At 61.3% G+C, this 115343-nt stretch carries 87 protein-coding genes and 3 pseudogenes (2 of these 90 running past the window's edge); 44 read left to right on the forward strand and 46 right to left on the reverse strand.

Annotated features, from left to right (window positions below):
* Both RO07_RS12120 and RO07_RS12125 read right to left on the reverse strand, forming a co-directional pair.
* Positions 1 to 376, reverse strand: the start of a protein-coding gene (locus RO07_RS12120) for an NAD(P)H-dependent flavin oxidoreductase (RefSeq protein ID WP_039411015.1). It extends 737 nt beyond the left edge of the window; 376 of the gene's 1113 nt are visible here — the first part of the coding sequence; the start codon lies at positions 374 to 376; its stop codon lies beyond the left edge, outside the window.
* A gap of 12 nt (positions 377 to 388) precedes the next feature.
* A complete protein-coding gene (locus RO07_RS12125) occupies positions 389 to 1522 on the reverse strand; it encodes an NAD(P)H-dependent flavin oxidoreductase (RefSeq protein ID WP_039415217.1) in 1134 nt (377 codons plus the stop codon).
* Positions 1523 to 1936: 414 nt separating this feature from the next.
* On the opposite strand from RO07_RS12125, the gene RO07_RS25920 reads away from it, so the two are divergent.
* On the forward strand, positions 1937 to 3172 hold the full coding sequence (locus RO07_RS25920) for a hypothetical protein (RefSeq protein WP_147284505.1): 1236 nt from the start codon (positions 1937 to 1939) through the stop codon (positions 3170 to 3172).
* Positions 3173 to 3542: 370 nt separating this feature from the next.
* Here the strand turns inward: RO07_RS25920 and RO07_RS12135 are convergent, their stop codons facing one another.
* Positions 3543 to 4304, reverse strand: a complete 762-nt coding sequence (locus tag RO07_RS12135) for a YdcF family protein (protein ID WP_039411019.1) — start codon at positions 4302 to 4304, stop codon at positions 3543 to 3545.
* 176 nt (positions 4305 to 4480) lie between these two features.
* Positions 4481 to 5593 (reverse strand): site-specific integrase, encoded by a 1113-nt coding sequence (locus RO07_RS12140; RefSeq protein ID WP_039411021.1) that lies wholly within the window; start codon positions 5591 to 5593, stop codon positions 4481 to 4483.
* 177 nt (positions 5594 to 5770) lie between these two features.
* Here RO07_RS12140 and RO07_RS12145 point away from each other — a divergent pair, with 177 nt between their 5' ends.
* Entirely contained in the window at positions 5771 to 6817 is a 1047-nt protein-coding gene (locus RO07_RS12145; RefSeq protein WP_052267221.1) for a DNA-binding protein, read from the forward strand.
* Between the two features lie 20 nt (positions 6818 to 6837).
* Here the strand turns inward: RO07_RS12145 and RO07_RS12150 are convergent, their stop codons facing one another.
* On the reverse strand, positions 6838 to 8403 hold the full coding sequence (locus tag RO07_RS12150; protein ID WP_237171427.1) for an efflux transporter outer membrane subunit: 1566 nt from the start codon (positions 8401 to 8403) through the stop codon (positions 6838 to 6840).
* A gap of 130 nt (positions 8404 to 8533) precedes the next feature.
* Between RO07_RS12150 and RO07_RS12155 the strand changes: the two genes are divergently transcribed.
* The 3 genes from RO07_RS12155 (at position 8534) to RO07_RS12165 (ending at position 12172) form a co-directional block, all read left to right on the forward strand.
* On the forward strand, positions 8534 to 9694 hold the full coding sequence (locus RO07_RS12155; RefSeq protein ID WP_039411024.1) for an HlyD family secretion protein: 1161 nt from the start codon (positions 8534 to 8536) through the stop codon (positions 9692 to 9694).
* 155 nt (positions 9695 to 9849) lie between these two features.
* Positions 9850 to 11394 (forward strand): DHA2 family efflux MFS transporter permease subunit, encoded by a 1545-nt coding sequence (locus tag RO07_RS12160; protein WP_052267576.1) that lies wholly within the window; start codon positions 9850 to 9852, stop codon positions 11392 to 11394.
* 223 nt (positions 11395 to 11617) lie between these two features.
* Positions 11618 to 12172 (forward strand): winged helix-turn-helix transcriptional regulator, encoded by a 555-nt coding sequence (locus RO07_RS12165; RefSeq protein ID WP_039411026.1) that lies wholly within the window; start codon positions 11618 to 11620, stop codon positions 12170 to 12172.
* A 90-nt stretch (positions 12173 to 12262) separates the two neighbouring features.
* Here RO07_RS12165 and RO07_RS12170 read toward each other — a convergent pair whose 3' ends face one another.
* Positions 12263 to 14389, reverse strand: coding sequence for a putative bifunctional diguanylate cyclase/phosphodiesterase (locus RO07_RS12170; RefSeq protein WP_039411028.1), 2127 nt, complete (start codon positions 14387 to 14389; stop codon positions 12263 to 12265).
* A gap of 410 nt (positions 14390 to 14799) precedes the next feature.
* Here RO07_RS12170 and RO07_RS12175 point away from each other — a divergent pair, with 410 nt between their 5' ends.
* The 8 genes from RO07_RS12175 to RO07_RS12210 all read left to right on the forward strand — a co-directional run bounded on the left by RO07_RS12175 (position 14800) and on the right by RO07_RS12210 (position 22898).
* The gene (locus RO07_RS12175) at positions 14800 to 16524 is read left to right on the forward strand and encodes a mechanosensitive ion channel family protein (protein ID WP_052267222.1); all 1725 of its coding nucleotides are present in this window, start codon (positions 14800 to 14802) and stop codon (positions 16522 to 16524) included.
* A 10-nt stretch (positions 16525 to 16534) separates the two neighbouring features.
* The gene (locus RO07_RS12180) at positions 16535 to 18073 is read left to right on the forward strand and encodes a DUF2252 domain-containing protein (RefSeq protein ID WP_084072576.1); all 1539 of its coding nucleotides are present in this window, start codon (positions 16535 to 16537) and stop codon (positions 18071 to 18073) included.
* 301 nt (positions 18074 to 18374) lie between these two features.
* On the forward strand, positions 18375 to 19298 hold the full coding sequence (locus tag RO07_RS12185; protein WP_039411030.1) for a BON domain-containing protein: 924 nt from the start codon (positions 18375 to 18377) through the stop codon (positions 19296 to 19298).
* 213 nt (positions 19299 to 19511) lie between these two features.
* Positions 19512 to 19874, forward strand: coding sequence for a BON domain-containing protein (locus tag RO07_RS12190; protein ID WP_039411033.1), 363 nt, complete (start codon positions 19512 to 19514; stop codon positions 19872 to 19874).
* A gap of 76 nt (positions 19875 to 19950) precedes the next feature.
* Positions 19951 to 20376: a PRC-barrel domain-containing protein gene (locus RO07_RS12195; protein ID WP_039411034.1), complete on the forward strand. Its 426-nt coding sequence runs from the start codon at positions 19951 to 19953 to the stop codon at positions 20374 to 20376.
* A gap of 307 nt (positions 20377 to 20683) precedes the next feature.
* On the forward strand, positions 20684 to 20839 hold the full coding sequence (locus RO07_RS12200; RefSeq protein ID WP_072637024.1) for a DUF3309 family protein: 156 nt from the start codon (positions 20684 to 20686) through the stop codon (positions 20837 to 20839).
* A gap of 102 nt (positions 20840 to 20941) precedes the next feature.
* Positions 20942 to 21184 (forward strand): ChaB family protein, encoded by a 243-nt coding sequence (locus tag RO07_RS12205; RefSeq protein ID WP_039411037.1) that lies wholly within the window; start codon positions 20942 to 20944, stop codon positions 21182 to 21184.
* A gap of 499 nt (positions 21185 to 21683) precedes the next feature.
* On the forward strand, positions 21684 to 22898 hold the full coding sequence (locus tag RO07_RS12210) for an MFS transporter (protein ID WP_039411038.1): 1215 nt from the start codon (positions 21684 to 21686) through the stop codon (positions 22896 to 22898).
* Here RO07_RS12210 and RO07_RS12215 read toward each other — a convergent pair.
* The 5 genes from RO07_RS12215 to arfB all read right to left on the reverse strand — a co-directional run bounded on the left by RO07_RS12215 (position 22796) and on the right by arfB (position 27252).
* Positions 22796 to 24220 carry an MATE family efflux transporter gene (locus RO07_RS12215; protein WP_084072577.1) on the reverse strand — a complete coding sequence of 475 codons (1425 nt, stop codon included), beginning with the start codon at positions 24218 to 24220 and terminating at the stop codon, positions 22796 to 22798. The two genes, RO07_RS12210 and RO07_RS12215, sit on opposite strands and share 103 nt — an antisense overlap.
* Before the next feature lie 165 nt (positions 24221 to 24385).
* A complete protein-coding gene (locus tag RO07_RS12220) occupies positions 24386 to 24952 on the reverse strand; it encodes a DUF2239 family protein (protein WP_052267224.1) in 567 nt (188 codons plus the stop codon).
* A 150-nt stretch (positions 24953 to 25102) separates the two neighbouring features.
* Positions 25103 to 26398 (reverse strand): type II toxin-antitoxin system HipA family toxin, encoded by a 1296-nt coding sequence (locus RO07_RS12225; RefSeq protein WP_039411042.1) that lies wholly within the window; start codon positions 26396 to 26398, stop codon positions 25103 to 25105.
* Positions 26395 to 26721, reverse strand: a complete 327-nt coding sequence (locus tag RO07_RS12230; RefSeq protein WP_039411043.1) for a helix-turn-helix transcriptional regulator — start codon at positions 26719 to 26721, stop codon at positions 26395 to 26397. Before RO07_RS12230 ends, RO07_RS12225 begins: the two co-directional genes overlap by 4 nt.
* A gap of 111 nt (positions 26722 to 26832) precedes the next feature.
* Complete coding sequence (arfB, locus tag RO07_RS12235) at positions 26833 to 27252, reverse strand: alternative ribosome rescue aminoacyl-tRNA hydrolase ArfB (protein WP_039411045.1); 420 nt, start codon at positions 27250 to 27252, stop codon at positions 26833 to 26835.
* A 648-nt stretch (positions 27253 to 27900) separates the two neighbouring features.
* Here arfB and RO07_RS12240 point away from each other — a divergent pair.
* The 4 genes from RO07_RS12240 (at position 27901) to RO07_RS12255 (ending at position 31339) form a co-directional block, all read left to right on the forward strand.
* The gene (locus RO07_RS12240; protein ID WP_052267225.1) at positions 27901 to 28512 is read left to right on the forward strand and encodes a hypothetical protein; all 612 of its coding nucleotides are present in this window, start codon (positions 27901 to 27903) and stop codon (positions 28510 to 28512) included.
* Positions 28513 to 28578: 66 nt separating this feature from the next.
* Complete coding sequence (locus RO07_RS12245; RefSeq protein ID WP_147284503.1) at positions 28579 to 29160, forward strand: hypothetical protein; 582 nt, start codon at positions 28579 to 28581, stop codon at positions 29158 to 29160.
* Positions 29161 to 29384: 224 nt separating this feature from the next.
* Positions 29385 to 30512 (forward strand): Dyp-type peroxidase, encoded by a 1128-nt coding sequence (locus RO07_RS12250; RefSeq protein ID WP_084072578.1) that lies wholly within the window; start codon positions 29385 to 29387, stop codon positions 30510 to 30512.
* Entirely contained in the window at positions 30509 to 31339 is an 831-nt protein-coding gene (locus RO07_RS12255) for a family 1 encapsulin nanocompartment shell protein (RefSeq protein WP_039411047.1), read from the forward strand. Before RO07_RS12250 ends, RO07_RS12255 begins: the two co-directional genes overlap by 4 nt.
* Before the next feature lie 94 nt (positions 31340 to 31433).
* Here the strand turns inward: RO07_RS12255 and RO07_RS12260 are convergent, their stop codons facing one another.
* The 4 genes from RO07_RS12260 to metE all read right to left on the reverse strand — a co-directional run bounded on the left by RO07_RS12260 (position 31434) and on the right by metE (position 37942).
* Positions 31434 to 33131, reverse strand: coding sequence for a glycosyltransferase family 39 protein (locus tag RO07_RS12260; protein ID WP_039411048.1), 1698 nt, complete (start codon positions 33129 to 33131; stop codon positions 31434 to 31436).
* A 57-nt stretch (positions 33132 to 33188) separates the two neighbouring features.
* Complete coding sequence (locus RO07_RS12265; RefSeq protein WP_052267227.1) at positions 33189 to 34577, reverse strand: sensor histidine kinase; 1389 nt, start codon at positions 34575 to 34577, stop codon at positions 33189 to 33191.
* A complete protein-coding gene (locus tag RO07_RS12270; protein WP_039411050.1) occupies positions 34574 to 35233 on the reverse strand; it encodes a response regulator transcription factor in 660 nt (219 codons plus the stop codon). Before RO07_RS12270 ends, RO07_RS12265 begins: the two co-directional genes overlap by 4 nt.
* Before the next feature lie 420 nt (positions 35234 to 35653).
* On the reverse strand, positions 35654 to 37942 hold the full coding sequence (gene metE, locus RO07_RS12275) for a 5-methyltetrahydropteroyltriglutamate--homocysteine S-methyltransferase (protein ID WP_039411051.1): 2289 nt from the start codon (positions 37940 to 37942) through the stop codon (positions 35654 to 35656).
* A gap of 251 nt (positions 37943 to 38193) precedes the next feature.
* Between metE and RO07_RS12280 the strand changes: the two genes are divergently transcribed.
* The gene (locus RO07_RS12280; protein ID WP_039411052.1) at positions 38194 to 38787 is read left to right on the forward strand and encodes a putative pterin-binding protein; all 594 of its coding nucleotides are present in this window, start codon (positions 38194 to 38196) and stop codon (positions 38785 to 38787) included.
* Between the two features lie 38 nt (positions 38788 to 38825).
* Here RO07_RS12280 and RO07_RS12285 read toward each other — a convergent pair whose 3' ends face one another.
* The 5 genes from RO07_RS12285 to RO07_RS12305 form a co-directional block, all read right to left on the reverse strand.
* Positions 38826 to 41003 (reverse strand): alpha/beta fold hydrolase, encoded by a 2178-nt coding sequence (locus RO07_RS12285; protein WP_237171428.1) that lies wholly within the window; start codon positions 41001 to 41003, stop codon positions 38826 to 38828.
* A complete protein-coding gene (locus RO07_RS12290) occupies positions 41000 to 42073 on the reverse strand; it encodes an Lnb N-terminal periplasmic domain-containing protein (RefSeq protein ID WP_472462557.1) in 1074 nt (357 codons plus the stop codon). The genes RO07_RS12285 and RO07_RS12290 overlap by 4 nt, the downstream gene beginning before the upstream one ends.
* 301 nt (positions 42074 to 42374) lie before the next feature.
* On the reverse strand, positions 42375 to 43367 hold the full coding sequence (locus RO07_RS12295; protein WP_039411054.1) for a sterol desaturase family protein: 993 nt from the start codon (positions 43365 to 43367) through the stop codon (positions 42375 to 42377).
* A gap of 12 nt (positions 43368 to 43379) precedes the next feature.
* Positions 43380 to 44411 (reverse strand): YVTN family beta-propeller repeat protein, encoded by a 1032-nt coding sequence (locus RO07_RS12300; RefSeq protein ID WP_039411056.1) that lies wholly within the window; start codon positions 44409 to 44411, stop codon positions 43380 to 43382.
* A gap of 76 nt (positions 44412 to 44487) precedes the next feature.
* Positions 44488 to 45075 carry a PadR family transcriptional regulator gene (locus RO07_RS12305; protein WP_039411058.1) on the reverse strand — a complete coding sequence of 196 codons (588 nt, stop codon included), beginning with the start codon at positions 45073 to 45075 and terminating at the stop codon, positions 44488 to 44490.
* A gap of 205 nt (positions 45076 to 45280) precedes the next feature.
* On the opposite strand from RO07_RS12305, the gene RO07_RS12310 reads away from it, so the two are divergent.
* Together RO07_RS12310 and RO07_RS12315 are read left to right on the forward strand one after the other, a co-directional pair.
* Positions 45281 to 47320, forward strand: a complete 2040-nt coding sequence (locus RO07_RS12310; RefSeq protein WP_039411060.1) for an NADPH-dependent 2,4-dienoyl-CoA reductase — start codon at positions 45281 to 45283, stop codon at positions 47318 to 47320.
* 234 nt (positions 47321 to 47554) lie between these two features.
* Positions 47555 to 49330 (forward strand): GGDEF domain-containing protein, encoded by a 1776-nt coding sequence (locus RO07_RS12315; RefSeq protein ID WP_052267228.1) that lies wholly within the window; start codon positions 47555 to 47557, stop codon positions 49328 to 49330.
* Positions 49331 to 49361: 31 nt separating this feature from the next.
* Here the strand turns inward: RO07_RS12315 and RO07_RS12320 are convergent, their stop codons facing one another.
* The gene (locus RO07_RS12320; protein ID WP_052267579.1) at positions 49362 to 50756 is read right to left on the reverse strand and encodes a CoA transferase; all 1395 of its coding nucleotides are present in this window, start codon (positions 50754 to 50756) and stop codon (positions 49362 to 49364) included.
* 242 nt (positions 50757 to 50998) lie between these two features.
* Here RO07_RS12320 and RO07_RS12325 point away from each other — a divergent pair, with 242 nt between their 5' ends.
* Positions 50999 to 52192: a citrate synthase family protein gene (locus RO07_RS12325; protein ID WP_039411062.1), complete on the forward strand. Its 1194-nt coding sequence runs from the start codon at positions 50999 to 51001 to the stop codon at positions 52190 to 52192.
* A 31-nt stretch (positions 52193 to 52223) separates the two neighbouring features.
* On the opposite strand, the gene RO07_RS12330 is transcribed toward RO07_RS12325, so the two are convergent.
* The 3 genes from RO07_RS12330 to RO07_RS12340 all read right to left on the reverse strand — a co-directional run bounded on the left by RO07_RS12330 (position 52224) and on the right by RO07_RS12340 (position 56588).
* Entirely contained in the window at positions 52224 to 53783 is a 1560-nt protein-coding gene (locus RO07_RS12330) for a PepSY-associated TM helix domain-containing protein (protein WP_039411064.1), read from the reverse strand.
* Positions 53784 to 53964: 181 nt separating this feature from the next.
* Positions 53965 to 54393 (reverse strand): DUF2946 family protein, encoded by a 429-nt coding sequence (locus tag RO07_RS26300; protein ID WP_052267229.1) that lies wholly within the window; start codon positions 54391 to 54393, stop codon positions 53965 to 53967.
* 458 nt (positions 54394 to 54851) lie between these two features.
* A complete protein-coding gene (locus RO07_RS12340; RefSeq protein ID WP_052267230.1) occupies positions 54852 to 56588 on the reverse strand; it encodes a hypothetical protein in 1737 nt (578 codons plus the stop codon).
* A gap of 559 nt (positions 56589 to 57147) precedes the next feature.
* Here RO07_RS12340 and maiA point away from each other — a divergent pair.
* Complete coding sequence (gene maiA / locus RO07_RS12345) at positions 57148 to 57801, forward strand: maleylacetoacetate isomerase (RefSeq protein ID WP_052267231.1); 654 nt, start codon at positions 57148 to 57150, stop codon at positions 57799 to 57801.
* 41 nt (positions 57802 to 57842) lie between these two features.
* Here maiA and RO07_RS12350 read toward each other — a convergent pair whose 3' ends face one another.
* Positions 57843 to 58694, reverse strand: a complete 852-nt coding sequence (locus RO07_RS12350; protein WP_039411069.1) for a class I SAM-dependent methyltransferase — start codon at positions 58692 to 58694, stop codon at positions 57843 to 57845.
* A gap of 306 nt (positions 58695 to 59000) precedes the next feature.
* Between RO07_RS12350 and RO07_RS12355 the strand changes: the two genes are divergently transcribed.
* From RO07_RS12355 to RO07_RS25945, 11 genes are all read left to right on the forward strand, one after another.
* Positions 59001 to 59822: an AraC family transcriptional regulator gene (locus RO07_RS12355; protein WP_039411071.1), complete on the forward strand. Its 822-nt coding sequence runs from the start codon at positions 59001 to 59003 to the stop codon at positions 59820 to 59822.
* Positions 59823 to 59904: 82 nt separating this feature from the next.
* Positions 59905 to 60333 carry a cupin domain-containing protein gene (locus RO07_RS12360; protein WP_039411072.1) on the forward strand — a complete coding sequence of 143 codons (429 nt, stop codon included), beginning with the start codon at positions 59905 to 59907 and terminating at the stop codon, positions 60331 to 60333.
* Positions 60334 to 60374: 41 nt separating this feature from the next.
* Positions 60375 to 61505 (forward strand): hypothetical protein, encoded by a 1131-nt coding sequence (locus tag RO07_RS26370; RefSeq protein WP_072637028.1) that lies wholly within the window; start codon positions 60375 to 60377, stop codon positions 61503 to 61505.
* Between the two features lie 381 nt (positions 61506 to 61886).
* Positions 61887 to 62288 (forward strand): hypothetical protein, encoded by a 402-nt coding sequence (locus RO07_RS26905; protein ID WP_147284502.1) that lies wholly within the window; start codon positions 61887 to 61889, stop codon positions 62286 to 62288.
* A gap of 475 nt (positions 62289 to 62763) precedes the next feature.
* Positions 62764 to 63036, forward strand: a complete 273-nt coding sequence (locus tag RO07_RS25935; RefSeq protein WP_147284501.1) for a YncE family protein — start codon at positions 62764 to 62766, stop codon at positions 63034 to 63036.
* Between the two features lie 31 nt (positions 63037 to 63067).
* Positions 63068 to 63331 (forward strand): hypothetical protein, encoded by a 264-nt coding sequence (locus tag RO07_RS25940; RefSeq protein ID WP_147284500.1) that lies wholly within the window; start codon positions 63068 to 63070, stop codon positions 63329 to 63331.
* Positions 63332 to 63426: 95 nt separating this feature from the next.
* Positions 63427 to 64269 (forward strand): PhzF family phenazine biosynthesis protein, encoded by an 843-nt coding sequence (locus RO07_RS12375; RefSeq protein WP_039411074.1) that lies wholly within the window; start codon positions 63427 to 63429, stop codon positions 64267 to 64269.
* A 487-nt stretch (positions 64270 to 64756) separates the two neighbouring features.
* Entirely contained in the window at positions 64757 to 66979 is a 2223-nt protein-coding gene (locus tag RO07_RS25535; protein ID WP_237171429.1) for an eCIS core domain-containing protein, read from the forward strand.
* Positions 66980 to 67011: 32 nt separating this feature from the next.
* Positions 67012 to 67491, forward strand: coding sequence for a hypothetical protein (locus RO07_RS12385; protein WP_039411075.1), 480 nt, complete (start codon positions 67012 to 67014; stop codon positions 67489 to 67491).
* A gap of 582 nt (positions 67492 to 68073) precedes the next feature.
* Positions 68074 to 70317 (forward strand): NEL-type E3 ubiquitin ligase domain-containing protein, encoded by a 2244-nt coding sequence (locus RO07_RS12390; protein WP_084072582.1) that lies wholly within the window; start codon positions 68074 to 68076, stop codon positions 70315 to 70317.
* Between the two features lie 583 nt (positions 70318 to 70900).
* On the forward strand, positions 70901 to 71413 hold the full coding sequence (locus RO07_RS25945; protein ID WP_147284499.1) for a hypothetical protein: 513 nt from the start codon (positions 70901 to 70903) through the stop codon (positions 71411 to 71413).
* 135 nt (positions 71414 to 71548) lie between these two features.
* On the opposite strand, the gene RO07_RS12395 is transcribed toward RO07_RS25945, so the two are convergent.
* Both RO07_RS12395 and RO07_RS12400 read right to left on the reverse strand, forming a co-directional pair.
* A complete protein-coding gene (locus RO07_RS12395; protein WP_160118045.1) occupies positions 71549 to 73474 on the reverse strand; it encodes an ADP-ribosyltransferase in 1926 nt (641 codons plus the stop codon).
* A 306-nt stretch (positions 73475 to 73780) separates the two neighbouring features.
* Positions 73781 to 75148, reverse strand: coding sequence for an NEL-type E3 ubiquitin ligase domain-containing protein (locus RO07_RS12400; RefSeq protein WP_147284498.1), 1368 nt, complete (start codon positions 75146 to 75148; stop codon positions 73781 to 73783).
* 208 nt (positions 75149 to 75356) lie between these two features.
* Here RO07_RS12400 and RO07_RS12405 point away from each other — a divergent pair, with 208 nt between their 5' ends.
* Positions 75357 to 76376 (forward strand): IS110 family RNA-guided transposase, encoded by a 1020-nt coding sequence (locus tag RO07_RS12405; protein ID WP_039408197.1) that lies wholly within the window; start codon positions 75357 to 75359, stop codon positions 76374 to 76376.
* A 156-nt stretch (positions 76377 to 76532) separates the two neighbouring features.
* Here the strand turns inward: RO07_RS12405 and RO07_RS12410 are convergent, their stop codons facing one another.
* From RO07_RS12410 to RO07_RS25955, 4 genes and pseudogenes are all read right to left on the reverse strand, one after another.
* On the reverse strand, positions 76533 to 77153 hold the full coding sequence (locus tag RO07_RS12410; protein ID WP_147284497.1) for a hypothetical protein: 621 nt from the start codon (positions 77151 to 77153) through the stop codon (positions 76533 to 76535).
* Between the two features lie 662 nt (positions 77154 to 77815).
* Positions 77816 to 78352, reverse strand: coding sequence for an AAA family ATPase (locus RO07_RS12415; protein ID WP_039415268.1), 537 nt, complete (start codon positions 78350 to 78352; stop codon positions 77816 to 77818).
* A 32-nt stretch (positions 78353 to 78384) separates the two neighbouring features.
* Positions 78385 to 78552: a hypothetical protein gene (locus RO07_RS25950; RefSeq protein WP_157118203.1), complete on the reverse strand. Its 168-nt coding sequence runs from the start codon at positions 78550 to 78552 to the stop codon at positions 78385 to 78387.
* A 381-nt stretch (positions 78553 to 78933) separates the two neighbouring features.
* A pseudogene (locus RO07_RS25955) lies at positions 78934 to 79026 on the reverse strand (RidA family protein); the annotation flags it as partial.
* 236 nt (positions 79027 to 79262) lie between these two features.
* Here RO07_RS25955 and RO07_RS12425 point away from each other — a divergent pair.
* Positions 79263 to 81116: a phospholipase D-like domain-containing protein gene (locus RO07_RS12425; protein ID WP_039411081.1), complete on the forward strand. Its 1854-nt coding sequence runs from the start codon at positions 79263 to 79265 to the stop codon at positions 81114 to 81116.
* Positions 81117 to 81545: 429 nt separating this feature from the next.
* Here the strand turns inward: RO07_RS12425 and RO07_RS12430 are convergent.
* Positions 81546 to 82356: pseudogene (locus tag RO07_RS12430) on the reverse strand (nucleotidyltransferase domain-containing protein).
* A gap of 519 nt (positions 82357 to 82875) precedes the next feature.
* Between RO07_RS12430 and RO07_RS12435 the strand changes: the two are divergent.
* From RO07_RS12435 to RO07_RS12445, 3 genes are all read left to right on the forward strand, one after another.
* Entirely contained in the window at positions 82876 to 83373 is a 498-nt protein-coding gene (locus tag RO07_RS12435; RefSeq protein WP_039411083.1) for a sigma-70 family RNA polymerase sigma factor, read from the forward strand.
* Between the two features lie 99 nt (positions 83374 to 83472).
* Entirely contained in the window at positions 83473 to 84516 is a 1044-nt protein-coding gene (locus tag RO07_RS12440) for a FecR family protein (protein ID WP_039411085.1), read from the forward strand.
* Between the two features lie 92 nt (positions 84517 to 84608).
* Positions 84609 to 87119: a TonB-dependent receptor gene (locus tag RO07_RS12445; RefSeq protein WP_418303710.1), complete on the forward strand. Its 2511-nt coding sequence runs from the start codon at positions 84609 to 84611 to the stop codon at positions 87117 to 87119.
* 79 nt (positions 87120 to 87198) lie between these two features.
* Here RO07_RS12445 and RO07_RS12450 read toward each other — a convergent pair whose 3' ends face one another.
* Complete coding sequence (locus tag RO07_RS12450) at positions 87199 to 87930, reverse strand: hypothetical protein (protein WP_072637030.1); 732 nt, start codon at positions 87928 to 87930, stop codon at positions 87199 to 87201.
* 446 nt (positions 87931 to 88376) lie between these two features.
* On the opposite strand from RO07_RS12450, the gene RO07_RS25960 reads away from it, so the two are divergent.
* Positions 88377 to 88892: a hypothetical protein gene (locus RO07_RS25960; RefSeq protein ID WP_157118204.1), complete on the forward strand. Its 516-nt coding sequence runs from the start codon at positions 88377 to 88379 to the stop codon at positions 88890 to 88892.
* A 69-nt stretch (positions 88893 to 88961) separates the two neighbouring features.
* On the opposite strand, the gene RO07_RS12455 is transcribed toward RO07_RS25960, so the two are convergent.
* Positions 88962 to 90128 (reverse strand): hypothetical protein, encoded by a 1167-nt coding sequence (locus tag RO07_RS12455; protein ID WP_147284495.1) that lies wholly within the window; start codon positions 90126 to 90128, stop codon positions 88962 to 88964.
* Positions 90129 to 90541: 413 nt separating this feature from the next.
* Between RO07_RS12455 and RO07_RS12460 the strand changes: the two genes are divergently transcribed.
* Positions 90542 to 92647, forward strand: a complete 2106-nt coding sequence (locus RO07_RS12460; protein ID WP_052267236.1) for an NEL-type E3 ubiquitin ligase domain-containing protein — start codon at positions 90542 to 90544, stop codon at positions 92645 to 92647.
* A 44-nt stretch (positions 92648 to 92691) separates the two neighbouring features.
* Here RO07_RS12460 and RO07_RS25965 read toward each other — a convergent pair whose 3' ends face one another.
* The 3 genes and pseudogenes from RO07_RS25965 to RO07_RS12475 all read right to left on the reverse strand — a co-directional run bounded on the left by RO07_RS25965 (position 92692) and on the right by RO07_RS12475 (position 97754).
* Positions 92692 to 93837: a beta-propeller fold lactonase family protein gene (locus RO07_RS25965; protein ID WP_147284494.1), complete on the reverse strand. Its 1146-nt coding sequence runs from the start codon at positions 93835 to 93837 to the stop codon at positions 92692 to 92694.
* A gap of 202 nt (positions 93838 to 94039) precedes the next feature.
* Positions 94040 to 94567 (reverse strand): annotated as a pseudogene (locus RO07_RS25540) (LpxL/LpxP family acyltransferase).
* A 31-nt stretch (positions 94568 to 94598) separates the two neighbouring features.
* Positions 94599 to 97754, reverse strand: coding sequence for an RCC1 domain-containing protein (locus RO07_RS12475; protein WP_147284493.1), 3156 nt, complete (start codon positions 97752 to 97754; stop codon positions 94599 to 94601).
* A gap of 876 nt (positions 97755 to 98630) precedes the next feature.
* Between RO07_RS12475 and RO07_RS12480 the strand changes: the two genes are divergently transcribed.
* Positions 98631 to 98954 carry a hypothetical protein gene (locus RO07_RS12480; protein ID WP_039415276.1) on the forward strand — a complete coding sequence of 108 codons (324 nt, stop codon included), beginning with the start codon at positions 98631 to 98633 and terminating at the stop codon, positions 98952 to 98954.
* Positions 98955 to 99025: 71 nt separating this feature from the next.
* Here RO07_RS12480 and RO07_RS12485 read toward each other — a convergent pair whose 3' ends face one another.
* Complete coding sequence (locus tag RO07_RS12485; RefSeq protein WP_039411093.1) at positions 99026 to 99400, reverse strand: hypothetical protein; 375 nt, start codon at positions 99398 to 99400, stop codon at positions 99026 to 99028.
* 960 nt (positions 99401 to 100360) lie between these two features.
* Here RO07_RS12485 and RO07_RS25970 point away from each other — a divergent pair.
* From RO07_RS25970 to RO07_RS12500, 3 genes are all read left to right on the forward strand, one after another.
* Entirely contained in the window at positions 100361 to 103114 is a 2754-nt protein-coding gene (locus tag RO07_RS25970; protein ID WP_147284492.1) for a hypothetical protein, read from the forward strand.
* Positions 103115 to 103734: 620 nt separating this feature from the next.
* Positions 103735 to 106446, forward strand: a complete 2712-nt coding sequence (locus tag RO07_RS12495; RefSeq protein ID WP_147284491.1) for a globin family protein — start codon at positions 103735 to 103737, stop codon at positions 106444 to 106446.
* Between the two features lie 163 nt (positions 106447 to 106609).
* Positions 106610 to 107551, forward strand: coding sequence for a hypothetical protein (locus tag RO07_RS12500; protein ID WP_167369434.1), 942 nt, complete (start codon positions 106610 to 106612; stop codon positions 107549 to 107551).
* 88 nt (positions 107552 to 107639) lie between these two features.
* Here the strand turns inward: RO07_RS12500 and RO07_RS12505 are convergent, their stop codons facing one another.
* From RO07_RS12505 to RO07_RS12540, 8 genes are all read right to left on the reverse strand, one after another.
* Complete coding sequence (locus tag RO07_RS12505; protein ID WP_147284490.1) at positions 107640 to 108338, reverse strand: hypothetical protein; 699 nt, start codon at positions 108336 to 108338, stop codon at positions 107640 to 107642.
* 413 nt (positions 108339 to 108751) lie between these two features.
* The gene (locus RO07_RS12510; protein ID WP_072637031.1) at positions 108752 to 109975 is read right to left on the reverse strand and encodes a sugar MFS transporter; all 1224 of its coding nucleotides are present in this window, start codon (positions 109973 to 109975) and stop codon (positions 108752 to 108754) included.
* A gap of 331 nt (positions 109976 to 110306) precedes the next feature.
* A complete protein-coding gene (locus RO07_RS12515; protein ID WP_039411101.1) occupies positions 110307 to 110747 on the reverse strand; it encodes a VirK family protein in 441 nt (146 codons plus the stop codon).
* Between the two features lie 2 nt (positions 110748 to 110749).
* Positions 110750 to 111868: a hypothetical protein gene (locus RO07_RS12520; protein WP_147284489.1), complete on the reverse strand. Its 1119-nt coding sequence runs from the start codon at positions 111866 to 111868 to the stop codon at positions 110750 to 110752.
* A 278-nt stretch (positions 111869 to 112146) separates the two neighbouring features.
* A complete protein-coding gene (locus RO07_RS12525; protein ID WP_039411103.1) occupies positions 112147 to 112569 on the reverse strand; it encodes a lysozyme inhibitor LprI family protein in 423 nt (140 codons plus the stop codon).
* 165 nt (positions 112570 to 112734) lie between these two features.
* On the reverse strand, positions 112735 to 113169 hold the full coding sequence (locus tag RO07_RS12530; RefSeq protein WP_039415282.1) for a copper chaperone PCu(A)C: 435 nt from the start codon (positions 113167 to 113169) through the stop codon (positions 112735 to 112737).
* Positions 113170 to 113259: 90 nt separating this feature from the next.
* The gene (locus tag RO07_RS25975; RefSeq protein ID WP_147284488.1) at positions 113260 to 114429 is read right to left on the reverse strand and encodes a hypothetical protein; all 1170 of its coding nucleotides are present in this window, start codon (positions 114427 to 114429) and stop codon (positions 113260 to 113262) included.
* A 574-nt stretch (positions 114430 to 115003) separates the two neighbouring features.
* A protein-coding gene (locus tag RO07_RS12540; RefSeq protein WP_039411105.1) for a hypothetical protein crosses the window boundary here: on the reverse strand, positions 115004 to 115343 show its 3' portion. Its footprint extends 182 nt past the window's final position; only the last 340 of its 522 coding nucleotides appear in the window; its start codon lies off the right edge, out of view; the stop codon is at positions 115004 to 115006.

Genomic DNA, 115343 nt, shown 5'->3' on the forward strand with positions numbered 1-115343 from the left:
ACATCTCGTACATCGCCACGTCTTCGACGAAGCTCAGATAGATCTCGCGCAACGCGGCGGGTGGCTTGGCGCCGAAGCCGGCAAACTCGGGCGCGAGGTAGTCGAGCCAGGCGGCCTCACGCGCGGCGTCGGCCCGCGCCGGGACATGCGTGAATACGTTCACGTTGAAGGGGCGGCTCGTGAGGGCGCGCGTCTGCCGAATGACATCGCGCGCTGCCGTGGCGTCCATGTTGCCGACGGCGAGTGAGCCGAGGCCGCCCGCATTGGATACGGCCGCGACAAGCGTCGGTGTCGACGCCACGGCCATCGGCGCCTGAATGATCGGCGTGGACATGCCCAGGCGCCGGGTCAGACGTTGGGGTTGTGAAGTTGTCATGATGGCGTCCGATCAGAAGGTGTCGGCAAGCTCGCGTAGCGCGTCGAATGTCTCGTGCAACTCGGTACGCAGCACACCGACGAGTTCGGCTGCGGGCATGGCGCGGGCAAGCGGTGCGGCCTGCCCGGCCCACTGTGCGGCGTAGTCGCTGTTGCCCTGGGCCTTGGCGGCGGCGTGGATCGCCTTGCCGGCGTCGTAGGTGACGGGATAGGCCGGCAGCGCGGGGCGGTCGGTTGCCTGTTCCAGCGCGTAGAGTCGGTTCACAAAGCCGCGCGCGGGGCGTCCGGAGATCGCGCGGACGAGCGCAGTGCGCGGCGGCTGCGCACTGGTCAGGCGCTCACGATATGCGGCGTCCGCCGACGATTCGGGACAGGCGACGAACGCCGTGCCAAGTTGCGCCGCCTGGGCGCCGAGCGCGAGTGCCGCCGCGATCCCGGCGCCGTCCATGATGCCGCCGGCCGCGATCACGGGCACCGACGTATGCGCGACGATCAGCCGGACGAGCGCCAGGGTGCCGAGTTGTTCGTCGTCGGTCGGCACACCGTCGCCGAGGTCTTCGAAGCGGCCGCGATGGCCGCCGGCTTCGTAGCCTTGCGCAACGATGGCGTCCACGCCGGCCGCTTCGACGGCCCTGGCTTCGGCAAGATTCGTCGCCGTGGCGAACAGCGTAATGCCGGCGGCGTGCAGGGCGTCGATCTTCTCCTGCGACGGCAGCCCGAAATGGAAGCTCACCACGGCCGGACGCTCCTCCAGCAGCATCGCGAACATCACGTCATCGACCACGAAGCTCTTGTAGATTTCGCTGAGCGTGGAGGGCGGAGTCGCGCCGAAGCGCGCGAATTCGGGCGCGAGGTAAGCGAGCCAGGCGGCATCGCGCGACGCGTCGAGCTTGGCCGGCGCGTGGCAGAACACGTTGACGTTGAACGGCTTGCGCGTGAGCGCGCGGGTGTCGTGGATGGCTTGGCGCGCCGCTTCGGGGCCCATGGCCGCCACGCCGATCGAGCCGAGGCCGCCGGCATTGGAGACGGCGGCCGCCAGCGCGGGCGTCGACGTGCCGGCCATCGGGGCCTGGATGATGGGGGTGAGCAGGCCGAAACGTTCGATGAGGGCGCGACTGCGCGATTGGGTGGCGAGGGGGCTAGGCATGACGATCTGCACCTTGGAGTGTTCGGGGAGGGGAACAGCGGCAGTCATAACAGGAGGAATGTTCACTATGACATACACGCTATGCGTTAAAAGATACCATTAATATGCATCTTTTTGCAGACCACTCTCGAAATCGACAGGGGGGAGGATCTCGCTGATCCGGCCGTCCGCGAACACTGCATGCTTCCCCGACATGCGCACCGCGCCGCCCGCGACGAAAGATGGTCAGATCGTATCGACAAGCGGGATTTCTGGATGATCAAAAAGACAAAGTCCGAGAAGTGGGCAAGTGATAAGGTACCCGCCTTGAGACTGGGCACTTCCCCGCGGTGCTCCCCATAGGCATGGTTCTTGTCCGGCAAAACACTATTTGCTCGTTAGCGCCTTACCGCTCGTACACAACAACGAATCGTCATGAAAATTCCTGCACAGTCCAGCATCAGTCGCTTGTCTCATCCGTATTCCGGTGGGTGGAGCACGGTGCCCCATCGGCAAGCGCCGGCCTGGGCGGCCGATTGTGTAGGAATCACTCGCGGAGCCTCGCCGGCTTCGTCCAACATCCAGCCTTACCTCGACGCCTCGGCCAATACCCGACTGATTGAGTCTCATCCCTATGCCGGCGCGTGGAGCACGGCGCCCCATCAGCAAGCGCCAGCCTGGACGGCCGATTGTGCAGGAATCACTCGCCAAGCCTCGCCGGTTTCGTCCAACATCCAGCCTTACCTCGGCCCCTCGGCCAGTACCCAATTGACCGAGGGGCCCGGTTTCCATCCCGACTCGGGGCAAATCAAGCTGTCGCAATCTGTCGGCGCCCCATCGTTTGAGGCAGAGGCACCTCCTGCGCCGGGCAATGGATCCGTGAGCGCTTGGGAGGCAAATTGTATTAGGGTCAGTGCCGCTCCCTCACAAGCCATCATCGATATGCCAATCGACCTTAATCGTCTATCTAATTCGGGACTCATCGAGTGGCTCGGCTTTGCTCCCGGTTCGGAGCAAGCCAAACCAGAAAGGCGCACGGAACAAGGGGCATCGGGCAATACTCAGGCGAGTAGTGTGCGCCGCCGCAGGGCTCCGCCGATCCCCGTTGACAAGGTGAAAACTTTGTGCGAGCTCGGCCCCGAGAAAATTGAAAAGCTGGGCGGACTCAGGGGCGTGGCCAAGAAGTACAACATCGCTTACACGACTGTTCAGAAGTACATTCTTGTGGACGGTACACCAGGACCGCTGGCCAACGATCGGCTCAATCCACATGAGAAAGTTGTGGTGACCAATGACTTGCTGAGGGAGTGGGAGACGCTCAGCGCGGCGCAAATTGAAGACATGGGCGGACTCATCGGCGTGGCTGAGAAGTACAACGTCAAGTATGGCGATGTGAAGGAGCATGTTAGTGCCACCGGCGGGCTGAGCCAAGTAGGCATGGACCGGCTCTACCCGGACATGAGAAATCCGGTCACCGACGCCATGGTGATTGCTTGGAGTGAGCTCAACGCGGCACAAATTAAAGATAAGGGCGGAATCTATGGCATCGCCCGAGAGTACAACGTAAAGGTCTCCACACTTAGGCATTTACTTTCGCTTACCGGACTGAAGAAGCCCGGCCAAACGCGGCTCGCCAACGCTCTCGAGCGGCAGAAGGCAAACGTTGCCTGACCTCATCAAGGTGATCCTATTACGCATTAGGGGCCGCCACGGGCGCGGAGCCGGACAGGAAGTACGGACTGCATGATGACCGCAGGTAGCAATGGCGCAACGAGCGGTTCGCGATAGCGCAGGCGGTACCAGCCCATCCAGTAACGCATGGCCGATGGGTAGCTCTGGCGTATTGGCCATACGCGCAATGCGCAAAAGATGCAATTAATATGAGTCTTTCGCGGGCCACCCCCTGAAATCGACAGGCGTAGCGGCCCGATAGCATCCAACGCAGGAACGATTACGTCGGCCGTTTCGGGACCACATTATTTGAGAGTGGCTGGAGCGGCGCCTCGGGAGAGCTCAAAGCGTTGTCCTCGCCGCTGCCGCATTATGCGTCGCCCGGCTGCTGCCTCACCGGATTCCAGCCTAGCGCGTTATACACATGGTAACGGGCGATCCCGGTATATTCATGCAATGCGAAATCCGCGACGGCGAAGTTGTACGACAGCGGCAGCGCAGACATTCTTGCGCGCAGATAGTCGGCACGCACCGGTGTCGCGGTGACCCCAAAGTGCGAGAAATACAGCATGCTGCGTCGCATATGGATGCCTGACGACACCAGTAACGTGCGGCCGGCATCGTAGCGCCGAAGCAACGCGCTGGTGAATTGTGCGTTCTGCCAGGTATTCATACTGTCGGACTCGAGAAGCACATCAGTTGCCTGGATGCCGAGTCTGAGCAGAGATTTCCGATAGACGATCGCTTCTGGGGAGCCGGTTTTCTGCGCATCGCCGCCACTTACAAATATCTTGCAATCCGATTCCGTCTTGCGACAGTCGTTATAGAGTTCTGCTGCTTCAACGATGCGCGCGTACGAGAACGTTCCCGGTTCGACGGAATTGGTGCGCGCGACCTTTTCGGTGCCGGCACCCAGCAGCACAATCGCATTGCGTTTGCTCCATTCGATTGTCGGCCTCACGTCATAGGCTGATTGCAGGTTGCTCAACAGCCATGCCGGAATGGGACCGCAGCCGACCGCCAGAAACAAGATGATCGATATAGCGTAGAGTGTTCTACTTGTGCGACGCCATTTGAGTGCTGCGCAACTAGCGGCGAGCACAATCACTACGACAAGCATCGTGAGAGTCATCCGAATAGCCTCCGATAAGAAGTACGCCAATTGGCCGTTTCGCAAATCAACGTGCGATTAATTTAGCATCGGCGTACGAAGGCTCCTGATGGCGGCCCAAAACGGACATCGGCTATGCGTGCGTGAGTACACATGAACAGGATCCGAGCCTGCAAATCCGTTGGGCTGGTTTCGCGTCAGTTCGCGGAAGCGGTCCCGCCGGTCCCCTCGGTGCCTTCGGTGTCATCCCCCATCAAATCGGCCGCCCGCGAACGTTGCATGTCAGCGCGCCGGAAGTAGCCGATGACGGTCGCCACGCTCGTATGCCCGGTCATCGTCATGGTCTCGGCGAGCGGCACTTGCTGGCGCGCCGCTTCCGTCACGAAGCCCGCTCGCAGCGAGTGAGCCGAGAAGTCTCCTTCCAGTCCAGCAAGTGCACAACGCGCGCGAACGATGTCGCGCACGGCCGCTTCGGTGAGTGCCTCACCGACATGCCCGCCGCGCCGCACGCGACGAAAGATGGCGCCCTGCGTAATGCCGGCGGATGTCAACCAGTCAGTGAGCGCGACGCCGGCCGCACCCGTGACCGGCTTGTCGTTTTCTGGCAGGTCGACGCCTTGCTGGTTCGTTTTCGACCAGGCGAGTGTGTAGACGTATTGGTCCGGTCCCGTGCGCCGCACGTTTTCGCACGTCGCGCGTACGACTTCCGAACGGCGTCGCCCGCCGCTGGCCCACGCGAACAGCAGCAAAGCCCGGTCGCGCTTGCCTCGCAGCGAGTCGTCGCAGGTGGCGAGCAGGGCACGCAACGGCTCGCGCGTGAGGGCGTCTTTCTTGGCCGTTCGCACCCCCCGTTTCGCATAGGCGCGTCGCGTTTTGGCGAGCAGTTCGCGCACGGCGGGCTGCGCACAGGGATTCGGTAGATCGCGCGACGTGTGCAACTTGCCGATGACGCTCAGCCGGTGCAGCAGGGTGGCCAGGGCCGGTGGCCCAAGCCGGCCTTTGAGCCCTTGCGCGACGAGTTCGGCGTCCAGCGCGGCGGGCATTTCCGTCGTCAGCCCGTGCTTGCCCTGATGCTGTGCGTGGTCGACGACGAACTGCACGATGACCGCAGGCGGCAGCGGCGCAACGAGCGGCTCGCCATAGCGCAGGCGATACCAGCCCATCCAGTACCGCATGGCCGATTGGTAGCTCTGACGCGTATTGGCGGAGTCGCCTTCCCGGACGAGCGCCTGCACGGCGGCTCGGGCATCGACATCGAGCAAGGCCGGATCGAGTGGACCCGGCAGGCGAAGGGGCGGGGCATTCGACATCGGCGCATTTCGCTTCGAGCGGCGTGGTGAAATGGCATCGGATGTAATTTTCTTACCGAACATATAATTTCATATGTAATATGTAATAAATATAACGTTTATTGCCAATAAGGATCGATAATCTTCCATTATCGTGGGTTATTTGGCAATGTCACCGTTCGAAAGGAGTTTCCGCCCATGGCTCAGCTTTCCTCGTCGAATTCGACTCCGCAAATTCCGCAAATTCCGCAAACCCCGGCGCCGCGCCCGGGCGGTCGTGGCATCTCGGAGCTGGATGTCTGGACCGCAGCCGATGCGTTGTTGATGGCTGGCCATCGTCCGACCATCGAACGCATTCGCCAGCAATTGGGGCGCGGATCGCCAAACACCGTCAGCCCCTATCTCGACGCGTGGTTCGCGGGCCTCGGGGCTCGATTGAAAGGCGCGGGGCATGGGCCCGCGGCGCTCCCCGAGGGCATGGCGATGCCGGAGTCGGTGGCTCGGGCGGCGCTCGATTTGTGGACGCTCGCGCTGCAGGAAGGTCGCGCGGCACTGGCAGAAGAGGCCGCGGCGCAACGCGCGGTGCTCGACGCCCGGGAAGCTGAGCTGGCGGCGGATCGTGAAGCGCTGGAGCAGGCACGCGCCGTGTTGCACGAGCGGGTCGCGTCGGCGGAGACAGCGGCCGCGGACGCGCGTCAGGCGCGTGACGAGGCGCAAGCCCAGGCGCGTCGTGCGGAAGCCCTGCTGATCGATGCACAGGCGGACGCCGTGACATCGCGGCAGGCGTTGGCCTCAGCCCGCGACGCCGCGCAGGCATTGCAAGACGAGCATGTGAAACACCGCGCGGGATGGGACGCCGAGCGCGCCAGGCTGATTGAACGCGCCGACGCCAATGAACGCCGGCTGATGCTCGAACTCGACGCGGCGCGTGAGTCGATCAAGTCGCTGCAACAAGAACGCAAGCAGGGGCAGCGCGAACTGCAGGAGGTACAGACGGCGCTGTCCGCCATGACCGAAGCGCAGCACGAAATACGTTCGGCCAAGGCACTCCAGGACGCTGTCATTGCGCGCCTGCGTGAGCAGGTCAGTACGCAGGAGGCGCTTGCGGCGACCTATCAATCGATGCTCGCATCACCAGGGGTGTCGGCGTCCGTGGGGCGTGCTGCGATTGCCACCCGCAAGCGCCGCGTCGGCAGCGCTGCGCCCGGGGCGGCCTCGATCCTCCGGAGAGCGCGGCGGACTTGAACTTGAGATTGGCCGGCGTCTTATTGTGCCGGCGTCTGTGCCAAGGTCCGCGGCGGCGCATCCCATCCGCCACCCAGCGCGCGGAATGTGGCCACGGCCGCGCGGGCGTTGTCGGCCTGCGCGAGCGCATCGGCGTCGCGCACCGTGAGTAGCTGACGGTCCGCGTCGAGCACTTCGTAAAGACTCACCGTGCCGCCGGTATAAGCCTCTTGTGCGCTGTCTCGCGCCCGCGTCTGTGCTTCCACGGCGCTTGCCAGGTCCTTGCGCTGCTGTTCCAGTTCGACGAGCGACACGATCGCGTTCTCCACGTCTTCCGTTGCGTGCAGCATCGTCAGCCGGTATTCCGCGAGCGCCTGTGCGTTGGCGCCGCGTGCCTGCGCCACCTCGGCGTCGATCCGACCGAAATCGAAAAGCCGCCATCGCAGACCGAGTGCAGCCAGCGGTTGGAACGTCGCCGCGCTCGGTACGCGTCCGCCCGCCAGCGTCTCGAATTCCAGCACGCCCGACAGGGAAAGCTTCGGGTAATACTCGGCCAGCGCTGCTCCGATGCGCGCGTTCGCGGCGGCGAGCCGACGTTCGGCGGCAATGACGTCCGGTCGACGACGCAAGAGATCTGCAGGGGCGCTCGCGTCGGCGATGGCCGGGATGGCGATGGGCCGGGCATGCGCGTCATCGCGCTGCGTGGCCTCGCTCATGCGGCGCGCGTACGTGCCGGGCGCGGCTCCCATCAGCACATCCAATCGGTTGAGCTGCGTCTCGCGCTCGATGCGCAGCGGCGGCAGTGTCGTGCGCGCCTGGGCGAGCAGGGCTTCGGACTGCGCGAGTTCGCGGGCGGTGGCCAGTCCGTCCTTCAGGCGCAGCCGCACGATTTCCATGAGACGCGTGTCGGTCTCGATCTGATCCTGCGCGATGGCCAGGCGTCGCTGTGCCGCCCGCACACGGAAATAGGCGTCGGCCGCCTCGGCCACGACGCTCACTCGAACCCCGTCACGCTGCGCTTCGGCCGCCTGTGCCACGGCACTCGCCGCCTGTGCGGTTCGCGCCAGCCCGCCAAACAGATCCAGTTCCCAACTCGCGCCTGCGCCGATGTCGTAATCCGTGGAGTTGCGGTTGTAGCCCGGCCTGCTGCGCGCCAAGGCGCCCAGCGGGCTTTCCAATGACTGGTGTTGCCGCGTCACTCTGCCATTGAGCGCGAGCGACGGCAGTCGTTGTGCTCCCGCGGCGCGCGCTTGTGCCCGAGCCTGCTCGACGCGTGCCATCGCCGCCTGCAGATCGAGGTTCTGGACCAGCGCCTGCTCGACGATGCCGGTGAGCACCGGATCCTGAAACCGCGTCCACCACGCGTCGAGAGCTGCGGCGTCCTGCTGCGTGCCGGTCCGTACGCCGAGCGCCGCATCGCGCTGCTTGAGCAACACGCCGCTCGCGAAATGCTCAGGGAGATCGACCTTCGGGGGCGCATAGTCCGGGCCGAGTGCGCATCCCGCCAGCGTGCTCACCGCGAATGCCAGCCAGACATGGCGCAAAGAGAAGGGGGGCGCGACGGGTGGCGTAGTCCGCTTGGGCGGCATGGTGCGAGCGAAGGACATGACGGTAAATTAGTTACTTGCAAAATAATAGTTTGCAACTCTATACTCACTTCCATTATGAAAGCAACAACTCGTTGCAACTTGCGCCGTCCCCCATGCCACCCCTCATGAACTGAAGAAGGATCGACCCATGACATCCCCGAATTCCCCCGCCCCGAGCGCTGCCCCGACAGGCGGCTTTCCCGGCAAGCGTCTCGCGGCGCGCGGCTTCGTTGTGCGCGGCGTGGCGATCGTGGCGGCGCTGGCCGTTCTCGGCTACGGCGTCTACTGGTGGACGACGGCGCGTTATCTGGAATCCACCGACGACGCGTACGTCGGCGGCGACGTTACGGTGTTGGCGCCGAAAGTGCCGGGATACATTGCGCAAGTGCTCGTGACGGACAACCAGGCGGTCAGGGCGGGTGACGTCCTCGTGCGGCTCGATGACAGGGATTACCGAGCGGCGCTCGCCAAGGCGGAGGGTGCTGTCGCGGCACAGCAGGCGCTGCTCGCCAATCTCGACGCCACCGCGAGGCTGCAGACGGCAGTGATCGCACAGGCGCACGCGAGCGTTGCGGCCGTGACCGCCGACGCCCGTCGCGCTCATGACGATCAGGTGCGCTATCAGGACCTCGTCGCCAAGTCCGCCGTGTCGGTGCAGAGTGCGCAGAAGGCGGACGCCGACTACAAACAGATCGTGGCCAATCGTGATCGTGCGCAGGCCGGCGCCACGGCGGCGGAGCGTCAGCTCGACGTCATCGCCACCCAGAAGCAGCAGGCGCAGGCCGCTCTGGCGCAGTCGATAGCCGAGCGAGACATCGCCAGACTGAATCTCGAGGACACCGTGGTGCGTGCGCCGGTCGACGGCACCGTCGGCAATCGCCGGGCCAGGACCGGGGCGTATGCACCGGCCGGCACGCAACTGCTGTCGATCGTGCCGGCGCACGGGCTATGGGTCGATGCGAACTTCAAGGAAGGGCAACTCGCGCGGCTGCGCCCCGGCATGCCGGTGAAGATCGAGGCCGACGTGTTGCCGGGGCGGGTGTTCCACGGTCGCGTTGCGAGTCTCGCCCCCGCGACCGGCGCACAGTTCAGTGTGCTGCCGCCGGAGAATGCAACGGGCAACTTCACGAAGATCGTGCAACGCGTGCCGGTGCGGGTGCAACTCGACGACGCCGACGGGCATCTCGGCACGCTACGCCCTGGGTTGTCGGTCACGGCTGAAGTCGACGCGCGCGGGGAGGGCCGTGAGTCGCCCGCTACACCTGCTACACCCGCGGCACCGGCGGCGGCCAAGGTAGCTGCACGATGAGCGCCGCCGGAGCGGTGTCGCCGACGGCGGCGCCTGCGAACGCACCGGGTGCCGACCATGCCGTGGCGCAACCCGCACCGCCGGGGCCGTCGGCCAACGATGCGCAGGGCGAGGGCCGGCCGCCGGCGCAGGGTGGAGGGTTTTCGGCGGATGCGATGTCGACGCAGGCAAAGGTCGTCGCCTTCGCGACGATGGTCGTCGGCATGTTCATCGCGTTGCTCGACATTCAGATCGTGTCGGCGTCGCTCAGGGACATTGGCGGTGGCCTGTCGGCCGGCGCCGACGAGACGGCGTGGGTCCAGACGAGTTACCTGATTGCCGAGATTATCGTGATTCCACTGTCGGGCTGGCTCTCGCGCGTGATGTCGACGCGCTGGATCTTCGCCGCGTCGGCCGCCGGATTCACGGTGGCGAGTCTGCTGTGCGGGGCCGCGTGGAATATCCAGAGCATGATCGCATTTCGCGCGCTGCAAGGGTTTCTCGGCGGGTCGATGATTCCGCTGGTCTTCACCACGGCGTTCGCGTTCTTTACGGGGCCGCAGCGTGTGCTGGCGGCGGCTGTGGTGGGCGGGTTGTCGTCGCTGGCGCCAACGCTCGGGCCGACCATCGGCGGCTGGATCACGGACAACTATTCGTGGCACTGGCTCTTCTTCGTCAACCTCGTGCCCGGGATCTTCGTGACGGTGACCGTGCCGCTGCTCGTGCGCATCGACCGTCCCGACTGGTCGCTGTTGCGCGGTGCGGATTATCTTGGCATGGTGTTGATGGCCGTTTGCCTGGGCTGTCTCGAATACACGCTGGAAGAAGGGCCGCGCTGGGACTGGTTCGGCGACGACACGATTCGCGCGACGGCATGGCTCGCCGGGTTGTGTGGCATCGCATTCATCTGGCGCAGTCTTGCGTACGCGCGGCCGGTCGTGGATCTGCGGGCGCTGAAGGACCGCAACTTCGCGCTCGGCTGCTTCTTCTCGTTCGCCACCGGGATCGGCATTTTCGCGACGATCTATCTCACTCCGCTGTTCCTGGGACGGGTTCGCGGTTTCTCGGCGTTCGAGATCGGTATCGCCGTGTTCTCGACCGGTATCTTCCAGCTGATGTCGATCCCGGTGTACGCCATGCTCGCCAACCGCGTCGATCTGCGGGTATTGATGATGGCTGGCATCGGCGCCTTCGCGTTGTCGATGTGGCAGTTCGCGCCGCTCACGCACGATTGGGGCGCGGCGCAGTTGCTGCTGCCGCAGGCCTTGCGCGGTGCGGCGCAACAGTTTGCTGTCGCGCCGATCGTCACGCTGACGTTGGGAAGCCTGCCGCCGGCGCGGTTGCGCCTAGCGTCGGGGCTGTTCAACCTGATGCGCAATCTTGGCGGCGCCATCGGGATCGCGGTATGCACCACCGTGCTCAACGACCGGACGAATCTCCATTTCTTCCGGCTCGCCGAGCGCATGGGCGAGGGGAGTCCCGCCGTCGGATCATGGCTCGCCGGCGTGGGAGCGCGCATGAGTGCGGCCGGGCTCGATGCGATCGATGCGCAAACGGCGGCGCTTCGTCAACTCTGGTTGCTCACCTTGCGCGAGGCGCAGACGATGACGTTCGGTGACATCTACGGGGGTCTGGGGCTGATCTTCATTTGCGTGACGTTGATGGTGCCGCTGATGCGGCGGGTTGCACCGCCGAAAGCACCGACGGCTGACGCGCATTGAGGCCTTGGCTGTGGAATTCACTTTAAATGTTTGATATCAGGAATGATTTGTAACTTTTTGATTTTATTCGATTAAAAATGGAGCGAGAAGGAGGGCGCCGGATTCGGTGCGATTGACACCGTCGCCGGCTTGCCAGTCGGGAGCGACGCGCTTATGCTCGCTTGCATGGTAGTAGCAACGGGGTGGCCGGCGTTGTCGCCAGTGCCCTACCGGAGGAAGCTATATGCAACGAAAGACGTTTCGCGACATGCAGTGCCCCATCGCCCGCAGCCTGGAGCGCGTGGGCGAATGGTGGAGCATTCTGATCCTACGCGAGGCCGGATACGGCACCACGCGTTTCGATGACTTCCAGCGCCGTCTGGACATCGCGCCCAACATGCTGACGCGGCGTCTGAATGCGCTGGTGGAGGAAGGTCTGCTCGAGCGTCGGCAGTATTGCGACCGGCCGCCGCGTTTCGAATATTTACTCACCGATGCGGGCCACGATTTCCGTCCAGTGCTGTGGGCAATGTTGGCATGGGGAAACCGGCATTTCGCACCGGAGGGTATTTCGGCACAGCTGGTGGATCGGGAGACGGGGCAAGTGGTCGAGCCGGTGGTGATCGACGCCGTGACGGGCGTGCGGCTGGATCCGAAGCGCCATGTGCCGGCGGCGGGGCCTGCCGCCAGCGAAGGCACGCGCAAACGCCTGGCCCGAGCCGCGGCATTCGCGACGGGGCAAGCGCTCGACGCATTCGAAGACGCCGAAGCGGCTAACGCCTCTCGTTCCGAGGGCTGAGCGTCATTGCGTCGTTACGCGTGCAGCGCGCCGGTGGACACCCGCCGTGCCGCGCCACGTGGCGCAGACACGGCTGCCTGACGCTCAAGCTCAGGCCAACGCCGCAGTCGCGGCGCCGGGCATTCCCGGCAGGGAGGCGAGCAGACGGGCGAACGCGTCGCTCGTAAGTGGCTTGCCGAGCAGGAAACCCTGCAGTTCATCGCAGTCCAGCGTTTTGAGCGCCTCGCGTTGCGATGCCGTCTCCACTCCTTCGGCCACGACGTCCATATCCAGCGAGTGGGCCAGCGCGATGATCGCCGACACCACGGCGCTGCCTTCCTGGCCGCAGGTATCGAGTCCGTTGGTGAAGAACCGGTCCATCTTCAACTGCTTGACGCGGAAGCGTTGCAGGTAGGCGAGGCTCGAATAGCCGGTGCCGAAGTCGTCGATCGCCACTTCGAAGCCATATTCCTGAAACGCGCGAATCACATCGATGGTGTGCTGCGCGTCGAACATGGCCACCGTCTCGGTAATCTCGAACATGAGCCGGTCGCAGGTGACGCCGGCTTCCGTCACGATCGCCACGATGTTCTCCACCAGCGACGACTGCGCCAACTGGCGCGGCGAGAGGTTGATCGCGACTTTCACCGGCGGGAGCCCCGCGGCGTCCCATTCCCTGATGTGCTGGCACGTCGCGCGCACCACCCAGTAGCCGATCTGCACGATCTGCCCGGTGCGCTCGGCCACCGGGATGAAATCGACCGGCTGCAGCTCGCCGAAGGTCGGGTGCGTCAGGCGCAGCAATGCTTCGGCGCCGGCAAGCGCTTCGGTATCGCCCCGGTATTTGGGCTGGAAGTGCAGCGAGAAATACTGCTCGTGCTCCGCGTCGTGCAACGCCTGCTGGATCTCCCAGGTGCGCTGTGCCGCGGCGTTCATGCCCGGTTCGAAGTAGCGGAACGTGCCGCGCCCGGCGCGCTTGGCTTCGTACATGGCGGTGTCGGCGTGCTTGAGCAGCACGTCGATGCTCTCGCCGTCTTCCGGATACACGGCCACGCCGATGCTGGGCATGACGTGCAGCGACTGGTCGCCCACCCGCAGGCCGTCTCGCATATCGTCGAGCAGGCGCTGCGCCACGCGGCCCGCCACCTGGGGCGTGGACAGTGAGCCGAGCAGTACCACGAACTCGTCTCCGCCCAGGCGCGCCACCACGTCGTCGCCATTGACGTTCTTGCGCAGGCGTTTGGCGAAGGCGCGCAGAACGTCGTCGCCCACGTTGTGGCCGAGCGAATCGTTGATGGTCTTGAAGCCGTCGAGATCCATGAAGAGCACGGCGAAGCGGCGCCGGTCGCGGCGCGAATGGATCAGCATGCGCGCGGCGGCGTCGTGGAGCGCGCGGCGATTGGGCAGGTCGGTCAGCGCGTCGTACGTCGCCATGCGGGCGATCTGGGTATTGAGCTGCAGGACGGAGTTGGCGAGGAAGCTGGTGCGCGCATCCAGGCGCGAGACGAGCAGCGTGGTGACCAGGATCAGGAACGTGAACAGGCTGACGGTCGTCACGAGCCACGGCGAGCTCACGCCGGAGGCCGCGCCGCAGATCGTGCCGGGGGGAAAGTTGGCGGCGGCCATGCCGGTGTAATGCATCGTCGTGATGGCCAGCCCCATGACGATGGCGGCGCCCACGCGCTTGGCCAGGACGTACCGCAGGTTGCCGTCGCGCAGCGTCTGTGCGATCCACAGGGCGGCCGTGGCGGCGAGAATGGCGATCGCGACCGACGCCGCGAAAAGCAGCGGGTCGTACTCGATCGCCGGGTTCATTTTCATGGCGGCCATGCCGGTGTAGTGCATGGAGGCGATGCCGATGCCCAGCGTGGTGCCCGCAATGGCGAGCCGCCACCTGGTGAAGCGCTCGCTGGCGACCAGCCAGAGCGCGCCCCACGAAATCGCAATGGCGATGGCGAGCGAGCCAGCCGTGATGGCCGGATCGTAGCCGAGCGGTACGGTCGAGGCGCTGTCGAGCGGCGTCCAGGAGGGTGACAGCGAAAGCGCCATCATGCCGATGAAGTGCATCGACCAGATGCCGATGCCCATGGCGGTGGCGCCCACGGCAAGCCAGGCATGGCGCATGCCGCGGTGAATCAGGAGATAGATGCGACCCGAGAGATCGAGCGCCGTAAACGACGCCAGTACCGCAACCGCGAGCGATAACGCCACGAGCCAACTACTGTACGAACTGGACATATGAAAACCGACCGAAAAGTCCCGCTTAACTGGTTATCGGCACGGGTGGCCGATAGTTGAGGGTCGTGTCGGAATTTTTCCGACGGCAGGCGTCTCCAATTTGCCAGTCGAGTGAGCGCAATGGAATCGGCCGATGTCAGCGCATGCCGCGCCGGTGCTCGACAGTGCCGATGCCATAGTGAATAATCCGTTCATATCTGCCTCCCGCCGGCGTTTCCGGTCACAACCGGGCCAGCCGGCGTCGCATGCGTAACGCGCCTTGAGCGGCGATCCACGGCGTTGCGCTGTCGCGTCCAGGGGGAAATGGGCCAGAGGCCGGATATGGCAGCCCTCGATTTTGCCTGATTTCCGTGGGATTTCCTTGCACCGCGTTCAATCTCGATGAACAACTTGCCCGCAGGAGCCGTGATATGCGCATTCGCATTGGGCTGTTGCAAGTGTTGGTGGTGGTGTGTGGATTGGCCGCGGGGCCGGGTTTTCCGGCCGATACGGTAACGCCGGCGGCGTCCGGAACTGTTGCGGCGGCAGGCGCGAGCGGGGCGGCCACAGCTCAGGCCTCGACCGGCACCACCGCGGCGCTCGACGCGCAGGATGGCGTCGCGCTTCGCTTCATGGACCGTCCGGTCGCCACGTTTCGCGGCGTTCTCGCCGGGGCCTCCCCCGAAGTCCGGGCCGCCCGCGCCCGCGCGGTGCTCGACAATCTGCCGGCCAGTGCGCTCGGTGCCCCGGTGGATATGCTGCATGTCCCCGTGGGCGGCGTTTCCGGCATCGCGTTCCGCGTGCAGGACCACTTTCTTTTCGCGCTGACGGCTGACGACCTTGCGCCGGGCGACCCGCGCGGACTTGACGAGACCGGCGAGGACGTTCGCCAGAATCTCCAGGCGGTGTTTGCCGCACGCCGCGCCCAGCTTCATTGGCCGACGATCCTCCGAGGTGTGGCGCTCAGCGCGCTGGCCACCGGCGTGCTGGCGTTGCTCGTGATCGGCGTGGGGCGCATGCGAACACGGCTGGCGATGCGTCTGCAGGCGGTATTCGAGAAGCACGTCCTGCAACGCACCGCGCGCACGTTCGACTGGACCGGCTCGGCCATGCAGCTCGTGCATCAGATCGTACAGATCGGCGCCGTGTGTCTCGTGCTGATGTTCGCCTATCTGTACCTGATCTTCACGCTGATGCAGTTTCCGGCCAGCCAGCCGACGGCCACGCGCCTGTTCGAATTCCTCTGGGGGCTGGTGGACCGCTTCGGACTGGCCGTGGCCGACGCGATTCCGGGCGTCATGACCGTGGTCGTCATCTTCCTCCTGACCCGGGCGTTGCAAAGCCTTGTCAACAACGTGTTCGACGCGGTGCAGGGCGGCCGCCTGAACATCCCCGGCATGCACCCGGAAACGGCGGGCGCGACGCGCCGCCTGATGTCGGTCATGATCTGGGGACTCGCGATCACGTTCGCCTATCCGCATATGCCTGGCGCGCAGAGCGACGTTTTCAAAGGGCTGTCGGTGCTGCTCGGCCTGATGGTCACGCTCGGCTCCAGCGGCATCGTCAATCAATTGATGAGCGGCATGGTCGTGATCTACAGCCGTTCGCTCAAGAAGGGCGACCTGGTGTCCATCGGCGATGCGACGGGGGTGGTGGTCGGTGTCGATGCCCTCTCGGTGAAGCTCGTCAATCTGGCACAGGAGGAACTGACGATCCCCAACGCGGTGGTCGTCGCCTCGACGGTGCGCAACTTCACGAAGCAGGGCCGGCAGCGCGGTGTGGCGATCAGCACGATGGTCACCATCGGCTACGACACCCCGTGGCGGCAGGTGTACGCCATGCTCATCGAGGCCGCCGAGCGTACGCCGCAGGTGGCGCAGCAGCCGGCGCCGTATGTGCTGCAACGGGGACTCTCCGATTTCTACGCCGAGTACGAGATCTTCGCGACGCTTCGCGATCCGGCCACACGTTTTGCCGCGATTTCGGCGCTGCACGAGAACATTCAGGACGCTTTCAATCGCTACGGCGTGCAGATCATGTCGCCGCATTTCAGAGATCAGCCCGAATCGCCGCTCACGATCCCGCCGGAGCATTGGTATCCCGCCCCGGCGCAGGCGCCGGGGGAGGCGAATGCGACGACGCCATCTCAGTCATAAGGAGCCGGCCATGCTTCCCGTGTCGTCGTCCGCCAAGTCGTCCACCAAGTCGCCGACCCAATCGCCCACTCAGCCGTCTTCCCGGCGCACCCCGAGCGAGGAGCCGCTCGCCGATGCTGGCGCCACGGCCGCGCCGGCATCGCCGGTCGTTCCGTTCGAGTCCCGCGTGGCGGCAGGCCGCCAACTGCGCCAGAAGACGCCCCGCGGCGACCATGCCCATCTCGGCGATCTCGATCGCGACATCCTGGCGCTGCTGCGCACGAGCAGCGACGGTCGCGTCCCCGCGCTCGTGCCGCTGCGCTACGGCCGCATGCTGGCGTCGCCGTTCGCCTTCTTTCGCGGCAGCGCCATCGTGCAGGCGCACGATCTGGCGGGTACGCCGCACACCGGGCTCACGATGCAGATCTGCGGCGACTGCCATCTGGCCAATTTTGGCGGTTTCGCCACGCCCGAGCGCACGCTGATCTTCGATCTGAACGATTTCGACGAGACGGCGCCGGGGCCTTGGGAGTGGGATCTGAAGCGGCTGTGCGTAAGTCTGGTGCTGGCGGCCCGGCAATTCGGCTTTGGCGACACCCTGGGCGTGCAGATGGTGCGCGCGGCGGTCGACGCCTATGCCCGCCGTCTGGACGAGTACGCCCACATGTCGACGATCGCGCTCTGGCATGAGCAGATCACGTTCGAGCGCATGCTCGATCTCGCCGGAACGGACCGGGTGCGCGAGGGCGTGAAGCGCGGCATTGCTCGCGCGTCCGGGCGCACGCATGAAAACGTGCTGCCCAAGTTCGCCCAGCACGTCGGCGACCACTGGCTGATTCGGGACACGCCGCCAACGGTCTTTCACGTGCACGGCGCGACCACGCTGTTCGGCCCCGAAGACGACTGGCTGGGGCTCGGCGACTGGCGCACCATGTTCGCTCCCCTATATAAGAGCTATGTGAGTTCGCTGCCCGTCGATCGCGCCCGCATGCTGACAAGCTATACGCTGGAAGACCTGGCGTTCAAGGTCGTGGGCGTGGGCAGTGTCGGCACGCGCTGCCTGGTGTTGCTCATGATGGACACGCACGGGCAGCCGCTCTTCCTGCAGTTCAAGGAGGCCTCGAAGTCCGTGATCTCCCGCTACTTCCGCAGCACGACGCCGAAGCACGACGGGCGGCGCGTGGTTGAAGGCCAGCGCCTCATGCAGGCGGCGTCCGATGCGTTCCTCGGCTGGGCCAGCGGGCCGTTCGGGCGTTGCATCTACGGTCGTCAGTTGCGCGATATGAAGATCTCCGCACAGTTCGAACTCTTCCGCGCCGACGGATTTCGCGAATACGCCGGACTGTGCGGCTGGGTGCTGGCGCGCGCACATGCCAAGGCGGGCGGCTGTGCGCCGGAAATGGTCGGCTACGTGGGGAAAGGCGTACGGCTGGGCGAGGCGCTGATCCATTACGCGACCGGCTACGCCGATCAGGTCGAGCGCGACTACGAACTCTTTCGGAAGGCGTGCCGCGACGGCAGGCTGGAGGCGCGTACCGATGCTGACATGGCGGCGGACTTCATGGTCTGAGTGCGCTGCGTCACGAGTCGCGAACGCCTCCATGCCTCCATGTCTTCACGCAACTCATCGACGCACCGCTTATTGTTAGTGAATTGCTTTCGAAAAGTGCTGCAATTCGTTGATTCATAGGCGATTGCTTTTTTCAAACCCCCATCCTCCCGTGACGGCCTGCGGCTTGCCAGCATGCGCCTACACGTCTTTCAGACTCCGCCGATTCGCCTGACGAACCGAGCTATCTACAATCGATTTCAACAAGTCAGGTGTGCAAAACGGAAGCACGGAAGCACCGGCGGCAGCCAAGGAGTTTGTCATGGCGAAGCGCAATTCCCCGTCGCCCGGCAACGCGGACGAAGGGATGCAGAACGAGGAACACGTACTCACGCATGAAGATGGCGACGCCGAGACTGTCGGCGGCGGAGGGCAGGGATCGGACGCGTTGAACGGCCCCGAGGGGACGAATTCGGCGGCGTCGCATGAGTCCAGGCAGTCCGCGATGCGCAATGCGCAGACGGCACAGGCCGTCAGGCAGAGCGATCCGGCATGGCTGGGCGCCTCTCGCCCGAAGCGAGGCGCGCAGCAAAAGCCAAGCACGCAGACGCCGTCGAAGGCACAGGCCGGAAATCCTGGCGGCGCTCGCAGTGGGCACGGGTATGCCCCGGAGATTGCCCATGGTGAGGAAAGCGGCTACGGTCCGGGCGACGCCCCCCCGGGCGAACACCCGCGGTTCGGGCGGCAGAGTGGCTATGGCCCTCATGACGATTACGCGGGCACGGGCCGAAACGCTGCCGGTCACGTGCCTTCGCCACCCAGCCCGACGCAATCGCGACGCGTGGTATGGCCGGAAGGGACGGTTGGCGCGCCGGGCGATGAGCAGACTTCGGCGAGAGCGGGCTTGCGCGGTACGTCGCAGCATACGACGTCCCTGCCCGTGCAGGCAGGCTCCCGCGGCGCCTCGTCGGCTCCTTCAGGCGACGCCGACGATGCCGTCCTGCGCGACGCGGTCCGCAAGGCGCTGCGCGATGCGTGGGATCTCGACGTGTCGAGGGTCGAAGTCTCCGTGAGAGGCGGGCGGGTGCTGCTGACAGGCGCCGTGCCCGAGCGATCGATGCAGCATGTCGTCGAGACCGTCGTGGCCAAGGTGGCGGGGGTGATCGGCGTCGACAACCAGTTGCACGAGCGTCGCGAGAAGCCGATGAGCCGTCCGGGCGAGAGCCAGGAAGGTCACAAGATCTGACGCCGTTCGCACGCACCACTGAATACCTGGCAGGGCCGCGACACGGTACGCACCGTGCATCGGGCCTGCCGGAGCAGGCAAGGCCGGACATCTCCGGACGAGGGGATGTATCACCTAGGACTCGTTCGTCGCTGGGCGCCGCACATGACGTGCTGAAGGTGACGCCCACGGCAGAAATGCCAACGATGCGACGACATTTTCGGGAGGTCATCAATGAAACGATCCAATCTGCTCAAACTCGTCATGGCGGGTGCGCTCGCCACTACCGGCATCGCGGCTCACGCACTGGATCAGGGCGGCATCATCAAGATCGCCGACGAGGCCGGCGCGAGTGGCGTGATGAAGGACACGGGCCGCAAGATCGACGACTCGGCGCTGACGGCCAAGATCAAGGGCGCGCTGCTTGCCAAGAAGGACGTGCCGTCGACCAAGGTGCACGTGACCACCCGCAACGGCGTGGTGCATCTGACAGGTTCGGTGCCGCAATCGGCGCAGAAGACGCTCGTCGTGGACACGGTCAAGGGCGTCGATGGCGTCGTCGACGTGAAGGACGATCTCAAGGTCGCGGAAAAGTGACCGCATTCGCGCCACGCGTAGCCGGCGTGCGTGCTGCACGCCGTCGATACCACTGGACGAAGGAGGAATCATGACCATGCATACCAGCCGCAGCGTCACGTCGCAGTCGGGCGCCCGCATCGTCGGTACCAGCCACAAATTGCCCGACGGCCCGGGCCCGTCGGTCATGGCGGCCGACTCTCTCGATGCGGAAGATGTCGTGAACGTCGCCGGGGAGAGTCTCGGCAAGGTCAAGCACATCATGCTCGATGTGCAGCGCGGCACCGTCGCCTATGCGGTGCTGTCGTTCGGCGGGTTTCTCGGCATGGGCGACAAGCTGTTCGCCATTCCATGGCATGCCCTGCAGCTCGACGTGGAGAACAAGCGCTTCATTCTCGACATCGACAAGGAAGCCCTCAAGAAAGCGCCTGGTTTCGACAAGGATCACTGGCCGAGCATGGCCGATCTGCAATGGGCCGAGCAGGTGCATACGTATTACACCGTCGACCCTTACTGGCATTGAGCCGGGCAGGACGTTGCCCATGCCGAGCCAAACCGGCATCTGCCGGCGCTTGCAGGGCCACCGGCTGAGGGCGCATTTGCCCGAGCCTTTCGATCCGGGCAAGCCGCCGGGAACGCCGCCGCCGAAGTCGCCGCCCGATGAGGACGAGCCACCCCCGGCGCCCCCGCCCGACAGGCCGCTCGACCCGCCGGTGGAAGAGCCGCCTGTCAGGCCGCCAGGCAAATATGTCGGGCGTCGGAGTACGCGAGTCGTGAGGGCGCGGGAGCAGGCGCTCCACTAACCGTCGGATCGACAAGGGAGGAAAGTCATGCTTGGCACCATCTTGTTGATTGTTTTGATCCTGCTGTTGATTGGCGCGATACCGGCCTGGCCGTACAGCCGGGGGTGGGGCTACTACCCGTCCGGCGGCATCGGGCTTGTCGTGCTCATCGTCGTGTTGCTGGTGCTGATGGGGCACATATGACCGGCGGCGCTTCGGCCCGCGGGCCGCGGCGCCAGTCGGCATCGCAACCGGATCCATGGTCCCCGGACGACGTTCGGGAGCCGCGTGCAAGGAGACATCGCCATGCCGTATCACCAAACGCGTGAGTTGCCTGCAAGTGTCAAGAACCACTTGCCCGCACATGCGCAAGAGATCTACCTCAAGGCGTTCAACGCTGCCTGGGACGAATACAAGGAGCCCGCCGAGCGGCGTGGCCACGAGTCGCGCGAGGAAGCTGCGCACAAGGTCGCGTGGGGCGCCGTGAAGAAGACTTACGAAAAGGATGAATCGTCAGGGAGGTGGCACGAGAAGAAGCGTCACCACTGACGACGGATTCCGAAGCGCGGTGCGAACGACGCGGCCCCAAAGGCGGGCTGCGCAGTTGCAGCGTGCCGTGCTTCGTCGACCCCCGATACGATTGCATCCGGTACCCGCATCCGGAGCGCAACCGTAGATTGCCGGCCCACCCACTGGGTCGGCTTTTTTGCGACGTCGTTGTCCCGTCGTTGTCGACTGCCGTCGACTTCCCGAGACGGTCAAGCGTTCGGAAACAGGGATATTGCGTCGCAAGGCACCGTCTGGGGTGCGAGGCTACAAGCGGCGTCCAATGTGAAATTTGTCGATGCTGCGTTGCAGCGCGTGTTCGGCAGGATTGCGGCCGTTGGCGTAGAATCGGCATCCTCGAGCGGGGCTGCCGTGATGGACCGCAACGGCGGATGCACCGTCGTTCCGGCGGTCAGTCGATACGGTACAGCGCCCGACGCCGTTTTCCTGTCCCTGCCGACAACCTTGCCAGTCTCGTGCTGGCTGTCACTGCCGAATTCCAATGAGTGCCCCCCAAGTCCTGCCCGCCGAGGCGGCCGAAGCGTTGCCCCCGTCGTCAATTCCCGTGTGGTTGTCGTTCGTCGCGTTGGCGATGGGCGGTTTCGGTATCGGCACGGGTGAGTTCGTCATCATGGGCCTGCTGCCCGACGTTGCCCGCGATCTGCACATCACCATTCCGCAGGCCGGTCACGCCATCAGTACCTATGCGCTTGGCGTTGTCATCGGCGCGCCGCTGCTGGCGGTGCTCGGTGTGCGTTTGCCGCGTCGCGCGTTCCTGATCGCCCTCATGGCGATGTTCTCGATCGGCAATATCGCCAGTGCCCTGGCGCCGAACTACCTGACGCTCATCGGGTTGCGTTTCCTGAGCGGCTTGCCGCACGGCACCTACTTCGGCGTGGCGTCGCTCGTTGCCGCCTCGCTGGTGCCGTCGCATCGTCGAGTCCATGCGGTCGGGCAGGTCATGCTCGGTCTCACGCTGGCCACGCTCTTTGGCGTGCCGCTCGCGGCCGGTCTCGGTCAGTGGCTCGGATGGCGCGCGGCATTCGTGCTGGTCGGCGCGATCGGTGCGCTTACCGCGTTCATGGTCTGGCGCTGGGTGCCGAACGTGCCCGCGCCGCACGGGGCAAGCCCGCTGCGTGAGCTGAGCGCGCTGCGCAGTTCGCAGGTCTGGCTCACGCTCGGCATCGGCGCCATCGGCTTCGGCGGCATGTTCGCCGTATTCAGCTATATCAAGCCGACGCTCATGCAGGTGGCGGGTGTGCCCGAAGCCTGGGTACCGTTCTACCTGGCGCTCTTCGGTGTCGGCATGGTGGCCGGCACGATCGTCGGGCCGCGTCTGGTGGCCGCCGCCTCGCTCATGCGCGCCATCGGCGGCACGTTGATCTGGTCGGCGCTGCTGCTGGGCGCATTCACGTTCACGTCGTCGAGCCCCTGGCTCGCCGGGATCAACGTGCTGGCCATCGGCACGATCATCATCATCGGCCCGGCCTTGCAGATTCGTCTGATGGACGTCGCGGGCGAGGCGCAGACGCTCGCGGCGGCGCTCAATCATTCGGCCTTCAACATGGCGAACGCCGCCGGCGCATGGCTCGGCGGCGTAGCGATCACGGCGGGCTACGGCTGGACGTCGACCGGCTGGGTCGGCGCCTTGCTGTCATGTGCCGGCATGCTCATGTTCGTCTGGGCCCGGTATGACGCGCGCCGGAAGGCGCGATAACACAGTCCCTGCATGGCGAGCATTGCCACGAACGCGAGCGGATACGCCCACCAGATGCCGGTGAGCCCGGCGATGCGCTCGAAGAGCAGGGCGGCCGGGACTTCGATGCCCAGCAGGCCGATCACGCCGATCAGCGCTGGAATCCACACCGTGCCGCTGGCCCGCATGGCGCCGACCATGATGACCGCCATGCCCATCGCCGGCACGCTCCAGGCCACGATGTAGAGCAGGTGCGTGGCGAGCGACAGCACTTCCGCATCCGTCAGGAAAGCGCGCATGATCGTGGGCGCGGCCAGGTAGATCAAGACGGTCAACGCGCCGGTCAGCCCGAGGTTGCACAGAAAGCCTGTTCGCACGATGGCGCCGACTCGTTCCCGGCGACCCGCACCGATGGCATGGGCGCAGAGAATCGACGCCGTGATGCCGAGCGTCATGACCGGTAGCTGGAGCCAGCTCATCACTTGCGTGACGGCCCCATAGGCGGCCGTCGCGTTCGCGCCGTGTCGGTTGACCATGCCCAGCAATGCCATTTCCGCGATCGCCATCGTCAGCATCTGCATGGCGGCCGGCACGCCGAAGCGCAGGATGCCGCGTACCAGGGCCGGTTGCCAGCGGACCGCCCGCCAGAGGTCTGCCCCCGGCGCCAGCGGATGTTCCTTGCGGCGCCAGTGACACGCCATCCAGACCAGGGCGATGCTGAATGCGAGCAATGTCGACGCGGCGGCGCTCGCCACGCCCAGACGGGGAAACGGTCCCCAGCCAAAGATGAACGCCGGCGTCAGGGCAAGCGACAGCAGCGTCGCGATCAATAGCGTGAACAGTGGTGAGACGGCGTCGCCCGTGCCACGGCTCATCGAGGTCGTCAGCCACAGCAGGAAAACGATGGGCATGCCGATGAGCATCCAGCGCGCGTAGGATGTGGCGGCGTCGAGCACGCGGGCCGGGGTGCCCAGCGCCTGCATGAGCGGCGAGGCGAACAGCCCACCGAACAGGCTGACGACGATACCGATCGCGAACATCATCACCAGCGCGGTGCCTGCGATATTGCGCACCTGTGGAAGATCCCGCGCGCCCCACGCCCGACCGATCATGACCGTCGCGCCGGCCGACAGACCGATCACGATAGCCAGCAAAAAGAAGAACACGGGAAAGAACGCCGAGGCGGCGGCAATCGCGTCGGTGCCGATCAGATGCCCGAGATAAATGCCGTCGACCGTGCCTGCGATCGACTGCAGCGCGTTGGTCAACATCATCGGCACGGCGATCATCAGCCAGGTACGCCACAGCGCTGGCGGGGGCGAGGTAGAGGTAGGCGAAGTCATGAGGTAGGTTCCTTGTGTTCGATCCTGAAGTTCATGGGGTTCGATGGGGTCGGGTAGGGCTCAACCCGAAGCACCCGGCAAAGCGGCGCCCATCTGGCGCGATGGCTGGAAATCGGGGGAGAGCGCGGCGCGCAACGCTGTGTCCGCGCCGCCAAGGCGACGGCGCTACATACCGGCGTCGACCAGGTCGTCAGTCGAGGCGAGGCGCAGTACGTGCGTGCGCACGTCCTCGGGCCAGTTGGCGATACGGGCGCTCAAGGCTTCCGGATCGTTCGCAAACAACGCGCGCGACGCTTCTTCGAAGTTCGGCAGATCGCCGGCGATCGTCGACATGAAACGGTACGCACGCTCCTGCGCCCGGCGCTGCAAATCGCGTCCGGCGTGCCGGCGACGCGCCTCGTCGACGAGTTTGCGCAGCGCAACGGAAGCCCCGCCCGGCTGATCGGCCAGCCAGTCCCAGTGGCGGGGCAGCAGCGTCACCTCACGGGAAACGACACCCAGCCTGGGGCGGCCACGCCCTTTGGCCGGGGCTTCTCCCGTTGCGGATGGCGCGGCTGCGGCAGGCGCGGGATAGCGTGCACGAATCTCGGCGGCCGAGCCGCGTACGTCCACATCCCGCGTGTCGCCGCGCAGGTCGTCGAAGATGAATACCGAGGCATGCGGGTCGGCGATCATCGCTTGCTGGAAGGCAATGGCGGCGTCCGCGAGCGAACCCGATGCGATGCGACGCATATCGCGAAAAACGGTGAAACCGAGGGGATGGGGTGGCACGGCGGACTCCGCTGGCGAACGAGTAATGTCAATACCGGCGAATATTACCCGGGCATTATTTGAAATGCAATATCACCCGGGTAATATTTTTCGATGTTCGCGGTGTCGGGGTCAAGCCGTCAAGGCGACGCCGCCATTCAGTCGTTCGAGCACGGTGGCGCGCACGGGGCCGGGGGCGTCGTCGAGCAGCGCGGGCCAACGAGACCGCGCTTCGCGCACGGTCTCGCGAGCAATCGTCATCAGCCGGCCCACGCGCAGCAACCCGGCGCCTTTCAGCAAACCTTCAAGGGCGCTCCAGTCGAACGCACGCAGCGTCTTGTCGATGGCGCGGTTCACGCCGTAGTGCGAGGCGGGCACGTCATGGAAGAAGGCGGCGACGCAGACCGGGTCGTACACCGGCGCGAGTTGCGGCGTGCGGGCGTCGGGGTAGGTCAGCGCCCAGTTCTTCAGATGGGCATCGGTGTTGCCCAGCAGAATGAAGGCGATCAGACGCCGCAGGAACTCGCGCACGTCGCGCACTGGCTGCGCCGAGAGCTGGTCGAGCACGCGCAGCATCGTCGTGTAGTCGATGTCGAGACCGCGGCCGTATTTGCTGCGCGGCGGGTATTGCAGCACCTGCGCAAACTCTTCCATATGCACACGGCGTCCGTCGGGCAGCCGGTCGAAGCGCGGCACCGCGAGAATGTGCTCGAAGGGCACCTGCTCGGGGAGTTCGGCATCGTGTCGTGAGATGATCTCGGCCTTCGCGCAATCGAGTTCGAGCGCGCCGCACAACCGATAGCCCGTGAATTCGTTCTGGACGAGATCCGGGTGCCGCGTGGTCGGCAACTTGAGGATGACCGAGCCCGCCCGCCCGTGGCGCTTGACGATGTAGCGACGCCCGTCGCGAATGGCCGAGAACTTCGTCACGACCCCGGGCAGCGACGCCGCATCTTCCACCGGCGTATCGACGAAGCCGGGTTCTACCATCTCCAGCCCGAGTGCCGTGTGCCAGCGATGCACGACATCCGGCACGCCTTCGCGTGCAGGCACCGGCTCGACTTCCAGAGCGCCCATCAAGTCGTGGCCGGCGGCGGCGAGCAGTTCGAACTCGTCGTCCGGGCTGCAGCGACGCTCGGCCGCCAGCCGTTCACGGTTGTGGCCCTCGGGCAGCAGATTCTCGAAATACACCGGCCAGCGGCCGTCGGTGCGCACCAGCCGGGCGTCCTGCCGCGAGGCCAGAATTTCGCGGGTGGCTGTCTCGCTCGCGCCGCGATACGCGAGCGAGAGCGTTGGGCGCTGTGCGTCGGCGATGTAATCCTCGTCGAACGACATGCGCAAGATGTCGCCGTACTGCGAGAGATAGCCGATAGGGCGTCGCGAGCCGTCAGGCTGATGGAGGTACGCGCGCAGGTATTTGATGTTCATTGGCGTAGACCGGCCGAGGGCGAGCCCGGCAGGCCGAGCGTCTCGACGATGGAAGGCGGCGCGGACACGCCACTCGGCTGGGCGAGGTACTTGCCGCCGGAACGAAGGAAGGCCTCGACTTCCTGGCGCAGGCCGGCCGGCACGAGCATGGGTTCGAGTCCGAGGGCGCGCGCCATTTCCAACACGGTCGAGATGCGCGGATCGAGCACACCGGACTCCGCCTTTTGCACCGTCATGCGGGACAGGCCCGACCGGTCGGCAAGCTCGGCCTGCGTCAGTCCGGCGTCCTTGCGTGCGGCGATGAGAGGTTCCATGAAGCTCATGATAGTAAGCTTTTTCGTAGAAATGATGCTTAATCTTAGCATCTCGCAAAAGCACTTGCCATAAAAAGCTAATAAAAAATATCTTTCATGGCAAAAAGATAATCATGATTATCATTGCTCGTCCCGACTTCCACGAACCTTGCCGCGGGAGGCCTTGAGACGCGATCGCACCTGTTTGGCGTCCCGGCGACGGACTTGACTGGCGAGCGTCGGTCGCGTGGCGACACGCCGGCGCGGCGCCACAGCCGCGGCATCGACAAGTGCCTGGAGGCGGGCCAGGGCGTCGGCCCGGTTGAGTTCCTGCGATCGATGTTGCTGGGCCTTGATGACGATCACGCCCTCCTGGGTAATGCGGTGATCGAGTCGCGCGAGCAGCCGCGATTTGACCTCGTCCGGCAGCGACGAGCGCATGACGTCGAAACGCAGGTGAATGGCGCTGGAGACTTTGTTGACGTTCTGACCTCCCGCGCCTTGAGCACGCATGGCGGTCAGTTCGACGTCTTCGGGAGCAATAGGAATGCGACGGTTCATAAGGCAAGCATAACGTTCCCGACGTGCCGCTCACAAGCGCCTAACCGCGCTGCCGGTGCGAAGTCATGCCGTCCGCCGCCTCAATACGGAGATGGTCGCGGGGGCGGCGATCGTCTGGAGAATCGTCGTGGTCACGGGGCCGGCACTGTGCGATTTCGTTCGGAAAACGAAATTGAAGGAGGTGACATCGACGTGCAAGGGGGGGGCGATAATTCAGAATGGTGATTCGGATTGCAAATTGACAGGAAAAACGGAATCGTTTAAATGGATTGAAAATCGCTCGAAAGTTGAAAGTAATTTTGTAACAAAATGTATCTTTGCGACGCACTGCCGTGCATTGGTTCCAGTTGAAGCTAGAGGAACTTTGACTTGAATCAAATGGCGATGAATTTCTTGAGGTGATTGTGATGTTAAGGCCGATGGCAAGGCTGTCCGTGGGTAATTTTAGTTACATGAGGGGCTCTTTTATTTGGGCATGCAAATTAAAATGATGTTGCGCGCTTGAATTATTTTGTTACTATCCAACGGAAACGTCAGGGTTAATAAAAACTCGTGAGTTTCCGATTTTTTGGTTTGGATAATTAAACAAATAGCGATCCCGGGAGCGGGACTCGCCTGCATTCATACATCAATAACAAGGGATTCACCATGAAGCTTCGGCAAGCCATGATTCTGGCCGGTCTGTTGTCGTTGGGGACGGTAGTGCACGCTGAGGAGGCGACGCGACCGGCGCCGATTGTCGCGGGGGACGTCGTCGAATTCCGCACCACGCTGCTCGGCGTCGATGCAAAGAAGCGCACCATCCAGGTCGCGGACGACTACGGTAAGCCGGTCACCTTTATCGTCGGCCCCGATGTGAAGAACTTCGAGCAAATGCGCAAGGGCGACAAGGTCGTCGTTGCCTATGAGCGCTCCGTCGCCATTTCCGTGGCGCCGGGCGACGGTGTCCGGAGTCGGATCGTGACCGAAGGCGCCGATCGTGCGGCGCCAGGCCAGCGTCCGGCGGCCGACGTGGCGCGCAACCTGACGGTCGTGGCGACCGTGCAGAGAATCGATCGCAAGGCGAACGTCATCACGTTGCGTGGCCCATCGCGCACGGTGGACATGGCCGTCGAGGATCCGAAGCTGCTCGAAGGCGTGAAGGTGGGCGACGCCGTGACGGTGAATTACACCGAAGCGGTTGCCGTGGCCGTTACGCAGGACCCGAGCGCCAAGCGCAAGTGGGTGCCGCCCGTTCCAGGCCCCGCTCCGAAGCCCTGAGGCCCCGAGGCCTCCCTCGCCCCCCCGAGGCCCCCCAAAAAAATCGGCATGCACCCGGAGATCGCTATGGCAAGGTCTGCCTTGAAGTTCGACGATGCAACCCATGCTGCTTTGCTGGCCGCAGCGCGTGACGCAGATGCGGCACATCCTCACAACAATCCCGCATTTCTTGACGCGTTCCTGTCGGATGTGTGGAAAGTCACGTACCGGATTTATGGGGCGCAGACGTATCTGCGTTTCATGGCGCAGGCTGGTCTGGCGCGTCGCCCCAGTGCCGGTACGGTACAGAAGGCCATCGTTCGTGCGCGCTCGATCTACGGAATTCCGGTGGTGCCCGCGTTCGGTGCGTTGCCCGTGGTCGGCCAGTCCGCCTGGGCCCGGCAACTGGAGCAGAATCTGGCGCGTGCGATCACGTTGCTGGACGCCATGCCCGAGAGCCACCATTCAACGAACGGCGCCGTGACCGACGTGGCCGACGCCGTGCGGCGCGTGCAGTACCTAGAGCAAGAGAACCTGGAGTTGCGCGCGCGGCTGGCGCAGATGGCTGCGGCAGCGGCCTATGCGCGCGAAGCGCTGGGCGAAACGCTAACCGTTTTTGCCCCGCACGCCGCGCACCACACCGGTGCCGACGGCCTTCAAGGCGCCTGACGGGCGAACGACGTTGGCGAAGCGGCGCTCTCGAGCGGGGCGAGGCGCCATTGAACGCCGTGCGAAGCTTTTCACGTGGGGTTGAGCAAGGGAGTGGCATATTGCGGTGCGTTGCGTTATAAACTTAACGCACCAAAAGTCGCCGCCCGATAGCCTACGGTCTGCCGTTCGACCCGAGGCCGCGTGCGCAGGCGCCAAGAACCTCAGCCCCACGCAGGAAAGTAATGATCGAACGTCCGTCGCCTCCCCCGGATCCTCAGCCCGTTTCGGGCACCGTCACCCGTAGTGCTATTTTTCTCGTCGCGACCGTGCGCGCCGACGAAGCCGCGCATGCGGCCGTGCGGGGCTGGTGCGCCGACGTTGCCGCCTATGTCCGCTCGGTCGGCAAGCGTGTGCCCTCCGGCAACCTGTCGTGTGTGGTGGGCTTCAGCGATGGCGCCTGGGACCGTCTGTTCGGCGCCCCGCGGCCTGTCGAACTGCATCCGTTCCGCGAGTTCGGTGCGGGCAAGCGCCATGCGCCGGCAACGCCCGGCGACCTGCTGCTGCATATCCGTGCCGACCAGATGGACCTGTGCTTCGATCTGGCCACGCTCATGCTCGGCAAGCTGGGCGACGCCGTGACCGTGGTCGATGAGGTGCATGGTTTCCGCTACTTCGACATGCGCGCCATGATCGGTTTCGTCGACGGCACCGAGAACCCGGAGGGACAGGAGGCGCTCGAGTTCACCGTCATGGGCGACGAGGATCCCGAATTCGCCGGTGGCAGCTATGTGCTCGTGCAGAAATACCTGCACGACATGACTGGCTGGAACGCGCTGCCGATCGAGGCACAGGAGCGCATCATCGGGCGCACCAAGCTCTCGGACGTCGAGTTCGACGAGGGCGTGAAGCCGAGCTGGTCGCACAGCGCGCTCACCACGCTCGAAGAAAACGGCAAGGAAATCAAGATCCTGCGTGACAATATGCCGTTCGGCCGACCCGGCTCGGCGGAGTTCGGCACGTACTTCATCGGCTACGCTCGTTCGCCCGCGCCCATCGAGCAGATGCTGGAGAACATGTTCGTGGGCCGTCCGCCCGGCAACTACGACCGTCTGCTCGACTTCAGCACGGCGGTGACCGGCGGCCTGTTCTTCGTGCCGTCGGCGCTGCTGCTCGAGGCGCTTGCCGAGCGCGAGCCCGAAGCGGTGGCCGCAGCTGGCCCGTCCGCCATCAAGACACTGCTCGACACCGATACGCCGACGCCGGCCAACGCGGTACTCGACGTAACGGTTTCCTCTCTTACGAATGCGGGCCCCGACGCGTCGGCCGGCTCGCTGAATATCGGATCGCTCAAAGGAGTTTCTCAGGCATGAACAACCTGCATCGCGCACTTGCCCCCATTTCGAACGCCGCGTGGGAACAGATCGAAGAAGAAGTGGCGCGCACGTTCAAGCGTACCGTCGCTGCCCGGCGCGTGGTCGACGTGAAAGGACCGGGGGGACTCGCGCTCGCCGGGGTGGGCACCGGGCACCAGAAGGCGATCGATGCGCCGCTCGACGGCGTGGCCGCGCGTCAGCGCGAGGTGATGCCGCTCGTGGCGCTGCGCGTGCCGTTCGAACTCTCGCGCGAAGCCATCGACGACGTCGAGCGCGGCGCCAACGATTCGGACTGGCAACCGGCCAAGGATGCGGCGATCAAGCTCGCCTATGCCGAAGACCGTGCCATCTTCGACGGCTACCGGGCGGCGGGCATCACGGGCGTGCGCCAGGGCACGTCGAACCCGGTGCTGCCGTTGCCGCAGAACATCGCCGATTATCCGACCGTGATCGCCAAGGCGCTCGAGCAACTGCGCCTGGAAGGGGTGGACGGTCCGTACAGCGTGCTGCTGGGTGCCGATGCCTACACGGCCGTGGCCGAGGCGAACGATCAGGGTTATCCGATTCTCGAGCACATCGGCCATATCGTGAGCGGCGAGATCATCTGGGCGCCGGCCATCGACGGCGGCTGCATCCTTTCCACGCGCGGCGGCGACTTCGAGATGCACATCGGTCAGGATGTTTCGATCGGCTATCTCGACCACACGGCGAGCACCGTCCGTCTGTACCTGGAAGAGACGTTCACGTTCCTGATGCTGACGGCCGAAGCCAGCGTCCCGGTCGGTCAGGCAAAACCTGTGGATGGCAAGAAGAAGGCCAAGTAACTCTGGCGGGAAAAGGAAAATGGCTGAGGGCGATGTCTTGCCCTCAGCCATTCTTGTTTGACTGCCTGAATGGCGCGTGAGAGCGCCTTACCTGCTATTGAGTCACTGGCTTCTCGATGATCACGCGCCGGTCGTCGCGCGCGATGACCTTCATCGGCAGGCCGAGCGTCTCGAGCACCGTGAACTTCTCCGGATCGACCAGCGCAAGCGCCTTCGGCGCGGACATCCAGACCTCGGCGAACTTGTCGAGCGTCGGGATCCAGCTGTCGGGTGCCTGCGAAATGCCGAATTCGAGTTCATCCTGCACGGCCACCATGGTCATCGGTTGGCGCAGGTAGTACGGCATCGTGTGATCGAGCGTGCCGACTGAGTAAAACGGTGCGTCAGGGCCCAGACGTTCCATCTCCGCCCGCACGGCCGGCACCAGATCGATACCCGAACTGCCGCGTCCGAATGCCTCGTGCCCTGAGCCGCCAATCATCGTGAATGCGAACCACGTCGCCGCGAACGCGATGAGCGCCTGCTTCGTGCTGCGCCGGGCAAGCCAGTGCGTCACGCCAATGCCGATCAGACCGACGATGCTCGCGGCATACAGGTAATAGGTGAACTCCCGGTACACCGCGACCGGATTGTGCCGGTCCGAGTGATGCGAGAGGAACACCAGGCCTGCCACGATCGCGGCCACGAACAGCACGGCGGAGACGATGAGATGCTTGCGCAGCGTCTCGCGCGTCAGCCCCGCCAGGCCAATGCCCAGCAGCAGTGCGATCGCGGGAGCCACCGGCAGCACATACGAAATGAGCTTCGAGTGCGAGATCGAGAAGAAGCAGAAGATGAAGATGGCCCAGACTGCGAGCATCAGCACTGGACGGAAGCCATTCGCCTGCCGCGGCAGGGCGCGCGAGGCCGACAATATGCGCGTCGACATCGACAGCCACGGCAGGAAGCCGACGATCAGCACCGGCACGAAGTACCACAACGCACCGGGGCGATGGTGATCCGGCTTGAGGAAGCGGTTGAAGTGCTCGTTGATGAAGAAGAAGTCGAAGAACGACGGGTTGCGCGCCATCACGGCGGCGAACCACGGCACGGTGACGGCCAGCAGCACGATCAGCCCGCTTGCGATGTGCAGACGCTTCCACAACGCCCAATCGCGCGCGATCAGCGTGTAGATCACCAGCACCGCGCCTGGCAGCACCACGCCGATCAGACCTTTGCTCAGGATCGACAACCCCATCGCCGCCCAGCACAGCCACATCCAGTTGCGCGTCTGCGCGTCCGTCAGCCCGGGGCGCTGCGCGAGCAGCAGCGAACACAGCACGAGCGCCATCATGAACGACAGGCCCATGTCGAGCACGTTGAAGTGGCCCAGCAGACTCCACAGCGGCGCGCTTGCCAGCGTGAGGGCAGCGAAGAAGCCCGCACGCGCGCCGAACACGCGGCGGCCGGTGTAGCCCACGAGCAGCACGCCGGCAAAACCCGTCAGCGCCGTCCACAGACGCGCCTGCCAGTCGCCGAGGCCGAAGACCATGAACGTGAGGGCGTTCATCCACGTCTGCAGGGGCGGTTTTTCGAAGTACAGGTAGCCGTTGTAGCGCGGCGTGACCCAATCGCCCGTGGCCAGCATTTCGCGCGCCATTTCGGCGTAGCGGCCTTCGTCGCTGGGAACCAGGTGGCGAAGGTTCAGCACGCCGAACCAGACGAGCGCGAACATCGCGACCAGCCAGAGCAGGGCGGCGGGGGAGATCGGCCAGGGTTCCAACCCGGCGTCACGTTGAGGGCGTGTGGACATGGATGCGAGGCTTCCGGACTTTGAGTTGACGAAGAATTGAATGACCGCGAACGAGAATCAGCGGGATGGGGGTAAGGAAGACGGCGACCGGGTGGTCGGCGGCAACGCGTCGGGGTTCGGCAGTGTGACACGTACGTGCAGCCCGCGCGGTGGCGTCAGGCTGGCGTCCTTGAGCGTCACCCGGCCGCCGAGGCGATCGACGATGGCACGCACGATCGCCAGGCCCAGCCCGGTGCCTTCGCCGCCGTGATCGCGCGGCTCGCGCTGTTCGCTCGCACGGTAGAACGCATCGAAGACATGTTCGCGCTTGTCGGCGTCGATGCCGGGGCCCGAGTCGATCACGTCGATCACCACATCGGGGCCAGTGGCCGACACGCGCACCGAGACGGTGCCGCCTGCCGGCGTATAGCGCACGGCGTTGCCCACCAGATTGCCGAGCAGCGTGACGATGTCGCGCTTCGTGCCGAGCACCCGCAGTCCCGGCCGGCCCGGCGCGCTCGCCGAGGCATCGACCAGGTCGAGCACGATCCGCTTGCGATCGGCCAGCACGAAGACATCCTCGAGCGCCTCACGCACAGCCGGCAGCAGCGTGAGCGGCGTGACGGCGACCACGGCCACGTTCTGCGCGCGAGCGAGCGTCAGTAACTGCTCCAGCAGCGTACGGGTGCGTTGCAATCCGCTCTTGAGCCGGGTGAGGCGATTGCGGGTCTCGGCGTCGAGCGGTGCGGGCGCCAGGGCCCGATCGAGATTTTCCGCCTGAATCACCAGGGCCGTGACCGGCGAGCGCAGTTCGTGCGCCGCGTCGGCCACGAACCGGCGTTGCTCGTCGAGCGCCTTGGACAGGCGTGCCAGCAAACGGTTGATGGACACGACGAACGGCTCGATTTCGGTTGGCGCGCCCTGCGTGTCGAGCGGGCGCAGGTCGGTGTTGCGCCGCTTGTCGATCTCGCCGGCCAGACGCTGCACCGGCCGCCAGGCGCGCCGCACCGTCAGCACGATGGCGCCGATGAGCAGCGGCACGAACACCACGAATGGCAGGGCCGTGCGCAGGCCGCTGTTGCGGGCGATCTCGTTGCGGCCTTCCGTGGGCTGGGCGACCACGATCCGCTGCGACGGGCCGACCGTGCGCACGAAGGCGCGCCACGTATGGCCGCCCGTGCTCACGGTGTGAAAACCGTCGGCGAGCGTCACCGGAAACGTGCCCCCGAGCCGCTGCACTGTGAGCCGATAGTCGTGATCCTGGAGCGGCAGACCATGCATGGCGGTGTCTGCCGCAGTGAGGTTGCGCGTGTCGACGAGCGCGGCGAGCTGCAGCAACTGGTCGTCCTGAAAACGGTACGCCTCGCGAAAGGCCGCCCCGTACGAGACGAAGCCCGCAACGATGGCCAGCCCCAGCGCGCAGGCCGAGAGCGTGATCACCAGACGCGACTGAAGCGAGCGCATCATGCCTTGGGAACCAGCCAGCCGGCGCCGCGGATGTTGCGGATGACATCCGCACCGAGCTTCTTGCGGATGGAATGGATCAGGAAGTCGATCATGTTGCTCTCGATCTCCTCGCCCCAGCCGTACAGGCGGTGCTCGAGCGCGTCGCGCGAGAGGATGGTGCCGGGGCGCAGCATGAGGGCGTGCAGCAGGGCGTATTCACGCGCGGACAGCACGCAGCTGTTCTCGCCATAGCTCGCCTGATGCGTGGCGGGGTCGAGCGACAGGGCCCCGTTGGTCAGCACCGGGATCGCCACGCCCGCGTTGCGGCGGATGACGGCGCGCATGCGGGCGAGCAGTTCACCGACTTCGAACGGTTTGACGACGAAGTCGTCCGCGCCAAGATCCAGCCCCTGAATGATGTCTTCGGCGCCGTCGCGGGCCGTCACGACGATGATCGGCGTGCGTCCGCCCGCCCCACGGTGCGCGCGCAGCACTTCCCAACCATCGCGGCCGGGCAGGCCCAGGTCGAGCAGCATCAGATCGTAGGTGTGCGCGGCCAGCGCCGCAAGGGCGGCGTCGCCGTCGCGACACCAGTCGGCCGCGTACGAGGCGTCCTTGAGCGCCTGCGTCATGGCTTCGCCAATCATGGTGTCGTCTTCTACGAGCAATATCCGCATGGTGTTCCAAGTGTTTCACGGCGCGGCCGTTGCGGCGCGCAACCGTTACGTTGCCGGTCACACTGGACGGCACCGGCGCACGATAGCGCGCGAAACTTAGGAGAAACTTAGCGCGCGGCAACGTACGCCCGCGCGACTATGCCATGCAAAGCGACTTTTAATCAAACACTTAGCAGATGTTTTTCAAGTGGCTTTGCGGATCGAAGGTGTGCGCGGCGCCGTTTCGCGGCAAGGCGCAGGCATTTTGCGGTGTCTTGCGGGGTTTCCGGCGTGTTTCCGTGCGAGATGGCGCGCGGCCACGGCCGCCCACCGGAAATGCAAAACGGGCCGGCAAATGCCGACCCGTTTTCGGGAGACGTCGATCGCGAGGCCGATACCGTAACGCTTGCGCGTTACGGTCCGGCAAGCTCGCGAATCGGCTTACTGGGCGCGCAACGTCTTCGCGGCGGCGACCATGTTCTGGAGCGCCGGGATGACCTCCGCCCACTGACGCGTCTTCAGACCGCAGTCCGGATTGACCCAGAGACGCGTGGCCGGAATGCGCTCGGCCGCCTTGTTCATGAGCGACACGATGTGCTCCTGCGTCGGGATGTTCGGCGAATGGATGTCGTACACGCCGGGGCCGATCTCGTTCGGGTACTGGAACGAGTCGAACGCGTCGAGCAGTTCCATGTCCGAGCGCGACGTCTCGATGGTGATCACGTCGGCATCCATGTCCGCAATCGCCGCGATGATGTCGTTGAATTCGGAATAGCACATGTGCGTGTGGATCTGCGTATCGTCCTGCACGCCGTTGGCCGTGATGCGGAACGATTCGACCGCCCAGTCCAGATACGTCTGCCATTGTGCGCGGCGCAGCGGCAGGCCTTCGCGCAGCGCCGCCTCATCGATCTGGATGACGCGTACGCCGGCGCGCTCCAGATCCAGCACCTCTTCACGAATGGCGAGCGCGAGCTGGAAGCACGACACCGAGCGCGGCTGATCGTCGCGTACGAACGACCAGTTCAGGATCGTGACGGGGCCGGTCAGCATGCCCTTCATCGGCTTGTCCGTGAGCGATTGGGCGAACTTGATCCACTCGACGGTCATGGCCTTCGGGCGGCTGATGTCGCCGAACATGATGGGGGGCTTCACGCAGCGCGAACCATACGACTGCACCCAGCCGAACTGGCTGAACGCGTAGCCTTCGAGCTGCTCGCCGAAATACTCGACCATGTCGTTGCGCTCGGCTTCGCCGTGCACGAGCACATCCAGGCCCAGCGCTTCCTGCTCGCGCACACTGCGCGTGATTTCGGCCCGCATCGCCGCGATGTAGCCGGCCTCGTCGAGCTCGCCGGCCTTGTACTGGCTGCGCGCCGTGCGGATGTCGGCCGTCTGCGGGAACGAACCGATCGTCGTGGTCGGGTAGAGCGGCAGGTTCAGCCGGGCGGCCTGTTTCGCGGCGCGCTCGACGTACGGCTTCTGGCGCCGGCCCAGCGACGCTTCGATCCCGGCGACGGCCGCCTTGACGGCCGGGTTATGCACGCGCGGCGACGCCCGGCGGCTGGCGATGGCCGCAGCGTTGGCCGCCAGTTCGGCCGACACGGCGTTACGACCTTCGTTGACGGCACGGGCCAGCACGCTCAGTTCGGCGAGTTTCTGTTTGGCGAAGGCCAGCCACGAGCGGATTTCCGCATCGAGCTTCTGTTCGCTGTCCAGATCGACCGGCACGTGAAGCAGGGAGCACGACGGGGCGATCCACAGACGCTCGCCGAGCGCTTTCGCGACCGGTTCCAGCCAGTCCAGCACGGCCGCCAGGTCCGACTTCCAGATGTTGCGGCCGTTGATCACGCCGAGCGATACCACCTTCTCGGCGGGCAGTGCGGCGATGACCTTGCCGACTTCGTTCCCGGCGTTCACGGCGTCGAGGTGCAGCCCGTCGATCGGCAGGCGGCATGCCAGCGGCAGGTTGTCCTGCAGTTCGCCGAAGTACGTGGCAAGCAGGCGCTTGACGGGGGTTGCCGCCAACGCGGCGTAGGCCGTCTCGAAGGCGCCTTGCCATGCAGGGCTCAGTTCCGTTACGAGAATGGGTTCGTCGATCTGCACCCACTCGACGCCTTGCGTGGCAAGCGTCTCGAGTAGCTTCACGTAGGCTGGCAGCAGACGAGGCAGCAGCGCGAGTTTGTCGCTCTCGTCCTTGGCCTTGCCGAGCCACAGGTAGGTGACAGGGCCAATGATGACCGGTTTGGCGTTCACCCCGGCCGCGCGGGCTTCGGCGAGTTGGTCGACCAGTCGCGACGCGTCGAGCGAGAAGTTCGTGGCGGCCGAGAATTCCGGCACGATGTAGTGGTAGTTCGTATCGAACCACTTCGTCATCTCGCCGGCGGCCACGCCACCGCAGCAATCGGCGTGTGCTTCGGCGCCCAGGGCCGAGCGCCCGCGTGCCACGCGGAAGTAGTTGTCCAGGGCGTCGCCGTGGAATCCCTGGACACGCTCGGGCAGATTGCCGAGCGTGAAGCTCATGTCGAGCACCTGATCGTAGAAGGCGAAGTCGCCGACCGGTACCAGGTCGAGCGCCGACTGGTCTTGCCAGTGGCGCTGGCGCAGCGAGGCGCCGAGCGACTTCAGTTCGTCGCGCGACGACTGACCCTTCCAATACGCTTCCAGGCCGAACTTCAGTTCACGCTTCGCGCCGATGCGCGGGAATCCCAGGTTGTGTGTCTTTGCCATGTTCTCTTATGACGCTTGCCGCCAGATGAAGGAAATCGTGACGATGATCATAGAGATTTCGATTCATGAATGAAAATGGTCTTATTTCAGATTAACTTTAAATTTATTCATGTTTGATTGTGAACATTGGTTGTCGGTGGGACTTCGGTGTTACGCTCTCGCCACTTGGCGGGACGTCCCATTCGCGCACACATGGGCGACCAGGCTCGCGTGCGCCGTCGCCCCGCCTGTCCACCGTATTCGTCAACGTCATGCAAAAACGTGAATTCCTCGCCGGCGCGCTGGCGCTCGGAACATCGGCACCGCTGTTCGCTGCGCCGGCCGCCACTCAGGCGACGCCGGCTACCACGCCAATCGTCACGGTGAGTGGCGCCATTGGCCGTCACAATCGCGGTCCCGTCGATCCCGCGCTCGACCAGCTATTTCACAAGCAACTTGTGCGGTTCGACGCGGCATACGCCTTCGATTTCGGCATGCTGGCGCGCATGCCCGCGCAGACGATCCGCCCGACGCTCGAATACGACGCGAAACCGCATACCTTGCACGGCCCGCTGCTCGCCGATGTGCTCGCCGGCGCGGGGGCGCCTGCCAATCCGCTCACGCAGGTGCTGTTGCGGGCGATCGACGGTTACGTCGTTGCCACCACGCTGGGGGTCGTGCGTGAATATCGATTCCTGCTGGCGACGCATCTGGACGACAAGCCGCTCGCGCTTGGCGGCCTGGGCCCGCTGTGGGCCGTCTATGACCCGGCGCGGATTCCGGCGCTCGCGGGCAAACCGCTCAAGGAACAGTTCACGCTGTGCCCCTGGGGCGTGTACCACATCCAGATCAACGCAGTGTCCTGACGCCGTCCCTCTGCGGATGGGCGGTGCGTCGGCGTGGTCTATTTCACAGCTTTCGTCGCTTTTGTTCCCTTCGCGCTGGTTGTGGCGGGTGGCGTTGCCGGCACCGCCAGCGGCGGCGGATCGATCGGCTGGAACGGATTCTCGCGATTCGGCGCACGGATCGGGTCCAGTTCGTCGACGTCCTCGTGCAGGATGCGGCGGATTTCGAGAATCGCTTGCGGCGTTTCCTGAACGCTATGGCCCGAAACGATCACGCGCTCCGACTGCGCCCCTGCCAGATGCGCACTCAGATAGGGCACCACGCCGTCGCTGGACTCGTTGAGCGGCCCCTTGGCGTCGCGCCGCGCGATGATCGAGTGATATTGCACAGACGGCGAAATCTTCAGGCCGGCGGCGGCCACCACATACGGATCGTCGTCGCGTAGTTGATCGACGCTATTCGGTACGTAGCGCGTCTTGCCTTCGGAGGGCGCGTCTTCGGCGCCCGTGGCGAAGTGCAGCGCATCGTCGAGACCGGCAAGCAGCGTCACCGGCAGCTTGATGAGATTCGAGATCCATCGTCCCAGCCGGTTGCGGGCGAACGGCGTGCCGCGGTGCGGCGCCGCGATGAAGATCGCCCGCTCGAACTGCGGCACCGGTTTGAAACGGAACAACGGATCGAGCCGGCCGCGCGCACGCGCCAGGCGGTCTTCATCGATGTCGTAGTCTTCCTGGAACGCATTCCATAGCTCGTCGTCCGCGCGCGAGACCATCAGTCGTGCGATCACGCCGCCCATGCTGTGGCCGACGACCACGGCGTCGTGCGAGGCGGCGGAAAGCCCGTCCGGATCGAAGTGCTTGAGCGTTGCCTCGAACGCGTTGCGAATCGCCATCGCGTTCACGAGGATCGGACCATTGGTCGGGTAGTACACCTGCCAGATCTGGAAATGCTCGCGCAGGGTGGCGTCGCCCTGAATCTCGTTGGCCAGGTTCACCCATGCCTCCGGACTGCTCGCCAGCCCGTGCAACATCAGGATCACACGGCGCCCCGGATCGAATGGCTGCATCAGGTAGATGTGCGGCCGGTCAATACCGCGGTCGCGGCCGAACAGCGTGCGCAGCGACTGCTCGGCGAAGCCCGAACGCGCCAGCCACAGCCCGTAGCCGGCCGTGAAGTTGCCCGTCAGCGGCACCGTCTGGCCATGCAGCTCGACCGACGACTGCCGGTACGGGTCGTAGACGACCAGCGTGGCCACGTGTGTCGTGAGAATTTCGTCGCGCGTGTTGCCGTCGAAGCGCAGCAGCAAGGTCAGCGAAGGCGAGGGCATTTCACTGAACATCGGGCCCGCATTGGGGTCGGTCGCGCGCCGGAAGTCGCGCGACGCCCGGCTTTCACGCAGGCTGCGCGTGCTGCCGTCCGTGCGAGTCGGCGTCGAATTGTCGCCGTCTCCGGACCCGGCGGACGCATCGCCGCGCGGCGTCGGCGTACATCTCGCGTCTGCCAGCGCATCGGCCGCGGATTTCTCGTCGAGCACGGCAACCAGCTCCGCCCCGAAGCCGTCCCGCCGGTAGGGGCTGCGCAGGCCTGCAAACGAGAGCGTCGAGGCCGGCAGCACCTCGCGTGGACGCGTGCGGTTGTCGGCGAAGCGCACGCTGCTGGCGTCGACCGGCAGCGTCCATCCCGCGATCTTGTCGCTGCCGGTGGCCTGCACGCGGCGGAAGAGGGCGACCGAGAACGTCTGTACGGCGTAGTTGTAATAGTCGCGCACCTGCGTCTGACGGTCTTCGAAAGCGCGCTCGCTGGAGGGCCGGTCGCCGTAGAACAGGTAGGCGTAGGAGTATCGTGCAGCGCGCAGCCACAGATCGAACTGGGCGTCGTTCCACTGCCGGTCGCCGGCAGGCGTTTGCGCGATGGCCAACTGCATCGCCATTTCCGCCATCGCGGCCAGCCGTCGGTCGATGTCGATCTCCTTGGCGCGCCCGAGTGCGTCGATGCAGTCGAGCGACGGCTTGACGCAGATCGTCTCGTCGAGACCCGCCACACGGATCGTTTCGTCGGTGGCCGTACTGAGCCTGTTGGTCGACAGGATGTCGCCGCGCTTCATCGCGATGTACTGTTCCGGACCGAGCGAGCGCACTTCCACCATCGCACAGCCCGACAGCGCCGCCAGCCACGCGGCGGCGGCCAGCGTTGCGGCGCGGCGCAGCCACGTCGACAAGGTCGCGGGGCGGCTCACGGCGTCACCTTCGGATCCTCGCCCGGTACGCCTTGCCGGATGCGTGCCGAGAAGTCCGCGGCGTCGCCGGCGGCCAGCGCCCGGGCGACGAAGTTGCCGCGCGCCTGCAACTCGGCATAAGCGAAGCCGGGCGTGAGGCCGCCCTGGTCGAAGGCATACTCGGCGAAGTAGCCCGACAGCAGCAGTCGGTAGTCGAGCGGCAGGCCCGGTGCGATGAGACGCGCGATCTCGAAAACGATGGTCGTGCAGTTGCTCGTGAGCGTGTTGTACCAGGCCGGTTCACGGCGCAGCTCGGCGGCTCGATCCAGATAGCCGACGAAGACCTGGCGTAGCTGCGCGGGCGGGATGTTCAGCCGGTAGAGATAGACGGTCTCGCCGCGCACGTTGCTGCGCACGCGCAGGATGTCGCGCTCGTCTGCGGCCACCAGCGTCGCTTCGAAGTCCTTGAAGAAGCCGCCGACGGGCGAGAATTTCTGGCCGAGTTTCTTGCGAATTTCGATGGAGAAGACCACGCGTTGGCCGTCGGAGAACCCAAAGGAAACGAGGGTGTGGGCGATCGCGGGTCCCATCCAGTACGACAGCACGAGGTCCGCGCTCACGAGCTTGTCGAGATCGTACTCGCGGGTTTCCCAGTGCGGCGTGAAGTCGGTCTCGGTGCGCCATTCGAAGTTGCGTACGTTATGTAGCGTGACGCGCGAGCCATCCTGCCGTGATTCGAGCAACTGGGCGACGTCGGCGGCCCAGTCGCGGTCGTTGGACGGCCGGATCATCTGCCACCAGTTCACGAGCACGACCATCGCGAGCGTGAAGGCGAGCGGCCAGCCCTTCAACGGTGCGCCGGCACGCACGCGCAACAGCGCGGCCATGGCGGCGACGCCGAGCAGGGCCCAAAGGGCAATGACGAGATACCGAACGAGGCTGGGTCCGGGGCACCGGTAGGCCAGCGCCATCGCGCCCCAGGCGCAGACGCCCAGGACGACGAGCGCGAGAAAGGAGCGCAGCACGTAGATGTACCACGCGATGTGGGGGCTGGCGAGCGCGTCGCCGGCGTGGGATTGCAGTTGCATCATGATTCGCAGGAGTCGGACACCGTGCCCGATGCGCCGCCCGCGCCGAGCGACGCCCATCGGGCATAAGACAAACCGGGCGGTCGCCTGTCGGCGCCCCGGTTGGCGCAGCGTGCCGATCGGTTTTCAAGTTTCAGCGCCGAAGAATACCAGCAGACCGACGCCGATGCCGTAAAGGGGGGATGACTGCCTGCGTGATACTGAGGTGAGAACGCCATCGGACGCGATACGTCCGAGCGATGTTGCGGCCGCGCGGCGAGGTGGAATAAAAATGGCCGGAAAGACCGGCCATGGCGTGTTGACGTCAGGCCGTGCTTCGACGGGGGGCGAGCCGGCGGACGATGCGACCGAACGCTCGCACCTGCTGAGCAATGACGCCCGTGCCATAGCGGCGCGCCCGGCCGTGCGGCGCCGGGAGTTGGTCGCGAATACCGGTCGGCTCCACGGTGCGCTCCCACGACGCGGTGCGAAAGAGCATGTCCCACCACGGGAAGAGCACGCCGAAATTGCAGCCGTAGCGGGTGCCTTCGTGGCCATAGCCGATGGCGTGATGGCGACGGTGGAACGTCGGGCTCACGATCAGGCGTTCGAGGATCGGGCCGTACGGCAGGCGGGCGTTGACGTGCTGCACGCTCTGCAGGAAGTTGCTGACCGCCACGAGCACCACGTACTGCGCCGGCTGCACCCCGATGAACAGCGCGATGGCGGCGAAGAAGCCGGCCTGCACGATATCGTCGAGGAAGTGATTGCGATCGTCGGACCATAGCGACATCTGCTGCTGGCTATGGTGCACCGCGTGCAATTCCCACCACACGCCGAAGCGATGCTGCCAGCGGTGATACCAGTATCCGGCGAAGTCCAGCACGACCAGGTAGAGCAGGAACGACACGAGTGGCTGGTCCGTCACGCCGGGGTACAGACCGTCGAGATCGATGGCGGGCAGCCCGTGGATGACCATCTGGCTTTGCAACGCGTTGAAGACCGGCTGGAGCACCACGAAGAACAGCAGATTCAGAATGCCCAGCTTGGCGATCCACGTGTAGATCACGTCGGCGCGCACCTGACGACGGTCCTGCCACTGCTCGACGGGGCGCAGTGCCTCGAGCGGGCGCAGCAGCGCATATGTCACTCCGATTTGCAGCACGCCGATGAGCACCCAATAGAGGGCGTCATAGATGTCGTCGTCATAGCCCATCAGGTTGAAGTGGAACAGCAGCGGCTGCACCACATCGACATAGATGAGCGTCTGCACGGCGGAGATGCCGCTGTCCACGAAGTTGATCGCTTCCTGAATCATCGGGTGGCCTTGTCAATCCGGATTCGGCGAGAGTACAGGGGCACGGTCGGCAAAGAAAATACCGTGCGGCGAGCGGTTCACCGCAATGTGGTCGACCAGTTGGCGCGTCGTCAGGTCGATCACGCCCACATGGCGCGCAAAGCGGAACGTTACCCACAGATAACGCTTGTCGGCCGAAAGTTCCATATCGTCAGGGCCCGGCATCAGGCCGGTGATGTCGGCCACCTTGGTGAGCGATTCGTAGTCGAGAATGCTGATGGTGCTCTCGACGCGATTGCTCACGGCGATGTGACGGCCGTCCGAGAGCGAGCGGAAGTTGTGAGCGCCTCGGCCGGTCTGGATGCGCTTGACTACCTTCTGCGCGCGCCAGTCCACCACGGCGACGTCGTCCTCGCCGGTCATGCCGACGAGCAGATATTTGTCGCCCGGCGTCATCCACAGGCCGGCCGGGGTCTTGCCGACCGGCATGCGCCATTTCACCGTCTGCGTGGCGAGGTCGATGGCAGCCAGTTCGCCCGAGTCCTGCAACGTGACGAAGACCGTCTTGCTGTCGGACGAGAAGGTCATGTGACTCGGCGTCTTGGCGAGCGGGATGCGCTTGACGACGGCGACGTTCTCGCCGTCATAGCGGTAGACGTCGACCCGGTCCAGGCGCAGCGCCGCCGTCACGAACCACTTGCGATCGGGCGAAAAGCCGAGCTGGTACGGGTCGTCGATGTCGGCGACCTGGCGATGCAGCTTGCCGGTGTTCGGGTCGAGGAACATCAGGCTGTTCGAGACCGAATTCGCCACGATCAGCGAACGCTTGTCCGGCGTGATCATCAGGTGATGCGGCTCCTTGCCCGTGGGCATGGTGCCGACTACCTTGTGCGTGGCCTGGTCGATGAGGGAGAGCTGGGCCGCACCGGAGTCGAGCACGATTACCGTGCCGGCATGGGCGGCTGAGAACGGGAGTGCGGCGGCTGCCAGCGTGAAGCGCATTGCGAGGGTGCGAACGCGGCCGGTCAGCTTCGAGCGCCGGGAAAGCTTGAGAGAAAACACCATGAATGCCTAGGGTGGGGCGAAAAACGATGACGAACGCCGGGGATGCCGCCTGCCCGCGAAGCGTCGATTCTCACGTTCAACGCGCCACGGGCCCCGACCGTTGACAGGACGCCGCGGCGTCCGGCCCATCCCACTGTACCAGCAAGGCCAGCGCCTCCTGCGTCCAGTCGAGCCAGCCCTGTTCGTAACGCACCCCCAGGTGCAGGATGTGCCGCTGGAGTGCCTGCTCGCGTGAGAGCGGCGCGCCGGGCGGGAAATCGCGGGCCTCGATCGCCTGGTAGGCCGCGAGCTTCTGAGCGTGCAGCGCCGCGCGGCGACGGAATTCGTCCTGCAAGCCGAGCGGGCCAACGGCCGCGTCGGCGCGCAGGCGAACCATCAGATCGTCGCGAAGGTCGCTGGGCGCCGTCGGCGTGGATGCCCACGCCCGCAATGCATCGCGCCCGGCGTCGAGCACCCGATAGATGCGCTTGCGCGTGCGGCCGCCATCGGGCGCGGCCCCGGATTCGATCCACCCGCACGCTTCCATGCGCGCCAGCTCCCGGTAGATCTGTTGGTGCGTGGCGTGCCAGAAGAAGCCGATCGACTTGTCGAAACGGCGGGCGAGGTCGTAGCCCGAAGAAGATTTCTCCAGCAACGAGGTCATCAGGGCGTGAGCGAGCGGCATGCCCGGGAGTGTAGGGATTCAGAATGAGTTATGCAACTCGTTGCATAGTTGAGCCGAGCCGCTTAGAATCGCCATCAAACAACCGGTTTCATAGTGAAAGGCGTGCGTTCGACGCGCCGTTTGGCGACCGGAAAACATGCCCCCAGAACCCGTCGGCCGCTGCCGGTTCCGAGCCGGACGTCGCCGGAAGACGAGAGAGACAGCGATGAGCGCCACGAGCCCGACGAGTCACTACCCCCACTTGATGCAGCCCCTGGATCTGGGCTTCACGACCTTGCGAAACCGTGTGCTGATGGGTTCGATGCACGTGGGGCTGGAGGAAGCGCGCAACGGCTTCGCGCGCATGGCGGAGTTCTACGCGGAACGCGCGCGCGGCGGCGTGGCGCTGATGGTGACCGGCGGCATTGCGCCGAACGACGCGGGCCGTCCGTATGCGGGTGGGGCCAAGCTCAGCACCGAGGAGGAGGCCGACAAGCATCGCGTGGTGACCGAGGAGGTGCACGCCGCCGGCGGCAGGATCGCCATGCAGATTCTGCACTTCGGCCGCTACGCCTATCATCCCGACCTCGTGGCGCCGAGTGCGCTGCAGGCGCCCATCACGCCGGCCAGGCCTCGCGAGCTCACCAGCGACGAGGTCGAAGCCACCATCGACGATTTTGTTCACTGCGCATCGCTCGCGCAGCGCGCCGGCTACGATGGCGTCGAGATCATGGGCTCCGAGGGTTACCTCATCAACGAGTTCATTGCCGCGCGCACCAACCACCGCACCGACGCATGGGGCGGCAGCTACGAGAACCGCATGCGCTTCCCGGTGGAGATCGTGCGACGCGTGCGTGAGCGCGTCGGGCGCGACTTCATCATCATTTATCGCTTGTCGATGCTCGATCTGGTCGAAGGCGGATCGACGTTCGACGAAGTGGTGCAACTGGCGCGTGCCGTCGAGGCCGCGGGCGCCACGCTGATCAATACCGGCATCGGCTGGCACGAAGCACGCATCCCGACGATCGCCACGAGCGTGCCGCGCGCGGCATTCGCGTGGGTGACCGGCAAGCTCAAGGGTCACGTCGGCATTCCGCTCATCACGACGAACCGCATCAACACGCCCGACGTGGCCGAGCGCATCCTGGCGCAAGGCGAGGCCGACATGGTGTCGATGGCCAGGCCGTTCCTGGCGGACCCGGCGTTCGTGAGCAAGGCGGCCGCAGGCCGCGCGGAAACGATAAATACGTGCATCGGCTGTAACCAGGCGTGTCTGGACCATACGTTCAGCGGCAAGATCACGTCGTGTCTGGTCAACCCGCGTGCCTGTCACGAGACGGAGCTGCGTGTGGAACCGGCTGGGCGTCGGCGGCGCGTGGCGGTGGTCGGCGCCGGGCCGGCCGGTCTGGCCGCGGCGACCACCGCCGCCCGTCGCGGACATGACGTCACCCTCATCGAGGCGGACGCGCAGATCGGTGGGCAGTTCAACATGGCCAAGCGGATCCCGGGCAAGGAAGAGTTCCACGAAACGCTGCGGTACTTCCGGCACGAACTCGAGGCGTCGGGCGTGAGTGTGCAGTTGAACACGCGCGCCACCGCGGCATCGTTGCTCGAGGGCGGATACGACGACATCGTGATTGCCACCGGGGTCGTGCCGCGCACGCCGGCCATCGAGGGCGTCGATCATCCCAAGGTGCTGAGCTATGTCGATGTGCTGCGCGGCGGCGCGGCCGTGGGCAAGACCGTCGCCGTGGTGGGGGCGGGGGGCATCGGCTTCGATGTCGCGGAATTCCTGACGCAGTCGGGCGAGAGCGCCACGCTGGTGCCCGAGAAGTTCTATGCCGAATGGGGCATCGACCCGGCCTACGCGCATGCGGGCGGCCTGTGCGCGCCGGTGCCCGAGACGCCGGCGCGCAAGGTCTACCTGATGCAGCGCAAGACTTCCAAGGTTGGCGATGGTCTGGGCAAGACGACCGGATGGATTCACCGTGCATCGCTCAAGCAACGGGGGGTGGAAATGATCCCGGGTGTGACCTATCGTCGCATCGACGACGAAGGGCTGCACGTCACGATTGACGACCAACCTCATGTCCTGGCCGTCGACAACGTCATTCTGTGCACGGGCCAGGAGCCGTTGCGGGGACTGGCCGATGGACTGAGCGCAGCCGGCGCACGCGTGCACGTCATCGGTGGGGCCGATGTGGCAGCCGAGCTCGATGCGAAGCGCGCCATCAAGCAAGGCACGGAACTCGCCATCGACCTGTAATTGCAAGGCGCGGCGCAATCGCGGGGGGAAGTGGGGGGGTGCGTACGCAGTGTTGTGCGACAATGACGCCTCATCGAATGGCGCCGCCAACCGGCGCCATTGACGTTTGTGCGCGAGTGCCGAGTGCCGGGCACCGCGTCTGCGCGCCAAGCCGCGCATGGCTGCCGTCGCGGGCTTCCCGTGATGGCTCTTCACCGGGGAGTGCCTGCCGTCCGGCCGACGGTGTCATCGTCAATGAAGCGCAAGTTACTGTCTGCCGCCTCGTACACGGGCCGCCTGCGTGTGCAGAATCTCGCCGTCGTCTTCGTGGTCGCCGTGCTGTGCTGCGCGCTCTTGACTTGGGCGTGGGGGACCTATCAGCGCACCAGCGACGCCGACGCCGCCCTCGATGCACTGCGCGCCACCTTGCTCGCCATGGAGAAGTCTTCGGCCGAGCGCGGCCCGGCCAATGCCGTACTGGGGGCCGATCTGCCACTCCCGAACGCGTCGGTCGTGGCGCTGCGCAACGCCCGCGAGGCGACCAATGGCTGTTTGCAGGAACTGCTGTCAGCACTCTCGGACGACGGCTGCGAGCAGTGCAACCCCAGCTTGCGCGCCGTGGAGCGGGCCCGTCTGGATCTCGCCGCCGCGAGCGCCAACGTCGATCTGCTGGTGCAACGCCCGCGCGAGATGCGCAGCGACGCGGCGGTTCGCGACGCCGTCGACCGCATGGTGCGCGTCATCGCCGACTTCGTGCCCGTGGCCGTGTCGCGCATCGACGTGGTCGCGCGCGGTGCGCCCGACGCACTTCACTACGTCATCCTTGCCCGCCTGGCCGCCGATCTGCGCGAATATGCCGGACAACTCGGCTCGCACTTCACCGCCACGCTGACCACCGGCCGGCCGCTGACCGAGGCGGACCAGCGCGTCATCGACAGAACGCTCGGGCGCATCGATCAGTTGCGCGAGATGATCGCCGCCCATTTGGTCGAGCCGCCCGATCTCGGCCCGCAGGCGCTCGCTCCTCTCAATACGCGATACTTCGCGGCCGGGCTGCACTACGTGGCGACGGTGCGCACGCTTGCCAGTCAGCCGCGGCGGGCGCCGCTCACGACCGCCGAGTTCGCGAACCAATACGTGCCGACGATGCGCGCCATCACGGATTTTCGCGACAGCATGCTCGGGCTCGCCAAGCGCAAGGTCGAGGCGCAGCGCGAACGGGCGTTGCGCATGCTGATCCTGACGGCCGTGGTCGAAGCCACGCTGGTGCTGGTCATCTTCATGGTATTGCGCAACTTCCGGCGCAGCGTCGTCCAACCGTTCGAGGCCGCGGTGCGGTTCGTCGATTCGCTGGCGCAAGGCGATCTGGACGCACCGCTGCCGGACGAGCGCACCCCACCGCGCCGGCCGCAGGTGCGCGCCGTGTTCGACGCGTTGCGCGTACTGCGCCTGAATGCCGTCGAGTTGGTCCAACTGCGCCGCGAGCGTGCCCGGTTGCATGGCGAGCTCGAAATGAGCGCCGACACGGATCCGCTCACGCGTCTGATGAACTGGCGAGCGTTCGAGCGTCAGGCGCAGGCGCTTTCCGCGATCCCGTCGCAAGGGCAAGTCGCGCTGATCAAGTTCGACATCGACGACTTCACGCAAATCAATGCGACGTGGGGGCACCGCGTCGGCGACGACGTGTTGCGTCGTGTCGGCGCGGTATGCCTGAACACGTGCCAGCCGGGCGATGTGCTCGCCCGTTTGGGCGCCGATGGCTTCATCATTCTGGCGCGCGTGCTCGATGACTCGCGTGCGCAGCAATTCGCGGAACTGCTGCGCGGACGAATCGAGGCCACCGCATTACCGCTGCCGAATGGTGGGTACCTGTCATTGACGGCGAGTTTCGGTATCGCGATGGCGTGTCCTCAAACCGGCCGTACGGTCGCCGATGCCGCGAATGATCCGGTGGACGTCTCGGCATTGCTCAGTCAGGCGGAGCGCCAGTTGCACGCCGCACGACAGGCGCAGCGTCACGCCGTCGATTGAGCGTTCGCCGGCCATCGTCGAGCACCACGGATCAGGGCCAGCGCGGCGTGGCAGTGCCCAATGCCATGGCCGGCAGCGCCCAGTCGACCGGGGTCCCGGCGATGGACATCGGCGCCGCCACGCGGCGCACCGGTCCCCAGGAAGTGTCTTCGATCCGTGCGGCGAGGTCGCTGATGGTCTCGGGCGAGAGCGGCGCGGGTGCGGGGTCGGCGGTGCGGTGGGTCACCAGGAGGTGAGCGGTCCGCGCCAGCGACGCACGCACCGTCGCTCCGACGCCTCGTGTCTGTCGAAGTGCCAGCGCCTGCACGGCGGCTGCCGCCATCAAATACCCCGTCGCGTAGTCGATGCCCTGGCCCGGGAGCGGCACAGGACGCTCTGCGTTGGCCGCGCGCATACCGGCATCGGCGATGCCCGCGCTCATCTGCACCAGACTGTCGAAGCCGCGACGCGCCTGCCACGGGCCTTGCCAGCCATAGGCATCCAGCGAGATGTCGATGAGGGCGGGATTGCGTTCGCGCCGCCACGCGGCACCCAGACCGAGGCGCTCGAGCGCGCCCGGCCGATAGCCGTGCACGACGATGTCCGCGTCTCGAAGTAGCGCTTCGAGCGCCGTGCGACCTTCCGCCTGTTTCAGATCGAGACGCGCACAGCGTTTGCCCAGGACGACTTCCGGTACGGTGCCGGGCTCATCCCAATCGGGCGGATCGATGCGCAGCACCTGCGCACCGAAGCCTGCCAGAAACCGCGTTGCCGTCGGTCCGGCGAGGATGCGTGTGAGGTCGAGCACGCGAATGCCGCCGAGCGGACGCGCCGGCATCGGCCGCCAGTCGACGGCGCCGCGTCGCATCCCGGCCGGTCCAACGTCGAACGTCTCCCAATGAAGCAGGGGTGCGCCCCCCACCGCAATGCCTTGAGGATGGGCATCCCATTGTGCGAGCGTGCGCATCGCGGCAGCGCATCCGCCGCGCTCGACGACGGCGGCCTCCAACGCATCGACCTGCCACGTGGCGACCGCGCGCGTGAGCGCATCGCGTTCGGCATTCACGCCCAGCACCGAGAGCGCGGCGGCGCGGTGGTGAGGCGCGTTCGTATGCAGGCGAATCCATCCGTCGGCCGCGCGGTAGTCGCCCGCGATCGGATCCCACATCGGCGGCGACGACCAGCCCTGCGCCCGCAAGGTGGTCTGGAACCAGAATGACGCGAGTCGTCGGTCGACATTCACGTCGGCCGTCGCAGCGCGATCCGAGAGGCCGTAGTCGCCGTCGACACCGCTCGCAAGCCCCGCGATGCCAAGCGTCGCGCAGGCGATGGCAGCCGTGGCGAAATCCGTATAGGGAAAGGCGCACGGCAAGGCGCCGTGTCCGCTGATCGTCAGCCGGGGCGGTGCAGCATTGGCGGGGTTGACAGCATTGACGGCGTGGCGCATCGCTTGCAGATAAGGTGCGACGAAGCCGGGGTCTTCGGTGAGCGGGACGGTGTCGGGCCGCGGGGAAACATCGAAAGGCATGGGAAGTCCTCGAACGAATCGATACGTGGCATCGCAATGAGTCGCGATGCAAGACTGCCGGCGCACTGAAGCTTATGCCGATGGATTTTATTGTCAATATTGATTAACTTAATCAATCTGTTGCCACGCCGCGAGCCGCGCCAAGCGCTTCGTCACCCGCCATGACGCAATACTTCACCGCTGCACAGGCCGCCGAGCGTCTCGGCGTCTCGCTGCCAACGCTCTATGCCTACGTGAGCCGAGGCCTGCTTCACGCCGAGCCGGGCAAGACGCATCGGGAACGCCGCTACCGCGTGGCGGATGTCGAGCGCCTGGCCGTCCAGCGCACGCGGGGGCGCAAGCCCAAGGAAGTGGCCAAGGCCGCGCTCGACTGGGGCGTGCCCGTGCTCGAGTCGTCCATCACGCTGATCGAAGACGGACGCTGCTATTACCGGGGACGCGATGCGCTGACGATGGCCGAGTCGGCGTCGGTGGAGACGGCGGCGGCGTGGCTTTGGCAATGCGACGAGGTGTCGGCCTTTTCGGGGGATGACCGCAAGCGTCTGGCATCCGAGTGGCCGGTGTTGCTGCTCGAACGGTTTCGCGACCGACGCGCGGAAGAGGCCTTGCTGCCGTCGTTCACCGTCGTGACGGACGATGCGCCGACGGCGATCTGGCAACGCGACCCGGTGCGAGTCGCGCAAGGCAGTGCCGCGCTCCTGCGTCTGATGACGGCATGCCTGCTCGGCACACGGCCCAGCGACGCCCCCATTCACGAACAGTGCGCTCGCGCGTGGGGCGTGAGAGATGGGCAAGGGGCCGATCTCATCCGCATGGCGCTCGTGCTGTGCGCCGACCATGAACTGAATGCGTCGAGCTTCACGGCGCGCTGTGTGGCTTCGACCGGTGCGAGTTTGCGCGCCGCGGTGATTGCGGGACTGGCGGCATTGACCGGCGGCCGCCATGGTGGCACCACCGCGCGCAACGAAGCGATGTGGGAGGAGATCGGCGAGACGGATATCGTGGCTCGCATGCGCGATCGGTTGGCGCGTGGCGAGAAACTGCCCGGGTTCGGACATCATCTGTATCCGGCCGGAGACGTGCGTGCGAGTGCGATGCTGGCGCGCGTGCTGCCGGCGCATCCGGCGTGGCAGACGATGATCGACGCGGCCGAAGCGCTTGTCGGCCAGCGTCCGTCGCTCGACTTCGCGCTCGTCGCGGTGCGACGCCACCTGAATCTCCCGTTGGGCGCCGCATTCGGTCTGTTCGCGCTGGGCCGGACCATCGGATGGATTGCCCATGCGCGCGAACAACGCGAAAGCACGCAACTGATCCGGCCGAGAGCCGCCTACATCGGGGAGCGTCCGTCCACGTAGGCGGGACGCGGCAGCCCGCCTTCGTGGACGGTCAGGCGCGGGAACGCCTTCCGAAGGCGATGCGATCTCCCGCCCAGACCAGCAGCATGCTTGCCCCCATCAACGGGAAAACACAGCCAAGCGCGATCATGCCGGCGAGCCAGCCGCGCATCGGCGGCTGCGCCGGCGCACGTGCGGGCGCCCCGAGCGAGCGCGCCGGACGGCGAATCCACCACATTGCCGCTCCTGTAGCCGCCATCGCGAAGAGCCCCATCGAAATGAGGGCGCACAACCACTGGTTCGCCGTGCCAAAGTACTTGCCCATGTGCAGCGACGTGCCGTACGAGATCGCCTGTGCCACGGGTCCGTAGGCATCGTAATCGATATCGAGGAGCACCTTGCCGCTGTACTGATCGATGTGCAAGGTGCGCTCGTCGCGCGGATCTGCCGGGAAATACGACACGGTGTACACGCCGTCAGGACGCGACGGGACTACCAGGCTGTAGCCGCTGCGCACACCGAGGGTCGCGGCGATCGCCATGACGCGGTCGATGGGCAACGCGCCTTCCGCGCGCAGACGCTCGGGCGTCATGCCGGCGCCGTTGGCCATGCCCCCATGTCCGGCATGCTCGGCGTGCTCCTGGCCCCCAGGCGATTCCTTGCCATGCACACCACCGTGCGCGGGAGACGTGTGCGTCATTCCCGGCATATCGGCCATGCCAGCCGCGGCGACAGCGGCGCCCGCGGGAGGCGTCGACACCGGCACCGTCGTGTTGCCGACGGCCCACGGAATCTGTGCGACGGGCAGGTCGTCCATCTTCATCGCCTTGGTGGGAATCTGCGAGCGGACCGGGGCTTCCCCCCAGGCGCCGGGCGGTGAACCCATGCCGGCCTGCGTGGCGAGGGCCTTGAACTGCTTGCCCCAGGAGCCCGACCACGGCAGACCCGTGAGCACGAAGGCGAGACCACCCGCCGCGAGCCACAGGCCTGCCACGCTGTGCAGATTGCGCAGCAGCGGACGGCCGCGCAGCTGCAGACGGGGTCGCAGCGCGTTGGCCCACGTGGCGCCGCCGCGCGGCCACCACAGGGCGAGGCCCGTGGCGAGCATCACGAGTGTCCAGCATCCGGCCAGTTCCATGAGCAACGCCCCCGGTTTGCCGAGCAGGAGTGCGCGATGCAGCTCTCGCACCTGTTTCATGAATCGGTGCTCGACGCTCAGGGTGCCCAGCACGACACCGGTATAGGGATTGACGTAGACGCTTTCGCGCTCGCCGCCGGGCAGACGAAAGATGAATTCGGCGCTGCGTGCCGGGTCGCGATCGACCTCGACCGAACTGATCTGTGCGCCCGCGGGCAGCGACGCGGCGGCGCGCTCCATCAGCGTCTGTTCATTCAGCCTCGGTGCGTTGGACGCGGCCACGACCATGCGATCGTGATACAGCCAAGGTTCGATTTGTGGCTGGAAGACGTAGAGCGTGCCGGTGATGGCGAGCACCATGAGCCACGGCATGACGAACAGGCCTGCATAGAAGTGCCAGCGCCAGAGGGTTCGGTACTGACCGGCAGCCGTGGCCGGTTGCGCTTCGCGCGCCTGGGAAATGGGGATCTGCATGAAGCGAGTTTTCCGTCTCTTTTTGCGGTTTTCGCGTTTCGTCGACGCGTTGCGAGCTTGCTCGTCGGCAAGCCGGCGCGTGGTCTGTGCAAAGGCGGGGAGGGGGCCGGGCACGACGCGCACGCGATGAATGAAGCGACGCCGTCACCACGGATGGTGCGGTATCGGACTGAACCGGAGATCAGGAAAAGACTGGCGGCGCGCGCGCAGGCGGCGTGAGAGCAGGACGGGCAGGGGAGGGACGGACATTCGCCGCGGGTCCTGCGCGGGCGATCCATGCGAACGACACCGCCCCGGTCAGCATGGGCATTACCAGCGGTGGATGGGTCGCGAGCAATGAGCAGTAGCCGCAGGCGTCACCTTGGCTGTCGTGTGTCGCGTGCGTGGCGTGAGCACCGTCGGCAGCATCATGCGCGTGGGCCGTGGTGGCGGCCGACAGGGAAAGCGACGGCGTGGTGCCGTCGACCGAGCAGAACGCCACGTCCAACAGCCGGGCTCGCTCGGCGCGTTGCGCGATCAGCACCTGGCTGATCACCGGTGCGCAAAGCGCGAGCCACATGGCGGCGAGGCCGAGCCATGCGGTGAGGCGTTTGCGCGCGGTGAGAGACATACAGCGGTATCGGATATCGGACGCCACGCGCGCGGCGCGGCGGGTGCATTGGGGAAAGATGGGAATGCTATCACGCGGTGCAGCGCGAATCCCACCGGGTTTTGCATATCGATAGTCATCGCCACGCCTGGCGTGATTTTGCGAGTGCGGTGCGGCAAATTGTCGCTGTGCGCAAACGCATGCCGCCGTCGCGGGCGGACGATGTTGCGAAGGTCGTCGGGAAATGGCCGCCGGCGGCTCGCGGTCGTCTGCCCGAATCCCTTGAGGGCGTGTAGAGCTTGCCATCAATCGAGCGGCGCAAAACGCCCGGATGAAACGGCCCGGCTGGCGACGCGATGACAAAAGGAGAGGGAACGCACGGGAATCTGGGACCGAACGCGATGTTGAGGTGCCGAATGCAGTCATCAAATCAAATGATGACTGCTTATCATTTCATTTCGAATTCAGGTCCGGGGAGCTCACCCTTCGGGGGGCACCACAGAAACTATGAGGTCGTAAGCCTGCGCGCTGGTATAGGTCACCATCAGATTACCAGCGTTATCCTCGTATAACGTCGGGGAACAACGGTCGCTTATGTGATCTAAATCAGTCGTTGGCCCCCTGACGAACGTAGGCTGCGACCAATTCCATTCATTGTCTGCGTCGTACGTTAGGTACCAGATGGACGGGGCGTCTTTGCTATGGTACGCGACGTAAAGCGTATCGTCGCGAACGGCCGCAGAGGGAGAGTTGCGCATGGAAACGCCGGGGACCTGCAATTGGGGCGACCAACTCTTCCCGTCCGACGTCGTCGTATACCAAAGGCTGGAGCCATCGGTACCTTGAAAAAACAGGTAAAGAACGTTGTTGAAAACAGCCATCGCGGGTGAACCATTCAGCTCAACGCCGGAGATGTTTGTGTCCTGAGACCAAGTCTTCCCATCGAACACGGTATACCAAAGCGTGTTCGCAGAACTTGTAATGTCGGAGCCCTGATGCGCCAGATACAGGTTTCCATTGAATACGGCCATCCCGGGGGATTCATTCAAATAAACATTGGGGATTAGGGTGTTCGTCGACCAGTTCGTCCCATCGTACGTCATGTGCCAAAGCGAGTAACCGATACTGGTTTTATGCGTCAGGTGCACCAACCCGTCGAAAACGGCCATCGCGGGGTAACCATTAAGGGATGCAGGAAGTGTTTGGGTCGTTTGCTTATCCCCATACACGACATTAAGTACCTGATTCCCGGTGCAGTCTGCATACGCTTGAATCAAGTTCGAGTTGTAAATGACGGAGGCAACCGTCGGATCCATGGATGAAGGTACAGACTCGGAAGGCGCTACGGAACACTCGACGTCGAAACCGGACGCATCGGGATAGGCCACCATAAGATGGTTAGTGATGGTATCGAGGTACAACGCGGGGGAGCTCCCGTCGGCAATGGGGCGTTCCGAAGCTTGCCCCCCGACGGTCGAGGGTGACGACCAATAACTTGGATCGCGTTCATCGCATGTTACGTAGCAGATGCTCGCATCATCGCGATTATGGTATGCCACGTAAAGCAGACCTTCGCGGACGGCCGCAGAGGGGGAGTTGGCCATGGAAACGCCGGGAACCTGCGATTTAGGCGACCAACTCTTCCCGTCCGACGTCGACGTGTACCAAAGGGTGGAGCCGTCAATACCTCGAAAAAACAGGTGAAGCGTGTTGGCAAAAACAACCATCGCGGGCGAACCATTCAGCTGAATGCCGGAGATGTTCTTGTCCTGCGACCAGCCCCTGCCGTTAGTAACGGTATACCAAAGCGTGTTCGCAGTGCCTGTAGTGTCGGAGCCCTGATGCGCCACATACAGGTTTCCATCAAATACGGCCATCCCCGGAGATTCATTCAAGGAAACATTGGGGACCTGGGTGTCTCCCGACCAGTTCGTCCCATCGAATGTCATGTACCAAAGCGAGTGATCGGTACCCGATGTCTGATGTGTTAGATACACCACCCCGTTGTAAATGGCCATCGCGGGATGACCATTAAGGAACGCAGAGAGTGTGGGGGGCAGGTGATCCGGGTCTTCATTTCCATAATCGACATCAAGCTGTTTATTCCCGGAGCGGTCCGCATACGCCAAGATGTAGAATTTCGGGACGTACGAAATGGCAGCATAAGTCAGATCTACGGACTGATCTATGGATGCAGTTTGATCATTCTTTGGCATAAAGTAGTCCTCATGGTCCGGTTGGCGGGGCGACGCCGCGAGTCGTCAAGCAGACTATGTCGATTTCCTGTTTCAACCACGCCTGACGAGACAGGGCTCAAGCATCCGCGATCCCGCAAATGGCACAAGCCTGAACAGTCGCACTAGGGCGTGGCGGCATTTAGCGCAGGCGCGTAACGTCGTGGTGCGTCGGCCGCGCCGCTTGGGCCGCCCGCATTGCTTGGCGCCGAACCACCAGTGGGCCACACCCGCCGGTCATAGCCAACTATTCGAACTATTAGTATCCAGGTTCTGCTGCAGTAACCTCGCGTGCGGGAGCGGTCGCATCAAGCCGAGCGGCTCGGTATTCAACTGCCCAGTGCCTCATGGATGAAGCACCGGACGATCCGTTGTGTGAGCCGAGGGAAATCCTGGCCGAAGTCGCCACGCCGGTCGCTCATCGCTCGCGTCCGGATACGAGTGATTGCAGTTGCAACTGAAATCATTGCGTGGCATGATCGCCGTCAATTGAATTGCAATTGCAACTGTTTGATTTCATTTTGACGAAAGGACGGCTTCCATGACGATTCAACTCTATGGCTTCTGGCGATCGAACGCGGCGTTTCGCGTGCGCGTGGCGCTGGCGCTGAAGCAACTCCCGTTCGAGGAGATCGAAATCGACTTGCTGGCGGGGGATCAATTCGAGACGGCGTATGCGCGGGTGAATGCGGAGTCCGTGGTACCGACACTCGTGCACGACGGGCAGCGCATCTCCCAGTCGCTGGCTATCATGGAGTATCTGGACGAGCGCTTCCCCATCCATCGACTGCTGCCGGACGCGCCCTTGGAGCGCGCTTATGCGCGATCGCTGGCGCTCATCTCGATCGCGGATTCACATCCTTTCGTGGTGCCGCGTGTCCGCAAGCATCTCGCGCAAACCTACGGGGCGGATGCCGCGGCGATCGAAGCCTGGTGCCGGCATTGGGGCAGAGAAGGGCTGGCGGCCTATGAGCGACGGCTTGTGGAGCGCCCGCCGTCGCCCTTCGCGATGGGAGATTCGCCGACGCTCGCGGACATCTGCATCGCCGGCCAGATGATCATCGCCGATCTGTATCAGTTGGACGTCACGGCGTTTCCTCGCGTTGGCGCGTTGGCACAACGTTGTTTCGATCTGCCGGCATTTGCCAATGCGCATCCGTTCCGGCAGCCGGGCTACCGGCCCTCGTCGCACTGAGACCCGGCAGCTGCGTGGTCGCTTCGGACGGCCCGGCCGGATCAGGTGGCGTCAGCCGTGGCCACTGGCGAAGTGGAAAACCGTTCGCGGAGCTCTTCAAGGCCCAGCGAGGTCAGCACGCTTTCGAGGCGCTCGGCCGGACGGCGGCGCGGCAGATCCTTGTATTGCGCGACGATCAGCTCGTTTTTCATTGAGTGCTCCCAGCCGACGAGTTCGGTGACGCTGACCTGGTAGCCGTGGGCCTCCAACTGCAGACACCGAAGAACGTTGGTGACCTGGCTGCCGAACTCGCGCGTATGCAGCGGGTGGCGCCAGATTTCGGTGAGCGGATTGCCGGCGAGTTGCTTGCCTTTGTGCTTGCGCAGCACGCCGGCCACTTCGGCCTGGCAGCACGGCACCAGCACGATATGGCGAGCCTGCTTGGCCAGCGCGAAACGGATCGCGTCGTCGGTTGCGGTATTGCAGGCGTGCAGCGCGGTCACGACGTCCACGGCGGGCGGCAGCGCGGGTGAAGTGATGGAATCGGCCACCGACAGATTCAGGAAGGACATGCCCGGGAAGCCGAGACGGGCCGCCAGCGCCTGGGACGTCTTGACCAGTTCCTCGCGGGTCTCGATGCCGAAGATATGGGAGTCGTCCGCGAGCGCCTTGAAGAAGAGGTCGTAGAGGATGAAACCGAGATACGACTTACCGGCGCCGTGGTCCACGAGCGTGACGCGGCCGCGGTCGGTCTTGACTTCCTGGAGCAGCGGCTCGATGAACTGGAACAGGTGGTAGACCTGCTTGAGCTTGCGCCGGCTGTCCTGGTTCATCTTGCCGTCGCGCGTGAGGATGTGGAGTTCCTTGAGCAGTTCAAGAGACTGACCGGGACGGATTTCGTGGGTGTTCGACATGGGAAACGGAATAGCGGCGGGCGCCTAAGCGCACCGGAAAGACCGATAGTTTACCGAAAAGGCGGGAAGCGGGCTGCCGGACGCCGATTTCTCGGTTGGAGATTCGCCGAGGCGGCGTGAATATGCGGCCTTCCGGGGCGTTGGCGCCAACGCCGTCTGTTATCGCGGTCTCGCGGCCTCCTGTGGCGACGCGTTGGATGTGGCATGCGACAATGTTGCGGCCCGCTGCAGCCGATCAGGCCCGGCGGTCCCTGCGGCAGAGCGCTGTCTTTTCGCTGCCTGTTGCGATAACCAACGCCATATATCATGAACCGACAAGTCCATCTCAAAGGCTCCGACTGGGTGCAACGCGCCAAGCCGATGGACGGTGTCGAGCGTATCGAAGCATGGTTTCATGGCAAGGCGTATTCGATGCATCGCCACGACACCTATGCCATCGGCCGTACGCTCGCCGGCGTGCAGAGCTTCAACTACCGCCGCAATCGGCGGGACAGTCTGCCGGGCAACACCATCGTGCTGCATCCCGATGAGGCCCACGACGGGCAGGCGGGCACGGATGAAGGATTCCGGTATCGGATGATTTACGTCGAGCCTTCGGTTTTCCAGGACATTCTGGGTGGACGCGCGCTGCCTTTCCTCGAAGGCGGCGTGACGACCGATCCGCGCCTCGGGGCGGCAACCGAGGCGTTGTTGCAGCATGTCGGCTGTACGGTGGAGCCGCTCGAGCAAAGCGATGCACTGGCCGACCTGGTGAACGCGCTCGCGAGCGTCGCCGGCACGCCCGCACGACGGTCCGGCGGCGACTATCTGGCTGCACGACGCGCCCGCGACTATCTGCATGCGAATCGTGCACGGGTGGTCACGCTGGACGAGCTTGAAGCGGCGACCGGGCGCGATCGCTGGAGTCTGTCGCACGACTTTCGCACGTTCTACGGTACGAGCCCGTATCGTTATCTGACGATGCGACGGCTGGACGCCGTGCGTCAAATGCTGCTTGCGGGCAAGTCGTTGGCCTATGCCGCGGCCGCCGCCGGCTTTGCCGATCAGAGCCACATGACGCGCCATTTCTCGAAGACGTTTGGACTGACGCCTGGACGCTGGGTCCAGATCGCGAGAGTTTCCGGCTAGGTGAAAAACCCCCACGATCGTTCAATACGGCTACGGGGCGCGCCTGTATCCTCGATCCGTCAATTTTTGAACGGAGAGAACGATGACCCAATCCACGACTTTTTCCACGGCGCCGGCCGACCGTGGCCAGTGCCGGAGCATTGATCTGCGTGGCAAGATCGCGCTGATCGACGGCCACTGGCAACCGCGCGTCGTCGCGGAGATGAACGACTACCAGTTCAAGGCCGTAAAGGTCGAAGGCGACTTCGAGTGGCACCGCCACGCGGATACCGATGAGACCTTCATCGTCCTTGAAGGGGAACTGCGCATCGATTACCGGGCGGGTCCGTCGGGCGACGACGGCTCGATCGTGCTGCGCGCCGGCCAGATGGCAGTGGTGCCCAAAGGCGTCGAGCACAGGCCATGTGCGCACGGCGAAGTGAAGATGCTGCTGATCGAGCCACGTGGCGTGGTGAACACCGGCGATGGCGCTGCCAGCGAACGGACGGTGCAGAACGATCAGTGGGTATGAGGTGAACCGCGCGGGCTCACGACCCGACATGGGGGCAAAATATGAAGGCAGCGGTCTGGAAACTCGCCTTTCTGGCACTGATCTTTGCTCCCCATGTAGGGCAGGGGCGCGAATCGGGGCAGGATGGTTCTCGTACCCTTATCATTACCAAGGGTGACGGTGGTGATGCGGCGGGCGCCACCGTGATGCGCGATCGTTGGCGTCATGGCACGCCTGACCTGATCAATCTGTCCCGGATGCCTTTGGATGAGCTCGAGCCAAGCCAATACCGTTGCGTACTTGTGATCGGGCAGGGGGCCGTAAGTGATGTCGCCCGGTCTGCTGCCATTACGGCAAAACTCTCTGGAAAGAGCGTCGGTCTTTATGCTCATCTTATCGATCAGAATACGCTCGAACTGCTTCAGAAATTGAGGGGCCGCACGGCCCTCAATCTGTTTTTCACCCGATCGCAGTTGACCTTGCTCAAACTGAGGAACATTTCCGGGTATCGGCTGCTTGATTCTCCGCACAATCAAGTCTGGAGAAAAGCCTCGCAGGTCATCGAAACCGTTTCGCCGGCCAAGCTTGCCGCTGGCGACGCCAAGGACTCTCTTCTTGCCGCGAATGAAGTCATCTGGCTCGGCGGCAGTTTCACGACCTCCTCGGGCAAGCGGCGTCTATTCACTGCGGATGAAATTGTGGCAGCTCTGAAACCCCTGCAGGGCGCCATGAAACCGGGCTCGTCCGTCGCCGTCATGCTGGCCCCGCGTATTTTCGAGAGGGGAATGAGCGCGCAAGAGAAGGGCAAGCTGCTCGTTGCGATCCGTGACGCCTTCGGCCGAAACGAGACCACGTTCTACGGCAATGAGGCACTCATTTCGGATTTGGGGAACGCGGGCGTTTCCCTGCGCACCGCTCCCTCTTATGAAACGCTCATGCGTTTACCGTGGTCTGCTCGGACGAAGCACTACGCCTCCGTGGATCAATATAATTTGTTCACGGATATGAAACCCGAAGTGGAACCCTTCCTCTTCGACCCCAACGATGCCGATCAGGCCTTATATGCGGCTGATTACATCAACGGGGAGCGCGCCAATCTGACTTCGGCAATTCTGAAACACGGGTGCGATCAGAAATCGACGGCCGCTGACGCGTACACCGTGCGCGGGGCACCCAGCGAAATCGTGCCGTAGGACGCGACGCCGGACCAGTAGTGGCGATTGAACACGTTGTTCACGCCAACACGGACGGTCTGTAAACACATTTCATCGAATGTAAACAGACCCTAACAAAGTAACTAGGTTAATTTTGCAGGACGAACAATCTACACTTCACTCTAGGCGTGATCAGCTGCGATCTTTCCCGGGGAGCTTTGGCTCCGAGTGCGTAACCTCGCTTGGGAAGGGTGGAGTCACGTCACGTATGTTGTAATCCGAAATAGTTGCAGCAGACTTCCATAAGGTTGCTCGGCCATGCTCGCCGGTCCATTTCTTTGCATTAAGCTGGACATTGAGCGTAATTGCGGAAATGGAATGGGTCTGTTCAAAAAAATTGACAGAGGAGTAAATAAATAAATGACTATTTTATTTAGAGCCAACAATAGTGGATTTTCAACAACGTCCGGGGGGTGGGTGGATATTCCTAGCCTTTCTTTGGATTTGTCGCAATATTCGCAAACTCGAGGGCACGCCTTAATTACCTTATGTATCGCCTACCCATGGGCTGCAGGAGATAATTTTCCGGGGGCTAACTTTGCCATTACGATGAATTCGGTAGTTTTGGCATCAAACGGATATAGCTACAGTGAACAAAGCCCCGGTAATCCAGGTCGAATTCCAGTGACATTGCAAACACTGGTCGATTTGACAGGGAATGTTACTACTATACGGGCTCAGTGCTCAACGGAGCGAAATAGTACCTCAATTATTGGCAGCGGTTCCAGTATCAGTGCGGTTATTGACCAGAGTGGGTCCTGATTGGATGGGTAAGCCCAATGCCAGCGCCGTGGACTCCCGACAAGGCGCGGCATTGTCGTTTCTCACGATATCGCACTGCCTAATCATCGGCTGACGAAAATCATAGAGGGTGGGGTTGGAGATCCCTTCGGTTACCCAGATCGCTGGTACCTGAATTCTAATTTGAGTACGTTGGTTCGGAGCCGCAGGGGCCTGTTTATGTTCTCAAAGCGCAAGGGTTTGGGATCAGTCGGCAAAACCATGTAACGCCTTCCGCGGATGGGCGCGTTTGGTTTGTTGACACGAATATCAGAGTAGTCTGGAATGTGAAAATAGCAGACTAACGATAATTGACGGTCGGCCTCGGCCCACAGCAACACCACGAGCACGGCACCGCGTTGGACGAAGTGCACGCGGTAGCCGGGCTCTGCGTCAATCTTCAACGCCGACACGCTCCCGCCGACCGGCTTCACGTTACCGCATTGCCAAGCGCCAGATGGTCGAACCGCTGTGCGATGGCAGCTACGCCTTTACGATCCATTTTTCCGGCCGACCTCCGTCGGGCTGCGGCTCACAAAATACGATATACGCATTATTTGGGGCGGAGGAGGAAAGAGGGTATGTCATCCCTATAAGCGCGGTTGATCAGACTCAGGGGAAGAAGATAGAAGCCGGCGATGGGCCGTGGACGATGGTGCTGGATCAAACCAATCACTATTTATACATATCAACTGCCGACGGCACGATTACAATCGTAAATACACTTTAACACGTCCCGGCTGCACGCGATTACTACAAATATGATTGGTATTTCATCACTGGTTGTTGATGAAGATCTTCAGATTTTATATGTGGTGGATCGAGGGGATGTTATTGATCCGGCATGTCAGCAGGTCGCAAACGCGCATCTCGCTCCCATTGAGCATTTGCGCAAAGCGGACACGCCGGCGGCAGTGCAATGGGGAAAGCCCAATGCACTTGCCGGGGCGGGCGTCTCGACGCCCGCCCCGAAGGCAGTCGATCTATGGGGATTTGCGCTCGCCTTGGCGCTTTTCGGGCGCTGAGTCTCGAAGGTCGAGAATGGCGATTTCTATTGTTGTGGCGGCGAGATTCTAGCGTTTATTTACGAATATTCCCAGACAAACCAGCAGGGCATTCGATGAGTTCTCTGAGCTTCAAGCAGGTCGACGTCTTCAGTTCCACGCCTCTCAAGGGCAACCCGGTGGCCGTGGTGTTCGATGCCGACGGGCTCGACGACCGGCAGATGGCAACCTTCGCCAACTGGACCAACCTCAGCGAGACCACCTTCATCCTCCGGCCCACTGACTCGCGGGCCGACTACCGCTTGCGCATCTTCACCACTCAGGACGAACTGCCGTTCGCCGGTCACCCGACCTTGGGCAGTTGCCACGCCTGGCTGGAGTCCGGCGGTGTGCCCCAGGGCGAGGAGATTATCCAGGAATGCGCGGTGGGGCTGGTGCGAATCCGCCGCCAGGGGCGGCAGTTGGCGTTTCTTGCACCGCCCTTGCTGCGTTCCGGGCAGGTGGCGGCCGAGATCCTGGAGCAGGTGCGGCTGGGGTTGCGCTTGGCCCCCGGGGCGATCGTCGCCGCCCATTGGGTAGACAACGGCGCCGGCTGGCTGGCGGTGATGCTTGCCAAGCGCCAGCAGGTATTGGATCTGCAACCCGACTATCCAATGTTGAACGGGCTGGCGGTGGGGGTGATCGCACCCTGCGACCCGCAGCACGACGATAGCGACGCGCAGTTCGAGGTGAGGGCCTTCATCGCAGGCGACGGCATGCCCGAGGACCCAGCCACCGGCAGCCTGAACGCCGGCATTGCCCAGTGGTTGCTGGGAGCCGGACTGGCGCCGGCGCGCTACCGCGTCAGCCAGGGGCTGAGCATGGGGCGTGCCGGGCGCGTCGAGGTGGAGCAGGTGGGTGACGAGGTGTGGATCGGCGGCAACGCCGTGACCTGTATCGAAGGCCGCCTCATCCTGTAGTCGCAAGCCTCTGGCACCCGATGACGGGACACCGTTTGGCATCATGAGGCCGCAGAGGCAAAGTGCTCGCGCGTCTACTGGCTAACGCACGAGAATGTACCGCGCGAACGCGCTGCGCGAGATGAGGGAAGGGCGGGCCGCCGTGACTGCCCAAAGGGCATCTGCTGCCTGAACGACAGCATTGCGGCGATGCTTGAAACTCCTATCCCAAAGCCCCACGCCGGGCTGCGCGCACTTAGCCGAGGCCGTCGCGCTCAAATGCTTGATCAAACAACGGCTTTTTAGCCGATGGACCGCTCGCGCAGGCGCGTGGCAGCAAAATGATGTCGCGCCAAGTGAAGCCAGTTTGTCTTTCTGCCGGTTGCACCGTATGATTGCCCGGCAACTTGCGTAGTGCCGCCTTTGTGCAGTCTTGGTTCGTGCAGTCTTGGTATCGCCTTTGTGCCGTAGCTGTGCCGTCGTCCCACGCCACTCACCTGCGCCGACCATGCAAAGAATTTCGATTGCCTCTCGAGAGAACGCCCGCAAGCCCGCCGAAGTCCGGCATGTTCCCGCGCCGGTAGCGCAGAGGGCGACGCCGGCGTTAGAGGACAACCGTCCGGAATCGGCGTCGCATCAAGCGCTGGCGGCCATGATGTCGACGAATCCGCGCGCCGCCGCGCAGCGCGCCCGGATGGAGGACTTGCACCCCCGGTCCGGTACCGTACAGCGAAAGTTTCATGCCGACGAAGACGAGCTTCATGCTTCCGCCAGCGGCACCGTCCAGACCGTCAATCGCACGGGACTGCCTACCCAACTGAAGACGAACATCGAAGCCATGTCGGGCGTAGCGCTCGACAATGTGAAGGTGCATTACAACTCCTCGCAGCCCGCGCAACTCAATGCGCTGGCGTATGCGCAGGGCGCCGACATCCACCTCGGGCCGGGGCAGGAAAAGCACTTGCCTCACGAAGCGTGGCACGTCGTGCAGCAGGCACAGGGCAGGGTCAAGCCGACCTTGCAGGCGAAAGGGGAAGTCCCCGTCAACGATGATGCCGGGTTGGAGCGCGAGGCCGACGAGATGGGCGCGCGCGCCCTGTCCGCCGCGCCGCACGCGGGGCCGGTGCAGACCATGCCGGCGAAGAAGCTCGCTTCGTCGGGACAACCCATTCAGCGCATCATCAGCGTCGCAGATTTCCAGGCGGCCACACCGAAGACACTCCTTCACGGGCGTGGTCCCAACTTGCAGGGACTCGACGCGGGGCTTACCGCCTATATCGCGGCGCGAACGTCGGCCACCGCGCTTGCGCTGGCTGGTTTGTGCGCCGCGTATGTGGGCCAGCCTCACCAGCCGGCGCGCATCGTGGCGGCGACGGCATTGTTGCATGAGGCCAATGCGGAAGGCGTCTTGCTCGGTTGGATCGGTAATGCGAACGCGCATCTGGTCGACGGATTGATCGCACAGATCGGCGGGCCGCGCAGCGCCAATCTACCCGGTCTGAATGCATTAGCCGCGCGTGTCGGTCAGGCAGACGCCCACATCCTCCCGGCCCTGGTGAATTTGGTGACGCCGCCCCAATTGGCGGCATTTGCTGCCAGCGCGGCCTTTCCCGCGATGTCCGGACCGAACTCGCCTTGGCTGCTTCAACTTTGGCCTCATATGGGCATGGCCAACATCGCCTTGCTTGGGCAACTGGTGCCGCTGGCAAACGGCGCGCCGGGCCTTCCTGCGCTCACTACGTTGATCATTGCCAGTGGCGGCGCGGCGCATCAGGCGGGGCTTGTGGGCATGATTCCGCAAATCGGCGGGCATGCGGAAATTCTGACGCTCGCGAACATGCTGACGGCTCGGAACCGCACGGCGACCCAGGCCGCTCAGCTCGCCGCCGTGGCGGCTACGGACGGTGCGCTGTTCGCACGACTGTGCGGCGAGCTACGGTACTTCCAGCGCGCCGGCGTACCGGGCGCAGGCGGCATTCCCGCGAACGTGACTGCCGCACAGAATGCTTACAACGCCGCGCGGGACGCCGTGCCAGCGGCAGCGCTGGTCACGTTGCACGCTCAGGCAACGATTGCGCTTAATCTGGTCAATGCGGCGATTGGCGGAGGCGCTCTGGTACCGCCGGCGTGGCTTGCCGGGACGTTAGCGAACGCCAATGGGCATCTGGTGGCGCTTGGCAACAATAACGGCCTGATAGCCGGGGGGGCACATCCCATGATTGCCGCTCACCGGCCTGCGGCCGCTCAATTGAGACAGCTCATCAATGGTCCGATTGCCGGAGCGGGTGGTGGGGCAGGCGTCGCAGGATTTACGGCGGCCGCAAACTTAGTGACCGCGGAACTCACGAACTTCGACAACAGCGTGGCTCGGCCGGTCATTACCACGGTGTCGTTCGACCACTACCTCGATCGTCACACCGCGCATTATTTCAACTTCGGGGGCATCAATGCCGCGAATACCCAATGGCCGGTGGTTTGGGGCGCGGGTGCGGCCGTCAATGTCGGCAATGAGCTTGCCGCTGTGCTGGGGGCGCTCCATGCACGAGGCAGTTGGTTGATGCCTGCGGCCCCGCAACCGGGACAGGTCGTGGGGGCCGGTACGGCGCAAATTGCCGGGCTGGTGGATGGCGCGGTCGGTACGCTGCGGCTCGGACAATTCTTCCCCGAAGACGGCGCGGCCTATCTGCCGCACGATCAGGCCACAATGAACGCCATCGCTCAATTGGTTTGACGGCACCTTTTCACCGTGGGGAGTCGCCCATCATGGACGTCGCGTTTCGCATCACCTTCGACCATCGACGCTTCTACGCGGAGCGCGAAGTCTATGCCCAAGACGCCGCGCTATCGGCCAAGGTGGCGTCGACGCAGGATATCCACGGCGCGATCGTCATGACGAATGACGGCCAGCCCGTGCTCGAAATCATCGACGAGTTGCTCCCCTGGGTGCAGAACCTGTGCTTCGACGCGGTATCGCGTCTGGCCCGAGGCGACGAGGCGCGCGTCAATTACTTCAGTCGTTCGGGCTGGCTTGCGCTCAAACCGGTCGGCGACGAGATCGAAGTCACCGGCAGTCTGACACCCGCGGCGAAGTACTCGAAAGCCGCATTTCTGCCCGCCTTGCTCGCCTGCGGCGAGCGCTTCGAGCGCGCGATGCGCGTCCTCAAAAAAGACGATGTGGCATTCATCGCCAATCTGGACTACATGCGCACGTTCGCCGAGTCGGCCCGTCAGTCGCTCGATTGAGTGCATTTAATCGACTCGCGTTGTTTGGATAACTGAGCTTCTCGGAAGCTCGCGCGTCCGGCAACTTCAATCCATAGACCATCCTAGCTGTTGCGCCCAAGACAGGCCTTAATCGCTTCACGGCGCAACACTTCGGAATGGTACCTGCGATTCGCATAATGTACATTATGTTAAATTTAAATTGCTCCTCACGTGAACTTGCAGACGACATTGATCGACCTGGGCTCCACTAATAGAAGCTCTTCGAATCTCATACTTCTGGTCTTGGTCGGAGGCCATACGCTGCCGAGCGGTTGAGCCCGTTCCTCACCCAAGCTAGCCACCTGCTACAGCGCTGCTGTGCGGAGTCTGGCGAAATGGCTTCCAACGTGATGCCGTCCCGATGCTCGTTTTTTGATAGCTGCTCATGAGCTCATCGTCCAACATGCGCTTATCCCACCGGTGATGCCTGTATGTAGGCAACCCGCCGCGCGAACCAGACCGACTGCAGGCAACGTGGAAGCGGTGCCAGAGTGACCAGATTCAAGCAGAACCGTTGGGTCACCCCGGGTGCGATGCCCTCCTCCATACCATTCATCCACGATGCCGATCACGCCCACTGGATCACCTTCGCTGGCCGCGCTGACTCGGCTGTTGGACGCGCCGCCCTGCTCGTCCCAGCAAGTCAATGAAGCAAAAAGGCTGGTGCTTGAGTATGCGGGCCAGCGCGACGATCCGGGACATGAACGGCGCTGCACGGCGTTATTGGCCGCGCTTGCCTGGACACATCGCCAGTTCAGCCTGACGGGCGCTGCCGACATGGAGTCGGTGTGCCGGGACCTGACGCAACACTTGGCGCGCTCATGCCGTGAAGGCGTAGATGCCAACGTATTGGCTGACGCTCTCGGAAGCTTTTGCTCGGAAAATGCGCCCGGCGGCCAATCCACCGATCCCTCACCAGCGCATGTTCAACTCGCCCATGACGTGCTCGCCACGCTGGACAGAGGCGTGGACGCGCGCCAATTGCTGAGCGAACTGATCGGGGGCATGCCTGAGCGGCACGAGGGGCGAGGCAATGGCGTCGATGAACTCTACCGGTCTGCCCTACGCGCATGGGTAGCTGTCGCTCCACCGCGGTTAGGGAATGGGCTCGTCTTCCACGCTAGCATATACACATGGTTGCATGTGCCTTCGGAGCGGGGTGAAAGGGAGGTCCGCGCAATCGCGGCGGACCGGATGCTCCGCATGGGGGATGGCACACTCGATTTGTTGGGACTAAGGTTGAGCAGCCTGCCGGAATTGCCTGATGGCCTAACGACACTTGACGCAAGACATAACGGACTAACCGAGCTGCCAACCTTGCCAGCAGGCCTCGCGACGCTTGAAGCAACAAATAACAGGCTAACCGAACTGCCAACCTTGCCCGCGGGCCTCGCGACGCTTGAAGTCGCGGGGAATCAGTTGACCCAGTTGCCGGAATTGCCCGCAGGCCTCAGGCGTCTTGTCGCATACGAGAACCGACTACGCTGGCTCCCGCCCTTGCCTGCAGGCCTCACGCATCTTGACGTACACGAGAACCGACTGCGCTGGCTCCTGCCCTTGCCCGCAGGCCTCACGCAGCTCTACGCGAATGGCAATCGGTTGACCGAGTTACCGCCTTTGCCCGCGAACCTCACAAAGCTCGACGTCCGCAACAACTCACTGTCCGACCTGCCGCCAAGCGTTTTCAGTATGCCTCATCGTGGTGAGGTACTTGTTGATGGCACCCTGTTCTCGCCCGCCGTCCTGCAACGACTGCGTGAGGACACATCTGCGCGAGGGTATAGGGGGCCTCAAATCCACTTCTTCATGGCGAGTGGCGAGACGGGCAGCAGAGTGGTACGCCCGCTTCACGAGGCGGTTCGGGACTGGTTGCGCAAAGGCGAGCAAGCACAGGTGAAGCAATGGCAGGCGTACAGTGAAGAAGCAAATGCCACTGAGTTCTCCACCTTTCTGGACCGTTTGAAAGCGTCCGTCAACTACAGGGGCGATTTCAAGGCGGGGGTCGCCAAGTGGTTAACCAAGCTCTCCCAGGATGAAGAGCTTCGCCGACTGACCTTCCAGACCGCCCGGGGGGCCACCGAGACCTGCGAGGATCGCGTTGCACTAACGTATAACGATCTGACCAAACTCAGCATCGCGCACGCGATCAGCCGTGGCGATTACGACGACAGGCTCGGTGAGATCATCGAGCGCGGGCGAGGAGTATTTCGCCTGGACGCACTTGAGAAAATCGCTCGCGAGAAAGCCCAGACGTTACGGTTTATCGACGAAATCGAAATCTACCTGGCCTATCAGGTGCAGTTGCGCAACCGACTGAAATTACCCACCGACATCGCGGACATGCGCTATTTCAAGGTCTCCGGGATAAGCTCGCAGGATCTGAAGCATGCCGAGCAGCAGGTTCTCGCTCAAGAGCGTGTAGCGTTTCCGCACTATTTCCTGGTCGAATGGAGCCCTTGGCAGAAGGTGCTGGAACGGCTGGATCCTGAGGGAACCGAGCGCGCGCTTCAACAAAAGTACGATATGCTCCCGTCCTACGATGAGGGAGTGGCTGCGCAGTTGACCAGTGAAAATCGGTCCACCGACGCTATTGCATCGCTGGCGAAAGCCGGGGTCGACAACAACGAGCGCATGAAGCCACGGCAGTTAGCGATCTATAAGGAACTCACCCAAGCGCTCTTGCGCAAGCGGGGCGAGGAGGCGCTCATGGCCCAGATCATGGACGCGGCCAAGCCCAGCGACGGGGGCGTCAGAAATTCCGTGCTCAAGACGTGGTGGTCGAAATTCACGCGGACGAGCGAATGAAACGATCGGCGTAAAGGACGGCGGATTTTTTCCGGGTTGTTATCGGTTCAGTTTCGCTTCAACGGCGATTGCCGCGTTAGACAGCGTGTTCGCCGCTGCACCTACAGCGTGCACGTAATCGTGAAGGCCCAATGCGCGGAGTGCCGCCGCCTTTGCTTCAGCTTTGTGTGCTGCACGTCACAAGCCTTTGGAAAGGCGCGATGCCGATGGTTTGCGTTTTGCCATGATGCTCCCCGTCGAAACGGACTTTGCTAGACGCCAGTTGGCCCTGTTTGCAGGGGCGGCAGGTAACTTCCTTGCCCATCTCGCGCCGTGATCTATGCGGCATCGCTCTCAAAGATGAGCAAATTCAACAAGTCTTCTTTTCAAATCTGATGTCTAATACGCCTGCCATTTCTTATAGGAATGGTGGGGCATCGAGATGCTCTTTGTGGCATCCAGGACGGCTCTTGTAGGTTTCAGTGAGCATTCGCCGTTCGCCCACAGTCATCGGTAATCGGGGTAATTCTTCCGGGTTGCGTTTCCGAAAGTGTCTCAGCAAACGCGGTACCTCCCCCCGTTAATTTTAGATTTAGGAGTATTCATGTCGTTAGATCCGATCAAAACACTTTTCCATGGGGGCTTCGGCGATCTACGAGTCACGACGGCATCACCAAGCCAATATCGCCCTGGGTCGATGGCCAATCTAGCTGGTGTGAAAAGCGCGGCAAGAGAGTGCATCTATTCCGCCGACGATTATGAAGTTATAAAAAAGTTGGATAGAGAAAATTCCAACCTATCGAAAATTAACAAGATAATTGAAAATATTGGCCCAGACACCATTGTTAGATTGAAAAAAAATGCATCCAACGGGGAGGGTGGAGTGTTCAAGGGGGAGAGTGGAGTGTTAAAGAAACTAGTATTCCTATGTCGATACAATAAAGAGCGCAAAGCGGCGGTTGGAAATTTAGGTGCGCCTGGAAATATAAATAGAATTTCCGCCGCCCAAGCGAAATCCATCCTAGAGGAAAAAATAGTTGATCTGAACGCGCGTCTCATCTGTTCGTACGCCAAGCGGCAAACGGAGAATATCCACGCGATATGGGAAGCCAGATGATCTTGTAAAGAATCACAGCTCAAAAAAATAGCGAATAGCATGGCGGATTGTTCCAGCTCTGGATGGCTGGAAATACTGTCCGCACAAGGCCGCGCATCATCTGCTGGCGCAGGTGATGCGCGCTGTGAATTCAGGTCAATTACCTATAACCGTCGCTGACAGATCGGAGGTCGCCCTGCGCAGGCCTCCGCCAGTAGTGAAGGACAGACCGTCCTTGGCGGTGTGGGTACCCGTGGCCGCGCTCGGGGCTGCGGTCAAGGATACCTCAAGGGTCCAGGTACCTTTCCCCCGCCACAACGCGGCACCCGTCAGATTGATCAGCATCGTCCTGTCCGCCGTCAGCGTCCAGGCCTCGCGGGAAATGGCCCCACCGGGCCCCTTGACAACGACCTGGTTGTCAGTGAACGTGAACCCGTCAGGCGCGGCAATCCTATTCAACGCATAATTGTCTCCCGAACGAGCACCTGTGGCATCGAGTTCCACTATCGCGTTGCCCTGACCACCCGGCTTGATCTCGGGCACCACGGTCTGCTTTGCCCACCACATCAGCACTGGTACGCTTACGGTCACATTCCCGGTCACCGGAGGCTGATCGTCTACGGCGAAAGACAAGCCCCCTTCGGCAGTATGAAAGCCCGCTTTCGTCATGTCCCTGTCTGCAACTACCCCCATGTACAGCGTCCGAACCCCCTTCGTGTCCCACCAGGCACTGGTGTTGGTGAGCGTGCGCTTGTCCGACGATAGCGTCCACCCGCCACTGGTACCGGTCCCGTCGGGACGCCGTATAACCACGTCGGAGTTGGTGAAGGCGAACCCCTGTGGGGGGGTTATCACATACTTACCACTCTGTCGGCCGTTATCTGAAGCGTCCAGCACCACCGTCAACGTGCCGATACCATCCGGCGATATCTCGGGCACCTCACGCTGTCTCACCGACCTCAACACCGACGTGCCTACCATGACGTCCCTCGATATCAACGGCGCGTACGACACCTTGTCCGGATACACATGAACCGTGTACTCACCGGGCGGGAGATCCTTGAACTCGAAATCCCCGACCGCCGTCTTGAACCCCTGCTGCGCCTTCACGTTGCCCTCTATGGGGAGTTGCCCCTTTGGAACCACCCCCACCCAGTTCTCGTCGCTGGTGCGGGAAAACGCGGCGCGTCCCTTGAGCCCCGTCTCTCCGAGCGGCTCTACCGTCAACTGCGGCGACCGAAGTGCAACCTCACCAAAAATCTCCCATTGCTTACACCCGCCCTCAACACTCGCATCGGGAGTACCACAGAACGAACGGGTCACGTTGACCGCCGTCCCCCGCCCCAGAAGCAATTCCTCTTGGTCCTCGTAGAACGACACGGCGGCAGTGCGGCTCAGATATGCTGAGGGCGTCCCTCGAGGCACCCTCAGGCGCAGAGAGGCGTTTTGCTTGCTGAATTCTTCAGGCGGCGCGTCACTCAAGGTCGTGGAAAGGTAAGCCTTATCCGTCAGCGTCCTTCCCCGCAGATCCGCGAACTGAGCCGGTGTCAGCCTCAAGTTCACCCCCCGGCTGACAATATAGTCGGCGTCGGCGGGCCGACCCGCCAACGCCTTGTCGGTGTTCCCAACGCCGAACAGGAACTTACTCATTGTTTTTTCAGAGAGGCGCTCGGTACCATTCCGCAAATCATGATTATAAGGAGTACTAAACGTGTAATCGACGAGTTCATGCATTTGTGCGTCTGGGAGGTTCAGCATGTAGGTGTCCCAGTACACGTTCGCAGCCTTGATGCGGGCTTCCGAGGTGGCGTCGCGAATCCCATGGGAAATTTCTTCGAGGGCCTTTTTCCGCTTTTCATCTATGGGAAGGTTGTTCCAATCGTCCTCGCCCGGCAGGGGAGTCATCCACCGCTCGGGCAGCAGAGTGAAAACGGGGTCGCGGTTCCGCACGCTGTTGACGGTCTCTGACGCCCGCGGGGACCGCTCCGCCGCTTCGACCGTCAAGGCTGTCAGGGCTGTCAAGGCTGTCAAGGCCAGCAGAACACTCGCCGCTTTAGCGGCGTGCTTCGTGAATGTACGCATCAAATCCTCCTCTCGTTTGTTCCTGTTTCGTTTTCTTGCATGAGCCCCATTGGCCTGAAGCGTTGTCAGGTTATCGAGCAGAACCGGCAACATACTCAGATTAGGACACCTAAGTCTTCATGCCAAGGCCATCTCTTTCCTGCCATCAATAGCGGCGCTTCACCGGCTTCGACGACAAGATCGTTGCCATTATGCCCGGGGTATGACCGTGCGCGAGATTCAAGGCTTTGCGAGCAAGCGGACCACATGCGCGCTCAAGTTCCGATGCTGCCGTCCACACACTGCCCGCATGGCGTATCAGTGCGTTTAGCCGTAGATCTGGTCCATGAGCGCCTCCTCACCCCGCTTGCGCAAGAGCTCTCGAGTGAGTTCTTCATAGACCGCCAACTGCAGTGTCTTCATGAGGCCAACCCCGGCCTGCGCCTGCGTTTCGAGATCCTCCGGCAGCCCAAGACTGGCCAGATACGCCGACAATTCCCGGTCGTAATCGGCGAGCATGTCCTGCAATTTCTGATGCGCGCGCTCGAATCCATCAGGATCCAGCCGGGCCAGCACCTGTTGCCAAGGCTCCCATTCGACCAGGAAATACTGTGGGAACTCCAACCGTTCTCGGGCGAGAACCTCCTGCTCGGCGCTCTCCAGATCCTGTGGCGTTACCGTGGAATAATTGAAGTAAAGCATGTCCGCGATGCCGGTGGGCAAGTGCAGCCGATCGCGCAGTTTGACCTGGTAGGCCAGGTACACTTCGATTTCATGGTTTTGCCGTGCCGCCTGGGCTTTCTTGCGAGCAATCTTCTCCAGTGCGTCCAGGCGAAATGCCCCTCGCCCGCTTTCGACGATCTCAACGAGCCTGTTGTCGTAATCGCCACGGCTGACGGCATGCGCATGACTGAGTTTGGTCAGGTCGTTATACGTCAGTGCAACGCGATCGTTGCAGGCCGCGGTGGCCCCTTGTGCGGCCTCGAAGGTCAGTTGACGAAGTTCGTCATCCTGGGAGAGTTTGGTTAACCACTTGGCGACCCCCGCCTTGAATTCGGCATTATCGTCGACGCCCGCCTTCAAACGGACCAGAAAACGTGCGAACCCAGCGGCATCTACTTCCAAGCTGTGCGCTTGCCATCGGCGTATCTGTGCTTGTTCGTCGTTGCTCAACCAGTCCCGAACCGCTCCGTCCACACTGTGAAACGCCTTTCCTAAGCAAAGCTGAGGCCCGTTATAGTCTGGCGCCAACATCGCCTGGTGCGCCTGTTGCAGAAATGCGAGCGAAAATGAGTTGCCTTCGGCATTTACCCGAACCTCATACGGCATACTAAATACCCTTGACGGCAGGTGGGTCAGTCGGTTGGACGAGACATTGAGCATTCTTAGACTGACAGGCAACGTCGGCAACTCGGTCAGCTGGTTCCCATACGCCACGAGCCCCTCGAGGCCTGCGGGCAATGCTGGCAACTCGAATAGTCGGTTGTTGCGTAGGTAAAGCTCTGTGAGGCCCCTAGGCAATTCTGGCAGGTGTTCTAAGGAGTTGTGGGCTGCCAAGAGCTTCACGAGGCTCTCAGGCAATTTCGGCAGATGCATCAACCTGTTGCCGCGTACGTCAAGCGCTGTGAGACCCGCGGGCAAATCCGGCAGGCTATCCAAAAGCAGGCTCTTCAAGTCTAATTCGCCACCCACCATGTTGAGAATTCTGTCCTGCACGATCGCACGGCCTGCCCTCTCCTCCCCCCTCGGCGCGAATGCCACCCATGCGGCCAAGGAGAATGAAATGAACGCGTCCCACCCGAAACGGTGAGAGCAGAGGAAGGAGGTGAATCCTCACGGGCCAACGGCATCGAAGTGCCCAGGTGGAAAATGCACGCATTTCCCGGCAACCGGAGGATCCACGATGAACAGTATGGCCGTAGGCGTCGACATCGCCAAGCAGGTTTTCCAGGTGCATTACGTCGATCAGCACACCGGAGAGATTGTGAACAAGCCGATCAAGCGGGCAAAGTTTCTGGAGCACTTCGCGAACAGAGCGCCGAGCCTGATCGGCATGGAGGCGTGCGGCGGTGCGCACCACTGGGCTCGGCAACTCGCAAAGATGGGGCACGAGGTCAGATTGATGCCGGCGGAGTTCGTGAAGGCGTTCAACATCCGCAACAAGAACGACGCGGCGGATGCCCGGGCGATTTGGCTGGCGGTACAGCAGCCGAGCAAGCCGGTGGCGGTGAAGACGGAAATGCAGCAGGCGATGCTGGCGCTGCACCGGATGCGCGAGCAGTTGGTGAAATTCCGCACGATGCAGATGAACGGACTGCGCGGCCTGCTAACGGAATACGGCGAGGTGATGAGCCGTGGCCGGGCGAAGCTGGACCAGGAAATAGCCATTGCGCTTGGTCGGCTCGCGGAGCGCCTGCCGGGAGCGTTGATCGATACGTTGCGCGAGCAGTGGAGCGGGCTGGCGCGGCTCGACGAGCAGATTGCCGAGATCGAACGCCGGATGCTCGAATGGAAGAAGGAAGACAAGGCGGTAAAGGCGATCAGCGAGATACCCGGCGTGGGATTGCTCACGGCGACGGCGGCAGTGGCGATGATGGGCGACGCGAAGGCGTTTCGCTCCGGACGCGAATTCGCCGCGTGGGCGGGTCTGGTACCGAAGCAGACGGGCTCGGGCGGCAAGGTGAACTTGCACGGGATCAGCAAGAGGGGCGACACCTATCTGCGCACGCTGCTGATTCACGGTGCGCGAAGCGTGTTGAGCCATGCGAAGGAACCGGGTCCGTGGGTCGAGCAGATGAAGAAGCGACGGCCGGCGAATGTGGTGATCGTCGCACTGGCCAACAAGACGGCACGGACGATCTGGGCGGTGCTGGCCCATGATCGGCCGTATCGGAAGGACTACGTGAGCGTGAAGCCAGCCTGAACGGCCCGCGCGAGGTAGACGATCAATGTTTAACACAGGGTGAACGTCGAAAGGTTGCGCAGCAATCAAGTGTGATGACAAGCCAGGTAGGACCGGGACTCGCTAAGCCTGAATCGGTGCAAGAGCCTTGAGCTCGCCAGGAGAATGAGGCGCGAGTCAGCGAATTTCATAGGGGCCCGCAGCGGCAGTACCAGCTGCATCAAGGCCGGATATAGAGCTGCAGCCCATCCTGTCCGTCGGAACACAAGAAAACTGCTGCAAACGGGACGCGTTCATATAGCACCGATAGAGCTCATCGATGCCGCTATCATCTCCCGCCTGCTGTTCTGGCAAGTTCGCGATCAGTTTTCTCAAGAGTTGACCCGCGTTCACGCGAGTCTCCAGCGTGGCGAGCACATTACGGGCGAGTTTCACATAAGCTGGCGACGGTTCACTGGACTGGCCACCGGGCACATTTTCCTGGCCAAGGTTTGCGAATGCGTCGACCAATACCTCGATGTCCGGGCCTTCACGGCACGAGCGTGTCAAATGCTGCGTCAAGTCCCGGCACACCCACTCAATGTCCGTGCCACCCACCTGACTGAACTGGCGATGGGTCCAGGCGAGCGCGGCGAGTAGCGTGGCGCAGCGCCACTCATGGCCCGGACCGCCACGCTGGCCGGCATACTCGAGCATTAATCCTCTTTCTTCATCGACTTGCGGGGACGAGCCAGAGCACTCGCACAGCACTTGGGCCAGCCCGTCCAGTAAATGTGATCCAACAGAAGTGATCGGCATGGATGAAAAGTCAATGGAGAAAAGCAACGGCTTGGCTCGACTTCGACACCAGTTCGAGGAACGCGCCCATTCCGCTCATCGGCCGACGCCTCGGTGCGGTTAGGCATGCGAAATGGCACTATGTCACGCGCGTTTCTTCTTGGAGTCAAGATCGGACTGGTCTAGTGGAAGCCATCTAGTCGCCAATTTTTTAGATTTGGTTCATTGACAATTTTTCGGATATTGATATTGAGAAATTGTTAATGTTATGTAAATCAAATAATTACAATGTTTTTATGGAAACTCTCATAACGTGGTGGAGAGAAATTTCAAATATCTTTCACAAATTATCTCTGGTTTGGAGGACGTCATTTGAAAAACCGCTTTGGCATGAAGGGCTGAGATACTTGAGCTTGCCCCCGAAAAACAAATCTCCTGTTGAGCGTAAACTCAAGCAAGGAGCGTCAGGAAGATGAGCAAGACGACGCGGGCGCGCTATACGCTCGAGTTCAAGCTGAAAGCAGTTAGAGCGTTGCGGCGATGGCCGCGACGCTGGATGTGTCAGGCTCCGTGCTTTCTGCACATGCTGGCCTCACCTTCCGGCAGAAATCCGGTGATTTGCTCTTCCGTAGGGAGCATCTTCATGTTTCCAGCGGGTCTGGTTTGCAGCGGGCAGATCAGTCTCATTTGGCTAGGCGATAGGCTCCGCTTCCTACTGCCGCGATGACCGCGGCAAGAGTCTCCTCCCGAGTAAGCGCATCTATCGGCAGGGCATGTCGTTCAAGCTGACCGAGCGATGAGAGTTGCTTATGGAGCTCCGTGATCGTTCCGGGATCAGTCAGGGTGTCGCCGCCCCGCTCTTGGCAACGCCGGATGGCCACGTCGAGAAGTGGACGCAGAACGATATAGTGAACAGGCACCGGGATTTTCTTGAACGGAGCGAGGAACCACGGCCCGATGATCCCGTCCACAATGACAAAATATCCGCCCCTGGCATAGCCTTCGGCTGCTCGCGATAGCACATCGACAACAACGGTGTTCTGGTCATGCGCTGCCGGCAGATAGGGTGGGAGCGCTCCATTCTTGATGAAATGCCAGAAGTCGTCGGAATGAAGATGGACCGTCGACGATCCGGGCGCTCTGGCAAGAGCCTGCGCTGTCGTGGTTTTGCCTGAACCGGGAGGCCCGGTCAGAATGAGTATTTCACCTGCGTGATTCATGAGCTTCTTTCTTGATCGATGGGCGAGCGCCTTCATCCGGGCATGTCTTGCCTCAGCGCTTTTTCACTCATCACATCGGCTTCGCGCTCGAGCCCCGAGTCGTCGTTGATCGCCACGCCCTCCTTCATCTGCATGGTCGGCTTCACTCTCCCCTGCGCCTGCTGCACGACGTGCCCCTGCCTGAGGGCTGATGAACTCATGGACGGCCTCGCGGGATATGGGGGCGGCGGACCGCCCTCCTGTTGTTCGGCTTGAAACACAACCTCAAACATCAAGAATATTGCGTTCGCGATCATCGTCGGTATCGAGATGTTACTCCTCGACTTGTATTTGTCCCAGTTTCGCCTTCAAACGGAAGTGACGATACTTCACTCAACGACTAACGCAATACGTCCAGAACTGCCATATCAACCGAACCGCGGATTAAGGAGAAACATCATGAACCCGATCATCATCGCAGCTGTCGTGCACAGCCTCATGGCTTCTATCGCCAACGATGTAGTGTGTTTGTTCTGCTGACGCCCGGCTCGGAATCACAACAGAATAACCGGTGAGGAAGTTCACGGTGGGCCTAATCTCGATCACCCCACCGCACCCGCCCTTGCCTTCGCGATCACCTCTATCTCGAACTGGAAGCCATAGAGCCACGTCACGCCAACGGCGGTGAGCAATGGAATAAAGCGGTCTTCTATCGCTCGAGTCGGGGAAAAATGTAAATGTGAAAATACTTGCCGGGACGGTTTGGCCCGCCACCAGCCGATATCGGCCAGAAAACGGATGTCATCAACAAAACGCACGAATAAGGTAGCCTTGCTGGAATTCGGATCGTTGCCGACGTCGGCGATCCCCGTTTTCTTTCGATACTTGAATGAGCGCCAATCCGGGCCTCATCGCGTGAGGGAGGGTGACGATGACCAAGATGCGGGAAGTCAACGGCAGTCTGATCGTTTCGGCGCATCGGGGCGATGCGAAGACCCTCCTGGCCTTCGACATCACGGCGCCGACAGACCGTGAGCGACTCGCGGGATTCACGATCCAGGTCAAGCCTCAGGGCAGGCCCGCCTACTATCTGTGGAACAAGTTGCAGTTCGAGCATCCTGACCGGCATGCGCAAGTTGCCTCGGAGCCGGCCTATTCCACCGTCAACGCGCCGTTACACCGGTTTCGCTGGGTCCACGTCCCCGGCAGCGACCACCAGGGGCTGAAACCGCCATTCGGTGTCTACGCGTACACGGTCACTCCTCGCTACTTCGACGAATACCAACGGCTCATGCCACTGGACCCCGCGCGCAGTGCGACGGTCTCGATCGAACTCAGGCCGTTCGAGGACGGCCCGGTCCGGTTGGGTTTCACACGCGGGTACGCGCAATCCCAGGCCTACGTGAATCATTTTGGCCCTGACCTCGTTCTCAGGCCTGACACGGATGCGCTTGTGTTCGACACTCGTCAGGTTGCCGGCAAAAATGCGCAGGGCAACGACTTCACGTATCTCGATGTCTACGCGTGGGCCGGCGCGAGCGCCCGCGAACGGATCGTCGAAGTCCTGAATCTGGTTCACGAGTCACCCGAAAAGCAACTGGACGTCTTCGCATACGACCTGAACGAACCCGATGTCGTCACCGCCCTGCTTCTGCTCGGTCACGAGCAGCGTGTGCGCGTGATACTGGACAACGCCTCATTGCATAAATCCACCGCCGACAAAAGATCGGCCGAAGACGAATTCGAGGAGCGCTTCAGCGCTGCGGCCGGCGATGAAGCCATTCTGCGCGGCAAGTTCGGGCGCTACGCTCACGACAAGGTTTTCGTGGTGTACGCCGACAAGGCGCGCCAGCAGCCTGAACTCGTCCTGACCGGCTCCACCAACCTCTCGTTGACGGGTTTGTATGTCAACGCGAACCATGTGCTCGTGTTCGACGACCGGGCGATTGCGGGCGTCTATGCCGACGTTTTCCAGGAAGCCTGGACGACGAAAGTGCATCGGGCCACCTTTGCCGAATCGTCGCTGGCGACGACCACGCACAACTTTGCGCCATTGAATACAGGGCCAATCGAAATCGATTTCTCCCCGCATCTGCCGGCCGACAAAGACAAGGTGCTCGGCCGCATCGTGGAGCGCATCGCGCACGAGCGCGAAGTCGTCGGCAACGGGAGCGTCCTCTTTGCCGTGATGACGATGGACGGCGCCGCGCGCAAGGAGCAGCCCCCTAAACCGAACATGGTGTACGACAGCCTGAAATCGCTGCATGAGAGCGAGACGATTTTCAGCTATGGCATCTCCGACAGTCCTGGGCAGGTGTGGCTTTACGGCCCCGACGCCAGGGGCGGCATTCTCGTTAGCGGCAAACCGGGGCAGCCCCTGCTCCCCTCACCGTTCGAGCAGGTGCCCGGCATCGGTGGTGGCCACGAAATTCATCACAAATTCGTGGTGTGCGGTTTCGGACGTGAGGATGCGGTGGTGTTCTGCGGCTCGTCGAATCTGGCGGAAGGCGGCGAACTGGATAACGGGGATAACCTGCTTTGCATCCACGATCCCGCCATTGCAACCGCATTTGCGATCGAGACGCTGCTGCTGGTTGATCACTACAATTTCCTCAACCGGCTGAGTACCAAGTCCACCGACAGTCACACCCCGCGCGGAGCCGCCGACAACCGCACTGCCGCAAAGGCCGCTGCATGGTTCCTAGGGACCACCGATAAATGGGCGGCGCCCTACTTCGTCGACGGCAGCACGCGGGAGCGCGACAGGCAACTCTTCACCGGTTGAGTGGCGCCGCACCAGCCCGAAATCGTTTCTTTGCGCAAGATGGGATTTCGTCGCGCCCCTTCAACATGCGAAGTTGCTCCCAACTCGAACTGGGGCACGTAGCAGGCTTCTTTTCTGGCATGCACCAAACCCGAAACGTGTTGACCTGCTTATCAGCAAGGCATTTATCGAAGTGTTCGACGCTCAGATACTTGGGAGGCAAAACAGCAAAGCAGCTTGTGGCGACCGTTGTCAGTACGACTGCAGGAAGAAGGCGTACATGAAGCCACTTCATGGGGCGCAAAGCTGGATAATGGTCCATTCTAGGCATCTCACTGTCTCCGCATGGCAAGGTCGAAGAATCGAAGCTTCAAAGTCGGGGGTAACTGCTATTCGTAAATTTACCGCTACCTCTTCGCGAAGCGCCTGATTGTTTTCCGTTGACCGGACTCATCTCAGTACCAAGCGCTTCAGAAAACCATCGAGCATGCCAATGTCCCCTTCCGCTCTCTTATAGTCGACCTCATGCTCGACCTCCCTGAGCATGGTCTCAATGAAATCATGGATAGCCGGGCGTCGTGGCCCAAGCTCGGCCTCTCCAGCGCATTTTGATGGCGAGCAGTTCATTTATCTCTGCGATCAACGCTTCGTCCGTTAGCGTTCCTGCCACCAGATCTGCAAACCGCATTGGGGGCATTCCCTTACCCGAATCGATCCAGCGCACTGCGAGCAAGGGACGCAAGACGTACAGATACTTCTTGTAACGAACTTCATCGCCTTGCAGGTATCCCCGGAAGTTCTTTTTGGCCATGGAGAGATAGTGATGTCGGCCGCGTACCGGGGAGAAAAATGTGCGAGCCAGTTCTCGCAGCTCGTTCACGTAGACGGCGTCCGCCATGTACACCACCGGGGATTCCAGCCATTCAAGCAGCGTTGGGTTCGATCGGTGCAAAAGTTGTAGGGCCTTCCGAATTTCCCAGCCGCTAACATCCAGCTCATCGTCAATGGGCTTCTCAATCACGTCCCGCTGGGTTTCGACCCGCAAGTACCATTCAAGCCGATGGACGTATATGAAGCGCACGTCATAGTCGCTGTCGGGCGATGCGAAGCCCCAGCCGCGACTCCCCGATTCGCAAGCATATAGGACCTTAACATCATGAGCTCGCTCGGCGGCGGCCAACTCGGCCATGATGCGAGCCCGCACGTCGGGATCGATAGGGTGATCGCTTAGGACCGGCAGATACGATTGCATATTCCTCATTCGATGCGATAAATGACCGAGTATCTTCTTCGTGACCACGGCGCTGACGCGAATCCTCCGCCGATAACGAAGTTTATGCGGTGTCGGCGAGCGTCGCCATACCGCCAGAGTCCTCCGCCACTGCGCGATGACGATGCGCAAAATCCACGCCAGCGTGCCGACCCCGTTTGCGCTGAGCGTGCAGAATTTGACCGACCGCCGCTGCTGGGCCGCGGGTGACCCCGACATCAACGGTGCGTGGGCCCGGCAAGCCACGCACCTTCTGGCTGACAGCGCAGTTCGATCTCTGAACGTACCCACACAGGACGCGACATGACGGTTCGATTCGTCAGTCGCGTTCTTTGCCTATCCGCTATTGACCTGGATTAGAAATGAAATGATAATCAGTCGCATTTAATAATTGTATTCGGCACCGCGAACTCTCGCGTTCGATCCCGGACTTTCTGTGCTTCCCCTCTCCCTTCGTCATCGCGTCGCCAGCCGGACCGGTTCATCCGGGCGCTTTGCGCCGCTCGATTGATGGCAAGCGCTGCACGCCCTCGAGGGATCTTCGCTTACTACGACGAACTGCTTCGTACGTGGACGGGAAGGCTCAGCAATCGGCATCAGGCCAAAGACCTGGCACAGGACTCGCTGCTAAGGGTCCTGGAGTTGAAAACCCCGCCAGAGCAGCCGCGCGCCTACTTGCACCGGACGGCGCGCAACATCGCCATTGACGCTTACCGCCGCGAGGGCGGCCGCGAGCAGATGACGCTCGATGCGCTGGCAGAGTTCGAAGCGCCGACCGGCAACCCGGAAGAAGAAGTCCACGCCGCACAACTCGCCCGTGCCATCGAAACAGCTTTGTCCGAACTTCCCTTGAAGTGCAGGCAGGTTTTCATCTGGCAGCGAATCGACGGTTGCAGCCAGCAGGAAATCGCGGAGCGGCTCGATCTGTCGAAAAACATGGTCGAGAAGTATATGATTCGGGCGATGAAACACTTGCGCGAGCGCCTTGGTCCTCTGGCTCCCCAGTGAGGCACGCAGTCGTGATCTGCCTCCCCTATTTCCGCCGGTCCGGTCGGCAGTTCCGTCAAATGCGCGGCGTTTTCTCTGCTCATTTTTCTGCCTTTTTCGATGCCAGCCTCTGAACGTATTCGCGAGGAAGCCGCGCTGTGGTTCACCAGAGCGCATAGCGGCGAGTTTTCCGATGCAGACCGTGCGTCGCGAGACGCGTGGTTATCTGCCGATCCTCTGCATCGCGCAGAGTACGCGGCACTGGATCGCGTATGGCAGGCGGCGGCCGCCGTGCCCGCCGCGCGGCTGCGTGCCTTGGCCGAGGCAGGGACAGAGAGCGCCGGAGTTGGCGCGAGCGCTCCGCGCCGCAGCGCCGCGAACCGATGGATCGCCATCGCATGCGTTTGTGTACTTGGCGTTGCGCTTGGCGCCACGATGTTGCCCTCCATTACCCCATTGCCGGAGGAGGTCGCGCAACTCGCGCCGTCCAGCACCGCACTGGCTCAGGTGGACGAGATCTCGACCCGTCCCGGTGAAAAGCGCCGCGTGACGCTCGCCGACGGCACGGTCGTGGAACTCAATACCCGTACGCGCCTTCAGGTGAGTTATACCCATGCGCAGCGTAATGTAACGCTGCTCGACGGCGAGGCGATGTTCTCTGTCGCTCACGATGCCTCGCGTCCGTTTGTGGTGGATGCGGGAGTCGGCCGGGTCACCGTCACGGGCACCCGCTTCGACGTGCGCCGCATCGCGAAAAATCTGGCGGTTGTGGTCGAATCAGGCTCCGTGAAAGTGGAAGGCGTACCGGTGCGGACTGGGACTGCGCCGGCAAAGGCGCCCGCGCTGCTCACGAAAGGCCTTGGCACGACGGTTCGCCCGGATGGTGCCGTCGCATCGGTCAGTCCGGTGAATCTGTCGACGGCGCTGGCCTGGCGCGACGGCAAACTGGTCTTTCAGAACGCGACGCTTGCCGACGTCGTGAACGAAGTGTCGCTGTACCGACAATCGCCGGTGGTCGTTGCGAACGACGCAGTCGGGCAACTTCGCCTCACCAGCGTATTCAGTACGGACAACACCGACGAACTGCTCGCCGCGCTGCCGCAGTTTCTGCCAGTCAAGGTGCAGACGCTCCCCGATGGCAGCGTAAAAATTTCGTCGAAGTGATTCAGGTTTTTGCTCGGCGTTTCGTCTTCTGATCGTTCGCCTTGGTTGCCGAGTGGCGAATCCATCAAAAATTCGAAACGAGACCAAAAGCCGTGAAAGGTTCTACACACGCCCGCCGCTTCCTATTGCCCCGCCCGCAGACGGCCGCATCGGTGATTTTCCTCGCCGCGCTGGCAGCGCTGAGCAGCCAACCCCAGCGCGCCTCTGCACAGCCCGCGAAGGGCGGGACTGCCGCAAAAGCAGGCGCTGCGATCGAAATCAACGTGCAGGCACAATCGTTGTCCGACGCGCTTGTGCTCTTCGGGCGGCAAGCCAATCTGCAACTTTTCTTTTCCCCCGATCTGGTGAACGGCAAGACCGCACCGGCCGTGCGTGGCGCCATGACCGCGGAGGCCGCATTGTCCGCACTGCTACAGAACAGTGGCATCAGCTACCGGCGCAGCGGTATTCAGGGGTACGTTCTTGTATCGGCCGCGGAAAAGAAGGTCGAGACACCGGCGACCGCCCCCGCGAGTCCGCTTGTGTTGGCGCCGGTCGAGGTGACGGCATCCCGTACATCGAGCGACCTCGTACGCCCTACGCGCCAGGTGACGGTCATTGAGCGCTCCGAGCTCGATGAACTCAAGACCGCGTCGGGAAGCCTCGCCACCGTCCTCGCCAAAGTCGTGCCGGGTATGGCCGACTCCAGCCGCACAGTGACCGACTACGGTCAAACACTTCGCGGGCGGGGCATGTTGGTGTTGCTCGACGGTGTGCCGCTCAACACCAACCGCGACTCGGCCCGCAATCTCGCCAACGTCGATCCGGCGCTGGTGGAGCGCATCGAGGTTTTGCGTGGCAGCAGTTCGATCTACGGCGGGGGCGCCACGGGCGGTATCGTCTCCATCACGACTCGGCCTGCCGGTGGCGAGCCCAAAGCGGATACCACGGTCTCGTTGAGCTCCCCACTGTCGAGATTGCGTGCCGACGGCCTGAGCGCCGATATTCAGCAGCACGTCTCCGGCAGCTACGACATGTTCGACTATGCGTTCGACGTCGGCGGCCGCCGTGTCGGAAACAGCTATGACGCTCGCGGGAGTCGCATAGCTCCGGAGCCGAGCCAGGGCGATCTGTTCTCGTCGAACAACTACAACATCGGCGGCAAGCTCGGTGTGCGTTTTGCACCGGACCAGCGTGTGCAGTTGTCGGTGAGCCACATCAACTCGTCGCAGGACACGAGCTACGCCTCGGATCCCTCTGTTGCCCGCCTGCCGGCGGGGAGCGTTCCCGCGCGCGGCATTGACGGGCTTCAGCTCGATGAACAGAACCAGATTCGCAATACGCTCGTCAATCTCGAGTACGAGCACCGCGACCTGCTGGGTAGTCAGGTGTCGGCGCAGTTCTACTATCGCGACTACTTCACCCGATTCACGCCTTTCGATGCGCGTTCGGTGGCCACGCGTGGCGCGAACGTCGACCAGACGAAGCAGGACTCCACCGTCTTCGGCAGCCGTCTGACGATCAAGACGCCATTTGGCGCCGAGAAGAAGACGAGGGTTGTGTGGGGCATGGACTTCGAGCAGGAAAAGAGCGATATGCCGCTCGATATCTTCGACCCGAAGCTGTATGACGCGAGTGGCGGCCGGGTCTTTCGGAAGATTGGCGAGGCGACCTATCTGCCGCCGCTCACCACGCGCAGTCTGGGCGGCTTTGCGCAGCTTCAACACAAGTTCAATGACCATTGGTCGACGGAGGGCGGTCTTCGTTATCAATACGCGACGGCGAGTTTCAATGACTTCGTGCCGTTGTCGCAGTCCAAAGTCGTCAATCCCGTGGGTGTGCGCGGCGGCACGGTGAACTACAGCGCCATCCTTGGCAATGTCGGCGTGACGTATTCGCCGGTCAAGGGGCATGAATTCTATGCCGCGTTCAGCCAGGGTTTCAGCTTGCCGGATATTGGCGTACAGGTTCGTAACGCGCGACCGGGCTTCGATATCAATTCGTCGGATCTGCGCCCGGTCAAGACGAATAACTACGAGTTGGGATGGCGCGGTGTTTTCGGTAACACGCTCACCTCGCTTGCAGTGTTCTACACCACATCGGATCTTGGCGATGTTCAAAGTTTCAACAACGGCTTGATCCTTACGCGCACGGCGGAACACATCTTTGGGGTCGAAGGTTCGGCGGACTACCTTTCGGAGGACGACCAATGGGGACTGGGCGGTACGTTCACCTGGATGCAGGGCCGTGAAACGCCACAAGGGGCGAACAGCCAGGACATGAGCGGTTACCGGATTCCACCGCTCAAGCTCACGGGGTACGTCCAATTCAAACCCACGCCAAAGTGGAGCAATCGCCTTCAGGTAACGTATTTTTCCGGACGTGATTACCGGCTCAACGGGGCGACGAGCTTCGGGCGCATGGCGACCACCAGCTATACGACGGTCGATCTGATCAGCCGTTATGAGCTGACGAAGAACGACACGGCAACGGTCGGTATCCAGAACCTGTTCAACCGCGACTACTACCCGCTCTACAGCCAGTTGCTGCGCAACAGCAACAATACGAGCCATCTGCCTGCACCGGGCATTGCGCTAACCGCGACCTATCAGCATCGCTGGTAAGCGAGTCTGGCCCGCTTCGCACCTTCAGCGCAGCGGGCTCTCTATACAGACGTATTTATCGGTAACAGGCCTACTCGGCTTATTCGAGTTTTGACGGATCGACGATGGCCTTGGGCACCGCATAGATCGGCTCGTCGCGGCCCTCCACTTGCGGCTGTTTGCGCCAACGCACCCCGCGAGACGACGCCCAGTGAACGCTCAAGGTGTCGAACGTTGGGTCGCTTATCGAGAATTTTGCATCTTTCAAGGAGGCGGTGTCGCCATCGATTGGCAAGAAGACCGTCTTGCACAATGGTGCTGCGACAGCGGTGTCCGGAGAATGCACGGGAACGGCCTCGTCTTTCGTTGGAACCATTTGGCGGGACAACGTCGCGACGAGGTTCACGCGTTGGCGCACCCCAAACTCCACCATCCGGGCTTCAGCGTCAAATCGAACAGTTCTTGCCGATCGATCAGCCTTCAAATCGTGTTCCGTGCCGCGGAGCGCGGATTTCAGGCCCATCTCGGTGCCATCACCTTCGCTCGCCGCCTTGCTTTCGCACCCGAAAACCGACCTTATCGCCGCCGAGATTCGATCGCCAGCTCTGTGTGCCAGGTTGCATAGTCGACCAAGCGCGCTCGAGAGCGATTGTCCCGTGCGGCTGAAAACAGCGGAAATATTGGACGCCATGCCGCTTCGAGGAGCATCGGCGCGGGGAGCGTCGACACCATGAGACGCGTCGGCCTCTCGGGCCTGCTGGGTAGGAGACCTGCCAAAGCCGGCGAGGGGATTGATCATATTGATGAACTGATGGGTGCGCTTATCACGCAAGTTGTTATTTGCTTGCTAAAGATAAATGCAATCTGTTGGCCTGAGCTATCAAGAATCGCTCATCTGGCGCCGAGCTACGAGGATTTGCGACCCTCGTAGCGTGCTACGCCGAACCCTTCATCGTCGTTGCAGATTACCGAAAGACCGATTTGTACAAACGTGGATGGTGGGCCTCTGTAACAATAAATATCCACGGCGAGCTTCGACGACGATGGGCGCGCCGCAACCGAAAGCGCTTTCGTGAGATAAATTCAATGTGTCCCGTTTCCGGCACTGGGGCTTCACGCTCCCAACTGTCTGTGACGACCTCAACGTCGGCGCGGCCGACTCCGCCAACTTCAACCTGGACACGGTCGTCTCCCCTTGGCACCACGGTGCGCGAGGTGCGTCAGGTTGACGGGCGGTCCCGTCTGTCGATTTTGAGGCAACTCCTGCCGCCCCTTAAAATGCCGACAGCCACCGGACTGTCCCCGGAGATCGCGGCCCCATCGACGCCAACGCAACCGACTCCTGCCGGCGTCAATGCGCGTCTGGTACACCACGCAGATGGGGGAACGGAACTGTCCCGTCATGCCGAGGCGGTGGCCACCTTGCTGGGCTTCCTCAAACAACCGCTGTCCGCCGGGACATCGCAGCTATTGAGCAGTTTTGAGGCTATTCCAGAGCGCGTCTATGTTCAGGCGGTGGCCGACATGCCATCGAGCTCGAGCGAACGTCTGCTGCCTCTTGAAACACAGGAGCGGATACCCGAATGGTTGCCGATATCCAGGGATGTCGCGTCGGTGTCACCGGCCAATGCCGAAGTGTTGGCCCGCTCATCGTCGAGTTCGACTCAACAACGGCATCTTCCGGAAACACGCGCGGTGGAAAAGCGGGCGGCGTCCCGGGAGGCCGGCAGCGGTGCTGGTTCCCTGTCTCCCGCAACGAAAATCCCACGGGAAAGCGCCGAGCCCCGGTCGTAGCGTGGCATCGGGCGACTTGCCGGCGCAAGGTGACGAAAGCGCCACACCTCGCGAGTGGATTTGGCCGTCTTAGCTTTGCGCCGTTATTGCTGGGGCAACGCCGTAATCCGAGGCCACGGCCCTTAGCTCACTACGAAACGTCGCTGCATCGGGGTAGCCGAACTCCTTCGCCATCGGCGCGATCAGTCGGAGCCCTTCTTCCTGTATTCGCCTTCTAATTTCCGGCTCCATTTCGTTTATCCTCGGGCCTGCTTCCCTTGTTTTCAAATCGTGATACGACTTTGTCACAACGGTTTGAAATACATTCACGCCCAACCCTTTCGGTTTCTGTATGCCACTCCCATTCGAGCCTTCCTCGGCCATGGACAATCCGGCACTCTGCGCAACTAAACCAATATTTCTAAGGTATTCATTGCGTCTTCCCTTGTCCTTGATTTCCGGCGCGAACTTCTCTCTTTCATTTCCATATAATTCAGAATAAAAGGAATCGATTATCTGTCGCTTGCCGATCTCGTCTTTTCCGACATCGAATATCAATCCTTCCATGGCAGTCAATCCATCATTTACGGCATCAAAAATCATATGATCCATGGGTAACTGCGCACGCTCCCGCTGGAGTGACAGTTCGTCCCGTTCCGTTTGATTGGTCGTCACAGAAACAAACGTCCCCTTGACTTGCGGCATTTCGTGGCTCGTGGTGGAGAAAGACGAGGATTGGTAGGCGCTACGCTGCTCCGCAAGAATGCGCTCGTAGTGTTCAGTCAATTGGGCAAACGGGTCGCTTGAAGAAGGACCCTGCTCCGCTGTCACACGCCGGTTGCGAGCAACGCTCACCAAGTCCGCCAAATCCCTCACGATTTCGGCGATGTGGCGCGGAAGGTGCGATTCGCCATAGAAGATTTTGTCAAATGTGGCGTGGCGGCGAGTGCATAGGCGAATAAGGGACGCTGACATGCGTTCCAGTTGTTCCCTTTCAGGTGAAGGCTCCCCCGTTCCGGAAAGAAAAACGGCAACTCCTGGGGCACTCAATTCTACGTCGCCGGTCCCGAAATTCAACTGCCGATGTAGATACACGATGGACGACCTCAATCGTTCCAGAAAGAACGGATTCTCTGAGAAATCCTGAACCATGTTGCGAACGATTTCGGTGTCCTCGGCACGCTGACGACGAAGAGAGACGCCATCATGGTTTCGCGCATACGCTCGGACATCATGTCCAGTTCTGAATATCTGCATGACAGTTCACGTTTGAAAGTGGATGGAGGCTCCTCGTAGATTACGACCTTCCCAAGTTTCGTCTACTACATTTCGCTCATGAGCCCAAGGCGCTCCGCCCGTATCCACCGGTATCCGCGCAGCGCCCGCCGCTGTCAATCAGCGCACATGGAAGTCCCCGGGGGTACTGGCATGGACATCGGCATTGGCTTACGGCGACGAGAGTTGCGCCCAACTGGACCGACGGCCCTCCCCGTTAGCGAGACCCACTTCGCGCACGTCGGTGGCAAGGGCGGGCGACTGACAAATCGCTCGTTCGGCAAGCAGACGCCATCGCGACTGGATGCGCGTTTTTTTATAGTCGGTCCCACAGTTCATCGTCCAACATGCCGGGAAACTCGGAGGCGGTGTCTTTCTCTATTGCCACGTAACCCATGCTGACGACTTCCCTCAGTTCATTTTCGCCGGCTGCACCGGCTCAGTTGCTGAGCGTGCCGACCTCCTCGTCCCATCACGTCGAGGAAGCCGAAAGACTGACGTTTGAGTATGTGGGGCATGGGGACGATTCGGGGCACGAGTGGCGTTGCGCCGTGCTGTTGGCTGCGCTTGCCTGGGTTCATCACCAGTCCAGCCGGATGGGGAGCGACGACATGGCGCCGGTGCGCCGGGATCTGAAGCGGCATCTGGCCCGTTCATGCCGAGAAGGTGTAGACGTCGAGGCATTGGTGGATACCCTCGCAAGCCTTTGCGTTGCTACCCCGCAGGGTCATGTGTCCTGCGATCCCTCGCCAGTTCATGTGCAGCTCGCCCGTGACGTGCTCACCACGTTGGAGACTCGTGTGGACGCGCAAGCGCTTCTGAACGAACTGATCGGAAGCTTGCCTGGGGAGCGCGACGAGCATGACAGCGGCGTTGATGAGCTCTATCGGTCTGCGTTATGCGCATGGGTAGCCATCGGGCCGTTGGAATGGGGCGGAAAGGAAGAGCGCGCGACCGCCAGGGACAGGATTTTCAATATGGCCGATGGCAAACTGAATTTGCATGGATTAGGGTTGGGTCATCTGCCCGAATTGCCCGTGGGCCTCGCGTCGCTTGACATAAGCTACAACGATCTGACCGAGGTGCCGGTCTTTTCCGAAGGGCTTGCGACGCTTGACGCAACCGGCAACAAGGTGACTGAGCTGCGCGCCTTGCCGGCGAGCCTCACGACGCTTAACGTAAGCGACAACCTGTTGAACAAGCTGCCGACCTTGCCTGCCGGTCTCGCCGTGCTTGATGTAAGCGGCAACGAATTGGTCGAGCTCCCGTCCTTGCCTGCGAGCCTCACGATATTGGATGCCCATGCCAACGAGTTGACCGAACTGCCGGCTTTGCCGGCGAGCCTCAAGAGGCTTCACGTGGGCAACAACCGATTGACCCGGCTGCCAGCCGTGCATGAAGGACTCATATGGCTGTGCGTGCAACGCAACCAACTGCCCCGGTTGCCGACAAGCGTCTTGAGTATGTCGCATGATGGTCAGGTATTTATTGAGGGCAACCCATTCTTGTCTGCCCACCTGCAACGACTGGATGCGACCATGTCTGCGCCAAGATACAGTGGGCCTCAGATCCACTTCTCCATGGCGCCTGCCGACATGGGCATCGCAGCGGTGCGCCCTCTTGTCGAAGCAATTCGGGACTGGTGCGGCAACGATGGGCAAGTGCAGGCGGACCAATGGCATGCGCACAGCGAGGAAGCGCACGCTGCGGAATTCTCCAGGTTTCTGGATCGCTTGAGAGAATCCGTCAATTACAACCCAGACTTCAAGGTGGCAATCGCCAGTTGGCTATCCAAGCTTGCAAGGGATGGAGAGCTTCGCCAACTGGTCTTCCAGGTCGTCCAAGGGGCCAGCGAATCCTGCGAGGATCGGGTCGCACTCGCTTATAACAATCTGACGAAACTCAGTCATGCGCACGCCGTAGCCCGTGGCGAATACGATGCTAGGCTCGAGGAGATCATCGACCGCGGGCACGGCGCATTTCGCTTGGACGCCCTGGAGAAGATCGCCCGCAGGAAGGCCCAGGTGTTACCGCTGGTTGACGAAATCGAAGTCTATCTGGCCTATCAGGTGCAGTTGCGCGATCGGCTGAAATTACCCACGGACATCGCAAACATGCGCTTCTTCCATGTCGCCGGGGTGACACCTCAGGATCTGAGGGGCGCCGAGCAGGAGGTTCGCGCTCGAGAACCGTTGGAGTTCCCTCAATATTTCCTGGTCGAATGGGCGCCTTGGCGGCAGGTGCTGGCGCGCTTGGACTCTGAGGGAACAGAGCGAGCGCGTCAAAAATTGCACGACATGCTCCCCGTCTACGATCAAGAAGTGGCGGCGCAGTTGGCCAGTCTTGATCTACGGGACGATCCCGATGGGCGGGCACAGGTCGGGGTTGGCGTCATGAAGGCACAGCAGCTGGATGTCTATAAAGCGCTTACCCGGGAGTTCTTGCGCAAGCGGAATGAGGAAGCTCTCATGGACCGGATCATGGGCACTGTCAACCGGTGACAGCATCGGCACCGGTTGACGCCGCTTCGGCCATCTGCAAGGAATTACACGTCGATGATGACCATGCCAAATAATCCAGCGCCATTACCATTGTCGACGGTTATTGATGGTTTGGGTGTAAGCGATCCATCATCGTCATTGACTTCATAGACATATACGTTTCCTTCATACTCGGACATCGCATAAAGGTATTTCCCTGAAGGATCAACAGTCAACGCAGATATTTTCAAGCCGATTGATCCGCATGGTTTTTGATCGGATTTTGACAGAAACCCATCCGATCCGATCTTGTATGAAGCAACAACATTCGCGCCTTGGTCGTCGAGCATATCTCCGGTTACGCCAATAAAGAGATATTTCCCGTTCGGACTGATAGCGCAGGCGGTACCGGATCCGTTCAATTGGGCCACGTTTCCGAGTGGCGTGAACTGTCGGCCGGAACCATCCAATTTGAAGCCCGCGACCTGAAGAGGGGTGGGGGCGTTAGTGGGGGTGGTGCCAAAAATTACGTAGGCAAATTTTAAATTGGCCGCTAGAGCGTATCCTTGACCGGTGCCCACAACCTCCCCGCTGCCAAGATAGGAAAGACCGAAAGCGCTGGTTTCCAAGGCAACGATCTGTGTTTTATTGGCCGGCGTGTTTCGGTAGAGCGCAAATAAAATCTGAGCCTGATAGGAGGGATCTGCTCCAGGCGTGGAAACGAGTTCTAGATCCGCGACGTCGCCAACCACACTATCCGGGAGTCCATTTACCTTCTTGTTCCATGGCCTCACGGTGTCTGGGGGTGAAAACCTGAATCCAGGAATCTGCTCGGTAAGTGGATTTTGTTCGTCTGCTTGGATGTAATTGTCGATATATATGTCGTACGTATTAGATCCGGTGTAAAATCCAACGATATAACTGGGTTCCGACTGCACTCCGTTAGTGTAATGCTGAATATTCGGTGTTAGAGAGCCATCATCATTGACGTGGTAAATGCTTATGGCCCCCATGCTCACGGTCACATTGTTGGATTGATTCGCGAGGAATATATAATTTCCTCCGCGCTGAAATGCTGATGCATTGGCGCACGCGATATCAACGGCATCCGTGCTTGGCACAGGACGTCCCAATGACGATAGTGAGCCATCCGGCTGCACGGAATAAGGATAAACAACTCCATATCCCAGGAAGTAAGCAAATTTTTTCATTTCTCATGTCCTCGATAATATGACCTGCTTTGTCGGCTTATATATTCACTTGATTGGCATAAGGCCATACACCTCAAAGCCTGCCTACTAGCAGAACTGATAGTTCTCGTGCCGGAACATTCGAATTGCCGTTTGCATCTCATGCAGGCTTGCGGCAATACAGACGATCATAATTCTGTGCGAGCCGGAGGCGCCGGACGAGTCAATACACGCTTGGCATGCCGGCCGGTCGACTCTTGAAGCGCCGATGGACCCAGTAATATTGCTCCGGGCGCTGATTGATCTGCGTCTCGAGAAACTCATTTATTCGACGCGCGTCGCTCGCCTCCCCTTCTGACGGAAAGTCACTGAACGGCTCGAAGATGGTCAGCTTATATCCGCGATAATCGGGCAGCACTTCCGTCACGAACGGTATAACGCGCGCGTTCGACATGCGTGTGTACAGTGAGGCGGCGGGCAGGCGCGTGGAGTAAAGTATGCAACCGACCTAGATGCTCACAAAATGGAAGCCCAGAAAGATGGTCGGCGGAGCATTCTTGTCTTCCAGGTCAATTCGACTGTCGATCTGGACCAGGTTCCGTATCCTCTGCGCGCTGCCATACCATTGAATCGCACTGCCAAACCTTGCGACGAGCGCATAGGGAAGGACTGCGAAGAGGCGCAGCAGCGCTACGACGACGACAAAACCCAATCGCCCCAGGAGGTTCCCCCGATCGTGAGAATCGCTCATCGCAACTCGGCTGGAAGTGCCCAGTGCCGCATCATCGACGCGACGCCGCCTCATGGCCCCTGACACGTAACGCAGTGCGTGCTCGACCGCGCGCTGCCGCGCCCGCCTCATAGGTGAGGCCGCTGTCGAGATACGGCTTGACCGAGGTGCTGTTGCCACCACCAGCCGCCGTCCCCCAGGTGACCGCGCCACCCCCGGCGAGAATCGCAACAAAGGCTTCGCTGTTGCCGTAGATTGCGCGCACGTTCTGAAGCTGTGCCTTGACCGCAGACGAGTCACCACCGTAGGCGGCGTTGCCCCATGTCACGACGGTGCCGTCGCGGCGTAGCGCGGCAAACGCAGCGTCGGTACTGGCGACCTGTACGATGTCCTGAATCAACGCGATGTCCGCCGGGACAACGCTCCCCCAGGAGGAACTCCCCCAAGCGACCACGTGCCCGTTGGCACGGCGCGCGGCGAAAGCGCCCTTGGTGGCGGTGACCTCCTCGATATCGGTCAATTCGGCGATATCGGGGGGCAACACGCCGCCCCAATCGGCATTGCCCCAGGCGAGCACCTGCTTCCCTTCGGTCAGTACGGCGTAGGCCAAGGCCGACACCGAGGCCAATTCCACAATGTCCCGACGGGCCGCAATGGTAGCCGGAACCGCGCCACCATTGCCGGCGGTCCCCCAGGCAACTACCGTCTTGTTCGCGCGCAACGCACAGAAGGACTCGTAGTTGCCGCGCACGTCGATAATGTCTGTGACTTCCGAGCTAATGGACTCCGGCACTTTCCCGCCGTAGCGGGTGTCGCCCCAGGCCACGATCTGCCCTGTTTTTCGAAGGGCAGCGAGTGCTGAAGAGCCGGAAAAGATCTGTGTGACGTCCGACAGAGCGAGGACGTCGGCCGTCGCCTGGCCTCCATGGTCGCGATTTCCCCACGCCTCGATATGTCCGTTGGCGCGCAACACCGCGAACGCTGCGTAGCTTCCTGCGATGCGCGTCACGTCGGTCACCCTCTGGGTGAACCCGTCAGGCAACGTCCCGCCATTGTCTGCATTGCCCCACACCGCTATCCGCCCGTTACTGCGGCGCACGGCGAAGGCGGCTCGCGTGGCGGCCATTTCGACGACGTCATCGTAGGTCAAAATGGTCGACGGCACGGTGCCACCGTAGCCGGCGACTCCCCAGCCGATTACCCCTCCTTTATTGAGGAGCGCCACCATCGCGGCTGTGCCTCGGGTCGTGCCGTTATCACCTGATCCAGCGATATTGACAGGCTGGATCGTGATCGTATCGTCCTGGCTCTTGACGTTCAGAGGAACCCACGGACGCGTGTCCTTGAACGATGCGCCGAGTTTCCAGTTGGACTCATCGTCGTAGCGCCATTGCGCACTCAATGGCTGCGAAGTGGCCTTGTCGAAGGCGCTCAGGCGATGCGACACATGCTCCCACCGGAAGCCGGCCGAACCATTTCGTGCGCCCATGACCAGCAACTTGCCTTGCCCGGGTTGCGCGATCACGTCGTAAAGCGAGGGCGGCGATTTCTCCTCGGTCGGGTTGCCTGCTCGAATCACCGTGTACTCGAGCGTTACGGTCTGCCCCACATCCGCCTGCACCGTGGCTTGTGACACGTTCAGCGTCACGTCGCCGCCCTGCTCCGCATCGCTGACCGTATGGTTTGCCGTGACCGAGCCCGGGCCCGGTACGCCTTGCCACTGCAAGGTGATCTGATCGCCCGCCCGAAACCCGCCCGAGCGATCGAGCCGCACGGTCGCGCCATCGGGACAATCGGCAGGATCGAGCGTGCTGCCCTTGGCCTGGTCGATCGTCGCCGCAGGCAGATTGCCCTGTTGAACGGTCAAGGTCAGCGGCAGGCTCGACGCATAACGTTTACCGGCTCGCCACAGGCTGTACGACACCGTGACCTGCGCATCGAGGCTCGCCATGACGTTGGGATAGGGAACGTCGAACTCGATGGACTGGTCCGTCTCGGTCGAGAGCAGAACATGTTCGCCGTCCCAGTTGCCAGGCGTCTTCTGAGACGCCCACGTCAGCCGGATCGTGTCGCCCTGGCGCGTGTGCTCGGCCGCGGGCACGAATACCGGGCAGCCAATCTGGGGCGACAGCGACCGGGGATCGAGCACGCCATTGGCCACCTCGGGCACGCTAGGTGGCGCGACCTGCGCCACCTGCTGTTCGACTTGCAGGGTCAGCACGTTCGACTGCAGCCAGGTGGCGTTGTCGGTCTGCAATACCGAATATTGGAACGTGACGCTCTTATTGAGAAACGGGGTGATGTTCGCGTACGGGATATGAACCGGATAGGGCTCCGTCTGGAAGTTCTCCGAGATATCGAACGGAATCTCGATGCCGTCGGGCGGGCCGCCTCCCCAAACGGCCTTGCCCTTCACGCCATTACCGAGCCCCTCGTTGGGCCCGAGCAAGCCGGTGCATCCATCGGGCACGAGGTCGGGGTTCAGGATATCTCCGATGGCCTCCGCGACGACCGGCGCCGGCAGCTTGCTCTCATCGGGCGCGTTGCCGATGCGCAGGGCATAGAGTGCGGAGGGCGAGATGGCGCCACCGCGATTGACGTCGTAGCGCACATGCACGGTCTTGTCCAGATAAGGCCCGACGTACTCGGCCTCGACCAGGAAGGTGACCGAGCGCACGGCGCGCAGGGTGATTTCATCCTCGTAGTAGCCCGCTTCGCCGGCGGCGCCCCAGTACATATAGACCTTGTCGCCCGCGGCCATGCCCTTGTAGATCGGGATTCTCACGAGCACGTCGCTGGTCGCCAGGCTGCCGTCCAGATGCCCGTCGACGGCTTCGTCGACGCTGGGCGCGGCCAGCAGCGGCGGGTTGCCGATGTGCAGGGGCAGCGGCGCGGAGGGAATCTCGGGGCCGCCGTCGCCGGGCTCGACGAGATAGGCGGCGGTCACATCGTTGTCGAGCGCCTTGACGACATTCGCCTTGGGCACGGTGAATGAGATGTCGGTGCCGACCTTTTTGCGGGAGACGTCGAAGTCCTTGGTGTATTCACCCGGGCCGCCCATGTCGAACTGGAAGATGACGTGATCGCCTTCTCCCATGTTGGGGTAGGCTTTGACGACAAAACCGACGCCCAGATCACTCAGTTCATTGGGATCGAGCAAGCCCGCGGCGGCATCGGGACAAACCGGTGCGGGCAACGCGTCGGCCAATGTACGAGAGGCCGACAGGTCACCGGCCTTGAACCCCGTGGCGGGAGAGCTGTTTTTCTGCGTCATGCCGGCTCCTCGAACTTTTGAAGGAATGTGCTAATTCATGACATAGGTAGAAGCCGTCACGGCGTGTGGCATGGCACGAAGGAAGTTGAACAATGCGGTCGCCGACTAAAAGGCACTCCGCATCTCTGCCAATACCGCTGGCGACGCGTCACCACTTCTACGCTGCGATTTGCCACCCAATCGCATCACCTTCGTGAGGTAGCTACCATTTGGCCCGTAGGTGATGGCCTTGCCGCTCTTGACTGTTGGTTGAGGTGGAAGTCCCCGTTATCTGAAAACAGAAGCACTTCAAATCCCATACTTCTGGTAGCGACCCGTTCTCATTGCAATTCGCCTTCCCGGATAAAGCGAAGGAACATAAACAATATTCGCAATGTTTTGGTATACATACTAGTAATACTAATAGTTGGTGATGTCTGGTCTGTATGGCTTCATGATCGCGCTGCAAGCGTATCTCTCGTGCCTTCAGCCCTCGGGCTCCCTGCTCAAGTGGAGATTGCCATGACGATCAGCAATTCCCTCCCTGCACCGCCCTCTTCTCACCCGATCGGCTACGGTGTAAGCCAGCCGCAACGATTGCCGAAACCGCACATCCTGATTTCCCTTGGCACCTTGGGTGACGGCGGCTCAGGTCTGTGGCGGTATTGCAGGAGAGCCGTCGCCAATCCGGACACAACTGTGTCAATGCGAATTGAACCTACCCACGAATGGGGGACAGGCGGCGATACCAATCTCTATGGGAGGGCGCATCGCGCGCGGTGAATGCCCCCGCTTCCGGGAAACCAGCCACCCTTGATGTGGAGCCTCGCCATGTCTGACTTGAGAATCTACTATGAAGTCGTCGCCGGCGAGCGGCTCACCACCGTATGTGGTGAAAGCATCAGCCTGCCGCACACGGATGCCTCCTTTGGCGTACATGTAGAGACCAACGCACCGGGACAGTCTGAAGTCTGGACGGTGACGCACCTGCTGTCTGGTTTTCCCATGGGCACGGGGCGCACGAGAAGCGAGGCCTTTCTCAACGCAGTCCGGCACATACATCAGAATCGGCATAGCTTGCTGTTCATGCTTGCCCAGGCCGTCCAGCTACGACAGCAGTTGGAGCAGGACTACCCCCACGTAAAGGACGCTTGACCTGGCGCGGTCCAGGACTGGCCAGGCACTGCGCTAATCAGAGCCCTTCAAGACCGTGACAGGGCGTTCGTTCAACGCCTCCTGAAGAGATAACTTCGACTCTCCCTGGCCCAGATGACATCCTCCACGCCACACATGGCAGCGAAGATTGCTATCGCCGCGAGCTTGTCATTTCCCTGAAGTAAAAAGAGTACTGCGGCGAGGATACCGATATCGATAATGAAAAATCCGAGCCGTTCCGCCCTGATGCCAAATGCAAAACCTGTTCGAAATCGATATCCAAACAACCAGGGTCCGGCAAAAAACCAAAAAATGGAAGCCGGCAAGTAATAGGAAAGTGCTGAAAGCGAGGCCAAATATAGAACCTTCGCACCCGTTAGCAGGAATCCATAATTCATTATCAAGACGGCAAAATACCAAGCCAGTCTGTATCGGTATTTTTTCATCGGAGTTCCTCAGGGTAAGAATTTCTTCTCGATCATCACCGTCGTTGTTCGAACATCTGCCTAGCCCCCCTCCCGGGTAATTGATATTTATAGTCGTAAAAGAACTTACCTCAAGCTTGGTCGTTATGATGACCTGGGCGGGAAACGACTATGCAATCATCTCCGCTCCCGAGATGGAGGTAGTCTCATCCAAGGTCAATGGACAAATAGCCACGCCCTTTTAGGATTCCACAGTTGTTGCCATTCTAGCGAAATGTATTCCATTGAATTTATTATTGATTTTAGAAATATTTTGAGGGGAATTTCAAAATCATAATTTTTCAGGATTTTGCGAGTATTCTTCGGAAATATCGAGCGCCTCCAGTGAGGCGCCGCTGAGTGGGTAAAACGATCGTCTCGCGAGCACAGGACATGGCGGGGCTCTATCCGCAATCCACCTTCGCAGTATGGGGGTTTAGGCGGCGAGGATTGTTCCCCGACCCACCATGGGCATTGCCCCCTGCTCTTGGTCACCCGCGTCTGCCTCGGCGTCACGGTCGTTTCGGCCTGCAGTTCTTCCTCGCTCGCTTCTTCTCCCGCCACCACACCAGATATTCGTTCGACAGGCTAAACGCCCGCCGCGGCGCAATAGTCGTGCGGTCGGACCGCCTCACTCTGGCCCGATGCTCATGCTCGTCACGCTGTCCAGGTGCTCTCAGTCAATCAAGATGCGCGTGAAACTCTATTAAGAGGCAAAGGCTGGCGCCGCACCAGACCCTGGTTTGAAATCGCTCTGAATAATTTGTGATCTTTGAGTTGGTCTGAACGATTTGTGAAAGTGTGGATTGCGTGCCTTTGTAACAATGCCCCCTCACGGCGTGCTGCCGTCGACGACCGGCAGCACGCCGTGATCGTGAGAACTTCTATGTGGAGTATTGCGACGGGCGTGCCCCGTCCGTTTTAGATATAAGGAAGAGTTTTATGAATCCGAACTTGTCGCTTCTAAACAATAACAGGAGACATAACGGTTATTTTAATAACGCAATGCATGACAACCCCCACCCGCCCCGTCGGAGCAAGGCGGCGCCCATCAGTGTAAAAAACTCTTCGCGTACTGCAGCATTATATGCTCTTTTACTGGCTGGGCAGTACGCTGCACAGACGGTGCAAGCCATTAACAGCCGACCTGGAAAAATAGGTGAGGCAATAAATTCTCGAAGTAATCGAACCGAAAGATCTAACGACAACGCAGAAGGCGAATTCGATTCCAGGGCACGAGAACGAGCCGACCTTGGGAAACAAAAAAGCAATTTCAATGAAAGTCACGCATCTGGCATTCGTCCAACATCTTCCGCGGCGCCAGTCGATTTGTGCGAGAACATCCACCGAAACTCCAGTTTTCCCCCGAATCTTCGCGACGCAATCCATGTGCCAACCAGCGCAGTCTCTGCAGACTCACGCCCGGCAAACAATTCCCGAAGTGACCCATCAGCACCAAACGTTCTTGGAGCGCAACCCCACAAGCGCTCGATCGACGAAAAAAAAGACCCTTTGATTGATGCAATTGAGATAACTCAGACAGCCGAGGCCGCTAAGGTAACTGAGGCAACGGCGAGTGACATTCAAACTGAAGATCACCCATTAATTGCTGCTAGAAAACAGGCTGCTCGAAACCTTCTCGGGGAGGCGGCAGGAAATCTAACTGACGAGCATTTATTGCTTTTTGCAAACAAAGTTCACCTCGATTCGGAGGAAAATCATACCAATGGTCTTGGTAATGATGATGACTTGGCGCTATGGAAGGAAGAAGCAAAAATCTGGTGTGCCCAAAATGGTGGCGACAAGTTCCCTGTAAGTGAAGAAAAGTGCCTAGAGATCTTCAAAGAGGCGTGGGATCTTGCTCTGGACCCACCGCAGCCTCCGATTGGGTTCAAAGACTGGCATCAAGTCAGAAAAGAGGTAGTGGAGAGCATGACTTTATCCGAGCAAATGGCCATTATGCTCTCACCCAACGGGCCCTCGGGAGAAAGGGCTCACATAAACGCAAGAGCAACAACACAGTATTACGAGCAGTTTGTTCGCTACATTGAAGAACACCTTGATCGATTCGTTGTGGCAAAAACCATTGCAAATGCGGCGGCGGCTGGGCTTAGCAGACTTGAATTGGAAACCCCTCTCCTTCAGGCAAGAGTAATCAAGGGCGTTAAACTAGGAACGCTAAACGAATGGACAAAGGTAGCCAGATTGACACGCCCATCTGATTCAGATCTTCCGGCCGCCATCATATTTGAAATTGGGGGTTCATCAAGGGAGAATAGATTTGGCTTCATCGGTCAAAATGGAAATTTAAAATTTTTTAAAAGAGAAGATCTGTGGTGGATCGGAGAGAGAAATGGAGAAACTAAAATAAGATTGCATGACGCAAAACTCCTTCTTGCCATGGGTTTCGATTCCGCTAGTCATGACAATCCATCTCCCCTTGAGTGCAAAGTAAGCAATCTGAGTCTCTGTCCAATCACTAGTTTCTCTATCGACCATGGAGAAGATGGATTGGGGTATTTGGCTTTTTATGACGGAAAGAGCATCAAGGATGTAATGGAGGCTCAGGTCCGGGAGAGTGTGGAGTATTTTATAAATGCCTTCAAAGCAGGGAATGACGGGAAAAGCATCTTCGACAGGGTTCTCGGTTCGATAATTCCATTCTATGATCAAATTATTGGCGTCATAAATGATCCCGGTCACAAGATTAATTTTGGGGATATCGCATTCGATTTGATTGATTTGGGAATTACGCTCGCGTCAATAGGCGGGGCCGGTTTCAAGGCCCTTCGATCAGGGTTCGCAGCCGCTAGGGCCGCGATAGCCGCTGGAGAGGGAACTTTGGCGGCTCTTCGGGCGCTAAAGGGGAGCATTGGGTTATCCAGATTCTTAAAAAAGGCAGGGATAGAATTTATTGACTTCGTTACACCTCCTTTTACGGCACCGACTGTAAGGAGAATGGTCCATAGGGCACATTTTCCATCGGAAGGGTTGAGTCAAAAAATCAAGAGCTTGAATTGGGACGAAATGCTGCGTTGCAAGAGAGGACTCTTCGACAATTGCATTCCTCGTTTGTGGGCTCGCCCGGCGGGTGAGGCTCTTGAGGCTCTTGATGATATTGAGCGTCTTAATATTTTTTATAAAAAGGCTGATGCGACATTCAAGAACCCAGCCATGTCGGAAAGTAGATTAAAGGAATATATTAATATACGTGCCGATCGCGAATTGCCCAATGTCCTTTATCGAGGCCAACCTCGACCAGGAGCGGCGCCCGCTGGCGGCTCACCTGCTTACAGCGAGGTCGGTTTCGCCGGGCCGGCGCATGCAACGTATGACGATGTTTTGGCTTATGCCATCAAGCATACCGGGAGCGAAAAGGGGATTAAAGACAAGGCCGCTTCGCTTTCCGGGTCGCAGAAGGTGTCTCAGGATTTTGTGACGCGGCATGCAGATAGAAATTATGCTCTTTTTCAAATCAACAGGCGCCCCGGAGTAATGGAATTCAGGCGAATTGAAAACATCATAAAATACGATGGCGCAAGATTGGTGAGGGAGGGAAAGGTCACTGAAGAAGAATTCATAGATGCATTGCATCATGTTTTCGTGACCGAGGAGGATGAGATTTTCTACGTGGCGAACTTTGGAAAAATACCCCGGGATCTAGTGAGTGAGGTGGAGGTGCCGCCGCGGGGGTAGTGGATCTGCCGTATTTGTAGCAGAGAATGTCCGGAATTTACGAGGGCCAAGGGGCGGCTGAACTGAACCTGGTCAAATCGAATTGCCCTTGCAGCAAGTGCAACAGGAAGGTGGCTGCGCACTCCGACAATCTCTACGAGAACACCGCCCGACCGTTTGTTGTCGGACGCAAGGGTTGGTTGCTCTCCATTACCTCCCTAGCGACCTTGGCGGCTGGCTTATGTGACTATCCTTGATCCTCCGCGTCTGCTTCGCCGATGCGGTCGTTTCGGCGAGCAGTCATTTCTCTGCGCCGCATACACCGGCACGGTTCCCCCTCGCCGTGCCGGATCTTCGCTCGACAGACCTGGCGCATGTCGCGAGGTCTGGCGGCCTCGCCCTCCCCCAATCAATCGGATTGCATGGGAACGTTCGCAAGGTGTAAAGGCAAGCGCAATACAAAGCCTCACCTTGAAATCATCCTGAACGATTTGTGAAAGTGCAGACGACGGGCCTCTGCAACAATGAATCACCTACGGCGTGTTGTCGCCGACAATCGGCGGCACGCCCGATCTCGAGAACTGCTATGTGGACTGTTGTGACGGGCACGAGCCGCCGCCTTCGATGCAAGGAGGCGTTTTATGAATCCAAATCTGTTAATTCTAAATAATAACAGGAGGCATAACGGCTACTTTAACGTCGCAATGCATGACAATCCTCATCCGCCCCGCCGAAGTAAGGCGGCCCCCATCAGTGTAAAGAACTCCTCACGAACGGCGGCATTATATGCCTTGTTGCTGGCCGGACAGTACGCTGTACAGACAGCACAAGCCCTCAACAAGCCTCCCGGGAGAATAAGTGAGGCAATAAATCCTCGAAGTGGCCGAACCACAAAAAACGACGGCAATGCAGAAGGCGAATCCTATGCCAAGACACAGGAGCGCACCGACTTCGGAAATCCCAGAAGTCATGCCAACGAAAGCCACGCGAGTGACATGCCGCCAACATCCACCGTGGCGTCAGTCGAATTGCGAGACGATTTCTATCGAAATTCCAGTTTTTCCTCGAGTCTCAGCGGTGCGCCCTCCGGGCCAACCAGTTCAGCCTTTGCTGACTCGCGCCTGACAAACGATTCTCGAAGTGGCGCTTCGCAGCCAAACGTCTTTCAAGCACAACCCCACAAGCGCGCCGTCGACGACAAAAACGCCCCTGTTGTAGAGACAGCTGCGAATGACGTCACAACTGAAGAGCATCCACTCATTGTTGGGAGACAAAAGGCCGTTCGGAATCTCCTGGGGACGGCGGCGGAAGGAGTCAGCGATGCACATCTATTGGCCTTCGCGAACAGAATTCACGCCGACTCGGAGAAGGACCGCAACGACGGTCTTGTCAGTGACGACGACTTGGCACTCTGGAAAGAAGAGGCAAAAATCTGGTGCGCAGAAAACGGTGGCGATAAACACACAGTAAGCGAAGAAAGGTGCCTCGAAATCCTCAAGGAGGCGTGGGACCTTGCTCTAGACCCACCGCGGCCGCTGTCTGTGTTCAAAGACTGGCGGCAAGTTAGAAAAGAAGTGGAAAAAAATATGACTTTTTCCGAGCGAGCGCGGATAAAGTTCACACCCAACGGCAGCGTGGGCGAAGCTGCTCAAATAAACGCAAAAACTACAAAACTGTATTATAAGCAGTTTATTGATTACATAGAAAAAGACATTGACCGTTTTGTTGCGGCAAAGGCTATTGCAAATGCGGAGTCGGCCGGTATTAGCAGACTTGAGATGGAGTACCCGCTCGGTAACGTAAGAGTTATCAGGGGCGTTCAACTCGTTACACGGTCCGAGGTGGCAAACACCGAATTGACGCGCTCATCCGAGTCAGGTCGTCCAGCCGCATATGTATTTCAATTCGGAGGATCGCCGCTAGAAGAGAGGTATGGTTTTATCGGACCGGATGGACAATTGCTTGTTTTCACTAGAGAGAATGCAAGGGGGAGTGAGAGGCAGAAGGGAAAGTTCGACATACTATTAAATGATAGTGAAATTCTTCATGCCATGGGAATTCCTTTTTCAAAAAATATAAATGCTTCCCATCTTTTTTGCAATAATGGAAACTTAAAGGCTTGCTCAATCAAGAGTTTTCTTGTCGACAAAGGTGGGGAGGATGGGTATTACTCGTACCTCAGCTGCAAGAGCATCAAGGAGATAATGGAAGGACAGATCCGAGACGGTGTGGAGCATTACATAAAGAATTTCAAGGCAGGGAATGACGGATCTGATGTCATTGACAAGATACTTGGCGTAGTAATTCCATTCTATGATCAGATCATTGGTGGCATAAATGATCCTGGCCACAGAGTTGACCTGAAGGACATTGCGTTTGATTTGTTTGATTTGGGAATTTCACTAACCACAATAGGCTGGTCAGGTGTAAAAATAATTGGGACAGGAGTTGCGGCCGCCAAAGCTGCGATTTTTTCTGGAAAAGGGATATTTGCAGCACTCCGGGCGTTAAAGGAAAATATAAAGATATCAAAATTCATAAGAATCTCAGGAAGGGAATTAATTGATTTTATTTCGCCACCATTTACGGGTGATCTTTTGAGAAGGATGGCGGATGGGGTAAGTTTACCGCCGGAGGGGCTGATCCAGAAATTAAATAAATTCGACGAGGAAAATATGTTGCGCCCAAGGAATTTTGATGGGGCGGATGCGCTGCGCTGCAAGAGAGGAATCTTTGGTGACTGCATTCCTCGCTTGCGATCCACGAAGGAAAATGAAATTCTCGAAGGATTTGATTATCTTGACCACATTTACAAGAAAATTGACGAGAAATTCAAGAGTCCATACCTGACACCGAGGGGAGTGAAGGATCGCATTAATAAGAACGCTGAAAAAGAAATTCCTCGTGTACTGTATCGAGCCCAACCTCGCCCGGGAGCCCAACCCGTTGGGGCAGGCAACTATTATGCGGAGGTCGGTTTTACCGGGCCGGCGCATGCCACTTACGACGATGTCCTGGCTTATGCCATCAAGCATACTGCGAGCGTGGGAGGAATAAAGGACAAGGCTGCGTCGTTTTCGGGGAGACGGGATGTGGCCGTGGATTTCATGAGAGATAATAGAGATAAGGGGTATGCCCTATTTAAAATTAAAAGGCCAATCGGAGTTAATCAATTCAGGAGAATTGAGTATATTATTAAATACGACGGCCCGCGATTGGTGAAGGAAGGAAAAATCACTCAAGATGAGTTGATCGACGCCGTGGCTCAGGCTCATATTTCCGTTGAAGAAGAGATTTTCTACGTGGCGAATTTTGGAAAAATACCTCAGGATTTAGTGACCGAGGTGCTGTAGAGTTGCAGTATTTGTAGCAGCGAACACCTGGAATTTAACCGTTGGCAGCGCGGTTTGTCACTATAGGGGTACGTTTGGAGAGGGGCGACCGTTTGTCATCGGACGCAAGGGCTGGCTGCTCCCCAGGTGGATGCGAATTTCTGGTTTAACCAAGGATTCGTCGATGATGAAACGAGTTCTGTCTTGCTTCTTGGCAGTGATTGCTTTGCTCTACCCGTCTCTTGCCAGGTCGGTAGAGAACTATATTTACACGTCGGCTGGCGATTTTGACTCGGTCAAGGAACTACTGAACAGGCCTGACATCGTTGGGGCGCAGGTCGTCTACCCTTGGCAGATGTTGGAAAAAAGCAGGGGGGTTTACGATTTCTCGTCTATTGAAAGAGATCTGGCATACGCCCAGGCCCTGCATAAGCAGTTGTTCGTGCAGATACAGGACCGTTTCTTTACGCCTGACGCGAAACATATTCCAGTCTATCTCCAGCAGGATCTTATCTACGGAGGCGGGCTCATCAAGCAAGGCGATGCATCCGGCGCGACCGGGTGGGTTGCCAAGCAGTGGAACCCATCTCTGCGAGAACGTTATCAAGCCTTGCTTCGAGCGTTAGCTGATCGGTTCGACGGCCGCATCCGCGGGATCAACCTCCCGGAAACTGCAATCGACGTCGAAGATAGGAAGGATCACGAGGACTTCACGTGTGATGGCTATTTTCAGGCAGAACTCGACAATATGCGGTATGCGCGTACGGTCTTTAAACGTAGTTCCGTTGTCCAGTACGTCAACTTTTGGCCGTGTGAATGGGATGACAGTCGCCATTACATGGCTCGGACCTTTGCGTTCGCCGTGACGCACCATATCGGCCTTGGGGGGCCGGACGTATTGCCCTATATGCCAGGGCAAATGCACAACGCCTATCCGTTCTTCCACTCGTACAAAGGGCGGCTCGTTCTCACGGCGATGGCTGTTCAGGAGCCCGATTTGAACTACCGAGACCCGAGAACCGGGCGTAGGGTCGACCGAGCGGGTCAATCGGACTTCGCAGTCCACTATCTTGGCGCCGACATCATCTTCTGGGCGACCTCAGCTCCGTGGCTACAGTCGCGCTAGCTTCCCGCCCCGCTGAAATGGCCCCGGTCGGCGAAAGCGGGGTTCGTCTGGCGTCGGCATGCCATTCCCCTGAGGAGGTGTCGCCCCTTCAGGGTGTTTTGGAATCACCCATGGAGGCCAGGAACGTCAGGTTTACTGCATTGTGGCCTGCCCGCGCGGCAGCATCCACGTTGCCGGTCGCTTCGTAGATTATTCGCTCGACTGTCGGACCAATCTCACGATACGAATGATCTTGAGGCAGACCAATGAGCTTCATGGCACTGAGCAGGTTCGGCGCTTCGTCCAGAAACCTCTCCTGGGCCGCGAGCACCGCATCAGCGGTTCTGCCGGACATGGTTTTCACTGCAAAACGGTGGAACTCGGAGACGACATTGTCGCCATCGTAGTGCATCGAACAAAGCAAGCGGCACGTGTCTTCGAGATCAAAGACGAAGTGATCCGCCGCGGCGTTTTCGGGAGGAGCACAGCACTCGATACCAACTTCCCCTATACGGAAGATGGGAGGGTTGTCGCTGCGAATTTGCCACGTCAACGAGTTCTGCCACCCATGCGCCACGTATTGTTTTAGTTCAGAAAAGAAGGATAGCTGTTGTGCTGCGGTGCTCGCATGGGCGAGGCGGAAAATAGCGACCTTGGCGGCCTCTTTATTTGACCAGCGAAAACAGTCCGCGAGTTTTCCGCATAGGCTGAGCACTTCCTTCTCGCGCCTGGCAGCGATACAGGTACGGATATCATTTTCGCGGATTGATCGAGGGCACGAGGTGCCACTGAGAAGGCGAATGTTCATGGTAACCTCAAGAAACGACAGGTCGATTTTTGGTCCGGCTGCGCTCTTTTGGCACATCACGCGACTTCACCCCACCATTCCCGGCTCCACGCTCGCAGCCGACTCCCCCACCCTCGCCTCTCGTGCTGAGCGTTTGGCGACAGCGGCTGTCTGGTCGCATGGAACCGGCGATTCATGCCTATTCAATGATGTCCTTCTGTTGAACATAGGGATATCACAAAATGATCACGACACACTGGGCATCAACGCAACCTTGTCTCGCTGGCGACCGTGAGAAAAACAGCGAATAGAAGAATGCTTGATTCCGGGCACGCACAACGTGTCATCTTCCTTTTGTGTGGAACGCGCCCAGCGAGATGGTCACCGGATGTGCCGTTCTGCACACCCGTCCGCCGGATCATCCTCAGACGCATCTAGCGCTCTTTTGCTCTGCCTCCTTGGCGTGTGTCGGCGCCGGCGCGGTGGGTTCGGGGCATGGTGCGCGCGCACCATGCCCCGAACCCTGTGATATAGCAGTACGCCAATGCCGGGATGAGGAACGACAGTACGATCCCCACGGCGTCGGCCATTGCCCCCTGCATATACGGCAAAACCGCCCCCCCTACGATAGCCATGCAGATGAGCCCGCCGCCTTCGTCAACGCGGGCCCCGAGCCCACCGACGGACAGCGAGAAAATCGTCGGGAACATAATGGCGTTGCCCAGACCGCATGCCAGTAGCAACCACATCGCAAATGAAGCTGGCAGTGTCAGCGACGCGAGAATCAGCAGCAGGTTGAAAAGCGCACACAAACTCAGCAGCCGGCCAGGCGACATCTTGCGCAATAACCAGGCGCCAACGAACCGTCCCGCCATCGCCCCACCCCAATAAAGCGCCAGATACCGGCTCGCATGCGCGTGATCAACAATGCCCGTCGACGTTTGTGTCAGATAGACGATCAAGAAACTCCCGATACTCACTTCGGCGCCGACATAAAGAAATAGCGCCACGATGCCGTAACGCAAAGGGCGGTGCGCCATCAGGCCTCGCACGTTTCCGAGCACGCCTGGCGGCGACGCGTCGCTTGCCCTCGGCTCCCGCGGCGCCAGATGCCACAGCACCAGCCCCCCAAGGGCAAGCACCGCCGCGAGCAGTCCGTACGGGCCTCGCACGCTGTCCACCACGTGGCCTGTCGCTTCAGTCTGCGGCGCGAGGATCCAGAGTGCCGCCAGCGGTGGCCCAACCGTCGTGCCCAGCGAATTGAACGCCTGCACCAGCGTGAGACGGCTGGCAGCTTCTCCACGCGGGCCCAGCGTTTCCACATAGGCGTTCACCGCAACCTGGAGCAACGTGACGCCGCTTGCCAGGACGAATAGCGCCGCGAGAAAGCAAGGATAGGAAACGAGTGCCGCTGCGGGGAAGAATAGCGCGCAGCCGAGGCCGGCCAGCAAGAGCGAACTGGCCAGTGCACGTCGATAGCCAACGCGCGCGGTGTATTGCCCCGCAGGGTACGACACGATGAAATAAGCCGCGAAAAAGCTCGACTGAATGAGCGCGGCATCGCGATACGTCAAATCGAAGGCGACCTTGAAGTGAGGCACCAGAATATCGTTCAGCGACGTAATGAGCCCCATTGCGAAGAAAAGCATAGCCAGCATGGCGAGTATGCGGTTCGCGGAATGCCTGAGAGGCTGGGAGCCAGGGTTTGCGGGGGATGACGCGGGAGCGGAAGGACCAGGGGCGCTCATGCGGTCGATAGGCATGCATGTCTCCAGTGGTGGACGGCGAATACGCGTTGCAACCTCGATGACGAGGTTGGTCTGCGCATTATAGGCCGCACCATTGGAGCTTGGTATAAGAGAAATCTGAAGTTTGCGTGACGCGATGATATTTCGCATCACGCTCCAGCAGGGAGCATTGACGTCGAGATCGCTTTCTCGTCGTGCTCCAACCGCCTAGCCCCACACAGAAGACGACGGCGGCTGAGCTTCACCAGTAAAAGGAGACCCCATTACGCACTGCGCAATCGTATTGCTTTTTATCCAGGACGCCAAGATTCGTTGCGTCGAGCGCGATGACTTGAAATTCCACCTTTCCATCAGGATGAACGCGGTATTTCATGAATTCCTGTACTGCCCTATTGTCTGAGCGCACCGTGAAGTGGGTATTTGAGAATGAGACAGTGCCGTCCTTCAAGACCATGAAGGCGTCTGGGTGCACGCTGCCACGGGTCGCCGGCCCAGGGAGCGATGTGCCGGACACAGTGCAAAGCGAGAGATCAAGCGTAACGTGGATATCTTTGCCTGCCATGACGGCCGCTGCCAAAGAAGTACTATCCGGGTTCATTGCAACGGCGCCGCTGCTCCAACTGCCGACGGCGATGGCTACGGCCATGACGAGGGCGGAGGTACGTGAGTATTTTCGTTTCATTATCAACTCCTGCGTCTCTGGGGCATCACAAACCGTGCCTGAATCTGCTTCAAGAATGTTGTGATGTACTCGGGATTGTCGGGGTTGTCGTTCAACGGCTTGACATGCCGCCGGATAAAACTGTCCTTGTCGGGGCCATTTTTCCGTTTGGGCAACCGTGGCAAGGTCGATTCGAGTGCGGCATTCCCGAGGCTGTTCTTCGCAATGGGCCCGAACGACTGGTCCGAGACAATCTGGACGATACCAATGGAATTCGTGCCGAGACTTCGGGGCGTTGCGTCCCCTGCGCCATGCAAAAGTCCGTATTCCCTCTTCTGCAAATCGACTTGAGGTGAAGGCGTGGAATGTTGGTGCATCTGCGATCGGCTGATTTTTGGCTCGCAGCCGCGAACCGTGGCAATAAATTCGGCCATGTACTTCGCACGGACACGCGTAACGCTGTCTTCGCTTTCATCGCTGGAGATTTTGGCCATGTGGTCGACGGTCGAATGTGCTGTCTTTTCGTCGACCGACCGCGCGAGGTGCGCCACTTCACTGAAGGTCTCCGGCGCGTCCAGGACGCCATGCCAGCGTCCGTACAACACCTGCCCTCTTGCAAAAGGTTCTATGTCCTTCGGCGCGGTACCGAAGTAGTGACCGAGATATTCGAGCGCACAATAGGCATCGTTACCTTGAGACTCGGGCTCGTAACTGTTCTCGCCGTGAGGCTTTTCTGCCGAAAAGGGACGCTTTGCCACGACTTGAAGTGCCTCGCCCGGCAAGAGGGCATCAACTTCAGCGGTTCGGGATGTCACATGGCAGTCTGCCGGCGCGTCCAGGCATGTGTTGTGCGGAAAATCCCGTTGCATGGCGATTTTCGGATATGCGCCCTTCCCCCGCGAATCCGGAGCCAGCTCAGCTTGGCATTCCAGCCTGCGGAAGAATGCCAACGCCTCTGCAAAGCTGGGGTAGTCCTTTCGCCTGGAGAGCAAATGGGTATTTGCATCGGCGTTATCGACGTGATGGACACTGCCCGAGAACGGATTGGCATCAGAGGCCACTTGAATTGGCTTGCCCTGATTTGCCACGATGAAGATGGATGAGTCCTGCACACGACTGAGAAGCGTCTCAGCATTGGCCACGCGACTAACCATAGGATGATTGTCTGAGAGTTGAGAGGCCCTATCATGCGTTCCGTTCAACCACCCCGGCTATCAAAAAACAGGCAAATATCAGCAACGGCCTGTGAAAGGCGCTTCAATCGCTGCCGCCGGTTGCGGCGCCTTCATCTCGCTTGGCTCTTCCCGCGTGCGCCGCTATCCGTGCTCGACTCGTCGATCGGTTTTGTTAGCCGCTCCAAGTCGAAATCCGGGGTTGCGGCCCACGCGCCCCACCTTCAGATTTTCCTGGCCAGATCAGTTCATTGCCCCGTCAACTGCTTGATCCGTATCAGATTCATTTCGATGGTTGCCTGATTCGCAGCAAGGTCGCCGCCATTGCCGGAGCCGTAGGAGGCCAGCACGCGATTACGCTCGGCAGCCCGAAACGCCCGATACGCGTGCTCAGCCTTGTCGAATGCCATAACGGGATGCAATGCACGACTGCCTTCGCTCACACGTTCCAACTCAACCATGTCGGCACGCGCTTTCTTCTCTGCCGCAACAAGTTCGTTTTCCGACTGCTTCTCCACTGCGGGATAGCACTCGCGCTGCTGGACCATGGACTGTTTGGCCTTGCATTGCGCGTAAAGCGCTTCGGCGGATTCAGCGGCTACCGTCGTTTGAGTGCAAATAGCAACGAGGACGAGTCCCGTCGCGACATGATGCGCTGCATTGATCTTCATTATTCCGCTCCTGATTGTCGAAGAGTTCTGCCGATGGTTCCCAAGTGCTGTCGGTGAGCGCCGCGCGTGGTGGCGTCCGGCAAAGGAAACGAAAGCGCCCGCCACGTTGATATGCTAAACCAACTCGCCGCGTTTCCGGAGGTCCAAGCGGCCCGCACGCCATGCTCATGGGTGCTTGACCACGCATTGAGTGGTCAACTGCTCGCCATTGGAGAACGTCAGAGCGAGCAGAATGTTGGCGCGCTTGCCGGGGGTGCCGCGAGGCTCCTCGAGCATAACGTGATAGCCGCCGGGGGAGAATGTGAGTGTTGCGTGAGCCGGGACGGGAACGCGGCCGACATTCATCATTTTTGCAATGCCGCCTTCATAGCGGCTTCTGTGCAACATCGCCATTCCAAAGGCGGGCGATGTCGCACCGACCAGGCTGACAGTGGTGTTGCCAATATTCGTCAACGAAAAATAGCCTGCGGCAACCGCCGCGCCGGGAGCGACCTGCACCCAGCAGTCCGACACCTTCATGGAGTTTGCGGACTCTGCGCGTGTCCGCGGCACGAAAACAACAGCAACGGCTGCGACAGCGATGAGGATGCCTTTCTTCATAAGAACCTCGAACCGGAGCTTGACACCATCGACGCAGGAGCACGACGCCGCGACAGGCAGTCGAGGGGCGCGGCGCACGCACCTGCCTTCTTAGTTGTTTTCCGGGTGAGCAAAGCGCAACCCTGCAGCCCGTAGCCTATCGAGGAATGTCGCCGGATCAAGGTAACCCAATTCCTTGGTCATCGGTGCTATGCGCCGAAGTCCCTCCTGATGCACCCGCTTCTCTATTTCCGGCTTCATATCATTCAGTCTTGCGTTTGCAAATTCATCTTCTATGAATTTGCATGACTCTTCGACAAACCTACGAAACACGTCCGAACCCTGTGCTTTCGGTACAAGGACCCCGTTGGCGTCAGCCTCCATCATGTCAAGTCCAGCGTCCTTGGCTATTGAACCAACTTCCTTGAGGTATTCGATGCGATCCTCGTCGCTCAGGAGACCGGAAAGTTCCTTTGCTTCTCTGAGATATATTTCAGAAAGAAAGCAATTGATGATATCCCGCTGCCCTTTCTCGGTTTCTCCAAAAGAGGTCATCAAATCTGAAAATACCGTCATGCCGTAACTTAAGGACTCCGGAATCTCCTCGTTCATCGATGAATTTTCAGGTTTCACCAGACCGGATAAGCTGTTCCCTACTTCTTTTTCGAGGCCTGGCGCTGCAAACGCCTTTTGGGGGCGCAATATTTCGTAGTTGCGACCGTGGCGGGAGGCGCCGCGGTCGTTGGGCAGCCGTGTCAGCCTTTCGAGGAGCAGTGTTGCCGCAGCCAGCCGCTGGAGGGAATCCTGTGACATCGCGGCATCCCGCCCAACCGATCCGACAGGCCACCGCTCCATATGAAGCTCGTTCAGTTCGTCCTCATCGAATGGCAGATCTCGAAAGATTTCGGCAACGTGATGCGGAAGACTGGATTCGCCGCGGAAGATCCGGTCAAACGAGGCGTGACGACGAGTACATAGGCGAATGAGGGCGTCGGCCATGTGCTCGCGTTGAGCGCCGCCCGGCCACGGATCGACCGTTCCGTCGAGCTGTTCGGCGACGCTCTGAGCACTTATCAATTCGCCATCGCTTTCCACATTCAGGTGCCGATGTAGATAGCGGATGACCGATGCCGTCCTTTGCAGGAACATGGGATTACCTGAATAGTTGCGAATTATGTTGCGAACGGTTTCTGAGTCCTTGGTACGCTGATCCTTGAGTGAAATTTCATCATGGCTTCGCGCATATGCGCGGACATCGTGGCCGGTTCTGAATATCTGCATGGTGACCTCTTGATAGAGTGCGATTAAGCAGGAGATACAGCGCCGTCTTGACCTTGTCGCTCGGTCCAGTCCTGTCTTGTGAGGTGTACTCGGACGCCACGCCGCCGTTCGCCTGGTGTGATTCGATGCCGACTCTTGTCGGAGGAGGCATTGAGCCAGCATCTCCCGCGTCGCCTGGTGACGCACGTTTTCCCGAGTTGGGTGTTTCGAGCAGTGGTCGCCGTTTGTCCACACTCGGGAAGGCCAGCCAACGCTCTGGCATTGGCATGGCGCTCCCGACTTTCGTGAATGTCTCGGCGCCTCTCCAGTCGTTGGGATGATTCGGGGGAACAGGGATCGTTCAGGCGAACTCGGGGGGATCACGGGCCATCCATCAGCCTCGCGCACGTTGTCGCTCAGCAAGGTATGTCACGTCGTGCAGCGAGTCATCGGCAGCGCCCCGTCGCAGTCACTTAATTGTCACAGAGACCTGCCGTCCACGCTTGCACAAATCGCTCAGCGAGACAGGCTCGCATTGCTCGGGTGTGACCAACGATCCGGCCGCGCCCCCAAGGGGGCGCAAGGAGCCATGACGTCACATTGGACCGTAGAACGCCGCCATGAGAGGGTCTCTCGCCACCGTGCATGGCTGCTCGCTCGCCCGGGTGAAAACGATGTTGGGCCCGTCCTTTACCGTGCTTTTTTCTCGTACATCGCGATTCGCTCGTAGTTTTTGTTCAGCCCACGCGTGTCGCGTCATGTCCGGGCCGGGACCGCAAGCATAGACGGGCGCTGCGCGTCGGAACCCGGCAATGTATATGGTCTTATCCCGGTGCAGCTCGTAAAAAAGCCGGCGGACGCGAGTGACGGAGCAACTTAGATCGCCCGCGGCTTGCGCAATGGTGACGCCGGTATTCTGGCTCATGTAACGAATG

Origin of the sequence: Pandoraea pulmonicola, from assembly GCF_000815105.2 — a bacterium.
Taxonomy (GTDB): Bacteria; Pseudomonadota; Gammaproteobacteria; order Burkholderiales; family Burkholderiaceae; genus Pandoraea; species Pandoraea pulmonicola.

What these genes read in the sequence shown, in the direction of transcription:
- RO07_RS12280 (WP_039411052.1), top strand. Translation starts at nt 38,194, where the DNA reads ATGCAAAAACGTGAATTCCTCGCCGGCGCGCTGGCGCTCGGAACATCG.
- RO07_RS25920 (WP_147284505.1), top strand. Translation starts at nt 1,937, where the DNA reads ATGAAAATTCCTGCACAGTCCAGCATCAGTCGCTTGTCTCATCCGTAT.
- arfB (WP_039411045.1), bottom strand. Translation starts at nt 27,252, where the DNA reads ATGAACCGTCGCATTCCTATTGCTCCCGAAGACGTCGAACTGACCGCC.
- RO07_RS12295 (WP_039411054.1), bottom strand. Translation starts at nt 43,367, where the DNA reads ATGATTCAGGAAGCGATCAACTTCGTGGACAGCGGCATCTCCGCCGTG.
- RO07_RS12230 (WP_039411043.1), bottom strand. Translation starts at nt 26,721, where the DNA reads ATGAGCTTCATGGAACCTCTCATCGCCGCACGCAAGGACGCCGGACTG.
- RO07_RS25970 (WP_147284492.1), top strand. Translation starts at nt 100,361, where the DNA reads ATGAATCCGAACTTGTCGCTTCTAAACAATAACAGGAGACATAACGGT.
- RO07_RS12140 (WP_039411021.1), bottom strand. Translation starts at nt 5,593, where the DNA reads ATGTCGAATGCCCCGCCCCTTCGCCTGCCGGGTCCACTCGATCCGGCC.
- RO07_RS12145 (WP_052267221.1), top strand. Translation starts at nt 5,771, where the DNA reads ATGGCTCAGCTTTCCTCGTCGAATTCGACTCCGCAAATTCCGCAAATT.
- RO07_RS26300 (WP_052267229.1), bottom strand. Translation starts at nt 54,393, where the DNA reads ATGTCTCTCACCGCGCGCAAACGCCTCACCGCATGGCTCGGCCTCGCC.
- RO07_RS12395 (WP_160118045.1), bottom strand. Translation starts at nt 73,474, where the DNA reads ATGCGTACATTCACGAAGCACGCCGCTAAAGCGGCGAGTGTTCTGCTG.
- RO07_RS12310 (WP_039411060.1), top strand. Translation starts at nt 45,281, where the DNA reads ATGAGCGCCACGAGCCCGACGAGTCACTACCCCCACTTGATGCAGCCC.
- RO07_RS25960 (WP_157118204.1), top strand. Translation starts at nt 88,377, where the DNA reads ATGCCGACAGCCACCGGACTGTCCCCGGAGATCGCGGCCCCATCGACG.
- RO07_RS12200 (WP_072637024.1), top strand. Translation starts at nt 20,684, where the DNA reads ATGCTTGGCACCATCTTGTTGATTGTTTTGATCCTGCTGTTGATTGGC.
- RO07_RS12135 (WP_039411019.1), bottom strand. Translation starts at nt 4,304, where the DNA reads ATGACTCTCACGATGCTTGTCGTAGTGATTGTGCTCGCCGCTAGTTGC.
- RO07_RS12160 (WP_052267576.1), top strand. Translation starts at nt 9,850, where the DNA reads ATGTCGACGCAGGCAAAGGTCGTCGCCTTCGCGACGATGGTCGTCGGC.
- metE (WP_039411051.1), bottom strand. Translation starts at nt 37,942, where the DNA reads ATGGCAAAGACACACAACCTGGGATTCCCGCGCATCGGCGCGAAGCGT.
- RO07_RS12460 (WP_052267236.1), top strand. Translation starts at nt 90,542, where the DNA reads ATGCTGACGACTTCCCTCAGTTCATTTTCGCCGGCTGCACCGGCTCAG.
- RO07_RS12305 (WP_039411058.1), bottom strand. Translation starts at nt 45,075, where the DNA reads ATGCCGCTCGCTCACGCCCTGATGACCTCGTTGCTGGAGAAATCTTCT.
- RO07_RS12340 (WP_052267230.1), bottom strand. Translation starts at nt 56,588, where the DNA reads ATGCCAAAGAATGATCAAACTGCATCCATAGATCAGTCCGTAGATCTG.
- maiA (WP_052267231.1), top strand. Translation starts at nt 57,148, where the DNA reads ATGACGATTCAACTCTATGGCTTCTGGCGATCGAACGCGGCGTTTCGC.
- RO07_RS12515 (WP_039411101.1), bottom strand. Translation starts at nt 110,747, where the DNA reads ATGAAACGAAAATACTCACGTACCTCCGCCCTCGTCATGGCCGTAGCC.
- RO07_RS25940 (WP_147284500.1), top strand. Translation starts at nt 63,068, where the DNA reads ATGATTGGTATTTCATCACTGGTTGTTGATGAAGATCTTCAGATTTTA.
- RO07_RS12225 (WP_039411042.1), bottom strand. Translation starts at nt 26,398, where the DNA reads ATGAACATCAAATACCTGCGCGCGTACCTCCATCAGCCTGACGGCTCG.
- RO07_RS12350 (WP_039411069.1), bottom strand. Translation starts at nt 58,694, where the DNA reads ATGTCGAACACCCACGAAATCCGTCCCGGTCAGTCTCTTGAACTGCTC.
- RO07_RS12245 (WP_147284503.1), top strand. Translation starts at nt 28,579, where the DNA reads ATGGCAAGGTCTGCCTTGAAGTTCGACGATGCAACCCATGCTGCTTTG.
- RO07_RS12125 (WP_039415217.1), bottom strand. Translation starts at nt 1,522, where the DNA reads ATGCCTAGCCCCCTCGCCACCCAATCGCGCAGTCGCGCCCTCATCGAA.
- RO07_RS12195 (WP_039411034.1), top strand. Translation starts at nt 19,951, where the DNA reads ATGCATACCAGCCGCAGCGTCACGTCGCAGTCGGGCGCCCGCATCGTC.
- RO07_RS12410 (WP_147284497.1), bottom strand. Translation starts at nt 77,153, where the DNA reads ATGCCGATCACTTCTGTTGGATCACATTTACTGGACGGGCTGGCCCAA.
- RO07_RS25975 (WP_147284488.1), bottom strand. Translation starts at nt 114,429, where the DNA reads ATGCAGATATTCAGAACCGGCCACGATGTCCGCGCATATGCGCGAAGC.
- RO07_RS12320 (WP_052267579.1), bottom strand. Translation starts at nt 50,756, where the DNA reads ATGCGCCACGCCGTCAATGCTGTCAACCCCGCCAATGCTGCACCGCCC.
- RO07_RS12455 (WP_147284495.1), bottom strand. Translation starts at nt 90,128, where the DNA reads ATGCAGATATTCAGAACTGGACATGATGTCCGAGCGTATGCGCGAAAC.
- RO07_RS12190 (WP_039411033.1), top strand. Translation starts at nt 19,512, where the DNA reads ATGAAACGATCCAATCTGCTCAAACTCGTCATGGCGGGTGCGCTCGCC.
- RO07_RS12215 (WP_084072577.1), bottom strand. Translation starts at nt 24,220, where the DNA reads ATGACTTCGCCTACCTCTACCTCGCCCCCGCCAGCGCTGTGGCGTACC.
- RO07_RS26370 (WP_072637028.1), top strand. Translation starts at nt 60,375, where the DNA reads ATGAAGGCAGCGGTCTGGAAACTCGCCTTTCTGGCACTGATCTTTGCT.
- RO07_RS12330 (WP_039411064.1), bottom strand. Translation starts at nt 53,783, where the DNA reads ATGCAGATCCCCATTTCCCAGGCGCGCGAAGCGCAACCGGCCACGGCT.
- RO07_RS12325 (WP_039411062.1), top strand. Translation starts at nt 50,999, where the DNA reads ATGACGCAATACTTCACCGCTGCACAGGCCGCCGAGCGTCTCGGCGTC.
- RO07_RS12255 (WP_039411047.1), top strand. Translation starts at nt 30,509, where the DNA reads ATGAACAACCTGCATCGCGCACTTGCCCCCATTTCGAACGCCGCGTGG.
- RO07_RS12205 (WP_039411037.1), top strand. Translation starts at nt 20,942, where the DNA reads ATGCCGTATCACCAAACGCGTGAGTTGCCTGCAAGTGTCAAGAACCAC.
- RO07_RS12500 (WP_167369434.1), top strand. Translation starts at nt 106,610, where the DNA reads ATGATGAAACGAGTTCTGTCTTGCTTCTTGGCAGTGATTGCTTTGCTC.
- RO07_RS12250 (WP_084072578.1), top strand. Translation starts at nt 29,385, where the DNA reads ATGATCGAACGTCCGTCGCCTCCCCCGGATCCTCAGCCCGTTTCGGGC.
- RO07_RS12210 (WP_039411038.1), top strand. Translation starts at nt 21,684, where the DNA reads ATGAGTGCCCCCCAAGTCCTGCCCGCCGAGGCGGCCGAAGCGTTGCCC.
- RO07_RS12165 (WP_039411026.1), top strand. Translation starts at nt 11,618, where the DNA reads ATGCAACGAAAGACGTTTCGCGACATGCAGTGCCCCATCGCCCGCAGC.
- RO07_RS12415 (WP_039415268.1), bottom strand. Translation starts at nt 78,352, where the DNA reads ATGAATCACGCAGGTGAAATACTCATTCTGACCGGGCCTCCCGGTTCA.
- RO07_RS12385 (WP_039411075.1), top strand. Translation starts at nt 67,012, where the DNA reads ATGGACGTCGCGTTTCGCATCACCTTCGACCATCGACGCTTCTACGCG.
- RO07_RS12375 (WP_039411074.1), top strand. Translation starts at nt 63,427, where the DNA reads ATGAGTTCTCTGAGCTTCAAGCAGGTCGACGTCTTCAGTTCCACGCCT.
- RO07_RS12300 (WP_039411056.1), bottom strand. Translation starts at nt 44,411, where the DNA reads ATGGTGTTTTCTCTCAAGCTTTCCCGGCGCTCGAAGCTGACCGGCCGC.
- RO07_RS25950 (WP_157118203.1), bottom strand. Translation starts at nt 78,552, where the DNA reads ATGAGTTCATCAGCCCTCAGGCAGGGGCACGTCGTGCAGCAGGCGCAG.
- RO07_RS25945 (WP_147284499.1), top strand. Translation starts at nt 70,901, where the DNA reads ATGTCGTTAGATCCGATCAAAACACTTTTCCATGGGGGCTTCGGCGAT.
- RO07_RS12485 (WP_039411093.1), bottom strand. Translation starts at nt 99,400, where the DNA reads ATGAAAAAATACCGATACAGACTGGCTTGGTATTTTGCCGTCTTGATA.
- RO07_RS12525 (WP_039411103.1), bottom strand. Translation starts at nt 112,569, where the DNA reads ATGAAGATCAATGCAGCGCATCATGTCGCGACGGGACTCGTCCTCGTT.
- RO07_RS12170 (WP_039411028.1), bottom strand. Translation starts at nt 14,389, where the DNA reads ATGTCCAGTTCGTACAGTAGTTGGCTCGTGGCGTTATCGCTCGCGGTT.
- RO07_RS12185 (WP_039411030.1), top strand. Translation starts at nt 18,375, where the DNA reads ATGGCGAAGCGCAATTCCCCGTCGCCCGGCAACGCGGACGAAGGGATG.
- RO07_RS12390 (WP_084072582.1), top strand. Translation starts at nt 68,074, where the DNA reads ATGCCGATCACGCCCACTGGATCACCTTCGCTGGCCGCGCTGACTCGG.
- RO07_RS12180 (WP_084072576.1), top strand. Translation starts at nt 16,535, where the DNA reads ATGCTTCCCGTGTCGTCGTCCGCCAAGTCGTCCACCAAGTCGCCGACC.
- RO07_RS12240 (WP_052267225.1), top strand. Translation starts at nt 27,901, where the DNA reads ATGAAGCTTCGGCAAGCCATGATTCTGGCCGGTCTGTTGTCGTTGGGG.
- RO07_RS12315 (WP_052267228.1), top strand. Translation starts at nt 47,555, where the DNA reads ATGAAGCGCAAGTTACTGTCTGCCGCCTCGTACACGGGCCGCCTGCGT.
- RO07_RS12355 (WP_039411071.1), top strand. Translation starts at nt 59,001, where the DNA reads ATGAACCGACAAGTCCATCTCAAAGGCTCCGACTGGGTGCAACGCGCC.
- RO07_RS12440 (WP_039411085.1), top strand. Translation starts at nt 83,473, where the DNA reads ATGCCAGCCTCTGAACGTATTCGCGAGGAAGCCGCGCTGTGGTTCACC.
- RO07_RS12505 (WP_147284490.1), bottom strand. Translation starts at nt 108,338, where the DNA reads ATGAACATTCGCCTTCTCAGTGGCACCTCGTGCCCTCGATCAATCCGC.
- RO07_RS12270 (WP_039411050.1), bottom strand. Translation starts at nt 35,233, where the DNA reads ATGCGGATATTGCTCGTAGAAGACGACACCATGATTGGCGAAGCCATG.
- RO07_RS12260 (WP_039411048.1), bottom strand. Translation starts at nt 33,131, where the DNA reads ATGTCCACACGCCCTCAACGTGACGCCGGGTTGGAACCCTGGCCGATC.
- RO07_RS12510 (WP_072637031.1), bottom strand. Translation starts at nt 109,975, where the DNA reads ATGCTGGCTATGCTTTTCTTCGCAATGGGGCTCATTACGTCGCTGAAC.
- RO07_RS12220 (WP_052267224.1), bottom strand. Translation starts at nt 24,952, where the DNA reads ATGCGTCGCATCGCATCGGGTTCGCTCGCGGACGCCGCCATTGCCTTC.
- RO07_RS12480 (WP_039415276.1), top strand. Translation starts at nt 98,631, where the DNA reads ATGTCTGACTTGAGAATCTACTATGAAGTCGTCGCCGGCGAGCGGCTC.
- RO07_RS25965 (WP_147284494.1), bottom strand. Translation starts at nt 93,837, where the DNA reads ATGAAAAAATTTGCTTACTTCCTGGGATATGGAGTTGTTTATCCTTAT.
- RO07_RS12155 (WP_039411024.1), top strand. Translation starts at nt 8,534, where the DNA reads ATGACATCCCCGAATTCCCCCGCCCCGAGCGCTGCCCCGACAGGCGGC.
- RO07_RS12435 (WP_039411083.1), top strand. Translation starts at nt 82,876, where the DNA reads ATGGCAAGCGCTGCACGCCCTCGAGGGATCTTCGCTTACTACGACGAA.
- RO07_RS12290 (WP_472462557.1), bottom strand. Translation starts at nt 42,073, where the DNA reads ATGATGCAACTGCAATCCCACGCCGGCGACGCGCTCGCCAGCCCCCAC.
- RO07_RS25535 (WP_237171429.1), top strand. Translation starts at nt 64,757, where the DNA reads ATGCAAAGAATTTCGATTGCCTCTCGAGAGAACGCCCGCAAGCCCGCC.
- RO07_RS12400 (WP_147284498.1), bottom strand. Translation starts at nt 75,148, where the DNA reads ATGGTGGGTGGCGAATTAGACTTGAAGAGCCTGCTTTTGGATAGCCTG.
- RO07_RS26905 (WP_147284502.1), top strand. Translation starts at nt 61,887, where the DNA reads ATGACTATTTTATTTAGAGCCAACAATAGTGGATTTTCAACAACGTCC.
- RO07_RS12150 (WP_237171427.1), bottom strand. Translation starts at nt 8,403, where the DNA reads ATGTCCTTCGCTCGCACCATGCCGCCCAAGCGGACTACGCCACCCGTC.
- RO07_RS12265 (WP_052267227.1), bottom strand. Translation starts at nt 34,577, where the DNA reads ATGATGCGCTCGCTTCAGTCGCGTCTGGTGATCACGCTCTCGGCCTGC.
- RO07_RS12175 (WP_052267222.1), top strand. Translation starts at nt 14,800, where the DNA reads ATGCGCATTCGCATTGGGCTGTTGCAAGTGTTGGTGGTGGTGTGTGGA.
- RO07_RS12495 (WP_147284491.1), top strand. Translation starts at nt 103,735, where the DNA reads ATGAATCCAAATCTGTTAATTCTAAATAATAACAGGAGGCATAACGGC.
- RO07_RS25935 (WP_147284501.1), top strand. Translation starts at nt 62,764, where the DNA reads ATGGTCGAACCGCTGTGCGATGGCAGCTACGCCTTTACGATCCATTTT.
- RO07_RS12530 (WP_039415282.1), bottom strand. Translation starts at nt 113,169, where the DNA reads ATGAAGAAAGGCATCCTCATCGCTGTCGCAGCCGTTGCTGTTGTTTTC.
- RO07_RS12405 (WP_039408197.1), top strand. Translation starts at nt 75,357, where the DNA reads ATGAACAGTATGGCCGTAGGCGTCGACATCGCCAAGCAGGTTTTCCAG.
- RO07_RS12425 (WP_039411081.1), top strand. Translation starts at nt 79,263, where the DNA reads ATGACCAAGATGCGGGAAGTCAACGGCAGTCTGATCGTTTCGGCGCAT.
- RO07_RS12360 (WP_039411072.1), top strand. Translation starts at nt 59,905, where the DNA reads ATGACCCAATCCACGACTTTTTCCACGGCGCCGGCCGACCGTGGCCAG.